The 89,863-nt window shown below is 64.8% G+C and carries 89 protein-coding genes and 1 riboswitch; of the genes, 53 read left to right on the top strand and 36 right to left on the bottom strand.

What is annotated here, in order from left to right:
• Positions 1 to 96: 96 nt before the first annotated feature.
• The gene (locus tag QCE62_RS31310; RefSeq protein WP_409017948.1) at positions 97 to 1,107 is read right to left on the bottom strand and encodes a LysR family transcriptional regulator; all 1,011 of its coding nucleotides are present in this window, start codon (positions 1,105 to 1,107) and stop codon (positions 97 to 99) included.
• A gap of 217 nt (positions 1,108 to 1,324) precedes the next feature.
• On the opposite strand from QCE62_RS31310, the gene QCE62_RS31305 reads away from it, so the two are divergent.
• The 5 genes from QCE62_RS31305 (at position 1,325) to QCE62_RS31285 (ending at position 8,596) form a co-directional block, all read left to right on the top strand.
• Complete coding sequence (locus tag QCE62_RS31305; protein WP_309926576.1) at positions 1,325 to 2,143, top strand: alpha/beta hydrolase; 819 nt, start codon at positions 1,325 to 1,327, stop codon at positions 2,141 to 2,143.
• Between the two features lie 103 nt (positions 2,144 to 2,246).
• On the top strand, positions 2,247 to 3,443 hold the full coding sequence (locus QCE62_RS31300) for an efflux RND transporter periplasmic adaptor subunit (RefSeq protein WP_309926574.1): 1,197 nt from the start codon (positions 2,247 to 2,249) through the stop codon (positions 3,441 to 3,443).
• A gap of 31 nt (positions 3,444 to 3,474) precedes the next feature.
• Positions 3,475 to 6,675 (top strand): efflux RND transporter permease subunit, encoded by a 3,201-nt coding sequence (locus QCE62_RS31295; RefSeq protein ID WP_309926572.1) that lies wholly within the window; start codon positions 3,475 to 3,477, stop codon positions 6,673 to 6,675.
• Complete coding sequence (locus QCE62_RS31290; RefSeq protein ID WP_409017947.1) at positions 6,672 to 8,195, top strand: efflux transporter outer membrane subunit; 1,524 nt, start codon at positions 6,672 to 6,674, stop codon at positions 8,193 to 8,195. Before QCE62_RS31295 ends, QCE62_RS31290 begins: the two co-directional genes overlap by 4 nt.
• Before the next feature lie 176 nt (positions 8,196 to 8,371).
• Positions 8,372 to 8,596 carry a hypothetical protein gene (locus tag QCE62_RS31285; protein ID WP_309926568.1) on the top strand — a complete coding sequence of 75 codons (225 nt, stop codon included), beginning with the start codon at positions 8,372 to 8,374 and terminating at the stop codon, positions 8,594 to 8,596.
• A 43-nt stretch (positions 8,597 to 8,639) separates the two neighbouring features.
• Here the strand turns inward: QCE62_RS31285 and ppk2 are convergent, their stop codons facing one another.
• Positions 8,640 to 9,542 carry a polyphosphate kinase 2 gene (gene ppk2, locus QCE62_RS31280; RefSeq protein WP_309926565.1) on the bottom strand — a complete coding sequence of 301 codons (903 nt, stop codon included), beginning with the start codon at positions 9,540 to 9,542 and terminating at the stop codon, positions 8,640 to 8,642.
• Positions 9,543 to 9,829: 287 nt separating this feature from the next.
• On the opposite strand from ppk2, the gene lhpI reads away from it, so the two are divergent.
• Complete coding sequence (lhpI, locus tag QCE62_RS31275; protein ID WP_309926563.1) at positions 9,830 to 10,780, top strand: bifunctional Delta(1)-pyrroline-2-carboxylate/Delta(1)-piperideine-2-carboxylate reductase; 951 nt, start codon at positions 9,830 to 9,832, stop codon at positions 10,778 to 10,780.
• A 92-nt stretch (positions 10,781 to 10,872) separates the two neighbouring features.
• Complete coding sequence (locus QCE62_RS31270; RefSeq protein ID WP_309926561.1) at positions 10,873 to 11,193, top strand: hypothetical protein; 321 nt, start codon at positions 10,873 to 10,875, stop codon at positions 11,191 to 11,193.
• A 112-nt stretch (positions 11,194 to 11,305) separates the two neighbouring features.
• On the opposite strand, the gene QCE62_RS31265 is transcribed toward QCE62_RS31270, so the two are convergent.
• From QCE62_RS31265 to QCE62_RS31255, 3 genes are all read right to left on the bottom strand, one after another.
• Entirely contained in the window at positions 11,306 to 11,620 is a 315-nt protein-coding gene (locus QCE62_RS31265) for an antibiotic biosynthesis monooxygenase (protein WP_309926559.1), read from the bottom strand.
• A 47-nt stretch (positions 11,621 to 11,667) separates the two neighbouring features.
• Positions 11,668 to 12,039 carry a DUF1428 domain-containing protein gene (locus QCE62_RS31260; protein ID WP_309926556.1) on the bottom strand — a complete coding sequence of 124 codons (372 nt, stop codon included), beginning with the start codon at positions 12,037 to 12,039 and terminating at the stop codon, positions 11,668 to 11,670.
• An 80-nt stretch (positions 12,040 to 12,119) separates the two neighbouring features.
• On the bottom strand, positions 12,120 to 12,677 hold the full coding sequence (locus tag QCE62_RS31255) for a histidine phosphatase family protein (protein WP_309926555.1): 558 nt from the start codon (positions 12,675 to 12,677) through the stop codon (positions 12,120 to 12,122).
• Positions 12,678 to 12,725: 48 nt separating this feature from the next.
• Positions 12,726 to 12,852, top strand: a riboswitch (cobalamin riboswitch).
• A 28-nt stretch (positions 12,853 to 12,880) separates the two neighbouring features.
• On the opposite strand from QCE62_RS31255, the gene QCE62_RS31250 reads away from it, so the two are divergent.
• Together QCE62_RS31250 and QCE62_RS31245 are read left to right on the top strand one after the other, a co-directional pair.
• Positions 12,881 to 13,114 carry a CbtB-domain containing protein gene (locus QCE62_RS31250; RefSeq protein WP_309926552.1) on the top strand — a complete coding sequence of 78 codons (234 nt, stop codon included), beginning with the start codon at positions 12,881 to 12,883 and terminating at the stop codon, positions 13,112 to 13,114.
• A 9-nt stretch (positions 13,115 to 13,123) separates the two neighbouring features.
• Entirely contained in the window at positions 13,124 to 13,927 is an 804-nt protein-coding gene (locus QCE62_RS31245) for a CbtA family protein (RefSeq protein ID WP_309926550.1), read from the top strand.
• 65 nt (positions 13,928 to 13,992) lie between these two features.
• Here the strand turns inward: QCE62_RS31245 and QCE62_RS31240 are convergent, their stop codons facing one another.
• From QCE62_RS31240 to QCE62_RS31225, 4 genes are all read right to left on the bottom strand, one after another.
• Positions 13,993 to 14,229, bottom strand: a complete 237-nt coding sequence (locus tag QCE62_RS31240) for a DUF1289 domain-containing protein (protein WP_309926548.1) — start codon at positions 14,227 to 14,229, stop codon at positions 13,993 to 13,995.
• On the bottom strand, positions 14,226 to 15,527 hold the full coding sequence (locus tag QCE62_RS31235; protein ID WP_309926545.1) for a cobyrinate a,c-diamide synthase: 1,302 nt from the start codon (positions 15,525 to 15,527) through the stop codon (positions 14,226 to 14,228). The genes QCE62_RS31240 and QCE62_RS31235 overlap by 4 nt, the downstream gene beginning before the upstream one ends.
• Positions 15,528 to 15,532: 5 nt before the next feature.
• Positions 15,533 to 16,135 carry a cob(I)yrinic acid a,c-diamide adenosyltransferase gene (gene cobO / locus QCE62_RS31230; protein ID WP_309926543.1) on the bottom strand — a complete coding sequence of 201 codons (603 nt, stop codon included), beginning with the start codon at positions 16,133 to 16,135 and terminating at the stop codon, positions 15,533 to 15,535.
• Positions 16,136 to 16,438: 303 nt separating this feature from the next.
• Complete coding sequence (locus QCE62_RS31225) at positions 16,439 to 16,981, bottom strand: hypothetical protein (protein ID WP_309926542.1); 543 nt, start codon at positions 16,979 to 16,981, stop codon at positions 16,439 to 16,441.
• A 244-nt stretch (positions 16,982 to 17,225) separates the two neighbouring features.
• Between QCE62_RS31225 and QCE62_RS31220 the strand changes: the two genes are divergently transcribed.
• Entirely contained in the window at positions 17,226 to 17,360 is a 135-nt protein-coding gene (locus QCE62_RS31220; protein WP_309926541.1) for a hypothetical protein, read from the top strand.
• Positions 17,361 to 17,515: 155 nt separating this feature from the next.
• Here QCE62_RS31220 and QCE62_RS31215 read toward each other — a convergent pair whose 3' ends face one another.
• The 3 genes from QCE62_RS31215 to QCE62_RS31205 form a co-directional block, all read right to left on the bottom strand.
• A complete protein-coding gene (locus QCE62_RS31215; RefSeq protein ID WP_309926539.1) occupies positions 17,516 to 17,938 on the bottom strand; it encodes a cobalamin biosynthesis protein in 423 nt (140 codons plus the stop codon).
• Between the two features lie 94 nt (positions 17,939 to 18,032).
• Positions 18,033 to 18,548 carry a hypothetical protein gene (locus tag QCE62_RS31210; RefSeq protein WP_309926537.1) on the bottom strand — a complete coding sequence of 172 codons (516 nt, stop codon included), beginning with the start codon at positions 18,546 to 18,548 and terminating at the stop codon, positions 18,033 to 18,035.
• Positions 18,545 to 18,769, bottom strand: a complete 225-nt coding sequence (locus QCE62_RS31205) for a tlde1 domain-containing protein (protein WP_309926535.1) — start codon at positions 18,767 to 18,769, stop codon at positions 18,545 to 18,547. Before QCE62_RS31205 ends, QCE62_RS31210 begins: the two co-directional genes overlap by 4 nt.
• A gap of 667 nt (positions 18,770 to 19,436) precedes the next feature.
• Between QCE62_RS31205 and cobW the strand changes: the two genes are divergently transcribed.
• The 6 genes from cobW to QCE62_RS31175 all read left to right on the top strand — a co-directional run bounded on the left by cobW (position 19,437) and on the right by QCE62_RS31175 (position 27,094).
• On the top strand, positions 19,437 to 20,522 hold the full coding sequence (gene cobW / locus QCE62_RS31200) for a cobalamin biosynthesis protein CobW (RefSeq protein WP_309926534.1): 1,086 nt from the start codon (positions 19,437 to 19,439) through the stop codon (positions 20,520 to 20,522).
• A 6-nt stretch (positions 20,523 to 20,528) separates the two neighbouring features.
• Positions 20,529 to 24,305, top strand: a complete 3,777-nt coding sequence (cobN, locus tag QCE62_RS31195) for a cobaltochelatase subunit CobN (RefSeq protein ID WP_309926532.1) — start codon at positions 20,529 to 20,531, stop codon at positions 24,303 to 24,305.
• Positions 24,302 to 25,321 (top strand): ATP-binding protein, encoded by a 1,020-nt coding sequence (locus tag QCE62_RS31190; RefSeq protein ID WP_309926530.1) that lies wholly within the window; start codon positions 24,302 to 24,304, stop codon positions 25,319 to 25,321. Before cobN ends, QCE62_RS31190 begins: the two co-directional genes overlap by 4 nt.
• Before the next feature lie 104 nt (positions 25,322 to 25,425).
• A complete protein-coding gene (locus tag QCE62_RS31185) occupies positions 25,426 to 26,007 on the top strand; it encodes a VWA domain-containing protein (protein ID WP_309927527.1) in 582 nt (193 codons plus the stop codon).
• A gap of 146 nt (positions 26,008 to 26,153) precedes the next feature.
• A complete protein-coding gene (locus QCE62_RS31180; RefSeq protein ID WP_309926528.1) occupies positions 26,154 to 26,654 on the top strand; it encodes a type VI secretion system amidase effector protein Tae4 in 501 nt (166 codons plus the stop codon).
• A gap of 32 nt (positions 26,655 to 26,686) precedes the next feature.
• Positions 26,687 to 27,094 (top strand): type VI secretion system amidase immunity protein Tai4, encoded by a 408-nt coding sequence (locus tag QCE62_RS31175; RefSeq protein ID WP_309926525.1) that lies wholly within the window; start codon positions 26,687 to 26,689, stop codon positions 27,092 to 27,094.
• 3 nt (positions 27,095 to 27,097) lie between these two features.
• Here QCE62_RS31175 and cobJ read toward each other — a convergent pair whose 3' ends face one another.
• The 4 genes from cobJ to cobG are packed head-to-tail and all read right to left on the bottom strand — an operon-like array spanning position 27,098 to position 31,362.
• Complete coding sequence (cobJ, locus tag QCE62_RS31170) at positions 27,098 to 28,777, bottom strand: precorrin-3B C(17)-methyltransferase (protein ID WP_309926523.1); 1,680 nt, start codon at positions 28,775 to 28,777, stop codon at positions 27,098 to 27,100.
• The gene (locus tag QCE62_RS31165) at positions 28,765 to 29,493 is read right to left on the bottom strand and encodes a precorrin-2 C(20)-methyltransferase (RefSeq protein ID WP_309926520.1); all 729 of its coding nucleotides are present in this window, start codon (positions 29,491 to 29,493) and stop codon (positions 28,765 to 28,767) included. Before QCE62_RS31165 ends, cobJ begins: the two co-directional genes overlap by 13 nt.
• The gene (locus QCE62_RS31160; RefSeq protein ID WP_309926518.1) at positions 29,490 to 30,116 is read right to left on the bottom strand and encodes a precorrin-8X methylmutase; all 627 of its coding nucleotides are present in this window, start codon (positions 30,114 to 30,116) and stop codon (positions 29,490 to 29,492) included. Before QCE62_RS31160 ends, QCE62_RS31165 begins: the two co-directional genes overlap by 4 nt.
• A complete protein-coding gene (gene cobG / locus QCE62_RS31155) occupies positions 30,109 to 31,362 on the bottom strand; it encodes a precorrin-3B synthase (protein ID WP_309926516.1) in 1,254 nt (417 codons plus the stop codon). The genes QCE62_RS31160 and cobG overlap by 8 nt, the downstream gene beginning before the upstream one ends.
• A 1,064-nt stretch (positions 31,363 to 32,426) precedes the next feature.
• Here cobG and QCE62_RS31150 point away from each other — a divergent pair.
• The 7 genes from QCE62_RS31150 to QCE62_RS31120 all read left to right on the top strand — a co-directional run bounded on the left by QCE62_RS31150 (position 32,427) and on the right by QCE62_RS31120 (position 36,968).
• A complete protein-coding gene (locus QCE62_RS31150; protein ID WP_309926514.1) occupies positions 32,427 to 32,783 on the top strand; it encodes a hypothetical protein in 357 nt (118 codons plus the stop codon).
• Positions 32,777 to 32,974, top strand: a complete 198-nt coding sequence (locus QCE62_RS31145) for a hypothetical protein (protein ID WP_309926511.1) — start codon at positions 32,777 to 32,779, stop codon at positions 32,972 to 32,974. Before QCE62_RS31150 ends, QCE62_RS31145 begins: the two co-directional genes overlap by 7 nt.
• Before the next feature lie 136 nt (positions 32,975 to 33,110).
• Positions 33,111 to 33,566: a type VI secretion system tube protein Hcp gene (locus QCE62_RS31140; RefSeq protein ID WP_309926510.1), complete on the top strand. Its 456-nt coding sequence runs from the start codon at positions 33,111 to 33,113 to the stop codon at positions 33,564 to 33,566.
• 290 nt (positions 33,567 to 33,856) lie between these two features.
• Positions 33,857 to 35,068 (top strand): precorrin-6y C5,15-methyltransferase (decarboxylating) subunit CbiE, encoded by a 1,212-nt coding sequence (cbiE, locus tag QCE62_RS31135; RefSeq protein WP_309926508.1) that lies wholly within the window; start codon positions 33,857 to 33,859, stop codon positions 35,066 to 35,068.
• Positions 35,069 to 35,105: 37 nt separating this feature from the next.
• Entirely contained in the window at positions 35,106 to 35,840 is a 735-nt protein-coding gene (locus tag QCE62_RS31130) for a cobalt-precorrin-6A reductase (RefSeq protein ID WP_309926506.1), read from the top strand.
• The gene (gene cobM / locus QCE62_RS31125; RefSeq protein WP_309926504.1) at positions 35,837 to 36,559 is read left to right on the top strand and encodes a precorrin-4 C(11)-methyltransferase; all 723 of its coding nucleotides are present in this window, start codon (positions 35,837 to 35,839) and stop codon (positions 36,557 to 36,559) included. Before QCE62_RS31130 ends, cobM begins: the two co-directional genes overlap by 4 nt.
• Positions 36,560 to 36,566: 7 nt before the next feature.
• Positions 36,567 to 36,968 carry a DUF4186 domain-containing protein gene (locus tag QCE62_RS31120; RefSeq protein ID WP_309926502.1) on the top strand — a complete coding sequence of 134 codons (402 nt, stop codon included), beginning with the start codon at positions 36,567 to 36,569 and terminating at the stop codon, positions 36,966 to 36,968.
• A 20-nt stretch (positions 36,969 to 36,988) separates the two neighbouring features.
• On the opposite strand, the gene QCE62_RS31115 is transcribed toward QCE62_RS31120, so the two are convergent.
• Positions 36,989 to 38,434: an acyltransferase gene (locus tag QCE62_RS31115; protein WP_309926501.1), complete on the bottom strand. Its 1,446-nt coding sequence runs from the start codon at positions 38,432 to 38,434 to the stop codon at positions 36,989 to 36,991.
• Positions 38,435 to 38,610: 176 nt separating this feature from the next.
• Complete coding sequence (locus QCE62_RS31110) at positions 38,611 to 39,363, bottom strand: TerC family protein (protein ID WP_309926498.1); 753 nt, start codon at positions 39,361 to 39,363, stop codon at positions 38,611 to 38,613.
• A gap of 307 nt (positions 39,364 to 39,670) precedes the next feature.
• Here QCE62_RS31110 and QCE62_RS31105 point away from each other — a divergent pair, with 307 nt between their 5' ends.
• From QCE62_RS31105 to QCE62_RS31095, 3 genes are all read left to right on the top strand, one after another.
• Positions 39,671 to 40,819 carry an OpgC domain-containing protein gene (locus QCE62_RS31105; protein WP_309926495.1) on the top strand — a complete coding sequence of 383 codons (1,149 nt, stop codon included), beginning with the start codon at positions 39,671 to 39,673 and terminating at the stop codon, positions 40,817 to 40,819.
• Positions 40,820 to 40,986: 167 nt separating this feature from the next.
• Positions 40,987 to 41,160 (top strand): DUF1328 domain-containing protein, encoded by a 174-nt coding sequence (locus QCE62_RS31100; RefSeq protein WP_309820442.1) that lies wholly within the window; start codon positions 40,987 to 40,989, stop codon positions 41,158 to 41,160.
• Positions 41,161 to 41,311: 151 nt separating this feature from the next.
• On the top strand, positions 41,312 to 43,165 hold the full coding sequence (locus QCE62_RS31095) for a sigma-54-dependent Fis family transcriptional regulator (RefSeq protein ID WP_309926493.1): 1,854 nt from the start codon (positions 41,312 to 41,314) through the stop codon (positions 43,163 to 43,165).
• On the opposite strand, the gene eutC is transcribed toward QCE62_RS31095, so the two are convergent.
• On the bottom strand, positions 43,162 to 43,947 hold the full coding sequence (gene eutC, locus QCE62_RS31090; RefSeq protein ID WP_309926490.1) for an ethanolamine ammonia-lyase subunit EutC: 786 nt from the start codon (positions 43,945 to 43,947) through the stop codon (positions 43,162 to 43,164). The two genes, QCE62_RS31095 and eutC, sit on opposite strands and share 4 nt — an antisense overlap.
• Complete coding sequence (locus tag QCE62_RS31085; protein ID WP_309926488.1) at positions 43,944 to 45,332, bottom strand: ethanolamine ammonia-lyase subunit EutB; 1,389 nt, start codon at positions 45,330 to 45,332, stop codon at positions 43,944 to 43,946. Before QCE62_RS31085 ends, eutC begins: the two co-directional genes overlap by 4 nt.
• 157 nt (positions 45,333 to 45,489) lie before the next feature.
• On the opposite strand from QCE62_RS31085, the gene mnmH reads away from it, so the two are divergent.
• On the top strand, positions 45,490 to 46,554 hold the full coding sequence (gene mnmH / locus QCE62_RS31080; RefSeq protein WP_309926486.1) for a tRNA 2-selenouridine(34) synthase MnmH: 1,065 nt from the start codon (positions 45,490 to 45,492) through the stop codon (positions 46,552 to 46,554).
• 34 nt (positions 46,555 to 46,588) lie between these two features.
• Entirely contained in the window at positions 46,589 to 47,638 is a 1,050-nt protein-coding gene (locus QCE62_RS31075; RefSeq protein WP_309926484.1) for a permease, read from the top strand.
• Positions 47,639 to 47,669: 31 nt separating this feature from the next.
• Here the strand turns inward: QCE62_RS31075 and QCE62_RS31070 are convergent, their stop codons facing one another.
• Genes QCE62_RS31070 through QCE62_RS31060 form a run of 3 tightly spaced genes read right to left on the bottom strand, consistent with a single transcriptional unit; the run spans position 47,670 to position 50,187 of the window.
• Positions 47,670 to 47,807: a hypothetical protein gene (locus QCE62_RS31070; protein WP_309926482.1), complete on the bottom strand. Its 138-nt coding sequence runs from the start codon at positions 47,805 to 47,807 to the stop codon at positions 47,670 to 47,672.
• Positions 47,785 to 48,786 carry a cytochrome d ubiquinol oxidase subunit II gene (gene cydB, locus QCE62_RS31065; protein ID WP_309838155.1) on the bottom strand — a complete coding sequence of 334 codons (1,002 nt, stop codon included), beginning with the start codon at positions 48,784 to 48,786 and terminating at the stop codon, positions 47,785 to 47,787. The genes QCE62_RS31070 and cydB overlap by 23 nt, the downstream gene beginning before the upstream one ends.
• A gap of 3 nt (positions 48,787 to 48,789) precedes the next feature.
• Positions 48,790 to 50,187 carry a cytochrome ubiquinol oxidase subunit I gene (locus tag QCE62_RS31060; protein ID WP_309926481.1) on the bottom strand — a complete coding sequence of 466 codons (1,398 nt, stop codon included), beginning with the start codon at positions 50,185 to 50,187 and terminating at the stop codon, positions 48,790 to 48,792.
• Positions 50,188 to 50,574: 387 nt separating this feature from the next.
• On the opposite strand from QCE62_RS31060, the gene QCE62_RS31055 reads away from it, so the two are divergent.
• The 3 genes from QCE62_RS31055 to QCE62_RS31045 all read left to right on the top strand — a co-directional run bounded on the left by QCE62_RS31055 (position 50,575) and on the right by QCE62_RS31045 (position 53,776).
• Positions 50,575 to 51,453, top strand: coding sequence for a neutral zinc metallopeptidase (locus QCE62_RS31055; RefSeq protein ID WP_309926479.1), 879 nt, complete (start codon positions 50,575 to 50,577; stop codon positions 51,451 to 51,453).
• A 205-nt stretch (positions 51,454 to 51,658) separates the two neighbouring features.
• The gene (waaC, locus tag QCE62_RS31050; RefSeq protein WP_309926476.1) at positions 51,659 to 52,672 is read left to right on the top strand and encodes a lipopolysaccharide heptosyltransferase I; all 1,014 of its coding nucleotides are present in this window, start codon (positions 51,659 to 51,661) and stop codon (positions 52,670 to 52,672) included.
• A gap of 201 nt (positions 52,673 to 52,873) precedes the next feature.
• Positions 52,874 to 53,776: a flagellar brake protein gene (locus QCE62_RS31045; protein ID WP_309926474.1), complete on the top strand. Its 903-nt coding sequence runs from the start codon at positions 52,874 to 52,876 to the stop codon at positions 53,774 to 53,776.
• A gap of 41 nt (positions 53,777 to 53,817) precedes the next feature.
• On the opposite strand, the gene QCE62_RS31040 is transcribed toward QCE62_RS31045, so the two are convergent.
• The 4 genes from QCE62_RS31040 to QCE62_RS31025 form a co-directional block, all read right to left on the bottom strand.
• A complete protein-coding gene (locus QCE62_RS31040; protein WP_309926472.1) occupies positions 53,818 to 54,471 on the bottom strand; it encodes a DsbA family oxidoreductase in 654 nt (217 codons plus the stop codon).
• Between the two features lie 133 nt (positions 54,472 to 54,604).
• Positions 54,605 to 55,945 (bottom strand): FAD-binding oxidoreductase, encoded by a 1,341-nt coding sequence (locus QCE62_RS31035; RefSeq protein WP_309926470.1) that lies wholly within the window; start codon positions 55,943 to 55,945, stop codon positions 54,605 to 54,607.
• A gap of 117 nt (positions 55,946 to 56,062) precedes the next feature.
• Positions 56,063 to 56,329: a hypothetical protein gene (locus QCE62_RS31030; RefSeq protein WP_309926468.1), complete on the bottom strand. Its 267-nt coding sequence runs from the start codon at positions 56,327 to 56,329 to the stop codon at positions 56,063 to 56,065.
• Entirely contained in the window at positions 56,326 to 57,093 is a 768-nt protein-coding gene (locus QCE62_RS31025; protein WP_309926466.1) for a hypothetical protein, read from the bottom strand. The genes QCE62_RS31030 and QCE62_RS31025 overlap by 4 nt, the downstream gene beginning before the upstream one ends.
• 462 nt (positions 57,094 to 57,555) lie before the next feature.
• On the opposite strand from QCE62_RS31025, the gene QCE62_RS31020 reads away from it, so the two are divergent.
• Positions 57,556 to 57,987, top strand: a complete 432-nt coding sequence (locus tag QCE62_RS31020) for an OsmC family protein (protein WP_309838145.1) — start codon at positions 57,556 to 57,558, stop codon at positions 57,985 to 57,987.
• Between the two features lie 209 nt (positions 57,988 to 58,196).
• Here the strand turns inward: QCE62_RS31020 and QCE62_RS31015 are convergent, their stop codons facing one another.
• Positions 58,197 to 59,168, bottom strand: coding sequence for a sensor domain-containing diguanylate cyclase (locus QCE62_RS31015; RefSeq protein WP_309926464.1), 972 nt, complete (start codon positions 59,166 to 59,168; stop codon positions 58,197 to 58,199).
• 258 nt (positions 59,169 to 59,426) lie between these two features.
• Between QCE62_RS31015 and QCE62_RS31010 the strand changes: the two genes are divergently transcribed.
• The 5 genes from QCE62_RS31010 to QCE62_RS30990 all read left to right on the top strand — a co-directional run bounded on the left by QCE62_RS31010 (position 59,427) and on the right by QCE62_RS30990 (position 63,456).
• Entirely contained in the window at positions 59,427 to 60,533 is a 1,107-nt protein-coding gene (locus QCE62_RS31010; protein WP_309926463.1) for an ionic transporter y4hA, read from the top strand.
• Between the two features lie 122 nt (positions 60,534 to 60,655).
• Complete coding sequence (locus tag QCE62_RS31005; RefSeq protein ID WP_309926461.1) at positions 60,656 to 61,462, top strand: ABC transporter substrate-binding protein; 807 nt, start codon at positions 60,656 to 60,658, stop codon at positions 61,460 to 61,462.
• A gap of 79 nt (positions 61,463 to 61,541) precedes the next feature.
• A complete protein-coding gene (locus tag QCE62_RS31000; protein WP_309926459.1) occupies positions 61,542 to 62,666 on the top strand; it encodes a M14 family metallopeptidase in 1,125 nt (374 codons plus the stop codon).
• Between the two features lie 64 nt (positions 62,667 to 62,730).
• Positions 62,731 to 63,198 carry an RbsD/FucU family protein gene (locus QCE62_RS30995; protein ID WP_309926458.1) on the top strand — a complete coding sequence of 156 codons (468 nt, stop codon included), beginning with the start codon at positions 62,731 to 62,733 and terminating at the stop codon, positions 63,196 to 63,198.
• Positions 63,199 to 63,306: 108 nt separating this feature from the next.
• On the top strand, positions 63,307 to 63,456 hold the full coding sequence (locus QCE62_RS30990) for a hypothetical protein (RefSeq protein ID WP_181290817.1): 150 nt from the start codon (positions 63,307 to 63,309) through the stop codon (positions 63,454 to 63,456).
• A gap of 111 nt (positions 63,457 to 63,567) precedes the next feature.
• On the opposite strand, the gene QCE62_RS30985 is transcribed toward QCE62_RS30990, so the two are convergent.
• The 3 genes from QCE62_RS30985 to QCE62_RS30975 all read right to left on the bottom strand — a co-directional run bounded on the left by QCE62_RS30985 (position 63,568) and on the right by QCE62_RS30975 (position 67,874).
• The gene (locus QCE62_RS30985; protein WP_409017945.1) at positions 63,568 to 64,974 is read right to left on the bottom strand and encodes an NCS2 family permease; all 1,407 of its coding nucleotides are present in this window, start codon (positions 64,972 to 64,974) and stop codon (positions 63,568 to 63,570) included.
• 315 nt (positions 64,975 to 65,289) lie between these two features.
• Positions 65,290 to 66,996, bottom strand: a complete 1,707-nt coding sequence (ggt, locus tag QCE62_RS30980) for a gamma-glutamyltransferase (protein ID WP_409017959.1) — start codon at positions 66,994 to 66,996, stop codon at positions 65,290 to 65,292.
• Positions 66,997 to 67,112: 116 nt separating this feature from the next.
• On the bottom strand, positions 67,113 to 67,874 hold the full coding sequence (locus QCE62_RS30975) for an SDR family oxidoreductase (RefSeq protein WP_309926456.1): 762 nt from the start codon (positions 67,872 to 67,874) through the stop codon (positions 67,113 to 67,115).
• Positions 67,875 to 68,217: 343 nt separating this feature from the next.
• On the opposite strand from QCE62_RS30975, the gene QCE62_RS35335 reads away from it, so the two are divergent.
• Positions 68,218 to 68,562 (top strand): sugar dehydrogenase complex small subunit, encoded by a 345-nt coding sequence (locus tag QCE62_RS35335; RefSeq protein ID WP_409017944.1) that lies wholly within the window; start codon positions 68,218 to 68,220, stop codon positions 68,560 to 68,562.
• A 14-nt stretch (positions 68,563 to 68,576) separates the two neighbouring features.
• The gene (locus QCE62_RS30965) at positions 68,577 to 69,971 is read left to right on the top strand and encodes a cytochrome c (protein WP_309926453.1); all 1,395 of its coding nucleotides are present in this window, start codon (positions 68,577 to 68,579) and stop codon (positions 69,969 to 69,971) included.
• A 16-nt stretch (positions 69,972 to 69,987) separates the two neighbouring features.
• Here QCE62_RS30965 and QCE62_RS30960 read toward each other — a convergent pair whose 3' ends face one another.
• Positions 69,988 to 70,890, bottom strand: coding sequence for a LysR substrate-binding domain-containing protein (locus tag QCE62_RS30960; RefSeq protein ID WP_309926452.1), 903 nt, complete (start codon positions 70,888 to 70,890; stop codon positions 69,988 to 69,990).
• Between the two features lie 390 nt (positions 70,891 to 71,280).
• Between QCE62_RS30960 and QCE62_RS30955 the strand changes: the two genes are divergently transcribed.
• The 7 genes from QCE62_RS30955 (at position 71,281) to oxlT (ending at position 80,045) form a co-directional block, all read left to right on the top strand.
• A complete protein-coding gene (locus QCE62_RS30955; protein WP_309926450.1) occupies positions 71,281 to 72,918 on the top strand; it encodes a peptide ABC transporter substrate-binding protein in 1,638 nt (545 codons plus the stop codon).
• A gap of 26 nt (positions 72,919 to 72,944) precedes the next feature.
• Positions 72,945 to 73,865, top strand: a complete 921-nt coding sequence (gene oppB / locus QCE62_RS30950; protein WP_309926448.1) for an oligopeptide ABC transporter permease OppB — start codon at positions 72,945 to 72,947, stop codon at positions 73,863 to 73,865.
• A 10-nt stretch (positions 73,866 to 73,875) separates the two neighbouring features.
• Entirely contained in the window at positions 73,876 to 74,766 is an 891-nt protein-coding gene (locus tag QCE62_RS30945; RefSeq protein ID WP_309926447.1) for an ABC transporter permease subunit, read from the top strand.
• 3 nt (positions 74,767 to 74,769) lie between these two features.
• The gene (locus QCE62_RS30940) at positions 74,770 to 75,765 is read left to right on the top strand and encodes an oligopeptide/dipeptide ABC transporter ATP-binding protein (RefSeq protein ID WP_309926445.1); all 996 of its coding nucleotides are present in this window, start codon (positions 74,770 to 74,772) and stop codon (positions 75,763 to 75,765) included.
• The gene (locus QCE62_RS30935; protein WP_309926444.1) at positions 75,758 to 76,741 is read left to right on the top strand and encodes an oligopeptide/dipeptide ABC transporter ATP-binding protein; all 984 of its coding nucleotides are present in this window, start codon (positions 75,758 to 75,760) and stop codon (positions 76,739 to 76,741) included. Before QCE62_RS30940 ends, QCE62_RS30935 begins: the two co-directional genes overlap by 8 nt.
• 232 nt (positions 76,742 to 76,973) lie before the next feature.
• Positions 76,974 to 78,374: an OprD family outer membrane porin gene (locus QCE62_RS30930; RefSeq protein WP_309926441.1), complete on the top strand. Its 1,401-nt coding sequence runs from the start codon at positions 76,974 to 76,976 to the stop codon at positions 78,372 to 78,374.
• 354 nt (positions 78,375 to 78,728) lie between these two features.
• Entirely contained in the window at positions 78,729 to 80,045 is a 1,317-nt protein-coding gene (oxlT, locus tag QCE62_RS30925) for an oxalate/formate MFS antiporter (RefSeq protein WP_309926439.1), read from the top strand.
• A gap of 409 nt (positions 80,046 to 80,454) precedes the next feature.
• Here the strand turns inward: oxlT and QCE62_RS30920 are convergent, their stop codons facing one another.
• The 3 genes from QCE62_RS30920 to hmpA form a co-directional block, all read right to left on the bottom strand.
• Positions 80,455 to 80,595: a hypothetical protein gene (locus QCE62_RS30920; protein ID WP_309820363.1), complete on the bottom strand. Its 141-nt coding sequence runs from the start codon at positions 80,593 to 80,595 to the stop codon at positions 80,455 to 80,457.
• A 90-nt stretch (positions 80,596 to 80,685) separates the two neighbouring features.
• Positions 80,686 to 81,123 (bottom strand): carboxymuconolactone decarboxylase family protein, encoded by a 438-nt coding sequence (locus QCE62_RS30915; RefSeq protein WP_309926437.1) that lies wholly within the window; start codon positions 81,121 to 81,123, stop codon positions 80,686 to 80,688.
• 167 nt (positions 81,124 to 81,290) lie between these two features.
• The gene (gene hmpA, locus QCE62_RS30910; protein ID WP_309926436.1) at positions 81,291 to 82,472 is read right to left on the bottom strand and encodes an NO-inducible flavohemoprotein; all 1,182 of its coding nucleotides are present in this window, start codon (positions 82,470 to 82,472) and stop codon (positions 81,291 to 81,293) included.
• Between the two features lie 112 nt (positions 82,473 to 82,584).
• Between hmpA and norR the strand changes: the two genes are divergently transcribed.
• The 7 genes from norR to QCE62_RS30875 all read left to right on the top strand — a co-directional run bounded on the left by norR (position 82,585) and on the right by QCE62_RS30875 (position 89,668).
• Complete coding sequence (gene norR, locus QCE62_RS30905; protein ID WP_309926435.1) at positions 82,585 to 84,177, top strand: nitric oxide reductase transcriptional regulator NorR; 1,593 nt, start codon at positions 82,585 to 82,587, stop codon at positions 84,175 to 84,177.
• A 395-nt stretch (positions 84,178 to 84,572) separates the two neighbouring features.
• A complete protein-coding gene (locus tag QCE62_RS30900) occupies positions 84,573 to 85,184 on the top strand; it encodes a c-type cytochrome (protein ID WP_309927525.1) in 612 nt (203 codons plus the stop codon).
• A 13-nt stretch (positions 85,185 to 85,197) separates the two neighbouring features.
• Positions 85,198 to 86,478 (top strand): c-type cytochrome, encoded by a 1,281-nt coding sequence (locus QCE62_RS30895; protein ID WP_409017942.1) that lies wholly within the window; start codon positions 85,198 to 85,200, stop codon positions 86,476 to 86,478.
• 13 nt (positions 86,479 to 86,491) lie between these two features.
• Positions 86,492 to 86,656, top strand: coding sequence for a hypothetical protein (locus QCE62_RS30890; protein WP_309820351.1), 165 nt, complete (start codon positions 86,492 to 86,494; stop codon positions 86,654 to 86,656).
• An 18-nt stretch (positions 86,657 to 86,674) separates the two neighbouring features.
• Positions 86,675 to 87,241, top strand: a complete 567-nt coding sequence (locus QCE62_RS30885) for a cytochrome C oxidase subunit II (RefSeq protein WP_309926433.1) — start codon at positions 86,675 to 86,677, stop codon at positions 87,239 to 87,241.
• On the top strand, positions 87,231 to 88,856 hold the full coding sequence (locus tag QCE62_RS30880; RefSeq protein ID WP_309926431.1) for a b(o/a)3-type cytochrome-c oxidase subunit 1: 1,626 nt from the start codon (positions 87,231 to 87,233) through the stop codon (positions 88,854 to 88,856). Before QCE62_RS30885 ends, QCE62_RS30880 begins: the two co-directional genes overlap by 11 nt.
• A complete protein-coding gene (locus tag QCE62_RS30875) occupies positions 88,853 to 89,668 on the top strand; it encodes a c-type cytochrome (RefSeq protein ID WP_309926430.1) in 816 nt (271 codons plus the stop codon). The genes QCE62_RS30880 and QCE62_RS30875 overlap by 4 nt, the downstream gene beginning before the upstream one ends.
• 36 nt (positions 89,669 to 89,704) lie before the next feature.
• On the opposite strand, the gene QCE62_RS30870 is transcribed toward QCE62_RS30875, so the two are convergent.
• Positions 89,705 to 89,863 (bottom strand): IS3 family transposase (locus QCE62_RS30870; protein WP_309927521.1); only part of this gene is annotated, 159 nt, incomplete at its 5' end.

Genomic DNA, 89,863 nt, shown 5'->3' with positions numbered 1-89,863 from the left:
ACACCGGCGATGGGGGTGGGGGGGGGGGTTGGGGGGGTGGTGGCGCGGGCCGCATAGGTCCGCGATGGCCCCCGCGCCGGTCAGCAAATTGATTAGCTATGCAACCACATCTTCAGTACCCGCGACTTCCGGCGTGCCATGACGCACGACCTTCGGCGATGCGGTGCTCGTCGGCAGGCAGCGGTCTTCCGCATCCTTCTGGCCTTGCAGGAGCGGGCAGCGTTCGAACAACTCGGCCGCCCAGTCGACGAACACGCGCACCTTCGGCGACAGATGCCGGTTATGCGGATACACGGCTGAAATCGGCATGGGCAGCGGATTCCATTGCGGCAGCACTTCGATGAGTTCACCTGCGCGCAGATGCGGCAGCGCCATGAAGCGCGGCACCTGGATGATGCCGACGCCCTTCAGGCCGCAGCTGAGATACGCCTCGGCATCGTTCACCGCGATCATGCCGCGCATCTTCACTTCGACGGTCTTATCGTCGACGACGAAGTCCATGTCCATCACGCGGCCCGTGCGACTCGAAAAATAATTGACGGCGGTGTGGTCCTGCAGATCGTCGATGGTCTCAGGAATGCCGTGCCGTTCGAGATACTGCGGCGCGGCCACGGTCACGCCCTGGAACACGCCAATACGCCGCGCCACCAGACTCGAATCCTGCAGCGTACCCACGCGGATCACGCAATCGACGCCTTCCTGAATCAGATCGACCGGCTTGTCGCCGAAACCCATCATCAGCTCGATGTCCGGGTAGCGCGTGTGGAAAGCGCATAGCTGCGGCATCACGATGAGACGTCCTATCGCGCCCGGCATGTCCACGCGCAGCTTGCCATGCGGACCCTTGCCGTTGTTCGAGAAAGAACCTTCGGCTTCCTCGATGTCCGCGAGAATGCGCACGCAGCGCTCGTAGTACGCCGCGCCGTCGGGCGTGAGATTGAGCCTGCGCGTGGTGCGCTGGAGCAGGCGCACGTTGAGATGCGCTTCGAGGTTCTGGATGATCGTCGTGACCGAGGCGCGCGGCAGATTGAGCGTGTCCGCGGCGCGGGAAAAGCTGTTGGTGTCGACGACTCGAGTGAAGACCTGCATTGCTTGAAGCCGATCCATGTTCTCTCACCTTGAATGCTTGCGCCGCCGGGAATTAAGCGGACGCCAAAGAAAGACCGGTCGAATAATCGCGAGGGATAACCACGATTGTTCGGGGCGACCGAATTGTGTTGCCGGATTATAGGCATTTATCCAGAAAGGCGCGGCCCCCAGAATTCGCAGCATCGCAACTTATGCGCGCAGGCCTTGCAGCACGGGCCCCGCACCACGAATAACCATGGCAACACTGTTGGAACTGGAGTCGAGCCCCCGGCTGTGCATCGAGGATGTGCGCATCACGGGTCACACGCAGCCCATCACGGTGCGCAGCTATCGTCCTGCATCGGATGGGAAGGTCGTGCCCATCGTGCTCTATTTTCACGGCGGCGGTTTTATCGGCGGAACGCTCGAAGACGCGGACATCGCCGCCGCGACCATTGCGCGCGATACACCCGCATGGGTCGTGTCGGTCGGCTATTCGCTCGCACCCGCGTTCCCGTTTCCGGCCGCGCCCGAAGACGGCTATCGCGCGGCGCAATGGGCCGTGGCGCATGCACGCGGACAGCGTGCGGATCCGTTGCGCATCGGCATCGCGGGTCATGACGCGGGCGGCAATCTTGCCACGTGCGTGGCTGCCATCGCGCGTGATCGCGGCGATATCCGCATGTCCGCGCAGGCCCTGCTGGCGCCGCTGCTCGATCCGAGCCTGACGCGCATGGCCGACGAACGGAAGGTGCTGTGCCCCGATTTCGAAGCTTGCGATTGCGCGCAGTGGTATCGCGCCTATCTGCCGAACCCGTCGCAACGCCTGCATCCGTACGCGGCGCCGCTCGAATCGCGGCGCCTGGGCGGACTGCCGCCCGCGATGATCGCGAGCGCCGAGCACGATCTGCTGCATATCGAGGCGGAAAAATACGCCGGCGAACTGATCGCCGCAGGCGTGCCGACTGAAGTCACGCGTCATGGCAAGACCTCGCACCACGCATTGGCCGCGCACCCGGATGCGCTTGCCGATGTCGTCGCGTTCTTCAGAAAGCGGCTGGCGCGCACCAAATAAGCGCGGGAAGCCGGTTCGCAACGTTCGCAACATCAACGCAAGAATCGGCACGCCAGCGCAGCACCACACAACAACAATCTCAACGCAACCGGAGCCTCTCACCATGTTCTTCACTCGCAAACGCATCTACGCCACGCTGGGCGCGGCAGTCATCATTGCCGGCGCGGGCGGCTATACCGCTCTGCACGGCCACGGCGACGCGGCCATGAACGAAGCCAAGGCCGCCGCGCATAGCCCGACGGCCACCGAAGTGGACGTCGCCACCGTGATCGCCCGGACCATCACTGACTGGCAGAGCTATTCGGGCCGGCTGGAAGCGGTGGATCACGTCGATATCCGTCCGCTCGTGCCGGGCACCATCGTCGCCGTGCATTTCAAGGACGGTCAGCTCGTGAAGAAGGGTGATGCACTGTTCACCATCGATCCGCGCCCGTACGAAGCCGAAGTGGACCGCGCGCAGGCGCAGCTCGCGGCGGCCCAGGCGCGCAACGGCTACACGTCGACCGACGCCGCGCGCGCCGAACGGCTGCTCGCCGACAACGCCATCGCCAAGCGTGATTACGACGAGAAGCAGAACGCCGCCCGCGAGGCCGTCGCCAACCTGAAGGCCGCGCAGGCTGCGCTCGAAACCGCGAAGATCAATCTCGCCTATACGCACATCACGGCGCCGGTGTCGGGCCGTGTGTCGCGCGCGGAACTGACGGTGGGCAACATCGTGTCGACGGGTGCGAACGCGCCGCTGTTGACCACGCTGGTGTCGGTCTCGCCGATCTACGCTTCCTTCGACGTCGACGAGCAAACCTATCTGCGCTATCTCGGCCGCGATGCGGGTTCGAAGGTGCCGGTGTCGCTGGGTCTCGCGAACGAGGATGGCTATTCGCGTGATGGCGTCGTCGATTCGGTCGACAACCGCCTCGATACCACCTCCGGCACGATCCGCGTGCGCGCGCGCTTCAACAACCCGGACGGCTCGCTGGTGCCGGGGCTCTATGCGCGCGTCAAGGTGGGCGGCGGCACGCCGCATCCGGCGGTGCTCGTCGAGGACGAGGCTATCGGCACGGACCAGGACAAGAAGTACGTGATGGTCGTCGACAAGGACAACCGCGTGCAGTACCGCGAAGTCACGCTCGGTCAGACGCATGAAGGCTTGCGCGTCATCAGCAAGGGCTTGCAGCCGGGCGAGCGCATCGTCGTGAACGGCTTGCAGCGCGTGCGTCCGAACGATGTGATCAAGGCCAACAACGTCGCGATGAACAACGACAGCGATGCTCCGGTCGTGAAGACGGCATCCGCGCAGTAATGCGCGTCATCCGCAACAGACAGAACTCGTCATGAATATTTCCAAATTTTTCATCGACCGCCCGATCTTTGCGGGCGTGCTCTCGGTGATCGTGTTGCTGGCGGGCGTGATCGCCATGTTCAAGCTGCCGATCTCCGAGTATCCGGAAGTCGTGCCGCCTTCGGTCGTCGTGCATGCGCAGTATCCCGGCGCGAACCCGAAGGTGATCGCCGAGACCGTGGCTTCGCCGCTGGAAGAGCAGATCAACGGCGTCGAGGACATGCTGTACATGCAGTCGCAGGCGAACAGCGACGGCAACCTCACGACCACGGTCACGTTCAAGCTCGGCACCGATCCCGACAAGAACACGCAGCTGGTGCAGAACCGCGTGAACCAGGCGCTGCCGCGTCTGCCGCAGGACGTGCAGCGGCTCGGCGTGACGACCATCAAGTCCTCGCCGACGCTCACGATGGTGGTCCATCTGAACTCGCCCAACGGCCGTTACGACATGACGTATCTGCGCAACTACGCGCTGATCAACGTGAAGGACCGGCTGGAGCGCATCGCGGGCGTGGGTGAAGTGCAGCTGTGGGGCTCGGGCGATTACTCGATGCGCGTGTGGCTCGATCCGCAGAAGGTCGCGCAGCGCGGTCTCACGGCCACTGACGTCGCGAACGCGATTCGCGAGCAGAACGTGCAGGTCGCGGCCGGCGTGATCGGCGGCTCGCCCACGCTGCCGAACGTGCCGCTGCAACTGAACGTGAATGCGCGCGGCCGCTTGCAGAACGAAGCCGAGTTCCGCGATATCGTGCTGAAGACTTCGCCGGACGGCGCCGTCACGCATCTCGGCGATGTCGCGCGTGTCGAGTTGGCAGCATCGGAATACGGTCTGCGCTCGTTGCTCGACAACAAGTCGGCGGTGGCCATCGCGATCAACCAGCAACCGGGCGCGAACTCGCTGCAGATCTCCGACGAAGTCCGCAAGACCATGAAGGAACTCCAGGCCGACATGCCCGCAGGCCTCGAATACCAGATCGTCTATGACCCGACGCAGTTCGTGCGTTCCAGCATCGAAGCGGTGATCCATACGCTCGCTGAAGCCATCGCGCTGGTCGTGCTCGTGGTGATCGTGTTCCTGCAAACCTGGCGCGCATCGATCATTCCGCTGCTCGCGGTGCCGGTGTCGATCGTCGGGACCTTCTCGCTGCTGCTTGCGTTTGGCTTCTCGATCAACGCGTTGTCGCTGTTCGGGATGGTGCTGGCAATCGGTATCGTCGTCGACGATGCGATCGTGGTGGTCGAAAACGTCGAGCGGAACATCGAGGCGGGTCTGTCAGCACGAGAGGCCACCTATCAGGCGATGCGCGAGGTCAGCGGACCCATCATCGCGATTGCGCTGACGCTGGTGGCCGTGTTCGTGCCGCTCGCATTCATGTCCGGTCTCACGGGGCAGTTCTACAAGCAGTTCGCGATGACCATCGCCATCTCGACGGTGATCTCCGCGTTCAATTCGCTGACGCTCTCGCCTGCGCTCGCCGCGCTGCTGCTGAAGGGCCACGATGAACCGAAGGACTGGCTCACGCGCGCCATGGATCGCGTGTTCGGCGGCTTCTTCCGGGGCTTCAACAAGGTCTTCCATCGCGGTTCGGAAGCGTATGGCAAGGGTGTGAAGGGTGTGATCGGCCGCAAGTCGATCATGATGGTGGTGTATGCCGTGCTGCTCGCGGGCGCGGTGCTGATGGGCAAGGTCGTGCCGGGCGGTTTCGTGCCCGCGCAGGACAAGGAGTACCTCATCAGCTTCGCGCAACTGCCGAACGGCGCTTCGCTCGACCGCACTGAAGGCGTGATCCGCCAGATGTCGGCTATCGCGCTGAAGCAGCCGGGCGTGGAAAGCGCGGTGGAGTTCCCGGGTCTGTCGGTGAACGGCTTCACCAATTCGTCCAGCGCGGGCATCGTGTTCGTCACGCTGAAGCCTTTCAAGGACCGCGTGCATGACAAGGCGCTGTCGGCCAATGCCATCGCGGGTGCGCTGAACCAGAAGTACGCCGGCATCAAGGATTCGTTCATCGCCGTGTTCCCGCCGCCGCCGGTGCTGGGGCTGGGCACGCTGGGCGGCTTCAAGATGCAGCTGGAGGATCGCGGCGCGCTCGGCTATGCAGCGCTCGCCGATGCCACCCAGGCATTCATCAAGCGCGCTTCGCAGACGCCCGAACTCGGACCGACGTTCTCGAGCTATCAGATCAACGTGCCGCAACTGAATGTCGATCTGGACCGCGTGAAGGCGAAGCAGCTCGGCGTCTCGGTGACGGATGTGTTCGACACGATGCAGGTCTATCTCGGCTCGCTGTACGTGAACGACTTCAACCGCTTCGGCCGCGTGTATCAGGTGCGCGTGCAGGCGGATGCACCGTTCCGTGCGCATCCGGAAGATATCGGCTTGCTCAAGACGCGCAATGCGAATGGCGACATGGTGCCCTTGTCGTCGCTGGTGAAGGTGTCGCCGACCTACGGGCCGGAAATGGTCGTGCGCTACAACGGCTACACGGCGGCGGACATCAACGGCGGCCCGGCTCCGGGTTATTCGTCGGGACAGGCGCAGGCGGCGGCGGAACGCATTGCGGCGGAAGTGCTGCCGCGCGGGATCAAGTTCGAATGGACCGATCTCACGTATCAGCAGATCCTCGCGGGCAACGCAGCGCTGTGGGTGTTCCCGATCAGCGTGCTGCTGGTGTTCCTGGTGCTGGCCGCGCTGTATGAAAGCCTGACGCTGCCGCTCGCGGTGATCCTGATCGTGCCGATGAGCATTCTGTCCGCGCTGCTCGGCGTATGGCTCACGGATGGCGACAACAACATCTTCACGCAGATCGGCTTGATGGTGCTGGTGGGGCTGTCGGCGAAGAACGCGATCCTGATCGTGGAGTTCGCACGCGAACTGGAGATGCAGGGACGCTCCATCGTGCAGGCCGCGATCGAAGCGAGCCGGCTGCGTCTGCGCCCGATCCTGATGACGTCCATTGCGTTCATCATGGGTGTGGTGCCGCTCGTGCTGTCGTCGGGCGCGGGTTCTGAGATGCGTCACGCAATGGGTGTCGCGGTGTTCTTCGGCATGCTCGGCGTCACGTTGTTCGGTCTGATGCTGACGCCCGTGTTCTACGTGATCCTGCGCAAGCTGTCGCGCACCGAACACGTGACGGACAAGCATGGCTCGCATCCGCAGATGCGCGGTATCGGTGCTTCGCCTGAAGCGCAATGAGGTCGATGATGAACAAGTTGCATATGAAACGATGGTTGGGTGTGCCGGGCCTGATGGCGGCGCTGCTGGTGGTTGCGGGCTGCTCGCTCGCGCCCACTTACGAAAAGCCGGATGTCGGCGCGCCGTCCGCCTACAAGGAAACGCCGCAAAAGACGCTGGACGCATCGGAGGCGGGCACCTGGAAGACCGCGCAGCCCTCGGAAGAGATGCTGCGTGGCGAATGGTGGACGATCTTCGGCGACGCTTCGCTCAACGATCTGGAAAAGCAGGCGCAGGACGCGAACCAGAACCTGAAGGCGGCGGCCGCGCGCGTGAAGGAAGCGCGCGCGATCAACCAGACGGCGCGCGCGGGGCTGTTCCCGACGCTCGACGCGGGCTTCGGCCCGACGCGCGAGAAGTTCTCGCCGGCATCGCAGTTCCTGCCGGCGAATGCCAATGTGCCCGCGCAGACCTTGTGGCGTGCGCAGGCGAGCGCGTCGTATGAAGTGGATCTGTTCGGCCGCGTGTCGAACTCGGTGCAGGCGGCCAACGCGGACACCGCGCAGAGCGAGGCGCTGTTCCGCTCGGTCCAGCTGGCGCTGCAAGCGGACGTCGCGCAGAACTACTTCAACCTGCGCGAGCTGGACGCTGAAACCGACGTCTTCACGCGCACCGTGCAGTTGCGCGAACAGGCGCTGAAGCTGGTGCAACGACGCTTCACCGAAGGCGACATCAGCGAGCTGGACGTTGCTCGCGCGAAGTCGGAGCTGGCGACTGCCCGGTCCGACGCGATGACCGTGCAGCGTCTGCGCGCGGCCTCCGAGCACAGCCTTGCGGTGCTGCTCGGCAAGACGCCCGCGGAGTTCTCGATGGCCGCGAATCCGCTCAAGCCGGTCACGATTCGTGTCCCGCCAGGGCTGCCTTCGGCGCTGCTCGAACGCCGTCCCGACATCGCCGCAGCGGAACGCGCGATGGCCGCAGCCAATGCGCGCATCGGCGTGGCGAAGGCGGCTTTCTTCCCGTCGCTGACGCTGACGGGCTCGGGCGGCTTCGAGTCGGCGACGCTCGGCGATCTCTTCAACTGGTCGAGCCGCACGTTCCTGCTCGGGCCGTTCGCGGGCACGGCGCTGAACCTGCCGATCTTCGATGGCGGCCGCCGCAAGGGCAATCTCGCGAATGCGCGGGCAGTGTATGAAGAGGATGTCGCGAGCTATCGGCAGCAGGTGCTCGTGGCCTTCCGCGAAGTGGAGGACAACCTGTCCGATCTGCGCATTCTCGAAGACCAGACCGCGACGCAGGACGATGCGGTAAAGTACTCGGTACGCGCCGCGCAGCTGTCGCGCACCCAGTACACGGAAGGCGCGGTGAACTATCTCGATGTCATCGACGCCGAACGCACGGTGCTGCAAACGCAGCGGTCATCGGTGCAGTTGCAGGGCTTGCAGGCGGTATCGACGGTGAATCTGATACGCGCACTGGGCGGCGGCTGGGGCGATGCGAAGCCCACGCCGGTGCCTGACGCGAGTCTCGCGCAGAAGTAACGCAGAAGTAACGTGAACATGGCCCTGCCTCGCGCAGGGCCATTTGCATGAGGGCCGACGGCTCATGCGCATTCACGGCTGATTGTTCGCTTCACGGAACATATGTCTTCACCTGCGGAGCGTTTATCCGCGAGGCTCCAGTCCATAAAATACGAACATGGGATAAGGAGCCGAAGATGAAAGACTTGATAGCAAAACAACTGTATCAGCCGGCGGTGGTGCTGCCACTGCTGCTGTTGATGCGCCTGATGGTCACGCTCGACTTCAACCTCGCGCAGGTCATGTTCGTCGTGATGCTCAAGGGTTCGCAACAGGCGTATCAGTTCGCGCTGCGCCATGCATTCACGCGCCGGCGCGATGTCGAAAGAGTGAAGCACGTTCCTTGCAGCAACTGCTGCTGAACCGGTTCGCGCTTCGACAAACACACTCGATCAATAACTTGCTTCAATAAACCTCAGGAACGTACAGCTCATCCGGCACGGGTTGCCGGAGATAGTCAGGATTGAACACGCGGTCGGGTAGCTCGATCGGCGAATGCTCCACATCGTGATACGGCACCTGGTTCAGCAGATGGTGGATGCAGTTCAGACGCGCACGCTTCTTGTCCACTGCATGCACAACCCACCACGGCGCCTCCGGAATGTGCGTGCGCGCCAGCATGACTTCCTTCGCCGCCGTGTACGCTTCCCAGCGGCGACGGCTTTCAAGGTCCATCGGGCTCAGCTTCCACTGCTTGAGCGGATCCTCGATACGCGCCTGGAAGCGCACTTCCTGTTCGTCATCGGTGATCGAGAACCAGTACTTGACGATCTGGATGCCGCTGCGCACCAGCATCTTCTCGAACTCGGGCACCGAGCGGAAGAATTCCTCATACTCCTCATCGGTACAGAAGTTCATCACGCGCTCGACGCCCGCGCGGTTGTACCAGCTGCGGTCGAACAGCACGATCTCGCCGGCTGCCGGCAAGTGCGACACATAGCGCTGGAAGTACCACTGCGTGCGCTCGCGATTGTTCGGCGCGGGCAGGGCGGCGACGCGGCAGACCCGCGGATTGAGACGCTGCGTGATGCGCTTGATCGCGCCGCCCTTGCCGGCCGCATCGCGTCCTTCGAACAGCACGACCAGACGATGACCCGTATGCACGACCCAGTCCTGCAGCTTCACGAGCTCGCCTTGCAGACGGAACAGTTCGCGGAAATAGGTCTTGCGCAGCGCGCGCTCTTCATCCGAGAAGGTCGATTCACCGTCCAGAAAGCGGTCATCGATTTCCATCTCGAACTCTTCGTCGTAACTGTCGATGAGGTCCGCGTGGAAACGGCGCTGCTTGTCCGTCGTGTCGATGCTCATGGTGGGCTCCGTGATTGTGTGCTGGGCTGTCGTGGTGCATTGCGCCAGGCGGCGCGAGACGAAGACGCGAGTCCGCCGAGTATGACCGTCGCCAGTGGCAGGCATGTGACAACGGCGCTCCCGCCTGACTCGTCGAACAGGGAAATCATTGTGACAGGCGCGCGCCGCGCCGGTTAAGTGGCTTTATGACGCGGTCGCGCCGTCGTTGTGCGCGCCGTTAGAATAATTCCGCGCTTCAATGGCATGCCGATGGCATGTCCACTTTCTTCCAGCCAGACGAGAACACGATGACCCCAACGCCACGCGCCCTCCAGAGTTTCGACGACGTGCAGACCGCCCGTCTCGTGCCGTACAACCGTCTCGTGGACACGCTCGCCGCGACCATGCTCGACTACGCGGCGGGGCGCATCGTGAGTCCGGAGCGCATGGTCGTGCCGATCGAAGGCGGCGTGATGCTGTCGATGCCCGCGAGCGCCGCCGATCTCGCGATGCACAAGCTCGTCAACGTGTGCGCGGGCAACGGCGCGCTCGGCCTGCCGACGATTCACGGTCAGGTTACCGCCTACGATGCCGCCACCGGCGTGCCGCAATTCATGCTGGACGGCCCCACGGTGACCGGGCGGCGCACGGCTGCGGTTTCGATGCTGGCGATCCGCGCGCTGCACGGCGCCGCGCCGCGCGAGGTGCTGGTAATCGGCACGGGCAGGCAGTCGGCGTTTCACGTCGAGGCACTGGCGGCCGTGTATCCGGAGGCACGCATTCTCGTGCAGGGTTCGCGGGCTGGGCGTGCGCGCGCGTTCTGCGACGCGCATGCGGCGCCCGGCCGCCACCTCGCGCCGCTCGAGGCGGCGGAGATCCCCGCATCGGTCGATGTAGTGATCGCCGCGACCACCAGCAAGACGCCGGTGTACACGGCGCCTCCGCGCGCCGGACGGCTGGTGATCGGCGTGGGCGCCTTCACCGCCGATGCCGCCGAGATCGCTGCTGAGATCGTGCATGGCAGCGCGCTTTACGTGGACGATCTGGCCGGCGCCCGCCACGAAGCCGGCGATTTCATCCTGGCAGGCGTCGAGTGGGGCGCGGTGCGGGCGCTTGCCGAGGCGCTGGCGGCTCCGGTTTCGGCGGACGCCGCCCCCCGGCCCGTCATGTTCAAGTCGGTTGGCTGCGCGGCCTGGGACCTGGCGGCATGCCGCGTCGCGCGGGTGATTTTGTCGGAGGAAAGCCCGGGCGGGGGCTGATTGAAGCTGCTTGGAACGGTCCTTGCTGTCAGTTGGCTTGATGACGAGGCGCGCAACGGCGTGTCCCTGCAATTCAGCCAGCGAACACACTCATGAAGAGTCGATACGACAGCAAGTGGCACCCCTGGATCCCCGCCCACGAGGACGGCCATGAAAGCGGCGGCGCGGCAAGCGCAAGCCGCCCGCCGCGCCCCACGCCCAATGCCGCACCGCCCGCGGCCTACTTCATCTCGGTACTGGAACTGGCGACCGGCGAAAAGCTCGGCAACGACGAGCGTCTGCGCGCCGTGGCCATGCTCGAATCGCAGTTCGGCGCGGGCCGCCCGCGCACGCTGAAGGAGGCGGTGCGCATCTGCGCCGCGGCCATCGATTCGTCGACACTCCAGCGTATGGCGCGCGGCGCGAAGGCCTGACAGGAAGTTCTGACAAGCGCCTGTCGGCGAAGCGCGTTTTTTCATACGTGTGTAAAACGCGCGTGCTCCGGGCGCGAACGGACGGCTGAATGGACCGGTCGTTCGCCGGACCTCACTTGACCGTCTGGATCACTTCGAAGCCTTCGAACTCCGGATGTCCGAGGTAAAGCTGGCGCGTTTCCCCGCCCGCATTGCGGTGCGCGGCGCGGAACGCGTCGGAACGCGTCCAGTCGTCGAAGGACTCTCGGTTTGCCCAGATTGTGTGGCTCGAATAGAGCACATGGTCGTCCTTCGTGGGTCCCTTCAGCAGATGAAACTCCACGAAGCCCGGCACGTCCTTGAGATGGGTGTCGCGGCTGGTCCAGAGGCGTTCGAAATCGGCTTCGGCGCCGGGCACGATCTTGAAGCGGTTCATGGCGATATACATGTCGATGCAGTTCCTTTGCGGCAAGCGCGGTCAGACAACAAAAAATATTAGTCGCGTCCAAGTTCGACGATGGCTTTGAACCCGCCGAAAAACATCCGTTGCGCATCGAAGGGCGGCTCGCCGGTTTCCATCATGGCCTTGAGGCGCGGGTCTTCCATCACCTTCGCATTGACGCGGTCGCGTTCCTCGCGCGACGCATAGACGATATACGAGAACACCACGGTCTCGCCTTCCTTCATCTGCACGCTCTGCGGGAAGGAGGTGAGCTTGCCGGGCTTCACGTCATCAGCGACAGCTTCCACGAACTGCAGCGCGCCGTGCTCCATCCAGATCTTGCCGGCCGCTTCGGCCATGGCCCGGTAGGCTTCGATCTTGTCGGACGGCACGGGTACGACGAATCCATCCACGTAATGCGCCATGTGTATCTCCTGAGCGGTTTGATAGCGGGCTCGCGCAATCGCTGCGCTGCATGCTTGGAGCGTCCTGCACGCGCTGAAGTTCAGGCCGGCGGGGGCAGGCTCACCGTCCAGTCCTGTGCGCTTCGACTGCGGGTCAGGACGGTGATGGAGCACGGCGCGAAGTTCATCGCATAGACGGAGGTCAGCGGCTTGCGCTGCGCATGCGCGACGGCCACCTTTACGACGATGCCATGCGTCACCACGATGCAGCGCTCGCCGCGCATCTCGCGTTCGATCCGGTCGAGACCTTCGACCACGCGCACAGCCAGCATCCCGATGCTTTCGCCACCGTGCGGACGCGCCCGCGGATCGGTTAGCCATGCGCTGAGTTGCGCGGCTTCGCCATCGGCGAGTTCGCGGATGGAACGTCCGCGCCAACTGCCGTAGTCGATGTCGTCGAAGGCGGCATCGATGTCGACATCAGGCGCGATGCACGCCGCCATCTCGCGCGCCGCGCGGGCTGGGCTGGAGATCACGCGCGCGGTGTCATCGGCGGGCAAGGGCGCGTGCGGGGTGTCATCGGCGGGTTCGTCGCCGACAGGAAAGCGGCCGGTTTTCATCGCGCGCGTGGCGGGGTGGCAGAGGAGAACGAGTTCCAAGGCAATCGGCGGTTCTGAGGTTATCGTTTTACTTTGCGGGCAATCGTCATAGAATGGCAAGCCTGCAGTGCGAGGAAGCCGGTGCAAACCCGGCACGGTCGCGCCACTGTAAGCGGTCCGTCAGCGCCATGAGACGCGCCGCGAGTCAGACCCCGCTGCATGCTCTTCGTCAATCGGGACGCGCCTATCCCTGGAGAAACACCATGAATGCTTCCAACGCGCCGGGCTTTGCCGCACCGGTTTCCTCTTCCTTCGACGCACCCGTGCCGCTGCCGGTGCGCGAAGTCCTGCCCTGGGCCGTGTTCATCGGCCTGATCCTGCTGATCGCGATTTATTTCGTCGGCGCCGAACAAGGCGCGACGTCGATCTTCTCGGGCATGTACATCCACGAATTCGTTCACGACGGCCGGCATCTGCTCGGCTTTCCCTGCCACTGAGGGCGCAGCATGATTCGCACCCTGCTGATACGCGGCATGCTCGCGGGACTGGTCGCGGGCCTCATCGGCTTCGGCTTCGCGCGTGGCTTCGGCGAACCTTCGGTGGCGCAGGCCATCGCCTTCGAAGAGCAGCATGAGCATGCGGAGGCCGCGCCTGCACACGAGCACGAGCACGGTCATGCAGCCGCCAATGCCTCCGCGAACGCGGACCAGAGCCACGATCACGGCGATGAGGAACTCGTCTCACGCGGCACCCAGGCGGGCCTCGGTTTGTTGACGGGCGTCGTCGTGTTCGGCACCGCGCTGGGCGGGATCTTCTCGCTCGTCTTCGCGTTTGCGTATGGCCGGCTCGGCGCGTTGCACGCGCGGGGCACGTCGGCGCTGCTGGCCTTGTTCGGCTTCGTGAGCGTGGCCATCGTGCCGTTCCTCAAGTACCCGCCCAATCCGCCTGCCGTGGGCAATGCCGCGACGATCGGACCGCGCACCGCGCTGTTCTTCACCATGGTGGCGATTTCGATTGCGGCCATGGTGTGGGCCGTACGCTGGCAGCGGCGTCTGACGGCACGGCAAGGCGCATGGAACGCGACGCTCGTCGCCGCGCTCGCTTACGTGGTCGTGATCGTGATTGCGCAGGTCGCGCTGCCGCACGTCGATGAAGTGCCCGAAGGCTTCTCGGCGTCCTTGCTGTGGAACTTCCGCGTGACCGCCATCGGTATTCAAGCGCTGATCTGGACGACGCTCGGGCTTTTGTTCGGTGCGCTGGCCGCGCGTGAACTCGAACGGCCGCCAGTGCGGAGAATGGCTGCGGCCTGAATCGTCAAATCGCCTGTACTGACATGACGAAGCCCGCGTTCCGTGAGGAGCGCGGGCTTTTTTGCTTAACGACGTTGTGCCGCGCGGCGGGCCAGCAGTTCATCGAAGAGCGCGCGCTTCGCGTCATCATCGAGCGAACGGAAGGTCTTGATCTCCTGGCGGCTTCTGAAACAGCCGAGGCACAGGCCGGTATCGGCGTCGAGCTTGCAGACGTTCGTACAGGGCGAGCCGACCGGTTCCTGCGTCATGGCGCGCTCGATGGTGAAGGCCAGGTCCAGCGGTGCTTGAGTGTCTTGCGTCATGAGAGCGAGGCGCCGCGAAACAGCGCGGCAGTTGCGGCCGGGTTCGACGGCCAGTAAGCGTGCATGTAGGTGGCCGTCACCGGTCCATGCCGATAGAGGGCTTCACCCTCGGCGCCCGTGGTCGCGTGTGCGGCCTTGAGCACGGGTTGCAGCGGGGTGTCGAGCGTCGAGTAGTGGAACGTGTGGCCCGTCATCGCGCCGTGCGCGGTGTCGATGCGCTGCATCGCGAGGCGCGACAGCTTGCGCTGCATGAAGGCCGCGCCGGGCAGGATGCCGAGCATTGCGTGCTGCGCGCCGTCGAGGACCGTGAGCGACTCGACGAGATACAGCATGCCGCCGCATTCCGCGACGACCGGCTTCGCTTGTTCGACATGCGCTTCGATCGATGCACGCGTGCGCCGGTTGCCGGCCAGCGTGGCCGCGTGCAGTTCCGGATAGCCGCCGGGAAGGTAGAGCGCATCGGCAGCGGCGGGCACGGGTTCGTCGGCGAGCGGAGAGAAGCGCTCGATGCGCGCGCCCATCGCGGTCAGCAGATCCAGATTCGCCGGATAGATGAACGAGAACGCGGCGTCGTGCGCGACGGCGATCCGCACGCCTTCGAGAAGGCGCGGCGGCTCGGGCAGGGTCGCGTCGTCGAACTGCACGGGCGGCGGCAGGTCGCACAGCGAGGTCTGTGCGATGGCGTCGGCGGCGCGGTCGAGGCGTGCATCGAGGTCCGCGACTTCAGCGGGCTGCGTCAGACCGAGGTGCCGTTCGGGCAGCGCGATATCGTCGGCATTGGACAGATGCCCGCAGTAAAGCAGCCCTGCGGGAATGGTCTCGGACAACATCTGCGCATGGCGCGGCGACGCCACGCGATTGGCGAGCACGCCGTGGAACGGCACATCCTCGCGATAGCGCGCGAGTCCGAATGCGATGGCGCCGAAGGTCTGCGCCATGCCGTGTGCGCCGATCACCGCGAGCACCGGCATCTTGAATGCGGCGGCGAGGTCGGCGCTGCTCGGCGTGCCGTCGAACAGGCCCATCACGCCTTCGATCAGGATCAGATCGGCCTCGCGCGCCGCCTGGGCGAGCAGCGCGCGGCATGCGTCGAGGCCCACCATCGACAGATGCAATGAATACACGGGCGCGCCGCACGCGCGTTCGAGGATCATCGGATCGAGAAAGTCCGGGCCGGTCTTGAAGACGCGCACCTTCAGTCCGCGACGCGCGTGGTGGCGCGCCAGCGCGGCAGTGACCGTGGTCTTGCCCTGATGCGATGCACTCGCGCTGATGAAGAGGGCGGGACAGAGCGGCATCGCGTTCAGAACTCCACGCCGCGTTGCGCCTTCACGCCCTGCTCACGATACGGATGCTTGACGATCCGCATCTCGGTGACGAGATCGGCCAGTTCAACGAGGGCATCCGGTGCATGGCGTCCCGTCACGACGACATGCAGCAACGCGGGACGCGCCTTCAGCACGTCGAGCACTTCGTCGAGCGGCAGGTACTCGTACTTCAGCACGGTGTTCAGTTCGTCGAGCACCACCATCTGGTAGTCACCGCTCTCGATCATCCGGCGCGCCTCGTTCCAGCCGCGCCGCGCGGTGGCGATGTCGGCCTCGCGGTCCTGCGTGTTCCAGGTGTAGCCGTCGCCCATCGTGACGAAATCGCAGTTGGCGATGGCGCCGAGGAAATCGCGCTCCGACGTATGCAGCGCGCCCTTGATGAACTGCACGACGCCGAGTTTCATGCCATGTCCGAGCACGCGTACCGCCATGCCGAACGCAGCGGTGGTCTTGCCCTTGCCGTTGCCGGTGTTCACGATCAGCAGGCCTTTCTCGTGATCCGCAGCGGCCTGCTTTTTCTCGTGGCCTTCCTTGCGCCGCTGGGTCATGCGCAGATGCGCTTCGGTATTTTTCTGCATGGGATGAGTGACGTTCCCGATCGGTCCGCTGCTCGTGGGCTCAGCGCGGAAACCCAAGCCGGACAGAGGCCTGAGGGTTGATGTAGTCGGAATGCGCCGCGAAGTCACACGAACGTTGCAGAACGTCGTGCTTGTCTCGGTGCTTGTTTGAGCCTTATAAGCACCGACTTCGCGGATAACATGGAAGCCATCGCGAAGCGCGGGACGCAGAGCGGCACAGTTTACACCGCGCCGGTCAGGTTGAAGAGGGCTTGCAAGCTTGTCCATGGCGCAGGCAAGACGTTCGGCTTTGAGCGATGGAGTTCAGGGCAGCCTGGGCATGACCGGCGGTTTAACGACTACCGGTGGCGTGGAGCCGCCCCGATTTGCCTCCAGCATGAACCGCTGCACAGCCGCCGCCAGCTCGGAGATGTAGCCTTCGAGCGCCGCTTTCAACCGAGCCGATTCGACCCGATCCGGCGGCGTATGAGCATCGATGCTCACACCGTGGCTGAGGTCGAGCTCTGCAATGATCTGGTAAGTACGTGCCCAGCAGTCATGCGGGCCTGCGGACAAGATCGAATCGATACACACCACCGCCTCCTGTGCGAGCCGAATCGTAGTCTGGATGCGTTGAATCTCCGCAATTGTGTCCTGCGTCTGCGCAGCCCTCGCTGCAAACTCGGGCTGCGGAATTGCGCCTGCTGCCGGCCCGCCCGGCCCGCCCGGCCTGCCCGGCAGGCCGAGTTGCGCATGCCGCCGCATGTCAAAGCTGTATTCCGGCGCTGCTGCGGCTATCCCGTCGAACCCCGCTGACGCCGTGCCCAGGACGCCTGCGACCATCACGTGCGCCTTCATCGACCTCATAAGAACCTCCTTCCAGTAAGCGGGAGAAGCCACGCTACGGGGACGGCATTAGCGCCGAATGAGGCTGGCGCGAGCAAACCCTGCGCTGGCGAGCGAGACATGGCGCCGGTGAAGTGCTCATACCGGGCTAATTCATGGTGGTCATCATTCGTTGCGCAACAACGAAACGGCCTCACGAGGGATCACGAAACATGGCTCATCGCCCTTCGCTTGCTGCATCCGTGAACCATTCAGGGAGAGATCCATGGACAGCCTGCTTGTCATGATCGTCGTCGGTGTGGCTTCGCTCGTGTTCTACGGCGTGCTGCTCGGCTGGATCTGGTCGTTGCGGCCGCCGCGGGAAAGCGATGTCGATCCTTCCATGAAGGATCAGCGGTGACTGTTACTGGAGCAAGACGATGGATGCGTTTTACCTTTATCTGGAACTCGTTGCACTGACCATACTGATCTGGCTTTGTTACGACAAACTGAAGCCCGTGGTCGCCAAGCCGTTGGTGCGCAAGGGAGCCATGGCGGCCGGGGTCGATTCTGTCATCAAGCGCCGCTTCCGAATGCTCCGCGCGCCGCTGCGATCGCGACGGTTACGCCGGAATCGATCGTCTTCGGCACGATGAGCGTGGCCGAGTTGCCCGCCAGCAGCGCACAGGGCTCGCAGACGCCATCCACGTTCAGATGTTTGCGCGCGTGGTGCGAGCGCGCCGAGTGCGGCGCCTGCGCGATCTCCGCGCCGCTGAAGAAGCGCAACGGCAGATGGTGGCGTGTGCAGAAGGCAAGCAGACCGGCTTCGGCACGCTTGGTGTCGATGGTGGCGATAACGGCGATATCGCCGAATGCATGCGGGCCGAGTGCGGCTTGCACCGCGCGTTCGATTGCATCCGCGCTCGTGCCTCGCCTGCAGCCGATGCCTACGGCGAGCTTCGAAGGGAGCGGCGGGGCGCGATCAATGGCGGGGTTCATCGCGAGGCGGGTGGGTTGTTGAGGGGTGAGCGGGGATTTTAACGTGGCTCAGCCGGACGCTTTTGTTCGGGCTTTCGACCGCGCCAAAGGGGAACTAGTCGTCCTTCTTTTGATTGTTCTGTGCAGAACGCCGGCTCCTCAAGGCGAGAACGGCAAGCAGAACCATCACCATGCCAACCCAGCATGCAAGCAACAAGCCTGACACGTACAGGATTTGAGAATCTTTCCGAACGCCATTAAACGTGGTCGATGCCAGGTGCACGCAATGCGCAAGAAGCCACGCAATGGGAAACGCGCCAGCACTACAGGCAAGGCCCAGCGATGGCTTGTGCAGCAAGCGGCGAGCAGCCAGAAGACTGCCTGTCATCACGAGCGCGGCCATGAGCCAGAAGAACGCGAGCTTGAACAGCAGGCTTCCGTCGATGATGCTTTCGATTCCGACTGGCCGGTCGCTCATGGCTTCGAACGTGGCGCGCACGCCGTCGGCCATCCAGTCAGGTATGGCGCCGGCCCGAAGGTTCGCGAAGCGAGTCATGGCGAGGGCGGCGAGGAGCGAGGCGAGGAGCGCCGAAGCGACGAGGCAAAGCTTGCGGACTGCTTTTCGGATCATCGAACCGTCACCATCCCATACGACTTGAGGGTGGAACCAGGAACGGACATTGAGGGCGGCGATCTACGAATGAAACGTTGCAACAGCTCGAACTCGGCGGGATTGACGAGCGTGATACTCCCCTCGCTTCTTTCATCGGCTCCCACAGCGTGCAATCGGAAGTTGCTGCGTTTTACGCCTTTGATGTTGGTCTCATCGCCCGACCGTGGATTCCAGAGCATGAACCATTACTTCGATCCGTTGACCCGAGCTGCGGCGAGAGAACATCACGGAGTTGACCCAACCGGCCGCCTGATTGACGGTCAACGAGGTAATACGTTCCAGGCGGATGGGTCCGATGCCTTTTGACGCAACCTCGGCCGGATTGTTAAGACCTCGCTCGTTGCCTGAAAACGCTTTGACGGTTCCATATCCCGAGCAAACTAGCGTGGATGTGGAGCGATTGTTCAGGATGAAAGTACATGTGACGGGCATCTCGATCCATCCTTTGCGGGCGCAAGCCTCAAAAAATGATGTGACCGGTGAACTTAGCGCACCAACGTCCTTAAATGTGTGCTTTTGTGTGACTGGATCAAGGTCCTGAGATAAATCCGATGCTCCCGCGCAGTCGATAAGAACGTAACGATGACCGGCGAGTGATATAGCGAATGAGCAGGGCCGCCGAGCCACGCACTTCGAACGTGAAACAACGAAAACCCCCGTGCTAAAATTTGTGTCCGGCTTGCCTGACAAGGCTTTGCGGCATTCCAGTCCGGCTCCGGCAACAGCGCAGCAATCTGCGCCCCAGCCTCGCCAGACCCGAACACAAAACGCGCGTCATCGTTCAGTCGATGCAGCCCTTCATCCCGCCTCGCGCATCCCAAACGCAACACCACTCCCGGAGCCACGATGCAGACCCGCAAGATTCCCGTTACCGTCGTGACCGGCTTCCTCGGCAGCGGCAAGACCACGCTGATGCGGCATATCCTGTCCAACGCGCAGGGCAAGCGCATTGCAGTCATCGTCAACGAGTTCGGCGAACTCGGCATCGACGGCGAGATCCTCAAGGGTTGCGGCATCGGCTGCGACGACGAAGGAGCATCCGCCGACCGCAATCTCTACGAACTCGCCAACGGCTGTCTCTGCTGCACCGTGCAGGAGGAGTTCTATCCCGTGATGGAACAGTTGCTCGAACGGCGCGACAGCATCGATCACGTGCTGATCGAGACTTCGGGTCTCGCGCTGCCCAAGCCGCTCGTGCAGGCGTTCAACTGGCCGTCCATCCGCAACGCCTTCACCGTCGATGCGGTCGTCACCATGGTCGACGGACCCGCCGCCGCGAGCGGCCAGTTCGCGGCGAACCCGGTCGCCGTCGATGCACAGCGCAAGGCCGATCCGAATCTCGATCACGAATCGCCGCTGCATGAATTGTTCGAAGACCAGTTGTCGTCGGCGGACCTCGTCATCGTGAACAAGACCGACCTGATGGACGCCGAGGCCCTGCACAAGGTCGAAGCGCTCGTGCGCCCCGAGATTCCCGCCGAAGTGAAGATCGTGCCCGCGCACATGGGCAAGCTCGACATTCATGCGTTGCTCGGTCTCGAAGCGGCATCGGAAGAGACCATTCACCTGCGCCACGATCATCATGGCTCGCCCGACGAAGCAGGTCACGCCGATCACCATCACGACGAGTTCGATTCGGTCGTCGTGCACGCGCCGGTCGAATCGCGCGAGCAGGCCATCGCCGCATTGCAGACGCTGGTCGGCCAGCACACGATCTATCGCGTGAAGGGTTTCGCGGCGTTGCCGGGCGCGGCCATGCGGCTCGTGGTGCAGGGCGTCGGGCAGCGCTTCGACAGCTACTTCGACCGTCGCTGGGAAGTGCACGAAGACCGGCAGCAGAGCCGCTTCGTGCTGATCGGCGAGGACCTGAGCGCGGACGCCTTGCAGCGGGCCTTCGAAGCCGCGCTTGCGAGCGCGCCAGCGCAGGCGTAGGCCGCCATGCATCTGCTGCGCACGACCCCGGGCGGTTTCGTCGACGACGCGCAGGGCGTCATGCGCATCGAGCAGACCCGCGCGCCGATCGTCATTCTCAGTTCCGCCGACACCACGCTCGCCCTGCTGGCAAGCGTGGTGCCACGTCTGGAGCCCGGTTTCCCCGAAGTGCGGCTCGCCAATCAGTCGTTCCTGCGCCAGCCGGCTTCCGTCGATTTCTACGTCGACGATGTCCTGAGCCATGCACAGGTCGTGGTCGTCGATCATCTCGGCGGCGAATCGTACTGGCCGTATGGCATCGAGCGCCTGGTGACGCTGGCGAACAAGCAGCGCCAGATGCTCGCGATGTTCTCGGGCGATCTGACCGAAGACCCAAACCTGATCGCCAGGAGCACTGTCGATCCCGCGTTCTGCCGCCAGCTCTCGCGCTATCTGCGCGAAGGCGGCGCGCGCAATGCAGAAGCGTTCTTGCGCGCCATCGCGCGGCGTGCGCTGGATTACGGCACTGAGCCGCCGCCGCCCGCCGCACTGCCCGCGGTGGCGATCTATCATCCCGAACGCGAGATCGCCACGGTCGCGGACTGGCAGGCGCGCTGGACGAAGGACGCGCCGGTCGTCGCCATCCTGTTCTATCGCGCGCATCTGCAATCGGGCAACACGGCCGTATTCGATTCCCTCGTCGACGCGCTCGAACGGGAAGGGCTGAACCCGTTGCCGATCGCCATTGCATCGCTGAAGGACTGCGTGAGCCGCGAAGTGGTCGAGCGCGTGTGCGCGGAGCAGCGCGCGGCGCTCGTGCTGAATACCACGGCATTCGCGGCGGGCGTGATCGGCGAGAGCGAGGCGTTCGAAGTCGCGGGCGATGCACCCGTGCTGCAGGTGATCCTGAGCGGCGGCAATCGCGAGGACTGGCAGCAGTCCAATCATGGCCTGAACTCGCGCGACGTCGCGATGCACGTGGCGCTGCCCGAAGTGGATGGCCGCATCATCACGCGCGCCGTGAGCTTCAAGGGGCTTGCGTATCACTGCAAGCAGACGCAGGTCGACGTGGTGCGCTATCAGGCCGACGACGAGCGCGTGCGCTTCGTCGCCGAACTGAGCCGGCGCTGGTGCAGGCTGCGTCAGGCGCAGAATGCGCAGAAGCGCGTCGCGCTCGTGCTGGCCAACTATCCGGCCAGCGAGGGACGCATCGGCAATGGCGTCGGGCTCGATACGCCGGCATCGGCCATCGGCATTCTGTCGATGCTCGGGCGCGAAGGCTATCGCGTCGGCCAGATTCCGGCCGATGGCGACGCGCTGATCGGCATGCTGACGGAAGGCGTGACCAACGACCCACTCGTGCGCGACTTGCGGCCCGCGTTGCAAAGCCTGTCGATGGCGGATTACCTCGACGCGTACCGCACCCTGCCCGCTGACGCGCGCGCCGCGCTCGAAGCCGTCTGGGGCGCGCCTGAAGACGATCCCACCGTGCGGCGCGGTCGCTTCATGATCGCGGGGTATCGCTGCGGCGAGATAATCGTCGGCATCCAGCCTGCGCGTTCGCGCGAACGCAATGACTACGCGAGCTATCACGACGCCGAACTCGTCCCGCCGCATGCGTATCTGGCGTTCTACTTCTGGCTGCGCGTGCGTTTCCAGGCGGATGCGATCGTGCATGTCGGCAAGCACGGCAATCTCGAATGGCTGCCGGGCAAGAGCGTGGCGCTGTCGTCATCGTGCTGGCCCGATGCGATTCTCGGCCCGATGCCGCATCTCTATCCGTTCATCGTCAACGATCCGGGCGAGGGCAGTCAGGCCAAGCGCCGTGCGCAGGCCGTCATCATCGATCACCTGATGCCGCCGCTCACGCGCGCGGAAAACTACGGGCCCTTGCAGGACCTCGAACGTCAGGTCGACGAATACTACGAAGCGCTGATGGTGGACGTGCGCCGCGCGAAGCTGTTGCGCCAGTCGATTCTCAGGACCATCGTCGAGAACCGGCTGCACGAGGAACTCGGGCTCGACGCCCCGCGCGACATCGCGGGAGAAGACGTGTTGCTCACGCGCGCCGATGCCTATCTCTGCGAGCTGAAGGAAGCGCAGATCCGCGACGGACTGCATGTGTTCGGCGTGTCGCCGGAGGGCACGCAGCGAAGCGACACGCTGCTGGCGCTCGGGCGTTTTCCCGTCGGCGACGGACAGGGCGCGAACGCCAGTCTCATCACCGCGCTTGCGCGCGATTTGCAACTCGGCGATCACTTCGACCCGCTCGACTCGGACTGGGCCGCGCGATGGACCGGTCCGCGTCCGCTGACGCTCGCGGCGGTGAGCGATGCGCCATGGCGTCATCATGGCGATACGCGCGAACGCCTCGAATGGTTAGCGATGCAACTATTGTCGGACGACGCACGGGAAGCGCCCGGCGCGCACGCGTCGCTCGTGCTCGGGCGCTTGCGCCGTGAGGTGCTGCCGCGTCTCGATGCGTGCGGACCGCAGGAACTGCTGCAACTGAAACGTGGGCTCGAAGGGCGCTTCGTGCCGCCGGGTCCGAGCGGATCGCCTTCGCGCGGCCGGCCCGATGTCTTGCCGACGGGCCGCAACTTCTATTCGGTCGATAGCCGCGCGTTGCCGACGCAAGCCGCCTGGTCGCTCGGACTCAAGTCGGCGAACGCGCTGGTCGAGCGGCATGTCCAGGATCACGGCGATTTTCCGCGCGCCATCGGCTTGTCCGTGTGGGGCACGGCGACGATGCGCACCGGCGGCGACGACATCGCGCAGGCATTTGCGCTAATCGGCGTGCGGCCGAAGTGGGCGGCGGGCAGCCATCGCGTGACGGACTTCGAGATCCTGCCGATCTCGATCTTCAACCGGCCGCGCATCGACGTGACGCTGCGGGTGTCGGGCTTTTTCCGCGATGCCTTCGCGAACCTGATGCATCTCTTCGATGCCGCTGTGCAGGCCGTGGCCGCCCTCGACGACGAACCCGCCGACGTCAATCCGATCCGCGCCCGCATCCTGCGCGAACGCGACGAACTGATGGCGCGCGGCATGGATGCCGAAGCGGCGCGGCGGCAAGCGGGCTGGCGCGTGTTCAGCACGAAGCCGGGCGCCTATGGCGCGGGGCTTCAGGAACTGATCGACGCGAAGCAATGGCAGACGGACGCCGATCTGTCCGCCGCCTATCAAACCACGGGCGGCTATGCGTATGCGCAGTCCGGCGATGGCGTGGAGGCGCGCGCGAGTTTCGGCACGCGGCTCTCGACCCTCGATGTCGTGTTGCAGAACCAGGACAATCGCGAGCACGACCTGCTCGATTCGAACGACTATCACCAGTTCCAGGGCGGCATGATCGCGGCCGTGCGCTATCTGTCCGGCGTGCAGCCGCAGGCCTATAACGCCGATCACAGCAATCCCGCCGCGCCGCGCGTGCGCACGCTGCACGAGGAAATTGCGCGCGTGGTGCGTGCGCGGGTCGTGAATCCGAAATGGATCGACGGCGTGAAGCGGCACGGCTACAAGGGTGCGTCGGAAATGGCCGCGACGGTCGATTACCTGTTCGGCTATGACGCAACCGCGCGCGTGGTGTCGGATCATCAATACGCGCTCGTCACCGATGCCTATGTGAACGATCCCGCCACGCGCGACTTCATCTCGCGGCACAATCCGCACGCGCTGCAATCGATCTGCGAGCGGCTGCTCGAAGCCATGGAGCGCGGCCTGTGGCAGAACCCCGCTGATTATCGCGACCAGGTCGAGCGGCATCTGCTCGATGTCGAGCAACGCATCGAGGGCAGACAGTCTTGAACTCATCTCTTTCTTCTTCGGTGTTTCCGTTCGCCGCGCTAGTCGGTCAGGACGACTTGCAGCAGGCGCTGTTGCTGGCGGCGGTGGACCCGTCTATCGGCGGCGTGCTGGTCAGCGGGCCGCGCGGCACGGCGAAGTCCACGGCCGCGCGCGCGCTTGCCGAACTGTTGCCGGAAGGGCGGCTCGTGAGCCTGCCGCTCGGCGCGAGCGAGGAGCAGCTGATCGGCACGCTGGATATACAGAGCGCGTTGCGCGACGGCGGCGTGAGCTTTGCGCCGGGCTTGCTTGCGAAGGCGCATCTCGGCGTCCTGTATGTCGACGAAGTGAACCTGCTGCCGAATCCGCTCGTCGATCAACTGCTGGATGTCGCGGCGAGCGGGGTGAACATCGTCGAGCGCGATGGCATTTCGCACCGGCATGACGCGCGTTTCGTGCTGATCGGCACGATGAATCCGGAAGAGGGCGAATTGCGGCCGCAACTGCTCGACCGGTTCGGGCTTGCGGTGGAAATGAGCAATTGTTTCGACGCGGCCGTGCGCCAGCAGATCGTGAAGGCGCGGCTTGCATTCGATGCCGACCCGGCCGCCTTTCGCGCGCGGCATGAAGCGGCGCAGGCTGCGTTGCATGAACGCATCCATGCGGCGCGCGCGGCGCTTGCTTACTTCACGTTCGACGATGCCGTTCACGCGCGTGTGAGTGAACTGTGCATCGCGGCGAATGTGGACGGTCTGCGCGCCGATCTCGTGATGCTGCGCGCGGCGCGTGCACTGGCGGCGCTGGAGGGGGCCGCTGATGTCACGGTCACGCATGTCGAGCAGGTGGCGGATGCGGTGTTGCGGCATCGCCGGCATGAGGGGGATGCGTCTTCGTCGTCTTCTTCCTTGCCGCCGCCGGACCGCGAGTCCGCGCCTTCGCAAGCGGATTCCGGCGATGCCGACTGGGGCCATCTGCCGCCCGAGCCTGCCGGCATCACGAAGATCAAGCACGTGAGGCCGCTCACCACAAAAAAAGCCTGAACCATCGAAGGCGGGACGCGGATGCCGGAGAGCATCGTCTTCGATGGAAAGCGGCGCGTTCACCTGGTCGTCACGTGTCGCGCGAGGGCGATGCAAGCGTGTCCATCGACTGGCCGGCGACTTTGCGTGCCCGGCGCGCGGCGCGTCTTCAGCCGGGGCATCTGCGGCATCGGCGCAAGCAAGGCGAGGCCGCGGCGTTGCATTGTTTCGTGCTGGATTGCTCGGCATCGATGCTCGCGGGCGAACGGCTCGCGCGCGCGAAGGGCATGCTGGTCGCGCTGTTCGATCGCGCGTATCGCGAGCGTGCGGAGATTGCGCTGGTGTGTTTTGGCGGCGGGCGCGCGGAAGTGCGCCGTCAGCCGGGCGCGGCGCATGTGTTCAACGAGCGCTGGGTGGCGCCGATCGGCGGAGGCGGGGGTACGCCGCTCACGCTTGGGCTTGCGCGTGCGGCGGCGCTGCTGACGCGTGCGGCACGGCGCAGGCCTTCGCAGCGTCGCTCGCTGTGGCTGCTGACGGACGGGCGGACGAATGAGCAGCCACAGCGACCACGGGATGCGGACCGGATTGTGGTCGTGGATTTTGATGAGCATGCCGTGCGCGTCGGACGGTGCAGGGCGTTCGCGCGGGAGTGGGAGGCGGAGTATTTGACGGCGGGGGAGTTAGAGGAGGAAGGGGCAGATATATGAGGCGGTGAATCGCGTGCATTGCGTGGACTAACCGCGTTCGACTGTGATTTTTCTGAAATTGATGATAGATAGTTTGCTCTCCATTGTTATGCGTGGATTTCAAGGCTAGGATCCAGAATCACTCGGAACTTTGATGAGGATTCCCCATGCATCGTCCGATGTTTGCAACGGCGTGGTCTGCCGCGATGAAGGTCTATGACCCGTCCAATCCTGAAGCGAAGGTCGCGAGCACTATCGGTGGCGTGGTGGCTCGAAACATCGACTTACCGAATGCGGCCTCGAGGTGGAAAAATACGTGTGCTGTTCGGATGAGTTACATCCTCAATCACTGCGGCATCCCAATTCCGACGATCCGTGGCAAAGCAGTGACCGGCGGAGACAAGCGACAGTACTTTTTTCGGGTGCGAGATCTGATCGACTTCCTTCAGCATTGCTGGGGTGAAGCAGAGGTGGTTGAGTTTCCGCCTTCAGGCGGTGGCGCGCTGGCAAACAAAAGAGGTGTCATCCTTTTCGAGGTTTCTGGGTTGGGCGATGCTCAAGGGCATGCGACGTTGTACAACGGAATCATTTGCTATGACCGGTGTTATTTCAACGAACCGGAGGCGACTTTCCGAACTAATCGCGCCCATTTTTGGAGCTTGCGTTGAGGCTTCGGAACGCCATCTTTCCACTTATTTCAATGTGGATGGTGCTCATTAGCCCATCAGTCATCGCTGCCGCCGACTCGCCAGAAGGGTCCACGCGCACCTACGCCGATAATTACAGAGACATGGTGCTGGCTACTTGCGTCGCAACGGCCTACGACAGCAGCGCGGACGCACGAATCGATTCCGGAAGCAGCGTGAGTGCGCTGCGTGACTGGACCTACTACGATCTGGACCGGACGCCCCAGGCCATCACGTCACTTGTGAAGGCTTACCTTGAACGGGACTATCGAAATCCGCTTGCCGAAGCCGAAACGAACGGCCTCAACATTCGCTTCGACTTTCTCAAATGCCTCGACCTGTATCACAGCAAGGACCTGGACCATCTGGTGCAGGCCATGGTGATCGACCCGAACCGCCGCATCCATTCACCTTCCCGCTAACCCTCACTCATACCACCGCGGCGTATAAACCCAGTCCCCCACCGTTCGCGTCGTCGATGATCCGACGATCACCATCGTCCGCATGTCGACGAGATCGCTCGTCAGCGCGCCCAGTGTCACGATGCTCAGGCGTTCCCCCGGACGGCCGATGTCCCGTCCCAAGACGACCGGCGTCTCCGCCCGCCGATGCTGCCTGACGATCTCCATCGCGCGATCAAACTGCCAGGGCCGCGCCTTCGATAGCGGGTTGTAGAACGCCATCACCAGATCGGCTTCGCCGGCATGTGCGATGCGTTTCTCGATCACGCTCCACGGCTTCAGGTTGTCGGACAGCGAGAGCACGCAGAAGTCGTGACCGAGCGGCGCGCCCGCCCGCGCCGACGTCGCCAGCGATGCCGACACGCCCGGCACGATCGCAAGCTTCACGGCGTGCCAGTCGGCGTGATCGGCGCGGCCTGTGTCGAGTGCTTCGAGCACTGCCGCCGCCATGGCGAACACGCCCGGATCGCCCGACGACACCACGACGACGCGCCGTCCCTCGCTCGCCAGATCGAAAGCACGCCGCGCGCGCTGCAATTCCTCGCGGTTGTCGGTCATGTGGACGCACTGGTCGTCGCGGAACGGTCCGGCCATGCGCACGTAGGTCTCATAGCCGAGCACGTCCTGCGCTTCATCGAGCGCACGGCGCGCGGCGGGCGTCAGCAAATCCGCGCTGCCGGGGCCGAGGCCCAGCACGGTCAGCGTGCCGCGCGCACGGCCGATGGCAAGCGCATCGACCGGCGTATCCGCGACATGCAGCGCGACGCCGTTCGAGCTGGCTGCGTCGAAGGGCCGCGCATCGCACAGGCGCAGCGGCACGCCGAGCGCATGCGCGGCCTCCGTGAGCGCTTCGAGTGAACCTTGCCGCACGGGTGCAACAAGCGCCGCGAGCGCAAGCGGCGCGAGACCGCGCTCGCGCATTGCGACGCGCACCCGTTCCGCGATATCGCCTTCGATGCCCGCATCGTCGAGCCACGCCAGCACGCAGCGCGGATGAATCACGAGATCGTCCGGCGTAAGCGCGGCCGTGGCTGTGCCCGCGCCATACGGCGTGATATGCACGGCGAGGCGAGCGTCGGCGGCGCGCGGCAGCGGCGCGTCGTCGAGCCAGGGCGCGTGGCCTTCGATGCGCGTCGTCTCGCCCGCCAGCAGTCCGGACACGAAGCGCTTGCCTTGCTCGATGTCCGCCAGCGCGTAACCCTCGGGTGGTGCGAGCAGACATTGGCCGAAGCGCAGCTCGCCGCTCGTCGTGATGGCGGGCGCGATGTGCAACGAAGCCGCGATCTCGCGCGCCAGCACGTTCACCCCGTTCATGCCGCCGAGCAGCGGCACGACCGCGCTGCCGTCCTGGGCGACGGCCAGCACCGGCGGTTCCGCGCCCTTGTCCGCGAGACACGTTGCCAGCGCGCGGATCACGATGCCCGCGGCGCACAGCGCGATGACCGGCGTACCTGACACATACAGCGAACGCAGGTGCGCGCCGAAATCGTCATAGGCGATGTCGGCGGAATGAGCGTCCACGCGGCTCGCCAGCCCATGGATGCGCGCGCCCGGAACGTGCGCCTGGATGCGTCGCGCGGTGTCGAGCGCGGCGCTGCCCAATACGACGATCGCCGGCGCGTTCCTGCCCGTCATGCCTGCCATTTTTTCCCCGGCACGACGAGCAGCGAGAAGTACGGCGACGCCATCGGGTCGACTTCATCGAGGGCGACGATGCGCTGATTCGCCATCGTCGCGCGTTCGACGTAGAGCGCGCGGTCGTCGAGGCCGAGTTCGGCCAGCACGCGGCGCACTTTCTCGAAGTTGCGGCCGAGCTTCATGATGACGGCGGCGTCGGCGGCTTCGAGACGGCGCTTCAGGTCCGCTTCCGGCAACACGCCGGACAGCACCGACAAGCTCTGGTTGCGATACACCAGCGGCACGCCGAGCACCGCGACGCCGCCCAGCATCGAACACACGCCCGGCACGACTTCCGCGTCGAATCGCGTCGCGAGGCGGTCGTGCAGATACATGTACGAGCCGTAGAAGAAGGGATCGCCTTCACAGATCACCGCGACATCGTGTCCGGATTCGAGATGTCCCGAGATTTCGAGGGCCGCGTCGTCATAGAACGCGCTGATGATGGTTTCGTAGCAAAGCGGCGGTTCGAGCGCTTCGGTCGTGACCGGATAGACGAGCGGCAGGCGGGTTTGCGCATCGTCGAGATGCGCCTCGATGATGCCGAACGCATTGCCCTTCTTGCCCTTCGCCACAAAATACGCGACCACCGGCGCGGCCTTCAGCAGGCGCAGCGCCTTCAGGGTGAGCAGTTCCGGATCGCCCGGACCGACGCCCAGGCCATAGAGACGTCCGCTCATCATTCGACCTCCGAGGCCAGCGCGTTCACGGCGGCGGCGGCCATCGCGCTGCCGCCGCGCCGGCCGAGCAGCGCGACGTACGGGATGCCGCGGCTGTCGGCGGCGAGCATCGCCTTCGATTCCGCCGCGCCGATGAATCCCACCGGAAAGCCCAGGATCAGCGCGGGCCGGGGTGCGCCGGCATCGAGCATGTCGAGCAGATGGAACAGGGCCGTGGGCGCATTGCCGATCGCGACGATCGCGCCTTCGAGATCCGGCCGCCAGAGTTCGAGCGCCGCAGCCGAACGCGTGTTGCCCAGCGCGCGGGCGCGTTCGGGAACCGAGGCATCGGCGAGCGTGCAGATCACGCGATTGGCCGCCGGCAGCCGCGCGCGCGTGATGCCTTCGGCGACCATGCGCGCGTCGCACAGCACCGGCGCGCCGGCCGCGAGCGCGCGGCGACCAGCAAGCCCCGCGCCGGGCGAGAAACGCAGGTCGCTCACGATATCGACCATGCCGCAGGCATGAATCAGCCGCACCGCGACTTTTTCGAGATCGGCGGGGACGGCGGCGAGGTCGGCTTCGGCGCGGATCGTCGCGAACGACTGGCGATAGATCTCCGCGCCGTCGCGGATGTAGTCAAGCATCGGTCGTGCTCCGGGCGAGCCGTTCGGCTGCCTCTTCGAGTGTCAGGTTGCAGGCGGCGAGCTGCTCGCCGCGGTAAAGGTCGTAACGGCCCGGTGCCCGTGCCAGCAGAGTGGTCGCGACCGGATGCGCCGCCGCGCACGAACGCTCGCAGCCGCTCAGATGCACCTGCGCCAGTGCGTGCGCGGGCAGAAGCGGGGCGAGGCGTTGTGCATCGGATTTTGTGTCTGCGCGGCTTTTGGCGCAGCCGGCGGAACCAGCGCACGCGATCAGGCGCGCGAACGGATCGCGCGGCTCCGTCGCGAGACCGAGTCCCCGCAGTTCATGCAGGACATCGTGCGCGGCGTGCGGCGCAAGATCCGGGATCAGCACGCTCTGCCAGGGCGTCATCGCAAGGCGGCCCGCGGCATAGGTCGTCGCGATGGCAGCGAGGGCGTCGAGCGTGGCGGCGTCGAGGCGTCCGAGCGGAGCCTGTGCGCCGGCGTAGGCCATGGTGTTGTCGGCGTGCGCGCCGAGCCGCAAAGTGGCATCGGAGGGAGCGCGCCGCCAGGAACGAAGCGCTGCTTCCGGCGCCGGGAACGCGAGGGCATGCGTGCTGGCGCGCGCCAGCAGATCGCGCATGCGATGCTCGTCGGGCCGTGCAAGCGCAAGGAAGCGGCGCAGCACGCCGGTCACGAAAGTAACGACATCGTCACGGGAAATCACGCCGAGTGCGGGCGTGTCGTGCGCATGCAGCGGGATCGTGCCGGCGAGGCCGAAGGCGAACCGCGCGCCGTCATCGAGCGCGGCGAGCCACAGGTCATGCGGATGATCGAGCATCGCGAGTTGCTCGCCGCCATCCAGTTGCAATGCGAATTTCGGCGACAGCGCATGCAGCGCGGCATCGGCCTGCATGGCAGCGATGAGATCGGCGGCCAGCGTGCGGGTGGCGTCGGTGGCGAGCGGGCTCAGCATCACATTGCGGATGTCGTCGGCGCTCTCGGTCGCGGGCGCCAGGCCCGCAGCGGAAGCAATGTCGACGAGCCGCGCGTGGGCGTCGGCGCGAATGCCGCGCAGTTGCAGGTTCGCGCGATTCGTCACTTCGATCACACCGGAACCGCACTCGCGCGCGGCCCGCGCCACGGCACGCGCAGCGTCGGCGCTCAGCGAGCCGCCCGTCAGGCGCAAACGTGCGAGACCGCCATCGCGCGCGGGCACGACGCGCATCAGCCCCGGACACGCGGAGGTGCGGGATGCGGTCGCAGGCACTGGATGGTCGAGTGAGATCAAAGGCATGGCCCGTGAGGCTTCGCGTGTGTGGCGCTGACCGGGTTGCATCGGCCGGTGGGTGTCGCGCGAAAACGTTCGGTTGGCAACTCGCCTGGCTTGGAGGCGTCATTCGCGCCGCGCTGTTTGCAGTGAATCAGGGGCGCGAGTGCGCGGACTCGCTGCGTACAAGCGCCAGGCCCTGCCGGCGTCTCCAAAATATGCCGCAAAGCCTTGTCAGGCAAGGCAGGTCCGAATTCTAACATCGAACATCGCGACTCAAGCCGGTGCTCGGCATGGCACGCATGAACGTTATCGGGACGCTGGTCATCAACGCGATCCCTTGGTCTATGAAGAACCGAGTCAATGCTGTTGGGCAAGCATTTATCCCGCTTGTATGTGTGCGGACATTTTCTTCATGCGGGCATTTGATGTCGTTACACAAAGCGACACACATACTTTCGTTATCGCGATATTTTTGATGAATGGTTTGATGACACGGAGACGTGACGCATGATGCATTTGCCTGACCAGCAGTCCTTCTGCGCGATGCAAGGCGGAACACGACTCCGCGATTTCAGCGTTGTCGAATCAGGCTGTGGCGCAGTCAAGTTGAACCGGGCAAGAGATAGGAACGTAGGAAATCCCGCGCACGTGAAAACGAGCCAGAGGTCATGAAACGGAGCACGGCCCGAATCGATTGGGTCACGGTTTTTCTGGGCGTTTGCCTGATCGCGATGTTTGGTCAATTCACCTGGATGGATATTGATTTCTATCTCGAATCCACAGTGACAGTGGGCGAAGTCGTCAAGTTGAATCACGGTGCTTATCACCCGGAAGTGTCTTTCACGACAGACAAGGGCGTAACGGTCACTTTCCCCGGAAGCAGTACCTACCGGTGGAGGTGGGTGACCGCCTTGAGGTGCGTTATTTGCGCAGCGCGCCCGGTATGCAACCGAAGGTCAACCAGACATTAAACCTGTTCGATTTCATGCCGCTCCTGTTTGGCGTGGTGGTGGTCATATCGGGACTAATGGGGAGGTCCTTGCTCAACTTCGGATCGAGGAATGATCAGTTATAGAAAGAGTCGTTGGCGATATAACACCGGTGCCAGTGTGGCTGGCGCGTTGGGTCCTTTATCTGCTGCACGCGGCATACTCGTGCTGGTCGATCCCGCGAAGGTATCCCACCAGTTCAACTTTTCCACGTTTGGAATCAATCTTCTTGGCCTGAGAATTCCGAAGCAGTTTCAGCTTCCTGAATTGCCCTTGCCTAAAGGGCGTGGATTGACCGGTTCGGGCTCCACCACGGATTTCTGGGGCGACGGCATCGTCTTTATGAACTACTCCTTCCAAGGCGACGAACTGTCCGCAGCCGTTTTGGCGGCGGCACGTTCATCGCCGAAATGGGTGGCGGCATGCTGATTGCAAAGGCTTGCATAATCATGCACATGGGCATTCCGGAGGCACTGATGCTTGCGTGCGCTGCCAGTCCGGCCTTGATCGGTATGGCGGCAAGAAACGCCAGGGCCATGATTGTCATGAAGGGTATCAGTGAGGGTTTGATTGACGGACTTGGCTTGTCGTCGTCGATCGGCTTTGTCTCTCACAGCTGAAATTGTTTGATGCGCATTACAAGTTCATTCTGTTCAAGAAAAGGAACGCATGGAGACTTTTATCCTTGTTGACGGTATCGAGGGCGAATCGCAGAGCGTGCCCAAGGCCATTGATGTCATCTCTTTCAAGTGATCATTGCATCAGGCGTCCGGCGCATCACACAGCAATGCAGGAAGCGGACCGAGGGCAACCATTCGCGACGTGGAATTCGTTCACTGCCTGGATCGCGCCAGCCCGAATTTGGCCAAGTACTGCGCCGTGGGTCAGACCATCCCTAAAGCCGCGCTGTTTTCACGTATGGCCGGAGGAACGCCACAGGAATTCATGCGGTGGAGCATGGATGACGTGAGGGTCACGGTCGTGGAACCCGTCGGCGCGGGCGGCACCATCGTAGAACGCGTCGCGCTTTCTTTTGTTCGAATGAAATACGAGTATGTCCTATTGACGAACCTGGGGCAGAGAGGCGGAACCGTCACCGCCTTGTTCGATCTCCGCAGCCAAGAGAGCATCGTCACCCGTATGCGGACCACGTCAAACAGATCGTTCGCGTTCACTTGCGCAGATTTGCCGCCTTCCGTTGCGCGTTCTTGAATCAAGCGCTGTCGCGCGCCGCCACTTCGGCTTCGATTTGATTCAGACCACGAGAAACCGGTCGTACCCATGTAATCTATGAGAGTCGATTCTTCGGGCCATCAAGATTTGACGCGCCTTCACGAAGCTCGAGAAACATAACAACCGTACCGTCCACTGCAAGGGCAACCCGGGCTCCGTTGGACCTGTATCATGCCCGCTTTTACCGACCATCCGGCCCTGACGGCCCCTCGGGCGCTTTGCTGAGCGGGTTGCCTGACAGGCCCGGATCCCAATCGAGGAGATGCCGCATGTCGACCTGGCTGACCGTCGTTGGCATCGGCGAGGACGGCTGGCACGGCCTGTCCCGCGCCGCCCGCCGCGCGCTCGTCGAAGCGCAGGCCATCCATGGCGGCGAGCGCCATCTTGCGCTGCTGCCGTCCCGTATCGCCGCGCGCCGCGTGCCGTGGCCCCGGCCCTTTTCGATCGACGCCGTGCTCGCCGGACGCGGGGACGGCAAGACCCGCATCTGCGTGCTCGCGAGCGGCGATCCGATGTGCTTCGGCGTCGGCGCGACGCTCGCGCGTGAAGTCGCCGGCGAGGAAATGCGCGTGCTGCCCGCGCCGTCGTCTCTGTCGCTGGCCGCGGCGCGCCTGCACTGGGCGCTCCAGGACGTGGCGTGCGTGTCGCTCGTCAACCGGCCGGCGGCGTCGCTGCTCGCCGACGTGCATCGCGGCGCGCGCCTGCTCGTCCTGAGCGCCGACGGCGCCACGCCCGCCGCAGTCGCCACGCTGCTCACCGCGCATGGTTTCGGCGCGAGCCGCATGAGCGTGTTCGAGCATCTGGGCGGCGCCAGCGAACGCCGTATCGACGAACGGGCCGACGACTGGCGCGAACCGCGCGTCGCCGCACTCAATCTGATCGCGATCGACTGCCGTACGCACGCGGGCCACGCCGGCCCGCCGCTGACGCCGGGCCTGCCCGACGACGCCTATCGGCACGACGGCCAGCTCACCAAGCGCGCGGTGCGTGCCGTGACGCTGGCCCATCTCGCGCCGCAGCCGGGCGAACTGCTGTGGGATGTGGGCGCGGGCTGCGGCTCGATCGGCATCGAATGGATGCGCGCGCACCGGGCCTGCCGTGCGATTGCGATCGAAGCGAACGAGAGCCGGCAGCGGCTCATCGAATACAACCGCGACGCGCTCGGCGTGCCCGCGCTGCAACTCGTGAAGGGCGAGGCGCCCGCCGCGCTCGACAGCCTGCCCGCGCCGGACGCCGTGTTCATCGGCGGCGGGTTGACCGTGCCCGGCGTGCTCGATGCGTGCTGGTCGCGCCTGCGTCAGGGCGGACGGCTCGTCGCCAATGCCGTGACCTTGCAGAGCGAGATGGCGCTGGTCGAATGGCGCGCGCGGCATGGCGGCGAACTGACGCGCATCGCCATTGCGCAGGCGGAGCCGCTCGGCAGTTTCGATACCTGGCGCCAGGCGCTGCCCATCACGCTGCTGCAAGCGAGCAAGCCATGAGCGGCCTGCGTTCGTCTTCCCGCAAGGCCGGTGCGGCATGAAGCGCATTCTCCTGCTCGGCGGCACCGGCGACGCGCTCGCGCTCGCGCGCGCACTGCCCGCCGGTCACGTCTATAGCCTGGCAGGCCTGGGACGCGTACCGGACGATCTCGCGTGCACGGTGCGCGTCGGCGGCTTTGGCGGCATCGACGGACTCGGCGCTTATCTGCGCGACGCGGGCATTGCGCTCGTCGTCGATGCGACGCATCCGTATGCCGCGCAAATGAGCCGCCACGCCCGCGCGGCCTGCGACAGCACAGGCGTGCCGCTATGGGCCGTGCGCCGTCCCGCGTGGCCTGCACAGTCCGGCGACGACTGGCGTTTCGTTCACGACTGGCACGGCATCGTCGCCGGCATCGCCGGATTCGGCCGGCCGCTGTTCACGCTCGGGCGCGAACCGCTCGCGCATCTGGACGAGATTCCCGCTTCGCAATACTGGACCGTGCGCTGTCTCGAAGCGCACGCGGGCAATGCACGCGCGCGGATCATCGATGCGCGCGGCCCGTTCACCCTCGACGGCGAACGCGCGCTGTTCGACGCAGCCCGCATCGATGTCGTCATCAGCAAACACAGCGGCGGACGCGCGACCGAGGCGAAGCTGACGGTCGCGCGCGAACGCGGCCTGCCGGTCATCATGCTCGCGCGTCCCGAGTTGCCCGCCGCCGACCGCCGTTTCGGCACCGTCGCCGATGCACTCGATGCGCTCGGACTTCAACTCTCATTCACAGCATGACCGTCTATTTCATCGGCGCCGGACCCGGCGATCCCGAACTCATCACCGTCAAAGGCCAGCGGCTGGTCCGCACCTGCCCGGTACTGCTCTATGCCGGCTCGCTGGTGCCGAAGGAAGTGCTCGCCGGTCATCATGCGGAAAAGTGCATCGATACGGCGGAGCTCGATCTCGATACCATCGTCGCGCTGTTGCACGACGCGCACGTCGCCGGCCAGGACGTGGCGCGCGTGCATTCGGGCGATCCCTCGCTGTACGGCGCGATCGGCGAGCAGATGCGCCGGCTCGACGCGCTCGGCATTCCCTATGAAATTGTGCCCGGCGTGACGGCGACGGCTGCATCGGCGGCGGCGCTCGGTCGCGAACTGACGCTGCCCGGCATCTCCCAGACGGTCATCCTCACGCGCTACGCGACCCGCACGGCCATGCCGCCTGGCGAATCGCTCGCGGATCTGGCGCGGCACCGCGCGACGCTTGCGATTCATCTCGGCGTGCGTCACATCGAGCGCATCGTCGCCGACCTGGTGCCGCACTATGGCACGGACTGTCCGGTGGCCGTGGTGTTTCGCGCGAGCTGGCCCGACGAAACGCGCATCGAGGGCACGCTCGCGGACATCGCGGAAAAGGTGCGCGCGGCGGGCGTCGAACGCACGGCGATGATTCTCGTCGGCCGCGTGCTGTCCGCCGACGGTTTCGCCGACTCGACGCTCTACGGCAGCTGACCCCGCCATGCGCGATCTCGACGCCGTTTTTGCGGCACTCGCCCGGTCGGCGTTCCGGCGGCGCTTTGCGCTCGGCGTGCGGGAAGGGAAGTATCTGGGCGCGAAGGGCATGGAGACGGTGCTCGCGCAAGCGCACGACATGATCGGCAGGCGTCTCGCGCCGCCGCTGCCGCCCAACGACGGAAAGCAGACGCCGATGCGCGGGCATCCGGTGTTCATCGCACAGCATGCGACGGCGACGTGCTGCCGCTCATGTCTGGCCAAATGGCATGAGATCCCGGCGGGCCGGGCGCTGGATGCCGTCGAGCGGCAGCATGTGGTCGATGCTATCGAACGCTGGCTGCGGGCGCAGCCGCTGCCGGAAGCGTCGCGGTCCGAGCCTGAGGCGCGTCAGCGCAGCCTGTTCTGACGGTCAGCGCGGCGCGTCGGTCAATTGCTGCCGATTTCCAGTCCGACCTGGGCCGTTCGCGCAACAGTGACGAAGCCCCGGTGCTCCAGAAACACCGTCTGATGGCTCGGACGAAGCAAAAGATCCGGCGTCAGCTTGAATGCCACGACGTCATCGGACTTCCACATTGGAATTCGTTCACCGCCAATGACGGCCACCGTACCCGGAGGCAAATCGCCGTTGATCTTCATCCAGATCGGCGTGCCGGCGGGATCCAGGTGGGCGAGATCGATGATCCTGGGCCCGTAATCGACGATCTTCGTTTGCAGCGAGACGACCGGCAGCGCGTTGCGAAGGAAGAGCTGGTTCATGCCAAGCGGCACGAGAAGCACTGCGCACGCGATCGCCATGGACATGGCGATACGCGGAGATTTCGATCCGTCGCGATGTCTGCGTCCCAGCGCCACGAACGGCTTTTCGATCAGATACCAGCTCGCCGATGCGACCGCGACGGTGATCGCAAACGCGATCAGGAAAAAAGCCAGCGGCGACATGTTCCGAACCACGGTCTGATCGAACAGGTATCGGCCCACTGCCAGATGGTAGAGGTAGATCCCGTAGCTGATGCGGCCGAGGTATTGCAAGGTGGGACGGCAAGCGATCGCTATCGCAGTCGGCGAGCCGTCCATCCAGGCAATCAACGAGGCTGTCAGGCAGCCAATGGCCGTGGGCCACAGAACGATTCCATAGGCCCAGTGACCGGTGAGGTCGCCGGCGAAAACACACATCGTGAGAACGGCGCCGATGCATCCTGTGACGACATGAGGAAAAGCAAGACCTTGCTGCCTTCGCTGCTCGAATAATGCGAGCAGTGCACCGAACGCGAGGCAATCGACGTTGCTGGTCAAGGAGTAAAGCGTTGCTTCGACGTTGTGTATGTGTCCGTAGAAGAAGAGTCTCGACACGGGCGCAGCGACGATCATGGCGCAGCAGACCTTCCACAAGATTCGGCTCGGCAGCAGCGTGATGAACGGCCACACCAGATAAAACTGCTCCTCAACCGAGAGCGACCAGAAATGGATTGGAAATCCGTCTCCATGGTTGAGCGAGAAAAAGAGATTGGAGAGAAATGCGGAGTGCCAGAGTGCCTCCGACCCGCTCATTCCAGGCCAGATCAGCAAATAGAATGCGATCGAAAGGTAATAGATCGGCCAAATACGCAGCGCGCGCCGGGTGTAAAACGCGACGACATTGATCTGGCCTTGACCTGCGTTGCGTTCGCGCAGCAGCCCACGCGTAATGACGAAGCCGCTGATCACAAAGAACATGTAGACGCCGGCGTGTCCCCAATTCACGGGGCCCATGATTTTGGGCGCCCAGTGACTGATCAGGACGGCAATGACAGCGACTGCGCGAAGTGAGTCAATCTCGGGACGGTAGGGTCTGGCCTCTGTCTGGACTATTTTTGTATTTGCAACTGTCGCCAATTGAATCTCGCCGTCTGGAATTATCGTTTCGGCGGATTCTACAATGACTTAATACAAAATATTACCTGGCCCGGTTGCTTTTATTTCCTTGTGCGAACGCTCGGAAATTTATTCGGACGCTGAACTAAGCCTGGCACACCGCCAGAGTCCGCTAGCATGCGCCCGTCTGGAGGCTCTCAATCCCTTGCTGCGCCTGCCTTGCGCGTCTTCGCGCGCCGCGCCAGCATATTGAGCGCCTCCACCAGCGCCGAGAACGCCATCGCGGCATAGATATAGCCTTTCGGCACATGCGAGCCGAAACCTTCCGCAATCAGCGTCATGCCGATCACGAGCAGGAAGCCGAGCGCCAGCATGACGATGGTCGGATTCCGTTCGATGAACCTCGACAGCGGCCCGGCCGCGAACAGCATCACGGCGACCGCGGCGATCACCGCGACGAACATGATCGGAATGTGCTCGGTCATGCCGACCGCGGTCACGATGCTGTCGATGGAAAACACGAGGTCGAGCAGCAAAATCTGGCCGATCGCCGAGAGCGGCGTCAGACGGCCCCCCGCGTTCGCGCCGGCGTGGTCGTCGGCGTCGTGCGTCACGTGATGACGGATCTCGGTGGTGGCCTTCCACACGAGAAACACGCCGCCCGCGATCAGGATCAGGTCGCGCCACGAGAATCCGTGCCCGAAGGCTTCGAAGATCGGCGCCGTGAGCCGGACGATCAGCGCCACCGTGCCGAGCAAGCCAAGCCGCATCACGAGCGCGAGGCCGATTCCCAGGCGCTGGGTGCGTGCCCGGTGCGCTTCGGGCAGCTTGTTGGTCAGGATGGAAATGAAGATGAGGTTGTCGATGCCAAGCACGACTTCCATGACGACGAGCGTCGCGAGCGCGGCCCAGGCGGCAGGATCGGCGAGAAGGGCGAAGAGATAGTCCATGCGGTGCGGGCCTGGTCAGGGATTGACGTCAATGGCGGAATGCTAACCTGCTCGATTGCAGAAATGAAAGGAACCTGAAATATTAATTCGTATCGAAGCGCCACACGATAGCGATCTTCAGCGGGCCGGGTCGTGTCTTGCGACTAAATATGGCCAACTGGCCACAAATACCGGATTTGAAACGGATTTTTGCATCTCTTGAGAAGCGGTTGAGCTCGGTTTACGGGTAAACTCCAACCCTCTCGAGCCGGCTGAAAATCCGGCCGTCCTACACTTCCCGACTTCCGGGAAAAAACGCCACTTTCGCATGCAGGGAAAATCACAACGTCTCGTCGAGCTGGACTTCTTCAGGGGATTGGTTCTGCTCATCATCGTCGTCGATCATATCGGCGGGAGCATGGTGTCGCGCTTCACCCTGCATGCGTTCGCGCTCAATGATGCCGCCGAAGTCTTCGTCTTTCTTGGCGGCTTCGCCACCGCCACCGCCTATGTCTCGCTCGCCGAGCGCCGTTCCGAAAGCGTCGCGCGCCGCCGCTTCGTGAAGCGGGCGTTCGAGCTGTACCGCGCCTTCCTCGTCACCGCCGTATTGATGCTGGCCGCGTCCTTCCTGTTGCGGCCGTTCTTTGGCCACGCGCCGAATCTCGCGCTACACGATCTCGACAGCCTGATGGCCGAGCCGGTCTCGTCGATTGCGCAGATTCTCACCTTCGAGCGCCAGCCGTACCTGGCCGCCGTCCTGCCGATGTACGCCCTGTTCGCGCTGGCCGTGCCGCTGATGCTGCCGCTCGCGCGCAGCAAGCCCTGGATCCTGCTCGGCCTGAGCCTCGCACTGTGGGCGTGTGCGCCGGCCATCGGCGAATATCTGCCCTCCGCCGAAGACAACCTGTGGGACTTCAATCCGGCAGCCTGGCAGCTGATGTTCGTGCTCGGCGTGCTGGCGCGCTGCCAGCCCGTGTACCAGCGGGTGAGCGCGCATCGTTTCGGCTGGATTGTCAGCGCGGGCACTGTCGCGCTGATCGCCGGCATGGCGTATTACAAGCTGCTCGTGCTGCCCCCGGTGCTGGACAGTGCGTTCAAGCGTGACCTCGCCGGGCCGCGAATCGTCAATTTCCTGGCGATCGCGTGGATCTGCGCCAATCTGGCGCGCTATGGCGTCGTGAAGGCGATCGCGAACCGCTTGCCGTGGATCGGCGCGGTGGGGCGCGACGGCATGGTGGCATTCGTCGCGGGGACGGTCATTTCGCTGGTCGTCGATTCTGTCCTGTTCACGCTGACCGACGGCCTCATCAACGTGCCGGCCGGGCTAGCCGCCGATGCGCTCGCCATCGGCGCGCTGCTCGCCGTGCCGCGCGTGCATCAAGCCGTGGCGGGCTGGCTCGGCAGCCGTCGACCGCTGCCCAAACCGGCGCCGGCAGCAGCGCCAGCTCGCGTCGCCGCCGATACGCGCGGGCGTTGACAGCAGCAACGAGCCAAAAAAGCGGGCAATCTTCGCCCGCTTTTTTGGGGATTGACCAGCAACTAACCGTCTTTTTCGCAACGCACCATCAGATTGATGCGGAAAAGCATGTGCGGCACGCTGCTTGCATGTACACCGGCCATCACGACAAAAAAACCGGAATCGCCATGCTCAAACTTGCCATCCTCTTCGCGATCATCTCCGTCGTTGCGGGCCTTTTCGGCTTCACACGCGTTTCATCGGGCGCGGCGGGCATCGCCAAGATCTGTTTCTTCATCTTCCTGATCCTGTTCGTGATCTTCCTCGTCATTGCGATATCCGCAGGCTCGCTCGTGCTGTAGCGCCAAGGCGGCGCCATGCCGCTTACGCGTGCTTCCTCGGATCGACCCGTGTCCCGCCGCAGTGTTACATTGCGGCGAGGAGACAGTCACGCGGCGTCGGATGGCACCAAGCCCCGCCCACGGCCGCGCTGAACCGACAAGGAGGAAGGCGATGCAGCACGCCATCGGCGCGGCCTTGCAGCCCGCGCAGCGCGATCTCATCCGTCATTCGCACGAGCGTTCGGCCACTTTCGGGCTGTGTGAAACGATGCGCCCCGATTACGTCGTGCTGACCGGCGCGCAACTCGCCGTCAAGCTCGACGAGAGCCGCACGCTGTGCGCGCACGCGCTGCCGGTCATCGAGACGCTGTACGCCCAGCTTGCGAATACGCACAGCATGATTGCGCTGACGGACGCGGAAGGCCTGATCCTGCATTCGTTCGGCGATGACGACTTTCTCGCCCGCGCCGAAAAAGTCGCGTTGCGCGCCGGCGCGATCTGGAACGAAGCGCATCAGGGCACGAACGCCATCGGCACGACCATCGCGGAGCGCACGGCCGTCACCGTTCACGGCGACCAGCACTACCTGCGCGCGAATCATTTTCTGACCTGCTCGAGCGTGCCGATCCTCGATCCGCTCGGCAACCTGTCCGGCGTCCTCGACGTCACCGGCGACCGGCGCGGCTATCACCAGCACACGATGGCGCTCGTCAAGATGTCGGGACAAACCATCGAGAACCGGCTGATTTCGAGCGCCTTCGAAGACAAGCCGCGCGTCCGTTTCCACAGCCGGCCCGAATTCATCGGCACGCTGATGGAGGGCATTGCCGTCTTCGAACTGGACGGCCGTCTGCTGTGCGCGAACCGCAGCGCGCAGTTCCAGCTCGGGCTTGATTTGCGCAGTCTGCGTGCGCAGACGGCGGAGACGCTGTTCGGCGAGGGTGTCGAAACGCTGATCGGGCGTCCCGGCGACGCGCCGCGGCGGCTCGTGCTGCACAGCGGCGTCGGCGTGTTTGCGAGCATCGAGTTTCGCGGCCGGCCGTCGACGAGCGTGGCCGTGACGGTCGCCGAGCCGGTGTCGTCGGCGCTCGCGGCGCTCTGCACCGGCGATGCGCACATGCAGGACGTCGCCGGACGCGTCCGCAAGGTGATCGGCAAGAACATTCCAGTGTTGATCGGCGGGCCGACCGGCGCGGGCAAGGAAATGCTCGCGCGCGCGATCCATGCCGATTCGCCGCGTCGCGCGGGCCCGTTCGTCGCGGTGAACTGTGCGTCGCTGCCGGAGACGCTGATCGAATCCGAGCTGTTCGGCTATGTGCCGGGCGCCTTTACGGGCGCGGCCAAACGCGGCGCGACCGGCAAGATCGTGCAGGCGAACGGCGGCACGCTGTTCCTCGATGAAATCGGCGACATGCCGCTCGCACTGCAAAGCCGTCTGTTGCGCGTGCTGCAGGAACGCGTGGTCGAGCCGCTCGGCGCGGCGCGCGGGGTGCCGGTCGATTTCATGCTGGTCTGCGCGAGTAACCGCAAGCTGCGCGATTGCGTCGCGCAGGGCGCCTTCCGCGAGGATTTGTATTACCGCGTCAACGGACTCTCGGTGACACTGCCGCCGCTGGCTGAGCGAACCGATCTGCGCGCGGTCGCCGACAAGATGCTGCGCGACGAGCGATTCATCGGCCGTCCGATCGAGATCGATCCGGCCGTGCTCACGCTGTTCGCGCGCCATCCCTGGCCGGGCAACCTGCGGCAGTTGAGCAACGTGCTGCGCACGGCCTGCGCGATGCTCGACGACCACGACACGCACATTCGCGTAGCCCATCTGCCGCACGATTTCGTGGATGAACTCGATGCACTCGGTGAGATAGAACCGGCATTCGCACCGACGCTGCCCTCAGGCGGGCGTCTTGCCGACATCGAAGCCGGCGCGGTCGCGGCAGCGCTCAAGGCGCACGGCGGCAATGTATCGGCGACGGCGCGCGAACTCGGCGTGTCGCGCACGACGGTGTATCGCAAGCTGCGCGGCTAGTTTTCGAGTGCGTCCGAACTGTGAGGCGCGGGCAACGCGCCGCTGTGATCCTTCAGCCCGACGCCGGTCAGTCCGAGGCGGCGCGCTTCGTTCAGCAGCCACATCAGCTTGTGCGCGGCGGCGTCGTAAGGCAGGCCCTCCGGGCGCACGTTGGAGATGCAGTTGCGCTCGGCGTCGTGACGGCCGGCGCGCGGCTCATACGTGACGTAGAGCCCGAGACTGTCCGGCGAACTGAGTCCCGGCCGTTCACCGATCATCATCACCACCATCCGCGCCCGCAAGCGTTCGCCGACGGGATCGCCCAGTGCAACCCGCGCCTGCGTGGCGATTACCACGGGACCGATGCGCCAGCCTTCGAGACGTGGCCGCAGGCTCGCGAGCAGCGGCGCGACGTGGCGCTGCGCGGCGACAGCGGACAGTCCGTCCGCGGCCACGAACACCAGGTCCGGTGCGTCATGCAGGGTCTTCGCGTACTCGGCGAGATGCGCCTCGCCTGCTTCCCCGGGCATGCGCCCCAGGTCGGGACGACGCAAATAAGTAGCGCGATCGGGCGCCGCGCTCGGCACATCGAGTGTGTCGAATCCTGCGGCGCGGATGGCCTCGGCAAGCGCGCCGGTATCGAGCGGCTGGTGTACCGCGTCGCGCGCCTGCGCGTGCGCGAGTTCGAAGGCGAGCAGCGGCGCGGTCGGCAGGCTGCTGCCCGCGCGGCCCAGCGCGATGCGGGCATTCGTGAAACGCCGCAACGCGTCCCACGGATCGTCCTGGCGGGGTGGCGTCGTCATGCGTCGATCCAGTCGAGCAGTGGTTGACGGGGCGCGCCTGATGGACGCGCAAGCAAACCGCCCTCTGCATCCGTAACGCGCATTCTGGCGAGCCACGCTTCGAACTCAGGCGCGCGCTTGAGGCCGAGCAGCCGGCGGACATACAGCGCGTCGTGAAACGAGGTGCTTTGATAGTTGAGCATCACGTCGTCCGCGCCCGGCACGCCCATGATGAAATTCACGTTCGCGGCGCCGAGCAGCGTCAGCAGCGTGTCCATGTCGTCCTGATCGGCTTCGGCGTGATTCGTGTAGCAGATGTCACAGCCCATCGGCACGCCGAGCAGCTTGCCGCAGAAGTGATCCTCCAGTCCCGCGCGAATGATCTGCCGGCCGTCGTACAGATATTCCGGACCGATGAAGCCGACCACGGTATTCGTCAGCAGCGGCTGGAAGCGGCGCGCCACGGCGTAGGCACGCGCCTCGCAAGTCTGCTGGTCGACGCCGTGATGCGCGTTCGCCGACAGCGCGCTTCCTTGGCCCGTCTCGAAGTACATGACGTTGTCGCCGACCGTGCCGCGCCCGAGCGACAACGCCGCGTCGCGCGCCTCCGCGAGCAGCGCGAGCGACACGCCGAAGCTCGCATTGGCGCGCTCGGTGCCCGCGATCGACTGGAACACGAGATCCACCGGCGCGCCTTGTTCGATCGCCGCGAGCGTGTTGGTGACGTGCGTGAGAACGCAGGATTGCATCGGCACGTCGTAGCGGCGGCGGAAGTCGTCCATCATCGTGAGCAGCGTGCCGATGGCCGCCGGCGAGTCCGAGGCCGGATTGATGCCGATGACCGCGTCGCCGCAGCCGTAGAAGAGGCCGTCGAGCATCGCGGCGGCGATGCCTTTGGGATCGTCGGTCGGGTGATTCGGCTGGAGGCGCACGGAGAGATGCCCCGGCAGGCCGATGGTCGTCCGGAAGCGCGTGACCACCGGGCGCTTCTTGGCGGCGAGGATCAGGTCCTGGTTGCGCATCAGCTTGGACACCGCCGCGGCCATCTCCGGCGTGATGCCCAGGGTGACGGCTTCGAGCGCGGCGGTGTCGGTGCTGTCGGCGAGCAGCCATTCGCGGAAGGCGCCGACCGTCAGATGCGCGATGGGCGCAAAGGCTTCGCGCGAATGCGTGTCGACGATCAGCCGCGTGACTTCGTCGTCCTCGTAGGGGATCAGCGGTTCGTCGAGGAAGGCGGCGAGCGGGACCTGCGCCAGCGCCATTTTGGCGGCCACGCGCTCTTCCTCGGTGGCGGCCGCGAGACCGGCGAGCTCATCGCCGGAGCGTCGCGGACTGGCGCGGGCGAGCAGCGTCTTCAGGTCGTCGAAACGGTAGCGGCGCACGCCGATCGTCTCGTGATAGCTCATCGCTTCTCCTTGCACGGTGCGGACGGTCCTGCGATACGGCCACTGTAGCCGCTTCGCGCCCGCCTGGGGCGGCGGAGAAAAAAGAGCCCGCCGGAAGCGAATCCGTGCCCATGCGATAATTTTTCGCTTCAGTCAGCCGCCGCGCGCCCCGTTTCCCGTGAAAAACCTGCTTGTTCCTCTCGACCGCCTTGGCGATTTCGATGAAATCGTCGACGTCCGCACGCCGCTCGAATTCGCCGAGGATCACATTCCCGGCGCCATCAACGCGCCGGTGCTCAGCAACGAGGAACGGGTGATCGTCGGGACGATGTACAAGCAGGTTTCGCCGTTCGAGGCGACCCGCGTCGGCGCGGCGATGGTCGCGCGCAACATCGCGCAGCATCTCGATACGCTTTTCGCAGACAAACCCCGTAACTGGCGCCCGCTCGTCTATTGCTGGCGCGGCGGCAAGCGCTCCGGTTCGATGACGACCTGGCTCAACCTGATCGGCTGGCAGGCGCGTCAGCTCGACGGCGGCTACAAGACTTACCGGCGCGGCGTGATGGAGCGGCTAAGCGAACTGCCGCGCCAGTTCCGCTATGTGGTGCTGATCGGCCATACGGGCAGCGGCAAGACGCGGCTCCTGACAGCGCTGCACGGGGCGGGCGCGCAGGCGCTTGATCTGGAAGGGCTGGCGGCGCATCGCGGGTCGCTGCTCGGGGCGTTGCCGGGGCAGCCGCAACCGTCGCAGAAAGGCTTCGATTCGGCGCTGCTCGAGGTGCTGTCTTACTTCGACCGGACCCGGCCGGTGTTCGTCGAGGCGGAAGGGCGCCGCATCGGTTCCATCACACTGCCCGACGCGCTGCTCGACAGTCTGCACGCGTCGCCCTGCGTGGAGGTTCGTGCGCAGCGGAAAGACCGCATCGCGTTTTTATTGCAGGATTACGCCCATCTGTTCGACGATCCGGCCTTCTTCAAGACGCAGCTCTCGAAGCTGGTTGCGCTGCACAGCCGCGAACGCGTGGCGCATTGGCACGGGCTGATCGACGCCGATGCGCGCGCGGAGCTGTTCGGCGAGCTGATCGACCGGCATTACGATCCGGCCTACGCGCGCAGCAGCCAGGCGCTGTACCGCGAGTTGCCGCACGCGGCGCACGTGCTGTTCCGGCCGAACGACGAAGACAGTATCGAACAAGCGCATGCACTGCTCGCGCAGCTCGCCGAAACCACGCCCGCACTCTGATTCCAACTTCACACTCGAAACAAGAAAACACGTTATGACCACGCTCCGACAACCTCGCGTCGCGCTCGGCTGGATGGTGTTCCTGCTGATCGCCGTATTGGGACTGTTCTATGTGAAATGGTTTCCGTACTACAACCGCGCGTTTGTCGCGGCGAGCCAGCATTCCATCGGCAAGTCCATTCTGATGGGCACGGCCGCGAATGCGCCGACGCCTTCGTGGCAGGCCGCGCTCGATTACGCGCTCGCTTATGGCAAGGCCATCTGGCAGGCCATGGTGCTCGGCCTGCTGCTCGGCTCGGCGGTGCAGGCGCTGATTCCGCCGCGCTGGGTCGCCCGGGCGCTCGGGGAGCATAACTTCGGCAGCGTGGTGAACGGCGGGCTGATGTCGTTGCCGGGCATGATGTGCACGTGCTGCGCGGCGCCGGTCGTCGCGGGCCTGCGGGCGCGCGAGGCGGCGCCGGGCGCGGCGATCGCGTTCTGGCTCGGCAATACCGTGCTCAATCCGGCCGCGCTGGTGTTCATGGGCTTCGTGCTCGGCTGGCAATGGACCGGCCTGCGCCTCGTGCTGGGCGTGTTGATGGTGTTCGGGCTCGGCTACGCGGTGAACCGGATGGTGACGCCGGCACAGGCGGCGGCATCGCGCGAGTCGCTGGCGAAGCTCGTCGAAACCGACGACCCCGGCACGGCGTTTTCGCGCTGGCTCAAGATTCTCGGCCGCATGACCTTGCGGCTCATCCCTGAATACATCGTGCTCGTGCTGCTGCTCGGCGCGGCGCGCGCGTGGCTGTTTCCGCATATCGGGCCGGATATCGGCAACGGCTTGCTGTGGATCGCGGCCTTCGCCGTGGCTGGCACACTGTTCGTGATCCCGACGGCCGGTGAAGTGCCGATCATCCAGGCGATGCTGTCGCTCGGCATGGCTGCCGGTCCTGCTGGAGCCTTGCTGATGACGCTGCCGCCGGTGAGCGTGCCGTCGCTGGCGATGCTCGGGCGATCGTTTCCGCCGCGCGTGCTGGCGTTCGTGACGGTGGCGGTGGTGGTGTTCGGGATCGTCGGCGGGGTGGTGGCGGCGGGGGTGTCTTGAGGGGGTGTTTGTCGAAGACGACACCCCGCCCTCAATGAATCGCCGCCCCCGCCTTGATCAGCAGCTTGAACGGCAGCGCGAGCAGCATCGCGCCGCCCACGCCCGCCACCCACAGCGCCACAAACCAGAACAGCTTGCGCGCGCGCTCAGTGGTAATGATGTTCGCCATGGCGCACCTTTCCTCTGAATACCCAATAGCTTAGCGTCGTGTACGCGATGATGACCGGCAGGATCACCGCCGCGCCGACGATCGTGAACAACTGGCTCGAATGCGGCGCGGCCGCGTCCCAGATCGAAACCCCGGGGAAGATGTCATGGGGCGAAATGCTCGCGACAAGTCCCGCATAGCCGAGCAGCACGAAGCCCAGCGCGACGGCGAACGGCCGTGTCTCGTGACGCGATTCGATCGAACGTCTCATGGCCCACGCGCACGCCGCGACCAGCACCGGCACGGGCAGCAGCCGGTAGAACAGCGGCGAGTCGAACCAGCGTGACGCAATGCCGGCGTCCTGCAGCGGCGTCCAGATACTGACGACGGCGATGGTCGCGAGTTGCAGCAGCGTCAAAGGCCAGACGACGCGATACATCCGCCGCTGCAAATCGCCTTCGGTCTTGGCGATCAGCCAGCACGCGCCGAGCAGCGCGTACGTCACGACAAGCGCGCCGCCGGTAAAGAGCGCGAACGGCGTGAACCAGCCGAAGGGATCGCCGGCAAAACGGCCATCGGCGACGGGAATGCCGTCGAGAAACGCGCCGAGCGCCACGCCTTGAAAGAAAGTCGCGCCCGCCGATCCGCCGATGAACGCCAGATCCCACAGATGCCGCGTGCGCTGCGCCTTTGCGCGAATCTCGAACGACACGCCGCGAAAGATCAGGCAGACGAGCATCAGCACGAGCGGCAGATAGAGCGCGGACAGCACGGTCGAATAGACCATCGGGAACGCGGCGAACAGTCCCGCGCCGCCGAGCACGAGCCAGGTTTCATTGCCGTCCCAGACCGGCGCGACGGTGTTCATCATCACGTCGCGGTCGTGCTGGTCGGGAAAGAACGGGAAGAGAATGCCGATGCCGAGATCGAAGCCGTCGAGCACCACGTAGAGAAACAATCCCAGCGCGATGATCGCGGCCCAGGCAAGCGTGAGGTCCATGTCTTAAGCTCCTTCGATGGACTGATGCGGAAGGCTGAGCGGCCGGCGCGCGGTGCCGTCGGGCGTCTCCGTAGGCGAGCCCGGCAGCGCGGGCCCTTGCCGCAGCAACTTCAGCAAGTAGTAGATGCCGGTGCCGAAGACGATCGTGTAGACGATCACGAACGCCAGCAGCGACACGCCAACCTGTTGCGCAGTAACGGGCGAGACGGCATCGGCGGTGCGCATCACGCCGTACACCACCCACGGCTGGCGGCCTGCCTCGGTCGTGATCCAGCCGGCCAGCAGCGTGATGAAGCCGCTCGGACCCATCGCCAGCGCGAAGCGATGGAACCAGCGCGCCTCGAACAGCCGGCGCTTGCGATGCAGCCACCACGCCGCGAACGACATCAGGATCATCAGCACGCCAAGACCCGCCATGACGCGGAAGGTCCAGAACACGAGCGTCGAGTTCGGCCGGTCCGCCTTCGGAAACTCTTTGAGGCCGCGAATCTCGCCGTCCCAGCTGTGTGTGAGGATCAGGCTGCCGAGATGCGGAATCCGCACCGCGTACTTCGTGGTTTCGGCTTCCATGTCGGGAATGCCGAACAGGTTCAGCGCCGTGCCGCCTTTCTCCGTGTCCCAGATGCCTTCGATCGCCGCGATCTTCGCGGGCTGATGTTCACGCGTGTTGAGACCGTGGGCGTCGCCGACGAGCGCCTGGATCGGCGTCAGTGCGAGCAGCAGCCAGAGCGCCATCGAGAACATCTTGCGGATGGCGGGATCGCGCCGGCCTTTCAGCAGATGCCATGCGCCGGTCGCGGCGACGACCAGCGCCGCGACGATGAACGCCGCAATCGCCATGTGCGCGAGCCGGTACGGGAACGACGGATTGAAGATGATCGCCCACCAGTCCACCGGCACGACGTGATCGCCTTCGATGCGAAAGCCCTGGGGCGTCTGCATCCAGCTGTTCGACGCGAGGATCCAGAAGGTGGAGATGAGCGTGCCGATTGCGACCATCAGCGTGGCGCCGAAGTGCGCCTTCGGTCCGACCTTGTTCCAGCCGAACAGCATGATGCCGAGGAAGCCCGCCTCGAGGAAGAACGCGGTCATCACCTCGTAGGTGAGCAGGGGGCCGGTGATCGGGCCGGCGAAGGTCGAGAAGCCGCCCCAGTTGGTGCCGAACTCGTACGCCATCACGACGCCCGACACGACGCCCATGCCGAACGCCACGGCAAAGACCTTCGACCAGAAGAGACACAGCTCCTTGTAGACGGGCTTGCCGGTCTTGAGCCAGGCGCCTTCGAGCACCGCGATGAAGCTCGCGAGCCCGATGGACAACGCCGGAAAAATGATGTGGAACGAGACAGTGAACGCGAACTGGAGCCGCGCCAGATCGAGTGCTTCGAGAGTCGAATGCATGATGCCCTGTGCCTTGAATGTCACCCGCGCCCGGATGGTCGGGCGTGTGTGTTCTTGCCGATTCAGTCGTGTAACGGGGCCGAGCTTAGCGCCAATCGCAAAAAATGTTGCGTTGCGTCAGCGATCTTGCTGCGCGCGCAAATGCCGCAGTTTCAAGGGCTTGCAGGCGCTATCAGGTTGATTCTCCGATGCTTTTCGGGCACGTTTATCGTGCGCTGCGGCATGAACGCGCAGGGGCGTTCGCGACAATCGACCGCACGACCGGCGAAGCCTGTGCGAAAGGGCTAAAAGAACTGAGGCGGCGTCATCACAAACCGCGCGATTCGGCCGGGTACGATAATGGCTATCGCAGCGCGCGCGCCGCGCAGACAAACAAGGAGAGATACGATGCGCCTCGATGACGAAGCAGAAAGCCGCAATGTCGAAGACCGGCGCGGCGGCGGAGGCGGCGGCTTCCGGGTAGGCGGTGGATCGATCGGCATTGGCACGATCATCGTCGCGCTCGCGGCTTCGTACTTCTTGGGCATCAATCCGATGACCATCATCAACGGCGCACAGGTCCTGCAGGGCAACGCGCCGCAGCAGCAGGCAGCGCCCGCCAGCAGGCAGCCCGCCACCGATCCGGGCGCCGTGTTCGTGCGCAAGGTGCTCGGCAACACCGAGCGCACCTGGCAGCAGATCTTCCACACACAGTTCAACCAGGACTATCCGGCACCCACGCTGGTGCTGTTCTCCGGCGGCACGCAGACGGCCTGCGGCACCGGACAGGCGGCCATGGGTCCGTTCTACTGTCCCGCGGATCGCAAGGTCTACATCGATCTCTCGTTTTATCGCGAGTTGCGCGACCGCTTCGGCGCTGGCGGCGATTTCGCCCAGGCATACGTGATCGCGCATGAAGTCGGGCATCACGTGCAGAACGTGCTCGGCATTTCAGACAAGGTCGATCAGGCGCGCACACGGATGTCGCGCGCGCAGGCCAATGCGCTGTCCGTGCGCGTCGAGTTGCAGGCGGATTGTTTCGCGGGCGTATGGGCCGCAGTCGCGCAACGGATGAACGCGCAACTGATCGAGCCCGGCGATTTCGAGCAGGGATTGAACGCGGCAGGCGCGATCGGTGACGATCGGCTTCAGCAGCAGTCGCAAGGGCGCGTCGTTCCGGAGGCCTTCACCCACGGCACCAGCGAGCAACGGCAGCGCTGGCTGCGGCGCGGGCTGTCGACGGGCGATGTCGGCCAGTGCGATACCTTCTCCGCACGCTCGCTCTGAGTTGCGGTCACGCTGCGCGATTTGGACTATTCTCGATACGCGCGACGCACGCAAACCGGCGCGAGCGGGCGGAACTTACAAAGGCTGACAATGCCGCTTTCCCAATTTCATTAGAATCGCTGGTTTTGCGGAGCGCGGCTCACTGCGCCGCCTGCGGCGGCCCATTCCCGCGCGCCGCCGGCATCCGAGCACTCAAGACTCTTCCATGAAGCGAATTCTGATCGTCAAAGTCACGTCGCTCGGCGACATCGTGGAGACGCTGCCCGTCGTTTCCGACCTGCGGCGTGCCTTTCCCTCCGCAAAAGTCGACTGGGCCGCCGACGCCGCCTTCGCCGACATCATTCGCTGGAATCCGGGTGTGGACCGCGTGCTGAGCGCGCCGCTGCGCAAGTTCAAGAAGGCCCGCAACTGGAACGACCTGAAGGAAATCGGCGCATCCATCAGCGAACTGCGTGCCGAGAAATACGACGCCATCGTGGATATCCACGGCGTCTACAAGAGCGCGATCATCGCGTTCATTGCACGCGGGAAGCGGCGCTTCGGCTATCTGAACCAGGATCTCGGCGAGCGTGGCGCGGCCTTCGCGTATAACGCGCGCTTTGGCCCGCGTCCGCATACCGATGCCTGGCGCGGCATGCGCGTGAGCGTCGCCGAGGCGCTCGGCTACACCTTCGACGAGACGCCCGACTACAACGTGCGTCTGCCTGCGCTCGCGTACAGCCTCGATATTCCGCGCGACAAGCGCATCGCGATGCTGTTCCACGCCACTTCGGCCGACGTGAAGAAATGGCCCAAGGAACATTGGGGCGAAGTCGGGCGCTGGCTCGTCGCGCGCGGCTATACGATTGCCTTGCCGTGGGGCACCGAGCGCGAGCGCGGCGAGGCGCAGGCGATTGCGGCTATCGTGCCGGGCGCGATCGTGCTGCCGAAAGTGACGGTCGAGGAATGCGCACACTGGATCCAGGCGTCGGAGCTGGTGGTCGGGACCGATACCGGTCTCGTGCATCTCGCCCATGCCATGCAGCGCCGCACGGTCATGCTGTTTGCCGCGACATCGCGCGAGCATTTCGGCATCGATGCGCCGGGGCGCTCGGTATCGGTCGGCGATCACGGCGCGCCGCCCGACGTGCCGCAAGTGCTTGCAGCCATCGAAAGCGCAACGAACGGCGCGCCGCAAGCGGTATCCGGCTCGGCGGAAACGGGTGCGATGCTGCGCTAGAGCCGCGACGAGGACGAAGCGTGTTGCGCTGAGTCGTGCCCCATGTTTATGCGCATAAAACTACAATCTCAAATTGTTGTGTCATCAACGTGGCGTTTTTTCCAAAAAATTGGTGCGCCAACGTAAAAGTTGCCGTTTGACTCTTGACGGCGAAGGGTTCAAGACAGACGATTACGAAAACACTTAAGAATCGTCCTAAAGATGACCGAAGAAACCGTACTGGAAGCGCGCCAGTCCCTGGTTCGTCTGTGGCCGGCCGAGATTCCGCTGAATGCAGCGCTGGACTGGCCGATCATGTCCGCCGATGGCGCCGTGCTGTTCGATGCGGGCGCTGTCGTGCCGGACGTCGCGGCGCGTGATTTCATGTTCCAGCACTTCGAGCCGCATCGGGCGGTTCAGGAACCGGCGCGTGCGGTGAGTCAGGACGCGGATGTGTCCGGCGATCAGCCTTTGTCGCTCGACGATATCGGCCTGACGATCGGCGCGCGAGTGGGACTGCGCGGCACCGGCGGGACAGGGTCTGCGATGTATGCGAGCCGCGTGATCGGTTTTTCGACGCCGCGCCGTAACGGCGAGCGCTCGCTGTTCGTGACGCAGCCGTTGATGACCGGCTTCGATCCGCTCGATCTCAATGTCGGCGAACAAGTCGATCTGGTTGCGCTGACCGGGCGCGGCGTATTCCGTTTTGCCTGCACGGTCGATGCGATCTGCCGCGAGCCGTTCAACTATGCGGTGCTTTCCGCGCCCGGCGCGATCCGCCGACTTCGCACCCGCAAGTTCGCCCGGATGCCCACGCGTCTTGCTGCGCACTTTTCGGCTCATGGTTCGACGGATGTGCCGGAACTGGGGCGTGTCAGCGATATCAGCCCGTATGGCATGTCGCTGACGGTGGCGAAGCCGGCTGCGCGCATCGGCGACAAGCTGGCGCTCTCGTTCCAGTTCAGCACCGATGGCGTGGACGTGAAGATCGACACGATTGCGATCGTCCGGCATGTCGGCGCACCGGAGCCCGGTACGGGTCACGTGGCCTACGGGCTGGAATTCGAATCACTCGAGCCTTCGCAGCGCATCGCGCTGAAGTCGTTCATGGCCGAGCACAGCTGAACCGCGCGCCCGGCCCGCGTCTCGTGCATGCCGGCCGGCGATCAGTTGCCCGGGAAGCCGTCGGGAAAGAGCCGCTCGACTGCGGCTTCGAAATGCTGCACCGGGGCGGCGCCACGCAGCGCGATAGGAGGCGGTGCTTCCTGACCGGGCGCCGGCTCGCGCGACAGTACCGCGAACGGCACGCCCCCCACACCCAGCTTCTTTGCGAACTCCTCGTCCTCGATCACGAGATCGGTGTAGGTGCCGTCGTCGAGCGCTTCTTCCAGCAGTTCGGGATCGACACCGCATGCGGACGCGATATCGAGCAGTGCATCGGTATCGCCGATGTCGATGCCTTCCTCGAAGTACGCCTTGAAAATCGCGCGATGCACGACGTCGAAGCGGCCCGATTCGCGCGCGAACAGGGCGGCTTCGAACGCCTTGCGGCTGCGCGGCGTGACGGGCGGCATGCGCATGGTGACGCCGCGCTCTTCGGCGAGCGGCTGCACTGATTTTTCCCAAGCCTCGACGATCGTGTCGCTATTGGGATCCAGCAGGGGCGCCGGCTCGGGGCGCAGTTCGAACGCATGCCAGCGAATCTCGACTGCATCGCCATAGGCGTTGCGGAATTGATCGAGCACGGGCGTTTCGAGATAGCAGAACGGGCAGACGAAGTCCGACCACACGTCGATATACAGAACAGGCGTGGATGCCATGTGAGCCTCAAAAGCGAACGGCGCGGGATGCGCCGTCTTGTGAACCTGGGCCGGCGTCATGTGCGACGGGCGTTGAACCGATATGGTAGCGCGGGACGATTGCGGACGTGCGACACGCATGGCAAGCGTGGCATCAGAATCCGCCGTCGATTTCTATCCTACTGCCATCGAAAAAACGTGACAGCCGGAAGGCGTGCGGATTGACGATCGGCCGGTCGCGCGCGACGAGATCCGCCATCAGTCTCCCCGCGCCCGGCCCGATGCCGAATCCGTGTCCGGAGAAGCCGGTCGCGATGAAGAGTCCTGGCTTGCCGTCCACGCCCGAGATGACCGGCACGGCGTCAGGCGTCACGTCGATATAGCCGGCCCATGCCTGCGCTTCCCGGATCTGCGATAGCGCAGGGTAGATCGCGCGAAACTCCGCGAGGGCCTTCGCGTTGAAGGACGGATTCGGCACGGGGTCGAGCGTGCGCACGAGTTCGAAGATCGTGGGCTGGTCGAGCGGCCAGCGGCGCGGCATGCGCAGCCCGTCGAGGAAGCGGGCGTTCAGGCCGAGCTTGATCGAACCGAACTGGCTTTTCAGGGCGGGGAGGAACTTGAAGAACAGCCGGAAGCTGTCCGGCGTGATGTCGTGATCGCTGTGGAATGCATTGGCGATGGTGTAGCCGCCATCGAGCCGCTTGCGATAACCCACGTCCCGGTTACAGGCGCTCACCTCCGGCCCGCCTTCGATGGGCGCCGTGCGCAGGACCGAGGAGCGGACCAGCAACTGCGGAACGTCGACGGCGAGACTGCCGGTGAAATAGCGCGTCCACGCGCCGCCGGCTACCACCACGCTTGAGCACGCGATGCGGCCGAGTTCCGTCACCACGGCGCTGACGGCGCCGCCGCTGGTTTCGACGCCGCGCACAGCGCATGGCATGAGCACTTTCACGCCGCTCTGGCGCAGTGCGGCGGCCATGGCGGGTACTGCGCGTTGCGGCTCGGCGCGGCCGTCCGAGAGCGTGTAGATGCCGCCCGCGAAGCGGCGCGCGGTGCCTGGCATCAGCGCAGCGGTTTCGTCCGCCGAGACCATGCGCGAGTCGAGCGCGTCGCGCCCGACGAGTGCCCGCGCGCGTTCGAGCCAGGCTTCGTGATCGGCGAGGGCTTGTGAGTCGTCGGCGGCGTAGAGGATGCCGCTCGTGCGAAAGCCGGTGTCGATGCCGAGTTCCGCATCGATGCGCCGCCACAACTTCAGGCTTTCGAGGCTCAGTTCGAGCTCGCGCAAGTCGCGGTGCGTGGCGCGGCACCAGCCCCAGTTGCGGCTCGACTGCTCGCCGGCGACTACGCCCTTTTCGCAGACCGCGACGGAGAGGCCTTTGTCGGCGAGCGCGCGCGCCGTGCTGACGCCGATGATGCCGCCGCCGATGACGACGACGTCGACGCGGTCGGGCAGGGTGCGGTCTTCGGGGATGGTGTCGGTGGGTGGGCCCATTTCAGGTGGCTTTCCTTATGACTTTGGCGGCAAGTTGGGTGGATTGTTCAGCCACGTCGTGATTGACGTTCTCGCCAGGGTGATAGTCGGCTCTGACTCGTGCATTGCGAAGCGTGATCAGGTCCAGTCAATTGCTTTCGATAAAGCGTGTTTCGCGTCATTCGGGCGGATCATTGGATTGCACAACTGCTGGATCAACTGGTCATGGCGGCCGCTTGCCCGACCGACGGTACCGGGCGCGGGCAACCTCCGATGAAATTCGTTTGCCGCATGAAACGCTCCATAGTAGGCGCGGCTGCAGACGGTACGATATTGAGGCTCGGTGGTGGCGTGGCGCATGAGTGCCGCTGCGCACTCGACCCATTCCTGCGCTGTGCTGCTCATTTGCACGCTCCGTCGAAATACACGCCCAGTGCAGCGGTGTTGAAGAACATCAGCCGTCCCTCTTCACGTAGCAACGCCTCATTCATCTTCTTCGTAAGATCCCACGAAGTAGGCACGCTGAGTCTGAAGCTGACGCAGCGGCAGATTCCTTCCAGATCAATCACAAGGGGATTGACGTCCGGGCAAAGCCGATGCTGTCTCAACACGATGCCCGTGCAATCGAGACGTTGTGCGATTTCGTCGTCTGTCACGCCTGCGTCCGTCAATATGGAAGCCGCGGCCGACACTTGTTCCGCCCACTCCTCATCCCACTCACCCCCCCGCATCCTCGCTTCCCGGATCAACTCCGCCGTACATCCCACCGCTCCCGCGAGAAACCCATACGGCGCAATGACCGCGAGGTTGCGCGTCCGCGCGCCGCACAGTTCGCGATACAGCGCTTGCGCCGCGGAGAACATGCCGAGTCCGAGCCGCGTGATCATCCAATTCTCACGGCCGACGTCCGACAGTCCGAGCGCCACCGCGTTCCTGAACGCGCCTTCAGCGCCTTCGACATCGCCGGCGAGCGCGCGCCACGAGCCGGTCAGTTCCCACGCGGCGCGAGCATCGGCTTGCAACAGCTGGCGGATGTCATGTCCGATCGCGCGCCACTCACGCGAAAGCGGCGTGATTTCGGCGGGGTCGATGAAGCGGGGCGAAGCCGCGCGCAGTGCGTTGATACGGTCGACGAGCTGATGGGTTTTCGGTTGCGGTAATGCGTTCATGTCTTTATGCCGGTCATGATCGACACGCGAGGCCGGACCGTGCGCGGGCGGCTTGCACGGTGTCGAAGTGCTTCGGGTCGAAGGGTGAACGCATGCTAAGTGAATCGATGGTCTTTGACCATATGAATACTTCCGAGTTATCGGCCCGACCCCCTCAGGCGCCGGGCGGCACCGCGCAGAGCCTTGCCGGGAAAGGCTTTGCGGGCATCATCGTCCGACTGGCATAGGCCGCTTCATCGCTTGCTTCCTGCCTCCGCTGCGCGCCTCGGAGCGATCCGTTACGATGCATGACGACGTGCCGGTCCGGCCGTGCCGTGATGACGAATCAAGGTCATCCGGCGGATGCATGCAAGTCCGAGCGGGCACGACGCGTGCGGACCGACAACGCGCATGCGTCGCGCGACCGAGGGTCACGCCGCCGTTCGATCATTTCCCTTCACCTTCATCCTCTGGAGAACTCACGTGCAAAAGACAGCATCGGCAAAATGGAGCGGCGGCATCAAGGACGGCAAGGGCTTCATCTCGACGCAGACCGGCGTGCTCAATGAGGCACCGTACGGCTTCAAGTCGCGTTTCGAGGAAGGTCCGGGCACGAATCCGGAAGAGCTGATCGGCGCGGCGCACGCAGGCTGCTTCACGATGGCGCTCTCGCTGCAACTGGAAATGGCGGGCCTGAAGGCCGAGAGTCTCGAGACCAAGTCCACCGTCACCCTCGACAAGGATGGCGAAGGCTTCACGATCACCGCCTGCCAGCTCGACCTCAAGGCCAAGATTCCGGGCGCCGACAAGGCCGCCTTCGACAAGGCCACGCAAGCCGCGAAGGAGGGCTGTCCGGTGTCGAAGCTCTTCGCGGGCAACGCGAAGATCACGTTGAACGCGGAACTCGTGTCGTAAGCGTATTGGCTGGTTGATGGCGCGCGGGAAGCATCGGTAGTCGATGCTTCCCGCGCGTTTTTTTGGCTGCCTTTTTTCAATCAGCAGGATCGACTCAAGGCGTTCCGTCAGCTTCAATCGTTCCGCTTTCCGGCGATAGCGAAACTCAACAGGTATTCCAGACGGGCCTGTTCACCGTCGCCAAAGTGCCCGGCATGAACGCGTCTTTATCATCCCCTTCCGCCTCTCCTCGCAACCTTGTCGGCATACATCCGGCTATCGCTCAAAGCAAGCAAGTCGATGATGGACCCATGCTGCCCCGCTTCGAACAGCGTCTGCCCGACGCTGAAGCGGATCTGATACCCGCGCTCCGCCGCCGCGTTGCTGGCCGCCAGCGCATCCCGCAGCCGCTCGAGCGCGCGATTGGTTTCTTCATCGCCGGCGTCGGTGAGCAGCGCGACGAACTCATCGCCGCCCAGCCGGCCGATCACATCGCTTTCCCGCAGCGCCGCGCGCAAGGCCGCCGCAAAGGTCGTCAACGCGCGATCCCCCTCGGCATGGCCGAAGCTGTCGTTGATGCGCTTGAAATCGTCGAGATCGAAGAACAGCAGCGAAGCGTCCCGGCCCATGCGCCGGCAGACATTCAGCGCATGCTGCGCCAGCGCCTCGAAGCCGCGCCGGTTGGCGATCAGCGTCAGTTCATCGACGGTCGCGAGTTCGATCGCCGCAATCTCCTGCTCCGCGATATGCGCCAGGTCGCGCAACAGTCCGACCGCCTCGCCGTCGAGTTCGCGCGGACGCGTGTCGATCAGACACAGCGTGCCAAGCTTGCTGCCGTTCGGCACGGTCAGCGGCTGTCCCGCATAGAAACGGATACCCGGATCGCCAGTGACGAGCGGATTGTCATGAAAGCGTGCGTCGGTACGGGCGTCGGGGATCATGAACACGTCGTCGTGCATGATCGCGTGCCCGCAGAAGGAGATGTCACGGCCGGTTTCCCGCACGCCCAGACCGGCGCAGGACTTGAACCACTGCCGGTTTTCGTCGATCAGGCTGACCAGCGCGATGGGCACGTCGAACAGACGCCGCGCCAGCCGCGTGAGGCGGTCGAAGCGTTCTTCCGCCGGGGTATCGAGCAATCTGAGCGTGCGCAGCGTGGACAGGCGAATGGGTTCGTTCTCGGGTATCGGGGCGACTAGCATGGTTCTCCGGGTTCCTGGACGTGGCCATTGACCACCCTTATTCTCCGACAAACACGCGACAAATTCATTCCTTCGACCACCTGGCTCGGTTATCCGCGCTTCAGCCGGCACATTCGCTATCATGCCGAGGGGCTGCGCTGCATGTCACGGCGCGCTTACGGCACGCCGGTCGCGCCCGTGGGTCGGACCCATGCATGCAACCCGTTCAGCTCGAGACCGAACCTCGACGTCCCCTCAACCCATCCGCCCGGAGCGCCGATGAAACTCAAGCTGGACTGGACCGTCATTACCCCGATCCTTGCGCTCGTCGTGCTCGCCGCGACCGCGCTGATACCGAGCGGCGTCCTGATGGTGCTTGCCGCCATCGCGCTCGCCTTCGCGGTGTTCGCAGCGGTGCATCATGCGGAAGTGGTCGCGCATCGGGTCGGCGAGCCGTTCGGCACGCTGGTGCTGGCCATCGCCGTCACAGTGATCGAGGTCGCACTGATCGTCTCCGTGATGCTTTCCGGCGGTCCCGACAAGGCCGGCTTGCCGCGCGACACGGTCTTTGCCGCGATCATGATCTGCAGCGGCGCGATCGTCGGGCTGTGTCTGCTGGTGGGCGGCCTGCGGCATCACGTGCAGAACTTCCAGCTGCAGGGCGCCAGCGCGGCGCTCGCCATCCTGTGCGCGCTCTCGGTGCTCACGCTCGTGCTGCCCAACTTCACGAGCACGGTGCAAGGTCCGGCGCTGTCCACTTCGCAACTGGTGTTCGTCGGCGTGATCTCGCTCGTGCTGTATGTGACCTTCGTGTTCGTGCAGACCATCCGGCATCGCGACTACTTCCTGCTGCCCACGCCCGAAGCCGCCACGTCCGTCCCTGTCGCGGCCCCCGACGATGAAAGCGCGCCCCATGCGCCGCCGCCCAGCAACCGCGAGGCGTGGATCGCGCTGGCGTTCCTGCTGCTGTCGCTGGTTTCGGTGGTCGGGCTCGCGAAGCTGCTGTCGCCGGCGGTCGAGGCGGGCGTCGCGGCCGCGGGCGCGCCCGAAGCGGTGGTCGGCATCGTCATCGCGGCGCTCGTGCTGTTGCCGGAAGGGCTCGCAGCCCTGCGCGCGGCGCGGCTCAACCGCCTGCAGACGAGTCTGAATCTCGCGCTCGGCTCGGCGCTCGCGAGCATCGGCCTGACCATTCCGACGGTGGCGGTCGTGTCGATCGTCATCGGCCAGCCCATTTCGCTCGGGCTCGCCTCGAAGGAAATCGTCATGCTGGCGCTCACGCTGATCGTCTCGGTCATCACGCTCGGCACCGGCCGCTCGACGGTTCTCCAGGGCGTCGTGCACCTCGTGATCTTCGCGGCTTTCCTGTTCCTTTCCGTGGTGCCTTGAGCGAGGGGAATCCGGGACGATCGTGCCAATTTGTTACCATGCTCGGTTTTTCGCGGGCGCAAGCCCGCTCCAGCCGCTCTGGTTTCACCGTCTGGTTACACCGAAAGTCCCGAAGGAAACGCATGTCATCGAAGAAGTCCGCCTCGCTCGCCGTTTGTACCGTCCTTGCTGTGACCGCCGCTTTCGGCGCAGTGTCGTCCGCCGTGCAAGCCAAGGAAATCACGCAGATCCGCTTTGCCGTCGACCCGTCCTATCCGCCGTTTGAATCCAAGCAGGCCGACGGCAAGCTCGCCGGCTTCGACATTGACCTCGGCAATGCGCTGTGCGCGCAGATGAAGGTCAAGTGCGTGTGGGTCGAGAACAATTTCGACGGCATGATTCCCGGCCTGAAGGCCCGCAAGTTCGACGCCGTCCTCTCCGACATGGGCATCACCGACGAACGCCTGAAGCAGATCGACTTCACCGTGCCGCTGTACGACACGCATGCGCAACTCGTCGCGCGCGCCGGCTCGGGCATCCTGCCGACGCCGCAATCGCTGAAGGGCAAGCGCGTCGGCGTGGAGCAGGGCACCGTGCAGGAACGCTACGCGAAGGCGAAGTGGGAGCCGCAGGGCGTGACCGTCGTGCCTTACGCCGACGAGGAACAGGTCGAAGCGGATCTGGTCGCGGGCCGCATCGACGCAATGTTCACCGACGCCGCGCAAGCCGCCATCGGCTTCCTGAAGAAGCCGCAGGGCAAGCCGTTCGCGCTGGTCGGCCCGATCGTCGAGGACCGCGCGATCATCGGTCCGGGAACGGCCATCGGGCTGCGCAAGGGCGACACCGACTTGAAGAACGGCCTCGACAACGCATTCGCGGAGCTCAAGAAGAACGGCACGTTCAAGCGCATCATGGCCAAGTACTTCGAGACCGATATCTCGATCCAGTAAGCGCCTCGCCGCGGGTTTGCAGGGTTTTGGAAAGGCATCGCTTGCGGTGCCTTTTCTTTTCGACACGAGGTCTGCGCACATGCAGGTTCATCATCATCCGCTCGCGGGCGCGCCGCTCGGCACCGGGCGTGTGCTCACGAGCTACGGTTTCGGCCCGCAAGACGGCGACGCGCCCCGCAAGGTCTATATCCAGGCGTCGCTGCACGCGGATGAACTGCCGGGCATGGTCGTCGCGTGGTATCTGAAGCAGCGCTTCGCCGCGCTGGAAGCCGCCGGACGGCTGATGGCGCGGATCGTTCTGGTTCCGGTCGCCAATCCGGCCGGCCTGAACCAGCACTGGTTCGGCGCGCAAATGGGGCGTTTCGACCTGCGCTCCGGGCAGGATTTCAACCGGCGCTTTCCGGAGCTCGGTCCGGAGCTGGCGTTGCACCTGAAATCCCGCCTGAACGGTGACGAACACCATAACGGGCGGCTGATCCGCACGGCGCTGCGCGACGCGCTGGCCGCTCGCCAGCCGGTGACCGAACTGGATGCGCAGCGGCTCGAACTGATGCGCCTCGCCTGCGACGCCGAGCTGGTCATCGACCTTCATTGCGACTGGGAAGCCGCTCCGCATCTCTACACGACGCCCGAAGCGTGGCCCGCGATCGAGCCGCTGGCGCGCTATCTCGGCAGCGAGGCGCAACTGCTGGCGGACGTGTCGGGAGGCGAGCCGTTCGACGAAGCCTGCGCGTCGGCGTGGCGCTATTTGCGCGGCGCGTTCGGCGAGCGCTATCCGCTGCCGCCGGACGTGCTGACGGTCACGCTCGAGTTACGCGGCGTCCGCGACGTGTCGCACGAACTGGCGGCGCGCGACGCGCAGGCGATCGTCGATACGCTGACGCACCTCGGCATGATCGAAGGCGACGCGCCGGAGCCGCCGCCGCTGCGCCATCCCGCGACGCCGCTTGCCGGCTGCGAGCATCTGCGCGCGCCGCTGGCGGGGGTGATCCTGCATCGGCGGGAGATCGGCGAGACGGTGCGTGCGGGCGAGACCATCGCGGAGGTGCTGGATCCGCTCGAAGACCGGCTCGTGCCGCTCGTCGCCGGGACGGATGGCGTGCTGTACGCGCGCCACTGGACGCGCTTCGCGACGGCCGGAATGCTGGTGGCGCGCATCGCGGGCGCGCACGCGGCGCGCACCGGCGACCTGCTGGTGCCCTGAACGCGGCGCCGGTGCCGGTTACCATGGATCCGTCTGCTCAAACCGTCATGGAGAATCCCGCGACATGCTGAAAAATCTCGATCCGCTGCTCAATGCCGACATCCTGCATGCGCTCTGCGCGATGGGTCACGGCGACGAAGTCGTGATCTGCGACGCCAATTTCCCCGCCGATTCCGTCGCGCGTCAGACGGTACTCGGCCGTCTGCTGCGGCTGGACGGCGTCGATGCGCCGCGTGCCGCGCGGGCCGTGCTGTCGGTGCTGCCGCTCGATACTTTCGTCGATCATCCCGCCGAGCGCATGGAAGTCGTGGGCCACGCGAGCGCGCTGCCTGCCGTGCAACGCGAAGTGCAGAAGGAAATCGACGCCGCCGAGGGACGGCCGGTGCCGCTGGCGCCGGTCGAGCGCTTTGCCTTTTATGAGCGCGCCCGGAAGGCGTACTGCGTGATTGCGACGGGCGAGGCGCGCGGCTACGGCTGCTTCATTTTCAAGAAGGGCGTGCAACTCGCACCGGACGCGCCCCGGAAGGATTGACCGATGATCTAGGGATTACCCTGATTCTTTTTTAAGAACTTGTTGCAATGCAGCGTAAAAGGCGTATATTCAGGGTTATCCCCTAGCTACTTACCCTGAGAGACGCTCATGAAGACCACTGCACAACAATCCTTGCTCGTTTCGTTCGGTTCCTGGCTGCGCGCGGCAAAGGCTGCGGTGCGTCGTGAGTGGAACCGGGCGCTGCAACTGCATCTGCAGAACTGCGAAATCCTCGTGGAATCGTATCGCCGGAAGTAAGCATCAGTCGTAGCACCCCGGTCAGGTCGTAAAAGTAGAGACGCCCCGCAGGCGAAAGCCTGCGGGGCGTTGTCGTATGTAGCTATCGTCGACGATCAGCCAGACGAGCGGTCAGATGGCCCAGCCGCCGAGATAGAACACGGCGAGCACCACCGCAATCGCCACCGTGCCGACATTCAGCTTGCGCCATTCGCCTGCCACCAGCCGGCCGATCACGAGCGTCGAGAAGCCGAGCATGATGCCCGTCACGATGTTCGCCGACAGCACGATATACACCGCGCAGACGAGGCCGGACATGGTGTCGACGGTATCCTCGAAATGCAGCTTGCTGACGTTGCCGAGCATCAGGAGGCCGACGTACATGAGCGCGGGCGCCGTCGCATAGGAGGGCACGAGCGCGGCGAGCGGCGAGAGGAACATCACCACCAGGAACAGCACGCCCACCACGCTGGCCGCAAGACCGGTCTTCGCGCCGGCCGCCACACCCACGGACGATTCGATGTACGCCGCCGCCGGCGCGCCGCCGAAGCAGGCCGAGAAGATCGAGCTGAGCGAGTCCGCCGTCAGGGCCCGGCCACCGTTGACGATCCGTCCGTTCTGGTCGATCTGTCCCGCCTGGCCGGCCACCGCGCGAATCGTGCCGGTGGCATCGAAGACGGCGGTCATCACGAGGGCCAGCACGCTCGGCAGGACGGCCATCGAGAGGGCGCCCTTGATGTCCATCGCGCCGATCAGCGAGGCATGCCCAGGCGCGGACAAGGCCGGCAACGCGAACACGCCATGGAAGCGCACGGAGGGATCGAAGATCAGGCCGATCGCCGAAAGGCCGATCACCACGAGCAGGATGCCGCCCGGCACGCGCCGGCGTTCCAGCCCGAAGATCGCGGCGAGGCCTACCACCGACATCAGCACCGGAAACGCCGTGATGTGTCCGAGCGAGACCGGCATGCCGGGCGCGGGATTCTTGATGATGAGACCAACGTCATTGGAAGCAATCAGCAGCAGGAACAGCCCGATGCCGATACCCGTGCCGTGCGCGACGCCCGTCGGCAGGTTGCGCAGGATCCACGAACGCACGCCGGTGACCGAGATCGCCGTGAAGACGATGCCCATCAGGAACACGGCGCCGAGCGCGATGGCGGGCGTCAGGCCTTTGCCGAGCACGAGCCCGAAGGCCGTGAACGCGGTGAGCGAAATTGCACAGCCGATCGCGATCGGCAGGCGCGCCCACACGCCCATCAGCAGCGAGCCGAACGCCGTCGTCAGACAGACGGCGACGAATACCGCGCTGGTATCGAAGCCGGCTTTGCCGAGCATGCCCGGCACGACGAACACCGAGTAGACCATCGCGAGGAAGGTCGTCACGCCGGCGACGATTTCGCGTTTCTCCGTGCTGCCGGTGGTTGAAATACCGAAATAGCGATCGAGAAAGCCGCCGTTGCCGGATGGCCCGCTCTCCTGTCGCTCCGTAGGGGGAATGTCAATGTCGCCAAGCTGCTGGGCAGAGGATTCCAACATGAGCTGCTCCTTTATCAGCACGCTGAAACGGCAGGGCCGTGCACGCACGAGGCGTACTTCGGAGCCGTCATCAGGGTCGTCTCGTAGGGTGTCTTGAATGATGCCGAGGTCTCGCACCTGAGGCTGCACTCGGTCAGGACAGAGCCTAGGGGAACAGAACGCAGGGTCCAATCCCATGAAAAACATGCCGGTCATGCCACGCGGCGTATATGCCGTCAACGCCCCACGCGACGGGGCACCGGCCGGACCGCGAAAACGCCGGACTAGGGCAAACGCCTAGTCCGGCAAGACCGGCAGCGGCGCGTGACTGCCGCGTTACTTGATCACGCGCGAGACGCCGCGTCCGCGCGGATCGGACATGGCCTCGGGCGTGTCGCCATCGACGCGGATCGCCTGGATGTCGCCATTGAAGCCCTGCATCTGGAACGTGTAGCCCTTGGCTTCGAGTTGCTTGATGACTTCCGGATCGAGCTGATGGAACGGCTCCTGGAAGATCGTGTTCGGCGGCAGCAACTGGTGATGGAAGCGCGTTGCGCCGACGGCCTCGGGCAGCGGCATGTTGAAGTCGTACACGTTCGAGAGCACCTGGAAGATCGACGTGAAGATGCGCGAGCCGCCCGGCGTGCCGATCACCATCGCGACCTTGTCGTCCTTCGTGAGGATGGTCGGCGTCATCGACGAGAGCGGGCGCTTCTTCGGCGCGATGGAGTTCGCATCGCTGCCGACCACGCCGAACATATTCGGCACGCCCGGCTTCGAAGCGAAGTCGTCCATCTCGTCATTCAGCACGATGCCCGTGCCTTCCGCCACCACGCCCGAGCCGAAGTAGCCGTTGATGGTGTACGTGTTCGATACCGCGTTGCCCCATTTGTCGACCACCGAGAAATGCGTGGTCTCGGCCTTCTCCGGCATCGACGTGCCGAGTCCCGGCTGCACGCTCTTGGTGTCCGAAGGCTGGTCCGGATTCACCTCTTGCGCGCGCTTCAGGATGTAGTCGTCGTTGGTGAGCTGCGCGACCGGCACCTTGTAGAAGTCCGGATCGCCGAGATACTGCGCGCGGTCGGCGAACACGCGTTTTTCGATCTCGGCCACCAGATGGATGTACTGCGCCGAGTCGAGCGGGACATCGTTGAACTTGTCCTTGAGGTCCGCCTTCATCTTGAGCAACTGCACCAGGCCGACGCCGCCCGAACTCGGCGGCGGCGCGGTGATCACGCGATAACCGTTCCAGCTTGCGGTAATCGGCTGGCGCCACACGGCCTTGTAGTCCTTCAGGTCGCGCGCGGTGATGAGGCCGTGGCCTTCCATCGACTTCGCAATCAGCTGTGCCGTCTCGCCTTCATAGAAGCCCTTGGCGCCCTTGTCGGAGATCCGTTGCAGGGTCTTGGCAAGGTCCGGCTGCTTGAACACTTCGCCGGACTTCATGCCGCCGAAATAGAGGTCGAAGTTGGTCTTGCCGCCGAACTCCTTCGCGGCGGCGTCGCGGCGCGCCACCAGCTGGTCATCGACGACGAAGCCATCCTGCGCGTAATGGATGGCCGGCGCCAGAACCTGCTTCCACTTGAGCTTGCCGAACCGCTTCTGCGCTTCCCACATGCCTTCGACGGTGCCCGGCACGCCCACCGCGCGATGCCCGTACAGGCTCATGCCCTTGATGACCTCGCCCTTGTCGTCGAGATACATGTTGCGGGTGGCGGTGAGCGGCGCGCGTTCGCGATAGTCGAGGAAGTAGGGACGATGATCGACGTACAGCGTCATGAAGCCGCCGCCGCCGATGTTGCCCGCTTCCGGATACGTGACCGCGAGCGAAAACGCGATGGCCACCGCGGCATCCACGGCATTGCCGCCTTGCTTTAAGATCTGCTCGGCGGTGTCGGCGGCGTATTTGTCGGCGACCGCGACAGCCGACGAAGTCAGGACCTGCGGCTGATCCGCGGTTTTCGCATGGGCGGGTGTCGTGTCGACGAAACCCGCCGTCAGCAGCGCGGACGCCACGATAGCGCTCAGTGCGAAGGTCCGCATGCGCGGTGTTTGTGTCAAGAGCATCTCCTGCATTCTCCTTTTTTGCGTGCGACGAAAGATCAGTCCGTTATATACCATGCGCGCGAGGCCGCCGAAATCACGCGGCTCCGCCGGACTCAGGGCATCAACTGCCCGCCGTTCACGTCGATGATCTGCCCGGTGACATAGCGCGACATCGTCTCGGAGGCGAGATAGAGGAACGCGCCGCTGCAATCGTCCGGTTCGCCGATGAAGCCCATCGGGATGGACTTGCGGAAGGACTCGAGCTGCTCGGGCGTCGTGAAGCGTTCCTGGAACGGCGTCTGGATCACGCCGGGCGCGACGGCGTTCACGCGGATGCGGTCCGGCATGAGTTCCTTCGCCATGCCTTTCGTGATGGTGCTGACGAAGCCCTTCGACGCCGCATAGAGCAGCGCGCCAGGACCGCCGCCGTTGCGCGCGGCCACCGAGGTCACGTTGATGATCGAGCCGCCGCCGCCCGAGCGCAGCGAAGGCAGCGCGGCACGCGTGAACGCGACGACCGAACGCGCGTTGATGTGCATGATCTCGTCGAAGAGTTCGTCGCTGGCGGAGGCGATCGGCTCGCGCTTCACGAGGCTGCCGGCGTTGTTGATGAGCACGTCGATCTTGCCGAAGCTGTCCACCACTTGCGCGACGGCCGCGTCGATGGCTTTCGAGTCGCGCACGTCGGCGCCGACGGTGATCGCGCTGACGCCGAGCGCGCGCACGTCCTGCGCGACCGCCTCGGCCTGTTCCTTCGAGCTGTTGTAGTGGACCGCGACATTCGCGCCGTATTGCGCGAACGCCCGTGCCGCCGCCGCGCCGATGCCGGTGCTCGCGCCCGTGATGAGGGTCGACTTGCCTTTCAGGTCGTGCATGGATGCTCCGTGTCGATGAGGTCCGCGCAGGTTCGCCCGAACCTGCGTCGGATGGTGCTGGGAAAAGCGCCGGCAGTGTGCCGTGACCGAGAGTATGAGCCGTCGCGCCGGCACGCGTTGGACGCGTCGTCGGGAGGCAGCACGAAGCGCTCCAGCAAGCCGATGTCATGCCGCGACGTCGCCCGCAATTGTCAATTTCATTGAATTCGGGCGCGGGCTCTATCGCCGCGCCGCCGCATGCCGCACTGTACCGACCGCGAGCGAGCAACGGGTCGGGGAAGCAGTCGCGCACGTCATGCGCGTTGCGGCGCATCCGTCAGTCAGAACGAACCATCGAATCAACATGAATCAGCCAAGTGTTTCCATGCAGCGCGGGCCGGTGCGGGCGCGTACCCGGCGCACGCTTCTGGCCGGCATCGTGGCGTCCTGCGTGACGACCTGGGTGCCCGGCACGACGCGCCGGCCCATGCCGGCCGAACTCGCCACGGCGTTGCCTGCGCCGGAGAGTTTCGTGGCCTTGTCGAAATTTCTCACCGGGCAGGCGTCGCTCGATCTCGCGCTCGCCGACCGCCTCTTCATCGCGGGCACGGGCGTCATGCCCACGGCGGCGACGGTCAACTCGACGCTGACCGCCGTCGCGCTCGCGTTGCGCACGGCCGAGCACCTCCACGCGACGAGCACGACGTGAACGGAGCGCTCTTCATGCTTGAGGCTCTGCGCTGGCGCGTGCTGGCCGGATGCGCATGGGCGATGCTGTGCGCGGCCGCGCAGGCGGACACACGCGCGCACGACGCCTTGCTCGAACGCGGCGCCTATCTGGCGATTGCCGGCGATTGCGTGGCCTGCCACACCGCGCCCGATGGCCAGCCGTTCGCGGGCGGCCTGGCGCTGGCCACGCCGCTGGGTGAGATCGTCTCGACGAACATCACGCCGTCGCGCACGCACGGCATCGGCGGCTATACGTTCGAGCAGTTCTCCGCGGCGCTGCGCCGCGGCATCCGCGCCGACGGCGTGTACCTGTACCCGGCGATGCCCTACCCCTCGTACGCCCGCGTGACCGATGAAGATACCCGGGCGCTGTACGCGTACTTCATGGAGCGCGTGCGCGCGGTGGATCAGGCGGCGCCCCGGACGTCGCTGCCATTTCCGTTCAGCGTGCGGCAGACGCTGGCGGTCTGGAACCTGTTGTTCCTCGATGAACAGCCTTACGTTGCCGATACATCGCGCAGCGCGGCGTGGAATCGCGGAGCGTATCTGGTGCGAGGCCTGGCGCATTGCGGCGCCTGTCACACGCCGCGCAACGCGTGGCTGGCCGAATCGAGCTCGCGCGCGCTCGCGGGCGGATCGGCGGGGGCCTGGCATGCGCCGAACATCACGCCGGACGTCAACAGCGGGATCGGCGCATGGAGCGAGGCGGAGCTGATCGGCTATCTGCGCGACGGCTATGCGCGCGGCAAGGCGCACGCGGCCGGTCCGATGGCCGAAGCCGTCGACAACAGCCTGCGTCATCTCGCCGCCGAGGATCTGCGCGCGGTCGCGGTGTATCTGAAGACGGTCGAAGCGGTCCGGACCGAAGCCGACACCCAGCCGGCCAGCACCTGGGGTAAGCCGGCGAACGGGCTGGGCGATTTGCGCGGGGTGGCGTGGCCCGTGGACAGCGGGCGCCTGAGCGGCGCGCAGCTCTACGACGGCTATTGCGCGTCCTGTCATCAGGCGAGCGGCGAAGGCGCGAGCGGCGGGCGGCTGCCTTCGCTGTTCCACAGCACCACGCTCGGCCGCAGCAACACGGACAATCTCGTGCTCGTGATGCTGGGCGGCACGCGACATCCCGAGCGCACGTCGGACGCCTCGATGCCCGGCTTCGCGGCCTTGCTCACCGATCAGCAGATCGCCACGCTCGGCAATCATCTGCTGGGGCTGTATGGGAACGTCGAGGCGAAGGTGAGCGTCGCGCAGGTCGCGCGGTTGCGGACGGGCACGCAGCCGTCGCCGCTGGCGGGACTCGCGCGTGCGGCGGGCGCGATCGCGGTGTTGCTGCTCGTGAGTCTGATCGTGCTGCTGGCGGTGCGGCGCACGCATCGAGGCGCGAAGCAGTAGGTGACTTCGGCGCGCGTCAGTCGTCGAAGGAATACGCTTCGACGACCCGTTTCACGGCATTCCTGAACGATCCCACCAGATCCGAGCGAATGCCGCTGCTTGGATACGACATCACGTATTCGTATTCGATGTCGGTCTCGAACGGCCTCACGACGACTCCATGCGCGCGCCACACTTTCGCCGCAAAGGGCTCGACGATCGACACGCCCAGTCCGCCCGCGACCATCGCATAGCGGGTATGCGCGGTATCGGTGAAGACGGTGTAGCGCGGCCGGTCCTCGGTCGCCGAAATGAGCGATTGCTCGGCCTCGTAGGGCTGGCGCGAATTAGGCAGCCAGCCGATCAGATTCTCGCCGCGCAGATCGGCAGGGCGCACGAGCTTCTTTTTCGCGAGCCGGTGCGTGGCGGGCATTGCGCAGGCCGCGGGAGCCTTCAGCAGGCTCTCCACCTCGATGCCCGCGACCGCCGGAAAGGCCAGGCTCAAGGCGACATCGGCCTTGTGGTTCTGCAGGTTGACGAGCACCTCGGGCACCTTCACGGAATCGACCTTGATGGGCACGCCGGGATGCTGGCCGGTGAAGCCGAGCAGCACGGGCGGCAGCAGGGTCGTGGCAAGCACCGGCATGCAGGCGACGGTCAGACCGTCCGAGGCTTCCTCGCGGATCATGGCGGCGACCTGCTTGAGGCGCTCCAGTCCCAGGAAGTTCTCTTCGACGGACTTGTAGAAGCGCAGGCCGGCGGTGGTCGGATTGAGCCGGCCGCCGATGCGGGAAAACAGGCTGAAGCCGAGATCGGCTTCGAGATCGGCGATCAGGCGGCTGATCGCGGGCTGGGTCACATGCAGCTTGCGGGCTGCGCCGACACTGGTGCCGGTCATGATGAGGCTGCGGAAAGCCTCGATCTGGCGGAAACGGATCATCTGGCGTACGGCTGGAAAGCGACGGTTGAAAGCGACGCCGATCTTAGCGGAAACCGTCGTGCGCCGCCTCGACCGGAACCCTGTGCCGCCGTGCTCATTGACACCTTTGCAACAATTCGAACGACTATTCGAAAAATTTAGTGACTATAAGCACATGTGAGTGGCATCTGGCTTATTGATGCGAAATACTCGCCGCCAGTCTTGAACCGCAGATGAATGCAGCGGCCCGGCGCCGCGTGACAGCCCGCCCGGTGAAGCATCGCCCGCGTGATGCGCTTGATTCGGAAACCTCATTGTTTATCTCGAAAGAGATAAACGGCCGGGATCCGCCGGCCGGCGCAACACACACAACAAGCACAACAACACGAGACAAGGACCCCAGGAATGCCCATGAAACCGATCGCCGTTCGTGCCCGTCTTCAACGCACATGCCTCGCCGCCAGCGCGGCGCTCGTGCTGGCTATCAGTGCGTGGAACGCCACGGCGGCCATCGTGCCGCCCGGCGTAACGCTGGCCGCCAGACAGGAGCTGGTGCGCAACAACGGCTCGGAGGTCGAGACGCTGGATCCGGCGCTGGTCGAAACCGTGGGCGCGGCGAACCTCGCACGCGATCTCTTCGAAAGCCTGACGGCCACCAATGGCGACGGCGCGGTCGTGCCGGGCGTCGCCGCGAAATGGGAGCAGAAGGACGCGACCACCTGGCTCTTCCATTTGCGCGCCAACGCCCGCTGGTCCAATGGCGAGCCCGTCAGCGCAAACGATTTCGTGTACGGCAGCCAGCGCTTTCTCGATCCGAAAACCGCCTCGTCGTATGCGAGCGTGTTCGGTCCGTTCATCCTGAACGGCGCGGAGATCGTCGCGGGCAAAAAGCCGGTGAGCACGCTCGGCATCGGCGCCGTCGATGCCGCCACCGTCGAGGTGAAGACCGCCGGCCCCGTGCCGTTCCTGCCGGAACTGATGTCGAATCCGAACTTCGGACCGGTGCACCGCGCGACCATCGAGAAGTACGGCCGCGAATGGACCAAGCCCGGCAACATCGTCACGAACGGCGCATTCCAGCTGAAGGACTGGCAGGTGAACAGCAAGCTCGTGCTGACGAAGAATCCGCAATACTGGGACAAGGCGAACGTGCAGCTGACGCAAGTCACCTATCTGCCGATCGAGGACGAGAACACCGACGTCAAGATGTTCCAGTCCGGCGACAACGACATGACCTACCAGTTGCCCACCGGCACGTACGCGACCTACAGCAAGCAGTTTCCGGGCGACATCCGCAACTCGCTGATTCTCGGTACGCGCTACTACAGCTTCAACAATCGCGATCCGTTGCTGAAGGACGTGCGCGTGCGCCAGGCCTTGTCGATGGTGATCGACCGCGACCTGCTGGCGCGGCGCGTGACCGCCGACGGGCAGACGCCGCTGCTCGGCCTGCTGCCGAAGGGCGTGCGCGGCGCGGACGTGTCGAACTACGAGTGGGCCGCATGGCCGATGACGAAGCGTGTCGAGGAAGCGAAGAAGCTGCTCGATCAGGCGGGCGTGAAGCCCGGCACGAAGCTGCGCTTTGCGATGAACACGAGCGACTACAACAAGAAGATGGCGATCTTCGTGGCGTCGGAGTGGAAGACGAAGCTGGGCCTGACGATGGACATCGAGTCGATGGAATTCAAGGTGCTGCTCAAGAAGCGCCATGACGGCGACTACCAGATTGCCCGCAATGGCTGGGTGGCCGACTACAACGACGCGACGACCTTCCTGACGCTCGTGCAGTGCAAGTCGTCGCAGAACGACAACTTCAACTGCTACCCGAAAGCCGATGCGCTCATCAGCGAAGCGGCCGCCACCGCCGATACCGCGAAGCGCACGCAGCTGCAGACCCAGGCGGCGAAACTCGTGATGGACGACTACCCGATGCTGCCGCTGCTGCAATACGGCCTGCCACGCCTCGTGAAAAGCTATGTGGGCGGCTATTCGCTGAAGAATCCGATGGATCATTACGCCAGCAAGGATCTCTACATCGTCAGGCATTGAAGTCCTGACGCACCGGAGGAACGCTCATGGGGTCATACACATTGCGGCGCGTGCTGCTCACGCTGCCGACGCTTCTGATCGTCATCACGGTCTGCTATCTGCTGCTGCACGCGACGCCCGGCGGCCCGTTCGATGGCGAGCGCAAGGTGTCCGCCGATGTGCTCGCCAACCTGCAGGCGAAGTATCACCTCGGCGAGCCATTGTGGAAGCAGTACCTGCTGTATCTCGACGGCCTCCTGCACGGGGATCTCGGCGCCTCGTTCCGTTACGCGGACTGGAGCGTCAACGACCTCGTATTGCGCGCGCTGCCGGTCTCGCTGGCGGTCGGCGGCGCGTCGATGCTGCTTGCCATCGGCGCGGGCGTGGCGCTGGGCGTCGTCGCGGCGCTGCGCCGCAACAGCCTCGCCGACTACGCGCTGATGCTGGTCGGCAACGCGGGCAACGTGATCCCGTCGTTCGTGCTCGGGCCGGTGCTGATCCTCGTGTTCGCGATCGCGCTGAAGTGGCTGCCGGCCGGCGGCTGGAACGGCTTCGAGTTGCGCTACATGGTGCTGCCGGTCGCGCTGCTGGCCACCATCAACGTCGCGACCATCGGCCGCGTGACGCGCGCCAGCCTGATCGAAGTGCTGAACACCCACTACATCCGCACCGCGCGCGCGAAAGGCCTGCCGCTGCGCGTCATCGTGCTGCGCCACGCGCTCAGGCCGACGCTGATTCCGGTCGTCTCGGTGATCGGCCCGCTGGCGATTTCATCGATCACGGCGGCGGTCGTCACGGAGTCCGTGTTCTCGCTGCCGGGCATCGGCAAGCTGATCGTGAACGGCGCGGCCAATCGCGACTACACGCTCGTGCTGGGCCTCGTGGTGCTCGTCACGGCGGTGGCCGTGCTGCTCAACCTGCTGGCCGACCTCGCGTATGCGTGGCTCGACCCGAAGATCCGTTACTGAGAGGCGCGCCATGAAAACAGCATCGCTGGGTTCGACGCTCGAACAGGCCGTCGCGGGCCGCAGTCCGTGGCAGGACGCGCGCACGCGTTTCCTGCGCAACAAGGCGGCGGTCGTGAGTCTCGCATTGCTCGCGGTCATCACGCTGGCGTGCATCGCGGGGCCATGGCTGTCGCCGAACGCCTTCGATTCCACCGACTGGAACGCCACCAGCACGCCGCCCACGCTCGCCAACTGGCACTTCTTCGGCACCGACGACACCGGCCGCGACCTCTTCGTGCGCTGCCTGATCGGCGGACGCGTGTCGCTGATGATCGGCGCGCTCGCCACGCTCACGTCGGTCACGCTCGGCATCGTGTGGGGCGCGGTGGCGGGCTTTGTCGGCGGGCGCGTGGACAACGCGATGATGCGCATCGTCGACATGATGTATGCCATTCCGTACCTGTTGATCGCCATCCTGATGGTCACGCTGCTCGGCCGCGAGTTCTATCTCGTCGTCATCACCATCACGGTGTTCTCGTGGATGGACATGGCGCGCGTCGTGCGCGGCCAGACGCTCTCGATCCGCTCGAAAGAGTACGTGGAAGCAGCGCGTGCGATCGGCGTGCCGACCGCGCGCATCATCCGGCGCCACGTGGTGCCGAACCTGCTCGGCATCGTCGCGATCTACACGACCGTCACCGTGCCCGCCGTGATCCTCACCGAATCCGTGCTGTCGTTTCTTGGCCTCGGCGTGCAGGAACCGATGACCAGCTGGGGCGTGCTGATCCAGGACGGCGTCGGCGTGATGGAGGCGTCGCCGTGGATCCTGCTGTGTCCCGCGGCGCTCTTGTCGGTCACGCTCTACTGCATCAACTTTGTCGGCGACGGGCTGCGCGACGCGCTCGATCCGAAGGACAGGTGAGCCATGCCGCTACTCGAAGTGAAGGACTTGCAGGTCGAGTTCGCGACTCACGACGCCGCCGTGCGCGCCGTCAACGGCGTGAGCTTTACGCTTGAGGCGGGCGCGACGCTCGGCATCGTTGGCGAGTCGGGTTCGGGCAAGAGCCAGAGCGTGCTCGCGATGCTCGGGCTGCTGGCGCCGAACGGCCGGGCCATGGGCCAGGCGCTGTATCGCGGCGACGATCTCATCGGCATGAGCGGGCGGCGCCTGAACCGCATCCGCGGCAATCGCCTTTCGATGATCTTCCAGGACCCGATGAGTTCGCTCAATCCGTATCTGACCATCGAACGGCAGATGACCGAGGTGCTCGAACTGCACAAGAACCTGACGCGCCGCGAGGCACGCAAGCGCGCCATCGCGATGCTCGAAGCGGTGCGCATTCCGGAAGCGGCGCATCGCATCGGGCAGTATCCGCACGAACTCTCGGGCGGCATGCGGCAGCGCGTGATGATTGCGATGGCGCTGCTGTGCGAGCCTGAAATCCTGTTCGCCGACGAACCCACCACCGCGCTCGACGTCACCGTGCAAGCGCAGATCCTGCAACTGCTGCGCACGCTCCAGCATGACTTCGGCACGTCGATCGTGCTGATCACGCACGATCTGGGCGTCGTCGCCGGCCTGTGCGATCAGGTGATGGTGATGTACGGCGGCCGCGTGATGGAACAGTGCGATGCGCCGACGCTCTTCGCCCGGCCTTCGCATCCGTACACCATCGGTCTGTTGCGCGCGCTGCCGAGGCTCGACCACGACGGCGGCGAGCTGGTCGGCATTCCGGGCAATCCGCCGAACATGGCGCATCCGCTCGCGGGTTGTCCGTTTCACGAGCGCTGCGCGGACGCGAGCGATGAGTGCGCGCGCGTGGCGCCCGAGCTCCAGCGCATCGGCCTGCATGGGATGCGCGCGTGCCATCGACCTGTCGAACAGATGCATGCCCGCCTCGGAGAGATCAATCATGTCTGACGCCAGCCTGCTTTCCGTACGCGAGATGCGCGTGCATTTTCAGGTCGGGGCGAAGCAGCGCCTGCCGTGGGCAGCGAAGCGCACGCTGAAGGCCGTCGATGGCGTCAGCTTCGATCTCAAGGCCGGCGAAACGCTTGGCGTGGTCGGCGAATCGGGCTGCGGCAAGTCCACCTTGTCGCGCGCGATCCTCAACCTGATTCCGGCCACGGGCGGCGAGATCGTCTGGATGGGCGCGCCGCTCGCGAACGCGTCGAAACATGCATGGCACGCGCTGCGCGCCAACGTGCAGATGATCTTTCAGGATCCGCTCGCCTCGCTCGATCCGCGCATGACGGTCGGGCAGATCATCGCCGAACCGCTCGTCGAGCATCGGCCGGGCATGCACAAGCGCGAGATCGACGCCCGCGTGCGCGCGATGATGGCGCGCGTCGGCTTGCGCGAGCAGATGATCAATCGCTATCCGCACGAGTTCTCCGGCGGCCAGTGTCAGCGCATCGGCATCGCGCGGGCGCTGGTGGTCGAGCCGAAGCTCGTGATCTGCGACGAGCCCGTGTCCGCGCTCGATGTCTCCATTCAGGCGCAGATCGTGAACCTGCTCCGGTCGTTGCAGAAGGAGATGAAGCTCGCGCTGATCTTCATTGCGCACGACCTGGCCGTGGTGCGCCATATCTCCGATCGCGTGATGGTCATGTACCTCGGACGCGTGATGGAGCTGGCCAGCAAGCACGCGCTCTACGACACGCCGCGCCATCCCTATACGCGCGCACTGCTCTCCGCCGTGCCGGTGCCCGATCCGGCGATCCAGCGTGCCCGCACCGTGGAGATCCTGCCGGGCGATATCCCCAGTCCCATCGATCCGCCTTCGGGCTGCGTATTCCGCACGCGCTGCCCGATGGCGCAGGCGCGCTGCGCGCACGAGGTGCCCGCGCTGCGCCCGCTCGGCGGCGATGCCTCAGTAGCTTGTCTGTTCGCATGACGGACGTGCGCTTTCACTGCAACCCTTCGATAGCGAGGACGCGTCCACCCGCATGAGTCGCCCAATCCACGCCCTATAGCGAAAGGCCGGTGTAGCCGACCTGGCCGGCCTGCCGCTTCACCCGATCCTGTCCGTACGCCCAGACCTTGCCGATCTGCGGGCGGGGTGTTCTGCATCCTGATTTTTCTGTGCGCGCAGTCGAGCGTTGCATCAATTCGTGGAGATCTTTCTAATGAAAAAACAAAAGCGATCAATCGCGCTGTCGATTCTGCTGTGCAGCGGTTTCATGGCCGCCGCCGCTACCTCTCATGCCGATGAAACCGATGCCGACGCCTCGACGCGTCACACCGAAGCGCCGCCCGCATCGCCGCCGCATACGGAAGCCGATGCGCCCATGAGCAGCCAGGCGAAGTCGAACGGCTTGATCGAGGACTCGCATTTCAACCTGCTGCTGCGGTCCTACACCGAGCATGACGACCTGAAGGGCAGCGGCAAGAAGGATGCATCGGTGCTGGGCGCACAGGCCGTGTTCGAGTCGGGCTATACGAAGGGGCTGATCGGACTGGGCGGCGACGTCTCCCTGTTCGGCGCATTCAAGTTCAATGGCGGGGAGGGCGCAGGCAACCGCGTGCACCTCGGCACGGACGGCGGCGGATCGGGACAACTGGCGTGGGCTTATCCCGGCGTGTGGGACGTGAAGGCGCGCGTCTCGAACACCGTGCTCAAATACGGTCAGCAACTCTTCGACGATCCGTTCCTCGTGCCGCACGACAACCGCTCGCTGCCGCCGACGTATCGCGGCTTCTCGCTGGAGAGCGATGAGATCAGGGGCTTGACGCTCAAGGCCGGCACGGTGGACGCCGTGCTTGCGCGCGGCATGACGAGCGTCACCGGACTCACGACCGAATACGGCGGCACGCATATCTCGCGCTTCAGCTTCTTCGGCGGCGACTGGACCCATGGCGACGACACGGCCTTCTCGCTATGGGGCGGCATTGCCAACGACGTGTGGCAACAGTACTACCTGAATGCGACGCACAGCATCGGCGATCCCGCCTCGATACGCTGGACGGGCGCGCTGAACTACTACTACACGGGTTCGATCGGCGACCAGCGGCAGGGCGCGATCACCAACAATGCCTACTCGCTGGCATTGTCGGGTACGCACGGCGCGCATACGGTGCAGGTGGCGTATCAGCAGATCGTGAGCGATCAGAGGTTCGACTACATGGGGCAGTCCGCGGGCGACTACTTGTCCAACTCGCTGGATGTCGACTACAACCAGCCGCATGAAAAGTCCTTGAGTCTCACCTATACGCTCGACATGAAGCACTACGGCGTGCCGGGTCTCAAGGTCGCGGTGTGGGGCGCATATGGCTGGGATGCGGACGGCAGCGCGATGGCCAACGGCACCAGCGCGCAGGCCGCGGCATACCGCATCAACGGCACGCCGATCCAGGGAACGCACTACGAAGTGGGCGTGATTCCGAGCTACACGGTGCCAAGCGGCAAGCTGAAGAACACGTCGATCAAGTTCTATTACATGCACCACCACAGCAACAGCCCGTATTATCCGGACGGCACGAGCGACGTGTATCGACTGATGGTGAACGTGCCGGTGAACGTGTTCTGACGGCTTCCAGGAACAGGCGAAACCGGCCGGATCGTAAACCCTACATAAATTTCCGTTTACATTACGTTTATCTTTCAATATAAAGAGAGGGCGTGTTGCGGATTGCCATGTCTCGCCCACGCTCATCGCCCGGCAGGCCTGTCTCTGCCGGGTTTTTTTTTTCCCTTCGTTCTGCCTCTCCTCTGGCTTTCAAGCGCTGACGATGCCCGGTTTTCTCCGTGAAAACCCGGTCGTTTCTTTCGCTTGACTTACTTGATATATCAAATACTGTGTATATGCGGCGACGCTGCTCATGCCGCGAGAGGCGCCGATCGGCGCACGCATACACAAGGCATGATTGCCAAGGAGACAGGCATGGGAACGGACCAGATGGACCGCGAAGGCAGGACCTCGCGTCTCGCTTCGCCGTGGGTGCAATTGGTTTTCGGCGTGATCTGCATGGCGATGATCGCCAACATGCAATATGGCTGGACGCTCTTCGTCAATCCGATCGATGAGAAGTATCACTGGGGCCGCGCCGCCATTCAGGTGGCGTTCACGATCTTCGTCGTGACCGAGACCTGGCTCGTTCCGGTGGAAGGCTATCTGGTCGACAAATACGGTCCGCGTCCGGTCGTCGTGGGCGGCGGTCTGCTCTGCGCGATTGCCTGGGCGCTCAACTCGGTGGCGTCTTCGCTGCCCTTGCTCTATTTCGCGGCGGCCGTCGGCGGGGTGGGCGCGGGCGCGGTGTACGGCACCTGCGTCGGCAATGCGCTGAAGTGGTTTCCGGCGCGGCGCGGGCTGGCGGCGGGCATCACGGCGGCGGGCTTCGGCATGGGATCGGCGGCGACCGTCGTGCCCATCGCGCACATGATCAAATCGAGCGGCTATGAAGCGACCTTCCTGTGGTTCGGGCTGGGACAGGGACTCGTGGTCTTCCTGCTCGGCATGGCGCTCTATGCCCCGCCGGTTCAACTGCTTGCCTCCATGAAAAGCGCGGTCAAGGCGGCCGTCTACAACGCCAGCCCGAAGCAGGTGCTGGCCTCGCCGATCTTCTGGGTCATGTACCTGATGTTCGTGATGATGGCGGCAGGCGGCCTGATGGCCACCGCGCAACTCGGTCCCATCGCGAAGGACTTCGGCCTGCATGATTCACCCGTCTCGCTGCTCGGCCTGACGCTGCCGGCGCTCACTTTCGCGCTGACCATCGACCGCGTGCTCAACGGCCTCACGCGACCCTTCTTCGGCTGGGTATCGGACCGCATCGGGCGCGAGAACACGATGTTCATCGCGTTCGCCATCGAGGCGGTGGGCATCGTCGCGCTGTCGCGCTATGGACAGAGTCCGGTGGCCTTCGTGGTGCTGACCGGCATCGTGTTCTTCGCCTGGGGCGAGATCTACAGCCTGTTCCCGGCGACCTGCGGCGACACCTTCGGCCCGAAGTTCGCGGCGACCAATGCAGGGCTGCTCTATACGGCCAAGGGCACGGCTGCGCTGCTGGTGCCATTTTCGAGCGTCATCACGTCGATGACCGGAAGCTGGCACGCCGTGTTCATGCTCGCGGCGGGGATGGCGGCGCTCTCGGCGCTGCTTGCGCTCTTCGTGCTGAAGCCGATGCGTCAGGCGCATACGGTGCGGCATGCGCGCGCGGCGGCACTGGATCTGCCTTATACGCCTGCCATGAAGGAGTGACCAGGACGGGCGACCCGGCGTGTCGCCCGTTTTATTGTTATCGAGCTCGCGCGTTTCGCGGCTTGCGACTGACGAGGCGGCCCGCAGGCCGATTGCGATTGCGCGTGTTGTGCAGCCGCCGGCGGATGGTCTCCTCGCTCTCTTATCTCGTCAGCCGGACGGCAGCCGTGACTGTGACGTACCGTGGCGTGCGCCGTTCGATCATGGCAAGCCACGCCGGAAAGCTCAGTGCCGATGCCAGTGAAGCGCATGCGAAGAGGGCGAGAGCGAGGTCAGCGTCCATGATTTTCTCCAAACGGGTGGTTGGAGAAAGTGTCGGCGGGAACGGCTTGCCGGAAAACCCTGCTCCCGTGGGGAAGGACGCCGCTTCGCGGGCTCAATGCGAGCCCTGCCGAATGAGGGAGAAGCCTCAGAAGCGCGTGCCGACGCTGCAACCGCCGAAGCCGCCGCCGTTGGTGGCCACGCCGCCGCAGCCGAACAGACCGCAGCCGCCGAGCGCGAGTGACGCGGCGATGACCAGGACGGCGAGGCGAAGAGAACGAAGATTCACGATCAGATGGCCAGGGCGCCATGTTCATGGAAGGTGCCTGCCATCATAGTCACATTGCGACGCCCGGATCGTCAAAGTGGGCCGGGCGCGTCAGGCGGGCAGCTTGCGGAAGCTGATGGCGAAACGGTTCCATGCATTGATCGCGGTTACGAGCAGCGTCAGGTCGACGATTTCCTCGTCGCTGAAATGCGGCTTCACGGCTTGCCAGACGGCGTCCGGCACATGGTCGTGCGAGACCAGCGTCAGTGCTTCGGTCCATTCGAACGCGGCGCGTTCGCGATCCGTGAAGAACGGCGTCTCGCGCCATACCACGACGGTCGCAAGACGGCGATCCGTCTCGCCGCCCTTGCGGGCATCGGTGGTGTGCATGTCGACGCAGAACGCGCAGCCGTTGATTTGCGACGCGCGCAGGCGCACCAGATGAGTCAGGGACTTTTCGAGCGCGGATTTGCCGATGCGCTCTTCCACGCCGACGAGGGCCTTGATAGCGGCGGGATTGGCCTTGTAGAAGTCGAGACGGGATTCCATGGCGCTGCTCCTTGGTGGGTTTGGACAGGTTCAGAATAGGCCGGATGGTGGCCTATTCAAATAGCCGGTTTTGTGGAATATGGGGTAACCAGTGGAGGTCTTCGCCGGACGAAAAAAAAAAGCGCGGCAAGCTGCGCCGCGGTTTCGAACACCACGCGTCAAGGCGTTCAGTCGAGCGCCGCTGCCGGGCCGAAGAACTCATAACGGCTCTGCGACTCGGGCACGCCAAGCGCCTTCAAGTGCTTCTTCACGGCCTTCATGAAGGGCTTGGGCCCAAGAAAATAGGCATCGAGGTCGCGATCCGCGGGCAGCCACTTGTCGAGCAAGGCTTCGTCGACGAAACCGATTCCGTCCGCCGGATGATCGCCGTCGCGCGCGTGCTCGTAGCAATAGAAGCGCTTGAGCTGCGGATGGCGCGCCGCCAGCGTCTCGATGGTCTCGCGGAACGCATGCACGCCGCCGTGCCGCGCCGAATGAATGAACGTGACTGAACGCTGCGTCACGAGCGCGGTGTGCAGCATCGCGAGCGTCGGCGTGATGCCGACGCCGCCGCTGATGAACACGACCGGCTTCTCGCCGGGTTCGAGCGTGAAATGGCCGGCGGGCGGATAGAGTTCGAGCACGTCGCCGGCGTGCTTGTGCTCGTGCAGGAAGCCGGAGACTTTGCCGTTCGCCTCGCGCTTCACGCTGATGCGGTACTCGCGGCCATCCGGCGCGGCCGACAGCGAATAGTTGCGACGCACTTCCTCGCCGTCGATCACCACCCGCAAGCCGATGTACTGGCCCGGACGGAAGTCGAGCAGGGCGCCACCGTCTTCGGGCGTCAGGTAGAACGACGTGATCTCGTCGCTTTCCTTCTCCTTGCGGGCAATGACGAAGCGCCGCGTGCCGCGCCAGCCGCCGGGCGCCTGTTCGCGTTCGCTGTAAATGCCTTCCTCGAGCCCGATCAGCAGATCGGCGAGCTGCCCGTAGGCGGCGGCCCAGGCGTCGATGACGGCATCGGTGGCGATCTCCGCGCCGAGCACGTCCCGGATCGATGCGAGCAGGCAGCGTCCGACGATCGGATAATGCTCGGGCTGGATATTCAGCGCGACGTGCTTGTTGATGATCTGGCCGACGAGCCCGCCGAGCTTCTCCAGTTCATCGATATGGCGCGCATACATCAGCACCCCGTTGGCGAGCGCGCGCTGTTGCGCGCCGCTCGCCTGGTGCGCGTGATTGAACATCGGGCGGACTTCGGGATAGTCGGCGAGCAGCCGGGCGTAGAAATGGGTGGTGAGCGCTTCGCCGCCGCTTTCGAGCAGGGGAACGGTTGCCTTGACGATGGCACGGTGTTCGGCTGACAGCATGGTTCTTTCCTCGTTGATGAAGATGCATGGCGCATCGGAAGTCTGTGCAAACTCCAATACAGATTTTGTGCCAAGGTAGAATCGTCGTTAAATCAATGCCTTGAAGATTTATATGGTCGATTCGACTCTAGTCAAAAAGACTGCTGACGTAGTCGCAATGACTTCGCGCGTGCTGCTCGACGCGCTGGTTCCGCTCATCGAGGATCTGTCGAGCGAGATGCCGGACACCGAGCGCTACCGGCGTCTGCTGCATACGTCCCGCGCGCTTTTTCCGAGCGACGCCACCGCGCTCCTGCGGCTCGACGGCGACACGCTCGTGCCGCTCGCCATCGACGGTCTGTCGGGCGATACGCTCGGGCGGCGCTTCCGGGTGAGCGAACATCCGCGTTTCGCGCGCATCCTTGCGCACGAGGCGCCGACACGCTTCTCCGCCAGCTCCGACCTTCCCGATCCCTATGACGGCCTCGTCAAGGGCTTGAGCGGCCATCTGGAGGTGCACGACTGCCTGGGCTGCCCGCTGTGGATCGATGGCCGCGCGTGGGGCCTGCTGACCCTCGACGCGCTCGATCCCGCCCGTTTCGACGGAATCGACATGGCCTCGCTGCAAGCGTTTCTGAGTCTTGCGGCGGCGACGGTGAGCGTCGCGGGGCGCATCGACCGGCTGGCGCGTTCGAGGGAGGCGGAGCGTCATCGCGCGGAGGCTTACCGGCAGGCAGGCGGGCCGAAGCGGCGCGAGATGATCGGCGGCAGCGACCGGCATCGGCGGATGCTGGAGGAGATCGCGATCGTCGCCTCGAGCGATCTCACTGTGCTTGTGACGGGCGAGACGGGCGTCGGCAAGGAACTCGTCGCGAGCGAGATTCACGCGCTGTCGCCGCGCGCCGACAAGCCGCTCGTCAGCCTCAACTGCGCCGCGCTGCCGGATACGCTCGTCGAAAGCGAGCTCTTCGGGCATGTGCGAGGGGCGTTTTCGGGGGCGTCGTCGGACCGGCGCGGGAAGTTCGAACTCGCCGACGGCGGCACCCTCTTTCTCGACGAAGTCGGCGAACTGCCGCTGCCCGTGCAGGCGAAACTGCTGCGCGTGCTGCAGAACGGGCAGTTGCAGCGCATCGGTTCGGACAGCGAACACAAGGTGGATGTACGGCTGATCGCCGCGACCAATCGCGATCTCGCCGAAGAAGTGCGCGAAGGGCGGTTCCGCGCGGACCTGTATCACCGGCTGTCGGTCTATCCGCTGGTCGTGCCGGCGCTGCGCGAGCGCGGCCGCGACGTGCTGCTGCTGGCCGGCTTCTTCCTCGAGGAAAACCGTTCGCGTCTCGGCCTGCTGAGTCTGCGCCTCGCCGCCGACGCCCAGGCCGCGCTGCTGGCCTATCGCTGGCCGGGAAACGTGCGCGAACTGGAGCATCTGATCGGCCGGAGCGCGTTGAAGGCGCTGGCGTCGCACCGCGAGCGTCCGCGCATCCTGACGCTCAGCGCCGCCGATCTCGCGCTCAACGGCGATGCCGCCCCGACGCAGGCGTCCGCCGCGCCGCCGCCGCTGTCGGCAAGCGGCACGGACTTTCGTGCAGCGGTGAGCGCCTACGAACGCGCGCTGATCCTCGATACGCTCAGGCGTCATGAGCAGAACTGGGCGTCCGCGGCCCGCGAGCTGGGTCTGGATCGGGCCAACCTGAATCGTCTCGCGAAGCGCCTTGGGCTCAAGTGAGCGCGGCCGGCTCTTTGCCTATCCCGAAAATATTGAATAGATTGTTTTAGATCAAGAAACGCGCTCGTGCCCGCCACGCGGCGTGCGCGCGCATTGAGACAATCCCGGTGCTGGGAAAAGCGGGCGCTGTCTTCTAGTATCAGAACAGCCTGACGCAACCCATCGACAGCATGTTCACTGCAGTGCCTTGAAGCAGCGTGCCGGATGCGGGCCTGTCCCGCGCGGCGTATCGACAACGGCATTTCGAACACGGCATTTCGACAACCGGGGGTTACGTGCAGAACGTGACAGACGCGGCGAAGCTCAGCACGTTCATCGTGTGCGCACTCTTGCTGTGTTTCGGCAGCGGGGCGTTCGCCGCGGACGCGCCGGCCACCGAGCGCGCGCCGGACACCATGAAGGCCCGCGTGATGGGCTGCGCCGCCTGTCACGGCGCGCACGGCGAGGGCACGGACAACGACTATTTCCCGCGCCTGTCCGGCAAGCCTGCCGGCTACCTGTACAACCAGTTGCTCGCCTTCCGCGACGGCCGGCGCAAATATCCGCCGATGAATTACCTGCTCGCCTATCTTCCGGATGCCTATCTGAAGGAGATTGCCGCGTACTTCGCGGGCGAGCGTCCGCCGTTCCCGCCGCCGGCGCCCGTCAGTGTCGATGCAAAAACGCTCGAACTGGGCAGGTCGCTGGTCACGAAAGGCGATCCGGTGCGCAGCGTGCCTGCCTGCATCAGCTGCCACGGCCCGGCGATGACCGGCATGGAGCCTGCCATCCCCGGCCTGCTGGGCCTGCATGCCGATTATCTGAGCGCGCAACTGGGCGCATGGCGCTACGGCACCCGCACCACGGCCGCGCCCGATTGCATGGGCCAGATCGCCAAGCTGCTCTCCGATCGCGACATCACCGGGATCGCCGCGTACCTGGCCTCGCTGCCCGCGCCGGCTGATCCGGCGCCGGTGGCGGCCGGTTCGCTCACGATGCCGCTCGCCTGCGGCAGCGTTCCCCACTGACGAGGACCACGACGTGCGCCGATTTCGACCCTCCGGAGCGCTGACCGTCGCGGTTCTACTGGCGGCATGGGCGGCATGGGCGGTGTTGCTGCTGGCACCGTTGAGGCAGGTCCATGCGCAGGACCGCGCGGAGACGATCAAGCGCGGCGAGTATCTGGCGCGCGCGGGCGATTGCATCGCGTGCCATACGCTGCCCGCCGGCCGGACCTTCGGCGGCGGCCGGCCGATGGACACGCCGTTCGGCACGCTCTTCACGCCCAACATTTCGTCGGACCGGGAGACGGGCATCGGCGGCTGGAGCGCCGACGAGTTCTACCGGATGATGCACGACGGCAAGTCGCGCGACGGCTCGCTGCTCTATCCGGCGATGCCGTACACGTCCTACACGAAAGTCACGCGCGCCGATTCCGACGCGATCTACGCGTTCCTGATGTCGACGCCGCCCGTGCACCAGCCGAACCGGCCGCACGAACTGCGCTTTCCGTTCAACAAGCGGCAACTGCTGTTTGGCTGGCGCTCGCTGTTCTTCAGGGAGGGCGAGTACCGGCCCGACCCGAAGCAATCGGCGGAATGGAATCGCGGCGCGTATCTGGTCGAAGGACTCGGACATTGCTCGATGTGCCACACCGCGATCAACGCACTCGGCGGCAACGTGAGCTCCAAGGCATTCGAGGGCGGATTGATCCCGATCCAGAACTGGTACGCGCCTTCGCTGACCTCGAACCGGGAGGCAGGCCTCGGCGACTGGAGCATGGACGACATCGTCGGTTTGCTGCATGCGGGCGTGAGTCATCGCGGCGCGGTGTACGGCCCGATGGCCGAAGTGGTGTACGACAGCCTCCAGTATCTGAGCGAGGACGACGTCCGCGCGATGGCCGTTTATCTGAAGGCGCTGCCCGCGCGTTCCGGCGACAAGGCCGCGCCGCCCGGACCGGCGGTGATGGAGCAGCAGACGAGTCTCGCGCCGCTCGGCAAGAAGATCTACGACGCCCAATGTGCCGAGTGCCACGCCGCGCGCGGCGAGGGCAAGCCGCCGGATTTTCCGCCGCTCGCGAACAATCAGTCGATCGTGATGAACTCGGCCGTGAACCCGATCCGCATGGTGCTGAACGGCGGTTATCCGCCTGGCACGTTCAAGAATCCGAAGCCGTATGGCATGCCGCCGTTCGCGCAAGCGCTGTCCGATGTCGAGGTGGCGGCGGTGGTGACCTACATCCGCACCGCATGGGGCAACCAGGGCGCGCCGGTGACGGTGAAGGACGTGAACGAACTGCGCTCGGCGCCGCTTTACTAGAACCCTGACGACCATGAACGAAGACCCGAACGCCGAGGAAGACGCGAAGCTCGACGAGATTGTGAAGCGCGGCCCGAGCGGCGCAATCGTGCTGGCCGGTATCTCGACTGCGATCGTGATCGGCATGTGGTTCGTTTTTTACTTCGCCGTGTTCCTGCCGCGCGGCGTGATCCGGTGATTCATCCAGACTTCGCATATGGCCATCGATCCAAGCTCGCATGACATTGCCGAACGCGTGGAGCGGCGCTGGGCGATCCTCGTCCTCGCGATCGCCGTGCTGCTGGTCGGGATGGTCGTCTACACCGGCCTGCACTGGGCGATGATGCCGCCGTCGCGGGTCGAGACCGTGCGGCCGGAGACGCTCGGCGTGTCGGGCGAATTCATCGAGAGCAATCTGGGCAGCGCGCCGGAGGCGGATGGTTCGGTGACGGTGCGCATCGTCGCGCAGCAGTATTCGTTCACGCCGCAATGCCTGGTGGTGCCGGCGGGCGTGCCGGTGACGTTCCGCGCGACGGCGGCGGACGTCGTACATGGCTTCCTGATCACCGGCACCAACATCAATTCGATGCTGGAACCGGGTTATGTCTCGACCTTCAAGACGACCTTCGAGACGACCGGCGATCATCTGATGCCCTGCCACGAGTACTGCGGCACCGGGCATCAGAACATGTGGGCGCACGTGAAGGTGATCGATCGCGCCGAGTTCATGGAGAGGGCCGCCAAGCTGCCGGCCCGTTCGCGGAGAGTGTCCTGTGTTCAATAGCAAGCGGCTCGTCCTCGCGCATTTCTGGCTGGCGTTCGGCGCCTTCGGCATCGCGCTCCTGCTCGGCGCATGGCAGATGCTGGTGCGCAGTCCACTGCATCCGTGGCTGCAGAATCCGGAGCTGTACTACCGCTCGGTGACGGAGCACGGCACCGTGATGGGCTATGCCTTTCCGACGCTCGTGGCGATGGGCTTCGGCTATGCCGTCAGCGAACTGGCGCTGAAGCGTCCGCTCGCGGGTTTGCGCTGGGCGTGGCTGGGCTTCTGGCTGGTAGCAGCGGGCGCGATCACGGCAACCATACCGGTGGCGATGGGTCTGGCTTCGGTCCTCTACACCTTCTATCCGCCGATGATCGGCAATGTCTTCTATTACATCGGCGTGGTACTGGTCGTGGTGGGCTCGTGGGTGTGGGTTGCGCTGATGTCGGTGAACCTCGCGGCGTGGAAGCGCGAGAACCGCGGCAAGCCGGTGCCGCTCGCGATGTTCGCGACCGTCGCGGGCGCCTATCTGTGGGGCTGGACCGCGGTGGGCGCGGCGATCGAAGTGCTGTTCCTGATCCTGCCGGTGGCCTTCGGCTGGAAGACGACCATCGATGCCGGCCTCGCTCGCGTCTTCTTCTCGTGGACGCTGCACGCCATCGTCTATTTCTGGCTGGTGCCCGCCTACGTGGCGTACTACACGATCATCCCGCGCGCGATCGGCGGCCGTCTGTACAGCGATGCCATGGCGCGCATCTCGTTCATCCTGTTCCTCGTGGTGTCGATGCCGATCGGGATCCATCACCTGTTCGCCGATCCGCAAGTGGGCTCGGGCTTCAAGTTCATGCATTCGGTGTTCACCGCGCTCGTCGCCGTGCCGACGCTGCTGACGGTGTTCACGATCTGCGCGTCGGTGGAGATCGCGGCGCGGCTGCGCGGCGGACGCGGCCCGCTGGGCTGGCTGAAGGCGCTGCCCTGGGACAATCCGATGATGCTGGCCGTGGCGTTCTCGTTCGTGATGCTCGGCTTTGGCGGCGCGGGCGGCCTCATCAACATGAGCTACCAGCTCGATTCGACGATTCACAACACGCAGTGGGTGACCGGGCACTTCCACCTGATTTTCGGCGGGGCGATCGTCATCATGTACTTCGTGATTGCCTACGATCTGTGGCCGCATCTGACCGGGCGGCCGCTGCTGCATCCGAAGCTGATGCGCTGGCAACTGTGGCTGTGGTTCATCGGCATGATCGTGCTGACGTTCCCGTGGCATTTCGTCGGCCTGCTGGGCATGCCGCGACGCATGGCCTTCTATGACTACAGCGACCCGGAGATCGCGGCGCAGGCGCTGTCCGTGGTGATCTCGGTGGTGGGCGCGCTGATTCTGCTGGTGTCGGCGGTGCTGTTCTTCATCGTGCTGGTGAAGGCGCATCGCACGCCGCGCGCCACGATCGAGCCGTTCCGCTTCAGCCGCGCGGTGCACGAGCCGAGCAGCATTCCGGTGGCGCTGAACAGCTTTGCCCTGTGGCTCACGCTGATGATCGGGCTCACGCTCGTCAACTACGGCTATCCGATCGCGCAACTGCTCGCGCGCTCCGACACGTCGGTGCCCGCCGTGCCCATCGGAGCCGCGCGATGAGCGACGAACGCCTCTTCACTTTCCGCAACCGCTGGTTCACGGTCAGCGTGCTGGGGACGATTGGCATCGCCATCGTGGCGGCGCTGATCGGCTTCGTGTGGCTGCCTTCGGTGCAGCGCGATGCGCAGTTCAGCGGCATCTGGAACGCCATCTGCAGCGCGGCGGGCGTGCCGCGCAGCTGGTACGCGGGAGGCGTGATCGTCGAGCCGGAGGCGAAGCTGACGAGCGTCGAGATGACGCCGCAACTGCTCGCGACGGTCAGTTCGAATTCCATCGGACGAGGCGCGACGCTGGCCTTGCGCTGCACGATGTGTCATGGCGAGCGCGGCATGAGCGATGCGAACTCGCCGAATCTGGCGGGCCAGTATGCGGCGGTGATCTACAAGCAGTTGATCGATTTTCAGAAGGGCGCGCGCAGCAACGCGGTGATGTCGCCGATGGCGATGAACCTGAGCGATCAGGACATGCGCGATCTCGCGGCGTATTACGCGAGCCTGCCGCGACCGCCGGCGCAGCGCAAGGTGAGCGATGCGCGTGCGCCGGCGATCGTCGCGCACGGAGCGCCGATGCGGAATGTGGCGCCGTGCGCGGTGTGTCATGGCGGCATCGACAGCAAGGCGGGAAGTCCCTGGCTCGATGGTTTGCCGGCGGCTTATACGAAGTCGCAGTTGCTGGCGTTCGCGAGCGGGGCGCGGACCAATGATATCGATGGCGTCATGCGGAACGTGGCGCGCAACATGACCGCCGAGGAGATTGATGCGGCGGCGATGTATTACGCGCGGGAGCTGGAAAAGGTCAGATCTGGGCAGTGAGGTTCCCTCGGTTTTTCGCCTTCCAGAGGCCCCGGGTTATGCAGCCGCATCCCTTGTCCGCTGAGCCACAACCCAGTCTTGCATGAACTGGGTTGGCGACACGAAGCCAAGCGATGAATGACGACGACTGCGGTTATAAAACACTTCGATGTATTCGAACAAGTCCGCGACGGCTTCGCGTTGCGTGCGGTACCT

Source organism: Caballeronia sp. LZ033 (assembly GCF_031451265.1).
Classification (GTDB): Bacteria; Pseudomonadota; Gammaproteobacteria; order Burkholderiales; family Burkholderiaceae; genus Caballeronia.
Note: the sequence above shows the minus strand (reverse complement) of the source record. Positions and strands in the feature narration are given on the sequence as shown.

Coding starts and splice junctions, on each gene's coding strand:
- QCE62_RS31015 (WP_309926464.1), bottom strand. CDS start 59,168: ATGCTAGTCGCCCCGATACCCGAGAACGAACCCATTCGCCTGTCCACG.
- QCE62_RS30995 (WP_309926458.1), top strand. CDS start 62,731: ATGCTGAAAAATCTCGATCCGCTGCTCAATGCCGACATCCTGCATGCG.
- QCE62_RS30885 (WP_309926433.1), top strand. CDS start 86,675: ATGGCCATCGATCCAAGCTCGCATGACATTGCCGAACGCGTGGAGCGG.
- QCE62_RS31030 (WP_309926468.1), bottom strand. CDS start 56,329: ATGAGCAGCACAGCGCAGGAATGGGTCGAGTGCGCAGCGGCACTCATG.
- QCE62_RS31035 (WP_309926470.1), bottom strand. CDS start 55,945: ATGGGCCCACCCACCGACACCATCCCCGAAGACCGCACCCTGCCCGAC.
- QCE62_RS31105 (WP_309926495.1), top strand. CDS start 39,671: ATGCAGGGAAAATCACAACGTCTCGTCGAGCTGGACTTCTTCAGGGGA.
- QCE62_RS31210 (WP_309926537.1), bottom strand. CDS start 18,548: ATGATCCGAAAAGCAGTCCGCAAGCTTTGCCTCGTCGCTTCGGCGCTC.
- QCE62_RS31245 (WP_309926550.1), top strand. CDS start 13,124: ATGATTCGCACCCTGCTGATACGCGGCATGCTCGCGGGACTGGTCGCG.
- lhpI (WP_309926563.1), top strand. CDS start 9,830: ATGACCCCAACGCCACGCGCCCTCCAGAGTTTCGACGACGTGCAGACC.
- QCE62_RS30960 (WP_309926452.1), bottom strand. CDS start 70,890: ATGATCCGTTTCCGCCAGATCGAGGCTTTCCGCAGCCTCATCATGACC.
- QCE62_RS31075 (WP_309926484.1), top strand. CDS start 46,589: ATGACCACGCTCCGACAACCTCGCGTCGCGCTCGGCTGGATGGTGTTC.
- QCE62_RS31285 (WP_309926568.1), top strand. CDS start 8,372: ATGAAAGACTTGATAGCAAAACAACTGTATCAGCCGGCGGTGGTGCTG.
- QCE62_RS31040 (WP_309926472.1), bottom strand. CDS start 54,471: ATGGCATCCACGCCTGTTCTGTATATCGACGTGTGGTCGGACTTCGTC.
- QCE62_RS31225 (WP_309926542.1), bottom strand. CDS start 16,981: ATGAGGTCGATGAAGGCGCACGTGATGGTCGCAGGCGTCCTGGGCACG.
- QCE62_RS31290 (WP_409017947.1), top strand. CDS start 6,672: ATGAGGTCGATGATGAACAAGTTGCATATGAAACGATGGTTGGGTGTG.
- QCE62_RS31175 (WP_309926525.1), top strand. CDS start 26,687: ATGTGGATGGTGCTCATTAGCCCATCAGTCATCGCTGCCGCCGACTCG.
- cobJ (WP_309926523.1), bottom strand. CDS start 28,777: ATGGCAGGCATGACGGGCAGGAACGCGCCGGCGATCGTCGTATTGGGC.
- QCE62_RS31025 (WP_309926466.1), bottom strand. CDS start 57,093: ATGAACGCATTACCGCAACCGAAAACCCATCAGCTCGTCGACCGTATC.
- QCE62_RS31100 (WP_309820442.1), top strand. CDS start 40,987: ATGCTCAAACTTGCCATCCTCTTCGCGATCATCTCCGTCGTTGCGGGC.
- QCE62_RS31045 (WP_309926474.1), top strand. CDS start 52,874: ATGACCGAAGAAACCGTACTGGAAGCGCGCCAGTCCCTGGTTCGTCTG.
- QCE62_RS30985 (WP_409017945.1), bottom strand. CDS start 64,974: ATGTTGGAATCCTCTGCCCAGCAGCTTGGCGACATTGACATTCCCCCT.
- QCE62_RS31305 (WP_309926576.1), top strand. CDS start 1,325: ATGGCAACACTGTTGGAACTGGAGTCGAGCCCCCGGCTGTGCATCGAG.
- oppB (WP_309926448.1), top strand. CDS start 72,945: ATGGGGTCATACACATTGCGGCGCGTGCTGCTCACGCTGCCGACGCTT.
- QCE62_RS31165 (WP_309926520.1), bottom strand. CDS start 29,493: ATGATGAGCGGACGTCTCTATGGCCTGGGCGTCGGTCCGGGCGATCCG.
- cobN (WP_309926532.1), top strand. CDS start 20,529: ATGCATCTGCTGCGCACGACCCCGGGCGGTTTCGTCGACGACGCGCAG.
- QCE62_RS31120 (WP_309926502.1), top strand. CDS start 36,567: ATGCGCGATCTCGACGCCGTTTTTGCGGCACTCGCCCGGTCGGCGTTC.
- QCE62_RS31005 (WP_309926461.1), top strand. CDS start 60,656: ATGTCATCGAAGAAGTCCGCCTCGCTCGCCGTTTGTACCGTCCTTGCT.
- QCE62_RS31085 (WP_309926488.1), bottom strand. CDS start 45,332: ATGAGCTATCACGAGACGATCGGCGTGCGCCGCTACCGTTTCGACGAC.
- QCE62_RS31000 (WP_309926459.1), top strand. CDS start 61,542: ATGCAGGTTCATCATCATCCGCTCGCGGGCGCGCCGCTCGGCACCGGG.
- QCE62_RS31240 (WP_309926548.1), bottom strand. CDS start 14,229: ATGACGCAAGACACTCAAGCACCGCTGGACCTGGCCTTCACCATCGAG.
- QCE62_RS31295 (WP_309926572.1), top strand. CDS start 3,475: ATGAATATTTCCAAATTTTTCATCGACCGCCCGATCTTTGCGGGCGTG.
- QCE62_RS31235 (WP_309926545.1), bottom strand. CDS start 15,527: ATGCCGCTCTGTCCCGCCCTCTTCATCAGCGCGAGTGCATCGCATCAG.
- cbiE (WP_309926508.1), top strand. CDS start 33,857: ATGTCGACCTGGCTGACCGTCGTTGGCATCGGCGAGGACGGCTGGCAC.
- QCE62_RS30975 (WP_309926456.1), bottom strand. CDS start 67,874: ATGCACGACCTGAAAGGCAAGTCGACCCTCATCACGGGCGCGAGCACC.
- QCE62_RS31060 (WP_309926481.1), bottom strand. CDS start 50,187: ATGCATTCGACTCTCGAAGCACTCGATCTGGCGCGGCTCCAGTTCGCG.
- norR (WP_309926435.1), top strand. CDS start 82,585: ATGGTCGATTCGACTCTAGTCAAAAAGACTGCTGACGTAGTCGCAATG.
- QCE62_RS31010 (WP_309926463.1), top strand. CDS start 59,427: ATGAAACTCAAGCTGGACTGGACCGTCATTACCCCGATCCTTGCGCTC.
- QCE62_RS31260 (WP_309926556.1), bottom strand. CDS start 12,039: ATGGCGCATTACGTGGATGGATTCGTCGTACCCGTGCCGTCCGACAAG.
- QCE62_RS31215 (WP_309926539.1), bottom strand. CDS start 17,938: ATGAACCCCGCCATTGATCGCGCCCCGCCGCTCCCTTCGAAGCTCGCC.
- QCE62_RS31150 (WP_309926514.1), top strand. CDS start 32,427: ATGATCAGTTATAGAAAGAGTCGTTGGCGATATAACACCGGTGCCAGT.
- QCE62_RS31130 (WP_309926506.1), top strand. CDS start 35,106: ATGAAGCGCATTCTCCTGCTCGGCGGCACCGGCGACGCGCTCGCGCTC.
- eutC (WP_309926490.1), bottom strand. CDS start 43,947: ATGACGACGCCACCCCGCCAGGACGATCCGTGGGACGCGTTGCGGCGT.
- QCE62_RS31300 (WP_309926574.1), top strand. CDS start 2,247: ATGTTCTTCACTCGCAAACGCATCTACGCCACGCTGGGCGCGGCAGTC.
- QCE62_RS30930 (WP_309926441.1), top strand. CDS start 76,974: ATGAAAAAACAAAAGCGATCAATCGCGCTGTCGATTCTGCTGTGCAGC.
- QCE62_RS30940 (WP_309926445.1), top strand. CDS start 74,770: ATGCCGCTACTCGAAGTGAAGGACTTGCAGGTCGAGTTCGCGACTCAC.
- cobM (WP_309926504.1), top strand. CDS start 35,837: ATGACCGTCTATTTCATCGGCGCCGGACCCGGCGATCCCGAACTCATC.
- QCE62_RS31220 (WP_309926541.1), top strand. CDS start 17,226: ATGGACAGCCTGCTTGTCATGATCGTCGTCGGTGTGGCTTCGCTCGTG.
- QCE62_RS31270 (WP_309926561.1), top strand. CDS start 10,873: ATGAAGAGTCGATACGACAGCAAGTGGCACCCCTGGATCCCCGCCCAC.
- QCE62_RS30990 (WP_181290817.1), top strand. CDS start 63,307: ATGAAGACCACTGCACAACAATCCTTGCTCGTTTCGTTCGGTTCCTGG.
- ppk2 (WP_309926565.1), bottom strand. CDS start 9,542: ATGAGCATCGACACGACGGACAAGCAGCGCCGTTTCCACGCGGACCTC.
- QCE62_RS30935 (WP_309926444.1), top strand. CDS start 75,758: ATGTCTGACGCCAGCCTGCTTTCCGTACGCGAGATGCGCGTGCATTTT.
- QCE62_RS30915 (WP_309926437.1), bottom strand. CDS start 81,123: ATGGAATCCCGTCTCGACTTCTACAAGGCCAATCCCGCCGCTATCAAG.
- QCE62_RS31055 (WP_309926479.1), top strand. CDS start 50,575: ATGCGCCTCGATGACGAAGCAGAAAGCCGCAATGTCGAAGACCGGCGC.
- cobO (WP_309926543.1), bottom strand. CDS start 16,135: ATGCAGAAAAATACCGAAGCGCATCTGCGCATGACCCAGCGGCGCAAG.
- QCE62_RS35335 (WP_409017944.1), top strand. CDS start 68,218: ATGAATCAGCCAAGTGTTTCCATGCAGCGCGGGCCGGTGCGGGCGCGT.
- QCE62_RS31160 (WP_309926518.1), bottom strand. CDS start 30,116: ATGCTTGACTACATCCGCGACGGCGCGGAGATCTATCGCCAGTCGTTC.
- QCE62_RS31095 (WP_309926493.1), top strand. CDS start 41,312: ATGCAGCACGCCATCGGCGCGGCCTTGCAGCCCGCGCAGCGCGATCTC.
- cobW (WP_309926534.1), top strand. CDS start 19,437: ATGCAGACCCGCAAGATTCCCGTTACCGTCGTGACCGGCTTCCTCGGC.
- QCE62_RS31250 (WP_309926552.1), top strand. CDS start 12,881: ATGAATGCTTCCAACGCGCCGGGCTTTGCCGCACCGGTTTCCTCTTCC.
- QCE62_RS30945 (WP_309926447.1), top strand. CDS start 73,876: ATGAAAACAGCATCGCTGGGTTCGACGCTCGAACAGGCCGTCGCGGGC.
- QCE62_RS30900 (WP_309927525.1), top strand. CDS start 84,573: ATGAAGGCCCGCGTGATGGGCTGCGCCGCCTGTCACGGCGCGCACGGC.
- ggt (WP_409017959.1), bottom strand. CDS start 66,996: ATGCGGACCTTCGCACTGAGCGCTATCGTGGCGTCCGCGCTGCTGACG.
- QCE62_RS31110 (WP_309926498.1), bottom strand. CDS start 39,363: ATGGACTATCTCTTCGCCCTTCTCGCCGATCCTGCCGCCTGGGCCGCG.
- QCE62_RS31145 (WP_309926511.1), top strand. CDS start 32,777: ATGCTGATTGCAAAGGCTTGCATAATCATGCACATGGGCATTCCGGAG.
- QCE62_RS31265 (WP_309926559.1), bottom strand. CDS start 11,620: ATGTATATCGCCATGAACCGCTTCAAGATCGTGCCCGGCGCCGAAGCC.
- waaC (WP_309926476.1), top strand. CDS start 51,659: ATGAAGCGAATTCTGATCGTCAAAGTCACGTCGCTCGGCGACATCGTG.
- QCE62_RS30875 (WP_309926430.1), top strand. CDS start 88,853: ATGAGCGACGAACGCCTCTTCACTTTCCGCAACCGCTGGTTCACGGTC.
- QCE62_RS31205 (WP_309926535.1), bottom strand. CDS start 18,769: ATGCTCTGGAATCCACGGTCGGGCGATGAGACCAACATCAAAGGCGTA.
- cydB (WP_309838155.1), bottom strand. CDS start 48,786: ATGGACCTCACGCTTGCCTGGGCCGCGATCATCGCGCTGGGATTGTTT.
- QCE62_RS31180 (WP_309926528.1), top strand. CDS start 26,154: ATGCATCGTCCGATGTTTGCAACGGCGTGGTCTGCCGCGATGAAGGTC.
- QCE62_RS31070 (WP_309926482.1), bottom strand. CDS start 47,807: ATGGCGAACATCATTACCACTGAGCGCGCGCGCAAGCTGTTCTGGTTT.
- oxlT (WP_309926439.1), top strand. CDS start 78,729: ATGGGAACGGACCAGATGGACCGCGAAGGCAGGACCTCGCGTCTCGCT.
- QCE62_RS31310 (WP_409017948.1), bottom strand. CDS start 1,107: ATGGATCGGCTTCAAGCAATGCAGGTCTTCACTCGAGTCGTCGACACC.
- hmpA (WP_309926436.1), bottom strand. CDS start 82,472: ATGCTGTCAGCCGAACACCGTGCCATCGTCAAGGCAACCGTTCCCCTG.
- QCE62_RS30955 (WP_309926450.1), top strand. CDS start 71,281: ATGAAACCGATCGCCGTTCGTGCCCGTCTTCAACGCACATGCCTCGCC.
- QCE62_RS30890 (WP_309820351.1), top strand. CDS start 86,492: ATGAACGAAGACCCGAACGCCGAGGAAGACGCGAAGCTCGACGAGATT.
- QCE62_RS30965 (WP_309926453.1), top strand. CDS start 68,577: ATGCTTGAGGCTCTGCGCTGGCGCGTGCTGGCCGGATGCGCATGGGCG.